Origin of the sequence: Litorimonas sp., assembly GCA_029936425.1 — a bacterium.
Taxonomy (GTDB): Bacteria; Pseudomonadota; Alphaproteobacteria; order Caulobacterales; family Maricaulaceae; genus Litorimonas.
Genome location: JAPYSU010000004.1, coordinates 115344 through 228037, shown reverse-complemented (window position 1 = coordinate 228037; position 112694 = coordinate 115344). Strand labels below are relative to the sequence as shown.

109 protein-coding genes, 1 tRNA gene and 1 other RNA gene (2 of these 111 cut by a window edge) are annotated in these 112694 nt (G+C 52.6%); 53 read left to right on the top strand and 58 right to left on the bottom strand.

Annotated elements, in window-relative coordinates; all coding sequences use genetic code 11:
• The 7 genes from ACN0IC_RS05895 to ACN0IC_RS05865 form a co-directional block, all read right to left on the bottom strand.
• Nucleotides 1-563, bottom strand: the 5' portion of a protein-coding gene (locus ACN0IC_RS05895) for an ATP-binding protein (protein WP_416877837.1). It extends 1888 nt beyond the left edge of the window; the window shows 563 of its 2451 coding nt (coding positions 1-563); its start codon is at nt 561-563; its stop codon lies off the left edge, out of view.
• 104 nt (nt 564-667) lie between these two features.
• The gene (glmM, locus tag ACN0IC_RS05890; protein WP_416877836.1) at nt 668-2056 is read right to left on the bottom strand and encodes a phosphoglucosamine mutase; all 1389 of its coding nucleotides are present in this window, start codon (nt 2054-2056) and stop codon (nt 668-670) included.
• A 120-nt stretch (nt 2057-2176) separates the two neighbouring features.
• On the bottom strand, nt 2177-2602 hold the full coding sequence (locus ACN0IC_RS05885; protein WP_416877835.1) for an energy transducer TonB: 426 nt from the start codon (nt 2600-2602) through the stop codon (nt 2177-2179).
• Between the two features lie 12 nt (nt 2603-2614).
• Nucleotides 2615-2905, bottom strand: coding sequence for an HPr family phosphocarrier protein (locus tag ACN0IC_RS05880; RefSeq protein WP_416877834.1), 291 nt, complete (start codon nt 2903-2905; stop codon nt 2615-2617).
• A 26-nt stretch (nt 2906-2931) separates the two neighbouring features.
• Nucleotides 2932-3336 (bottom strand): PTS sugar transporter subunit IIA, encoded by a 405-nt coding sequence (locus tag ACN0IC_RS05875; protein ID WP_416877833.1) that lies wholly within the window; start codon nt 3334-3336, stop codon nt 2932-2934.
• Between the two features lie 116 nt (nt 3337-3452).
• Nucleotides 3453-5111 (bottom strand): stimulus-sensing domain-containing protein, encoded by a 1659-nt coding sequence (locus ACN0IC_RS05870; RefSeq protein ID WP_416877832.1) that lies wholly within the window; start codon nt 5109-5111, stop codon nt 3453-3455.
• Between the two features lie 49 nt (nt 5112-5160).
• Nucleotides 5161-5865 carry a response regulator transcription factor gene (locus ACN0IC_RS05865; RefSeq protein ID WP_416877854.1) on the bottom strand — a complete coding sequence of 235 codons (705 nt, stop codon included), beginning with the start codon at nt 5863-5865 and terminating at the stop codon, nt 5161-5163.
• Nucleotides 5866-6109: 244 nt separating this feature from the next.
• On the opposite strand from ACN0IC_RS05865, the gene ACN0IC_RS05860 reads away from it, so the two are divergent.
• A complete protein-coding gene (locus ACN0IC_RS05860; RefSeq protein WP_416877831.1) occupies nt 6110-6985 on the top strand; it encodes a DUF1295 domain-containing protein in 876 nt (291 codons plus the stop codon).
• Nucleotides 6986-7108: 123 nt separating this feature from the next.
• Here the strand turns inward: ACN0IC_RS05860 and rpoN are convergent, their stop codons facing one another.
• Complete coding sequence (rpoN, locus tag ACN0IC_RS05855) at nt 7109-8608, bottom strand: RNA polymerase factor sigma-54 (RefSeq protein WP_416877830.1); 1500 nt, start codon at nt 8606-8608, stop codon at nt 7109-7111.
• 197 nt (nt 8609-8805) lie between these two features.
• On the opposite strand from rpoN, the gene ACN0IC_RS05850 reads away from it, so the two are divergent.
• The 9 genes from ACN0IC_RS05850 (at nt 8806) to ACN0IC_RS05810 (ending at nt 14859) form a co-directional block, all read left to right on the top strand.
• On the top strand, nt 8806-8979 hold the full coding sequence (locus ACN0IC_RS05850; protein ID WP_415811400.1) for a DUF1328 domain-containing protein: 174 nt from the start codon (nt 8806-8808) through the stop codon (nt 8977-8979).
• Between the two features lie 48 nt (nt 8980-9027).
• Nucleotides 9028-9687, top strand: a complete 660-nt coding sequence (locus ACN0IC_RS05845) for a phosphoribosylanthranilate isomerase (protein ID WP_416877829.1) — start codon at nt 9028-9030, stop codon at nt 9685-9687.
• On the top strand, nt 9680-10906 hold the full coding sequence (gene trpB / locus ACN0IC_RS05840; protein ID WP_416877828.1) for a tryptophan synthase subunit beta: 1227 nt from the start codon (nt 9680-9682) through the stop codon (nt 10904-10906). Before ACN0IC_RS05845 ends, trpB begins: the two co-directional genes overlap by 8 nt.
• Nucleotides 10907-11188: 282 nt before the next feature.
• Nucleotides 11189-11800 carry a hypothetical protein gene (locus tag ACN0IC_RS05835; protein WP_416877827.1) on the top strand — a complete coding sequence of 204 codons (612 nt, stop codon included), beginning with the start codon at nt 11189-11191 and terminating at the stop codon, nt 11798-11800.
• Nucleotides 11801-12004: 204 nt separating this feature from the next.
• Nucleotides 12005-12487 (top strand): hypothetical protein, encoded by a 483-nt coding sequence (locus tag ACN0IC_RS05830; RefSeq protein ID WP_416877826.1) that lies wholly within the window; start codon nt 12005-12007, stop codon nt 12485-12487.
• A 77-nt stretch (nt 12488-12564) separates the two neighbouring features.
• Complete coding sequence (locus ACN0IC_RS05825; protein ID WP_416877825.1) at nt 12565-12882, top strand: hypothetical protein; 318 nt, start codon at nt 12565-12567, stop codon at nt 12880-12882.
• Nucleotides 12849-13721, top strand: coding sequence for a hypothetical protein (locus tag ACN0IC_RS05820; protein WP_416877824.1), 873 nt, complete (start codon nt 12849-12851; stop codon nt 13719-13721). The genes ACN0IC_RS05825 and ACN0IC_RS05820 overlap by 34 nt, the downstream gene beginning before the upstream one ends.
• A gap of 58 nt (nt 13722-13779) precedes the next feature.
• Nucleotides 13780-14586, top strand: coding sequence for a tryptophan synthase subunit alpha (gene trpA / locus ACN0IC_RS05815; RefSeq protein ID WP_416877823.1), 807 nt, complete (start codon nt 13780-13782; stop codon nt 14584-14586).
• Nucleotides 14587-14859: a hypothetical protein gene (locus ACN0IC_RS05810; RefSeq protein WP_416877822.1), complete on the top strand. Its 273-nt coding sequence runs from the start codon at nt 14587-14589 to the stop codon at nt 14857-14859.
• 49 nt (nt 14860-14908) lie between these two features.
• Here the strand turns inward: ACN0IC_RS05810 and ACN0IC_RS05805 are convergent, their stop codons facing one another.
• Nucleotides 14909-15166 (bottom strand): hypothetical protein, encoded by a 258-nt coding sequence (locus ACN0IC_RS05805; RefSeq protein ID WP_416877821.1) that lies wholly within the window; start codon nt 15164-15166, stop codon nt 14909-14911.
• 288 nt (nt 15167-15454) lie between these two features.
• Here ACN0IC_RS05805 and ACN0IC_RS05800 point away from each other — a divergent pair, with 288 nt between their 5' ends.
• Complete coding sequence (locus tag ACN0IC_RS05800; RefSeq protein WP_416877820.1) at nt 15455-17386, top strand: ATP-binding protein; 1932 nt, start codon at nt 15455-15457, stop codon at nt 17384-17386.
• 97 nt (nt 17387-17483) lie between these two features.
• Here the strand turns inward: ACN0IC_RS05800 and carB are convergent, their stop codons facing one another.
• A complete protein-coding gene (carB, locus tag ACN0IC_RS05795) occupies nt 17484-20765 on the bottom strand; it encodes a carbamoyl-phosphate synthase large subunit (RefSeq protein ID WP_416877819.1) in 3282 nt (1093 codons plus the stop codon).
• A gap of 145 nt (nt 20766-20910) precedes the next feature.
• Here carB and ACN0IC_RS05790 point away from each other — a divergent pair, with 145 nt between their 5' ends.
• The 4 genes from ACN0IC_RS05790 (at nt 20911) to ACN0IC_RS05775 (ending at nt 23560) form a co-directional block, all read left to right on the top strand.
• The gene (locus ACN0IC_RS05790; RefSeq protein ID WP_416877818.1) at nt 20911-21777 is read left to right on the top strand and encodes a M48 family metallopeptidase; all 867 of its coding nucleotides are present in this window, start codon (nt 20911-20913) and stop codon (nt 21775-21777) included.
• Between the two features lie 20 nt (nt 21778-21797).
• Nucleotides 21798-22826, top strand: coding sequence for an SDR family NAD(P)-dependent oxidoreductase (locus tag ACN0IC_RS05785; protein ID WP_416877817.1), 1029 nt, complete (start codon nt 21798-21800; stop codon nt 22824-22826).
• Between the two features lie 63 nt (nt 22827-22889).
• A complete protein-coding gene (locus ACN0IC_RS05780; protein ID WP_416877816.1) occupies nt 22890-23186 on the top strand; it encodes a hypothetical protein in 297 nt (98 codons plus the stop codon).
• Nucleotides 23183-23560 carry a type II toxin-antitoxin system death-on-curing family toxin gene (locus ACN0IC_RS05775; protein WP_416877815.1) on the top strand — a complete coding sequence of 126 codons (378 nt, stop codon included), beginning with the start codon at nt 23183-23185 and terminating at the stop codon, nt 23558-23560. Before ACN0IC_RS05780 ends, ACN0IC_RS05775 begins: the two co-directional genes overlap by 4 nt.
• Here ACN0IC_RS05775 and carA read toward each other — a convergent pair.
• Nucleotides 23555-24706: a glutamine-hydrolyzing carbamoyl-phosphate synthase small subunit gene (gene carA / locus ACN0IC_RS05770; RefSeq protein ID WP_416877814.1), complete on the bottom strand. Its 1152-nt coding sequence runs from the start codon at nt 24704-24706 to the stop codon at nt 23555-23557. The two genes, ACN0IC_RS05775 and carA, sit on opposite strands and share 6 nt — an antisense overlap.
• A gap of 243 nt (nt 24707-24949) precedes the next feature.
• Between carA and ACN0IC_RS05765 the strand changes: the two genes are divergently transcribed.
• From ACN0IC_RS05765 to ACN0IC_RS05740, 6 genes are all read left to right on the top strand, one after another.
• Nucleotides 24950-25426: a GatB/YqeY domain-containing protein gene (locus ACN0IC_RS05765; RefSeq protein ID WP_416877813.1), complete on the top strand. Its 477-nt coding sequence runs from the start codon at nt 24950-24952 to the stop codon at nt 25424-25426.
• Between the two features lie 83 nt (nt 25427-25509).
• Nucleotides 25510-25809 (top strand): YggT family protein, encoded by a 300-nt coding sequence (locus tag ACN0IC_RS05760; protein WP_416877812.1) that lies wholly within the window; start codon nt 25510-25512, stop codon nt 25807-25809.
• Between the two features lie 64 nt (nt 25810-25873).
• Nucleotides 25874-27823: a heme lyase CcmF/NrfE family subunit gene (locus ACN0IC_RS05755; protein WP_416877811.1), complete on the top strand. Its 1950-nt coding sequence runs from the start codon at nt 25874-25876 to the stop codon at nt 27821-27823.
• Nucleotides 27820-28347 carry a DsbE family thiol:disulfide interchange protein gene (locus ACN0IC_RS05750; protein WP_416877810.1) on the top strand — a complete coding sequence of 176 codons (528 nt, stop codon included), beginning with the start codon at nt 27820-27822 and terminating at the stop codon, nt 28345-28347. The genes ACN0IC_RS05755 and ACN0IC_RS05750 overlap by 4 nt, the downstream gene beginning before the upstream one ends.
• Nucleotides 28347-28730 carry a cytochrome c-type biogenesis protein CcmH gene (locus ACN0IC_RS05745; protein ID WP_416877809.1) on the top strand — a complete coding sequence of 128 codons (384 nt, stop codon included), beginning with the start codon at nt 28347-28349 and terminating at the stop codon, nt 28728-28730. Before ACN0IC_RS05750 ends, ACN0IC_RS05745 begins: the two co-directional genes overlap by 1 nt.
• On the top strand, nt 28727-29149 hold the full coding sequence (locus ACN0IC_RS05740; protein ID WP_416877808.1) for a hypothetical protein: 423 nt from the start codon (nt 28727-28729) through the stop codon (nt 29147-29149). The genes ACN0IC_RS05745 and ACN0IC_RS05740 overlap by 4 nt, the downstream gene beginning before the upstream one ends.
• An 88-nt stretch (nt 29150-29237) precedes the next feature.
• On the opposite strand, the gene ACN0IC_RS05735 is transcribed toward ACN0IC_RS05740, so the two are convergent.
• From ACN0IC_RS05735 to hemC, 5 genes are all read right to left on the bottom strand, one after another.
• A tRNA-Thr gene (locus ACN0IC_RS05735) sits at nt 29238-29313 on the bottom strand.
• 71 nt (nt 29314-29384) lie between these two features.
• Entirely contained in the window at nt 29385-30899 is a 1515-nt protein-coding gene (locus ACN0IC_RS05730; protein ID WP_416877807.1) for a heme biosynthesis protein HemY, read from the bottom strand.
• A 20-nt stretch (nt 30900-30919) separates the two neighbouring features.
• Entirely contained in the window at nt 30920-31834 is a 915-nt protein-coding gene (locus ACN0IC_RS05725) for a hypothetical protein (RefSeq protein ID WP_416877806.1), read from the bottom strand.
• Nucleotides 31835-31844: 10 nt separating this feature from the next.
• Entirely contained in the window at nt 31845-32552 is a 708-nt protein-coding gene (locus ACN0IC_RS05720; RefSeq protein ID WP_416877805.1) for a uroporphyrinogen-III synthase, read from the bottom strand.
• 4 nt (nt 32553-32556) lie between these two features.
• The gene (hemC, locus tag ACN0IC_RS05715) at nt 32557-33486 is read right to left on the bottom strand and encodes a hydroxymethylbilane synthase (RefSeq protein ID WP_416877804.1); all 930 of its coding nucleotides are present in this window, start codon (nt 33484-33486) and stop codon (nt 32557-32559) included.
• 29 nt (nt 33487-33515) lie between these two features.
• Here hemC and tsaD point away from each other — a divergent pair, with 29 nt between their 5' ends.
• Genes tsaD through ACN0IC_RS05700 form a run of 3 tightly spaced genes read left to right on the top strand, consistent with a single transcriptional unit; the run spans nt 33516 to nt 35940 of the window.
• A complete protein-coding gene (tsaD, locus tag ACN0IC_RS05710; RefSeq protein ID WP_416877803.1) occupies nt 33516-34643 on the top strand; it encodes a tRNA (adenosine(37)-N6)-threonylcarbamoyltransferase complex transferase subunit TsaD in 1128 nt (375 codons plus the stop codon).
• The gene (locus ACN0IC_RS05705; protein WP_416877802.1) at nt 34640-35644 is read left to right on the top strand and encodes an NAD(P)H-dependent glycerol-3-phosphate dehydrogenase; all 1005 of its coding nucleotides are present in this window, start codon (nt 34640-34642) and stop codon (nt 35642-35644) included. Before tsaD ends, ACN0IC_RS05705 begins: the two co-directional genes overlap by 4 nt.
• A complete protein-coding gene (locus ACN0IC_RS05700) occupies nt 35641-35940 on the top strand; it encodes a YciI family protein (RefSeq protein WP_416877801.1) in 300 nt (99 codons plus the stop codon). Before ACN0IC_RS05705 ends, ACN0IC_RS05700 begins: the two co-directional genes overlap by 4 nt.
• On the opposite strand, the gene ACN0IC_RS05695 is transcribed toward ACN0IC_RS05700, so the two are convergent.
• Complete coding sequence (locus ACN0IC_RS05695) at nt 35937-37370, bottom strand: helix-turn-helix domain-containing protein (protein WP_416877800.1); 1434 nt, start codon at nt 37368-37370, stop codon at nt 35937-35939. The two genes, ACN0IC_RS05700 and ACN0IC_RS05695, sit on opposite strands and share 4 nt — an antisense overlap.
• Before the next feature lie 152 nt (nt 37371-37522).
• On the opposite strand from ACN0IC_RS05695, the gene aceB reads away from it, so the two are divergent.
• Nucleotides 37523-39157, top strand: a complete 1635-nt coding sequence (aceB, locus tag ACN0IC_RS05690) for a malate synthase A (RefSeq protein ID WP_416877799.1) — start codon at nt 37523-37525, stop codon at nt 39155-39157.
• 2 nt (nt 39158-39159) lie between these two features.
• The gene (locus ACN0IC_RS05685) at nt 39160-40749 is read left to right on the top strand and encodes an isocitrate lyase (RefSeq protein WP_416877798.1); all 1590 of its coding nucleotides are present in this window, start codon (nt 39160-39162) and stop codon (nt 40747-40749) included.
• 71 nt (nt 40750-40820) lie between these two features.
• Here the strand turns inward: ACN0IC_RS05685 and ACN0IC_RS05680 are convergent, their stop codons facing one another.
• Together ACN0IC_RS05680 and ACN0IC_RS05675 are read right to left on the bottom strand one after the other, a co-directional pair.
• Nucleotides 40821-41276 carry a DNA polymerase III subunit chi gene (locus ACN0IC_RS05680; RefSeq protein ID WP_416877797.1) on the bottom strand — a complete coding sequence of 152 codons (456 nt, stop codon included), beginning with the start codon at nt 41274-41276 and terminating at the stop codon, nt 40821-40823.
• Nucleotides 41276-42751 carry a leucyl aminopeptidase gene (locus ACN0IC_RS05675; RefSeq protein ID WP_416877796.1) on the bottom strand — a complete coding sequence of 492 codons (1476 nt, stop codon included), beginning with the start codon at nt 42749-42751 and terminating at the stop codon, nt 41276-41278. The genes ACN0IC_RS05680 and ACN0IC_RS05675 overlap by 1 nt, the downstream gene beginning before the upstream one ends.
• Before the next feature lie 154 nt (nt 42752-42905).
• Here ACN0IC_RS05675 and ACN0IC_RS05670 point away from each other — a divergent pair, with 154 nt between their 5' ends.
• The 5 genes from ACN0IC_RS05670 to rsmA all read left to right on the top strand — a co-directional run bounded on the left by ACN0IC_RS05670 (nt 42906) and on the right by rsmA (nt 48426).
• The gene (locus ACN0IC_RS05670; protein WP_416877795.1) at nt 42906-44063 is read left to right on the top strand and encodes an LptF/LptG family permease; all 1158 of its coding nucleotides are present in this window, start codon (nt 42906-42908) and stop codon (nt 44061-44063) included.
• On the top strand, nt 44060-45166 hold the full coding sequence (gene lptG / locus ACN0IC_RS05665; protein ID WP_416877794.1) for an LPS export ABC transporter permease LptG: 1107 nt from the start codon (nt 44060-44062) through the stop codon (nt 45164-45166). Before ACN0IC_RS05670 ends, lptG begins: the two co-directional genes overlap by 4 nt.
• 170 nt (nt 45167-45336) lie before the next feature.
• Nucleotides 45337-46575, top strand: a complete 1239-nt coding sequence (locus tag ACN0IC_RS05660) for a peptidylprolyl isomerase (RefSeq protein ID WP_416877793.1) — start codon at nt 45337-45339, stop codon at nt 46573-46575.
• 5 nt (nt 46576-46580) lie between these two features.
• On the top strand, nt 46581-47597 hold the full coding sequence (gene pdxA / locus ACN0IC_RS05655) for a 4-hydroxythreonine-4-phosphate dehydrogenase PdxA (protein ID WP_416877792.1): 1017 nt from the start codon (nt 46581-46583) through the stop codon (nt 47595-47597).
• Nucleotides 47590-48426, top strand: a complete 837-nt coding sequence (gene rsmA, locus ACN0IC_RS05650) for a 16S rRNA (adenine(1518)-N(6)/adenine(1519)-N(6))-dimethyltransferase RsmA (protein WP_416877791.1) — start codon at nt 47590-47592, stop codon at nt 48424-48426. The genes pdxA and rsmA overlap by 8 nt, the downstream gene beginning before the upstream one ends.
• On the opposite strand, the gene ACN0IC_RS05645 is transcribed toward rsmA, so the two are convergent.
• From ACN0IC_RS05645 to fabD, 7 genes are all read right to left on the bottom strand, one after another.
• Complete coding sequence (locus tag ACN0IC_RS05645) at nt 48427-49209, bottom strand: hypothetical protein (RefSeq protein WP_416877790.1); 783 nt, start codon at nt 49207-49209, stop codon at nt 48427-48429.
• A 35-nt stretch (nt 49210-49244) separates the two neighbouring features.
• Nucleotides 49245-49895, bottom strand: coding sequence for a guanylate kinase (gene gmk, locus ACN0IC_RS05640; RefSeq protein WP_416877789.1), 651 nt, complete (start codon nt 49893-49895; stop codon nt 49245-49247).
• Nucleotides 49895-50935, bottom strand: a complete 1041-nt coding sequence (mltG, locus tag ACN0IC_RS05635) for an endolytic transglycosylase MltG (protein WP_416877788.1) — start codon at nt 50933-50935, stop codon at nt 49895-49897. Before mltG ends, gmk begins: the two co-directional genes overlap by 1 nt.
• A 9-nt stretch (nt 50936-50944) precedes the next feature.
• Nucleotides 50945-52243 (bottom strand): beta-ketoacyl-ACP synthase II, encoded by a 1299-nt coding sequence (gene fabF / locus ACN0IC_RS05630; protein WP_416877787.1) that lies wholly within the window; start codon nt 52241-52243, stop codon nt 50945-50947.
• 19 nt (nt 52244-52262) lie between these two features.
• Nucleotides 52263-52499 (bottom strand): acyl carrier protein, encoded by a 237-nt coding sequence (locus ACN0IC_RS05625; protein WP_415811356.1) that lies wholly within the window; start codon nt 52497-52499, stop codon nt 52263-52265.
• Between the two features lie 199 nt (nt 52500-52698).
• A complete protein-coding gene (gene fabG / locus ACN0IC_RS05620) occupies nt 52699-53439 on the bottom strand; it encodes a 3-oxoacyl-[acyl-carrier-protein] reductase (protein WP_416877786.1) in 741 nt (246 codons plus the stop codon).
• 3 nt (nt 53440-53442) lie between these two features.
• Nucleotides 53443-54387, bottom strand: coding sequence for an ACP S-malonyltransferase (gene fabD, locus ACN0IC_RS05615; RefSeq protein ID WP_416877785.1), 945 nt, complete (start codon nt 54385-54387; stop codon nt 53443-53445).
• Nucleotides 54388-54547: 160 nt separating this feature from the next.
• Here fabD and ACN0IC_RS05610 point away from each other — a divergent pair, with 160 nt between their 5' ends.
• From ACN0IC_RS05610 to ACN0IC_RS05590, 5 genes are all read left to right on the top strand, one after another.
• A complete protein-coding gene (locus ACN0IC_RS05610) occupies nt 54548-55840 on the top strand; it encodes a cation:proton antiporter (RefSeq protein WP_416877784.1) in 1293 nt (430 codons plus the stop codon).
• A 125-nt stretch (nt 55841-55965) separates the two neighbouring features.
• A complete protein-coding gene (locus tag ACN0IC_RS05605) occupies nt 55966-57186 on the top strand; it encodes an NAD-dependent epimerase/dehydratase family protein (protein WP_416877783.1) in 1221 nt (406 codons plus the stop codon).
• Between the two features lie 3 nt (nt 57187-57189).
• The gene (locus ACN0IC_RS05600) at nt 57190-58008 is read left to right on the top strand and encodes a glycosyltransferase (RefSeq protein WP_416877782.1); all 819 of its coding nucleotides are present in this window, start codon (nt 57190-57192) and stop codon (nt 58006-58008) included.
• A complete protein-coding gene (locus tag ACN0IC_RS05595; protein WP_416877781.1) occupies nt 58005-58850 on the top strand; it encodes an NAD-dependent epimerase/dehydratase family protein in 846 nt (281 codons plus the stop codon). Before ACN0IC_RS05600 ends, ACN0IC_RS05595 begins: the two co-directional genes overlap by 4 nt.
• A 103-nt stretch (nt 58851-58953) precedes the next feature.
• Nucleotides 58954-59631, top strand: coding sequence for a hypothetical protein (locus ACN0IC_RS05590; protein ID WP_416877780.1), 678 nt, complete (start codon nt 58954-58956; stop codon nt 59629-59631).
• 595 nt (nt 59632-60226) lie between these two features.
• Here the strand turns inward: ACN0IC_RS05590 and ssrS are convergent.
• The 3 genes from ssrS to ACN0IC_RS05575 form a co-directional block, all read right to left on the bottom strand.
• Nucleotides 60227-60385, bottom strand: a non-coding RNA gene (ssrS, locus tag ACN0IC_RS05585) — 6S RNA.
• 63 nt (nt 60386-60448) lie between these two features.
• On the bottom strand, nt 60449-60823 hold the full coding sequence (locus tag ACN0IC_RS05580; RefSeq protein WP_416877779.1) for a cell division protein ZapA: 375 nt from the start codon (nt 60821-60823) through the stop codon (nt 60449-60451).
• The gene (locus ACN0IC_RS05575; RefSeq protein ID WP_416877778.1) at nt 60820-61134 is read right to left on the bottom strand and encodes a DUF4164 family protein; all 315 of its coding nucleotides are present in this window, start codon (nt 61132-61134) and stop codon (nt 60820-60822) included. Before ACN0IC_RS05575 ends, ACN0IC_RS05580 begins: the two co-directional genes overlap by 4 nt.
• Nucleotides 61135-61287: 153 nt before the next feature.
• On the opposite strand from ACN0IC_RS05575, the gene gap reads away from it, so the two are divergent.
• From gap to ACN0IC_RS05560, 3 genes are read left to right on the top strand one after another with little or no spacing between them, the layout of a single operon-like run.
• Nucleotides 61288-62307 (top strand): type I glyceraldehyde-3-phosphate dehydrogenase, encoded by a 1020-nt coding sequence (gene gap / locus ACN0IC_RS05570; RefSeq protein ID WP_416877777.1) that lies wholly within the window; start codon nt 61288-61290, stop codon nt 62305-62307.
• Entirely contained in the window at nt 62307-63488 is a 1182-nt protein-coding gene (locus tag ACN0IC_RS05565; RefSeq protein WP_416877776.1) for a phosphoglycerate kinase, read from the top strand. The genes gap and ACN0IC_RS05565 overlap by 1 nt, the downstream gene beginning before the upstream one ends.
• Before the next feature lie 14 nt (nt 63489-63502).
• Nucleotides 63503-64549, top strand: coding sequence for a class I fructose-bisphosphate aldolase (locus ACN0IC_RS05560; protein ID WP_416877775.1), 1047 nt, complete (start codon nt 63503-63505; stop codon nt 64547-64549).
• Nucleotides 64550-64572: 23 nt separating this feature from the next.
• On the opposite strand, the gene ACN0IC_RS05555 is transcribed toward ACN0IC_RS05560, so the two are convergent.
• The gene (locus ACN0IC_RS05555; protein ID WP_416877774.1) at nt 64573-64806 is read right to left on the bottom strand and encodes a helix-turn-helix domain-containing protein; all 234 of its coding nucleotides are present in this window, start codon (nt 64804-64806) and stop codon (nt 64573-64575) included.
• Complete coding sequence (locus tag ACN0IC_RS05550) at nt 64806-65297, bottom strand: DUF2975 domain-containing protein (protein WP_416877773.1); 492 nt, start codon at nt 65295-65297, stop codon at nt 64806-64808. Before ACN0IC_RS05550 ends, ACN0IC_RS05555 begins: the two co-directional genes overlap by 1 nt.
• 169 nt (nt 65298-65466) lie before the next feature.
• On the opposite strand from ACN0IC_RS05550, the gene rdgB reads away from it, so the two are divergent.
• Together rdgB and hemW are read left to right on the top strand one after the other, a co-directional pair.
• Nucleotides 65467-66108, top strand: coding sequence for an RdgB/HAM1 family non-canonical purine NTP pyrophosphatase (gene rdgB, locus ACN0IC_RS05545; RefSeq protein ID WP_416877772.1), 642 nt, complete (start codon nt 65467-65469; stop codon nt 66106-66108).
• Entirely contained in the window at nt 66101-67243 is a 1143-nt protein-coding gene (gene hemW / locus ACN0IC_RS05540) for a radical SAM family heme chaperone HemW (RefSeq protein ID WP_416877771.1), read from the top strand. The genes rdgB and hemW overlap by 8 nt, the downstream gene beginning before the upstream one ends.
• On the opposite strand, the gene ACN0IC_RS05535 is transcribed toward hemW, so the two are convergent.
• Entirely contained in the window at nt 67240-68538 is a 1299-nt protein-coding gene (locus ACN0IC_RS05535; protein ID WP_416877770.1) for a flavohemoglobin expression-modulating QEGLA motif protein, read from the bottom strand. The genes hemW and ACN0IC_RS05535 overlap by 4 nt on opposite strands.
• A 100-nt stretch (nt 68539-68638) precedes the next feature.
• Between ACN0IC_RS05535 and ACN0IC_RS05530 the strand changes: the two genes are divergently transcribed.
• Nucleotides 68639-70228 carry a peptide chain release factor 3 gene (locus ACN0IC_RS05530; protein ID WP_416877769.1) on the top strand — a complete coding sequence of 530 codons (1590 nt, stop codon included), beginning with the start codon at nt 68639-68641 and terminating at the stop codon, nt 70226-70228.
• A gap of 420 nt (nt 70229-70648) precedes the next feature.
• Here the strand turns inward: ACN0IC_RS05530 and ACN0IC_RS05525 are convergent, their stop codons facing one another.
• Nucleotides 70649-71947 (bottom strand): PAN domain-containing protein, encoded by a 1299-nt coding sequence (locus ACN0IC_RS05525; protein WP_416877768.1) that lies wholly within the window; start codon nt 71945-71947, stop codon nt 70649-70651.
• Nucleotides 71948-72002: 55 nt separating this feature from the next.
• The gene (locus ACN0IC_RS05520) at nt 72003-72896 is read right to left on the bottom strand and encodes a hypothetical protein (RefSeq protein ID WP_416877767.1); all 894 of its coding nucleotides are present in this window, start codon (nt 72894-72896) and stop codon (nt 72003-72005) included.
• Nucleotides 72897-73377: 481 nt separating this feature from the next.
• Between ACN0IC_RS05520 and ACN0IC_RS05515 the strand changes: the two genes are divergently transcribed.
• Nucleotides 73378-73749, top strand: coding sequence for a VOC family protein (locus ACN0IC_RS05515; protein WP_416877766.1), 372 nt, complete (start codon nt 73378-73380; stop codon nt 73747-73749).
• Between the two features lie 196 nt (nt 73750-73945).
• Here ACN0IC_RS05515 and ACN0IC_RS05510 read toward each other — a convergent pair whose 3' ends face one another.
• The 4 genes from ACN0IC_RS05510 to ACN0IC_RS05495 form a co-directional block, all read right to left on the bottom strand.
• Nucleotides 73946-75217 (bottom strand): amidohydrolase, encoded by a 1272-nt coding sequence (locus tag ACN0IC_RS05510; RefSeq protein ID WP_416877765.1) that lies wholly within the window; start codon nt 75215-75217, stop codon nt 73946-73948.
• Nucleotides 75214-76653 carry an amidohydrolase gene (locus ACN0IC_RS05505; RefSeq protein WP_416877764.1) on the bottom strand — a complete coding sequence of 480 codons (1440 nt, stop codon included), beginning with the start codon at nt 76651-76653 and terminating at the stop codon, nt 75214-75216. Before ACN0IC_RS05505 ends, ACN0IC_RS05510 begins: the two co-directional genes overlap by 4 nt.
• A 105-nt stretch (nt 76654-76758) precedes the next feature.
• The gene (locus tag ACN0IC_RS05500; protein WP_416877763.1) at nt 76759-77370 is read right to left on the bottom strand and encodes a 2-hydroxychromene-2-carboxylate isomerase; all 612 of its coding nucleotides are present in this window, start codon (nt 77368-77370) and stop codon (nt 76759-76761) included.
• A gap of 18 nt (nt 77371-77388) precedes the next feature.
• Nucleotides 77389-78126 (bottom strand): SDR family oxidoreductase, encoded by a 738-nt coding sequence (locus ACN0IC_RS05495; protein ID WP_416877762.1) that lies wholly within the window; start codon nt 78124-78126, stop codon nt 77389-77391.
• Between the two features lie 149 nt (nt 78127-78275).
• Here ACN0IC_RS05495 and ACN0IC_RS05490 point away from each other — a divergent pair, with 149 nt between their 5' ends.
• Nucleotides 78276-78695, top strand: a complete 420-nt coding sequence (locus ACN0IC_RS05490; RefSeq protein ID WP_416877761.1) for a hypothetical protein — start codon at nt 78276-78278, stop codon at nt 78693-78695.
• 251 nt (nt 78696-78946) lie between these two features.
• Here ACN0IC_RS05490 and ACN0IC_RS05485 read toward each other — a convergent pair whose 3' ends face one another.
• The 3 genes from ACN0IC_RS05485 to tpiA all read right to left on the bottom strand — a co-directional run bounded on the left by ACN0IC_RS05485 (nt 78947) and on the right by tpiA (nt 81722).
• A complete protein-coding gene (locus ACN0IC_RS05485; RefSeq protein WP_416877760.1) occupies nt 78947-80143 on the bottom strand; it encodes a serine hydrolase domain-containing protein in 1197 nt (398 codons plus the stop codon).
• A 5-nt stretch (nt 80144-80148) separates the two neighbouring features.
• Complete coding sequence (locus tag ACN0IC_RS05480; protein ID WP_416877759.1) at nt 80149-80889, bottom strand: helix-turn-helix domain-containing protein; 741 nt, start codon at nt 80887-80889, stop codon at nt 80149-80151.
• Nucleotides 80890-80990: 101 nt separating this feature from the next.
• Nucleotides 80991-81722, bottom strand: coding sequence for a triose-phosphate isomerase (gene tpiA, locus ACN0IC_RS05475; RefSeq protein WP_416877758.1), 732 nt, complete (start codon nt 81720-81722; stop codon nt 80991-80993).
• A gap of 94 nt (nt 81723-81816) precedes the next feature.
• Between tpiA and ACN0IC_RS05470 the strand changes: the two genes are divergently transcribed.
• The 7 genes from ACN0IC_RS05470 (at nt 81817) to lexA (ending at nt 89206) form a co-directional block, all read left to right on the top strand.
• The gene (locus ACN0IC_RS05470; RefSeq protein ID WP_416877757.1) at nt 81817-83742 is read left to right on the top strand and encodes a SurA N-terminal domain-containing protein; all 1926 of its coding nucleotides are present in this window, start codon (nt 81817-81819) and stop codon (nt 83740-83742) included.
• A 25-nt stretch (nt 83743-83767) separates the two neighbouring features.
• Nucleotides 83768-85249: an anthranilate synthase component I gene (gene trpE / locus ACN0IC_RS05465; protein ID WP_416877756.1), complete on the top strand. Its 1482-nt coding sequence runs from the start codon at nt 83768-83770 to the stop codon at nt 85247-85249.
• A gap of 216 nt (nt 85250-85465) precedes the next feature.
• Nucleotides 85466-86056, top strand: a complete 591-nt coding sequence (locus tag ACN0IC_RS05460; protein WP_416877755.1) for an anthranilate synthase component II — start codon at nt 85466-85468, stop codon at nt 86054-86056.
• Nucleotides 86053-87066, top strand: coding sequence for an anthranilate phosphoribosyltransferase (trpD, locus tag ACN0IC_RS05455; RefSeq protein WP_416877754.1), 1014 nt, complete (start codon nt 86053-86055; stop codon nt 87064-87066). Before ACN0IC_RS05460 ends, trpD begins: the two co-directional genes overlap by 4 nt.
• Nucleotides 87059-87865: an indole-3-glycerol phosphate synthase TrpC gene (gene trpC, locus ACN0IC_RS05450; RefSeq protein WP_416877753.1), complete on the top strand. Its 807-nt coding sequence runs from the start codon at nt 87059-87061 to the stop codon at nt 87863-87865. Before trpD ends, trpC begins: the two co-directional genes overlap by 8 nt.
• Nucleotides 87862-88452 (top strand): hypothetical protein, encoded by a 591-nt coding sequence (locus ACN0IC_RS05445; protein WP_416877752.1) that lies wholly within the window; start codon nt 87862-87864, stop codon nt 88450-88452. Before trpC ends, ACN0IC_RS05445 begins: the two co-directional genes overlap by 4 nt.
• Nucleotides 88453-88537: 85 nt before the next feature.
• Nucleotides 88538-89206, top strand: coding sequence for a transcriptional repressor LexA (lexA, locus tag ACN0IC_RS05440; protein WP_416877751.1), 669 nt, complete (start codon nt 88538-88540; stop codon nt 89204-89206).
• A 197-nt stretch (nt 89207-89403) separates the two neighbouring features.
• On the opposite strand, the gene ACN0IC_RS05435 is transcribed toward lexA, so the two are convergent.
• Nucleotides 89404-91509, bottom strand: coding sequence for a ComEC/Rec2 family competence protein (locus tag ACN0IC_RS05435; RefSeq protein WP_416877750.1), 2106 nt, complete (start codon nt 91507-91509; stop codon nt 89404-89406).
• Nucleotides 91510-91570: 61 nt separating this feature from the next.
• On the opposite strand from ACN0IC_RS05435, the gene gltX reads away from it, so the two are divergent.
• Nucleotides 91571-92986 carry a glutamate--tRNA ligase gene (gene gltX, locus ACN0IC_RS05430; RefSeq protein ID WP_416877749.1) on the top strand — a complete coding sequence of 472 codons (1416 nt, stop codon included), beginning with the start codon at nt 91571-91573 and terminating at the stop codon, nt 92984-92986.
• A 57-nt stretch (nt 92987-93043) separates the two neighbouring features.
• Entirely contained in the window at nt 93044-94345 is a 1302-nt protein-coding gene (locus ACN0IC_RS05425) for a citrate synthase (RefSeq protein WP_416877748.1), read from the top strand.
• 21 nt (nt 94346-94366) lie between these two features.
• Here ACN0IC_RS05425 and lpxB read toward each other — a convergent pair whose 3' ends face one another.
• The 16 genes from lpxB to dnaE all read right to left on the bottom strand — a co-directional run.
• Entirely contained in the window at nt 94367-95512 is a 1146-nt protein-coding gene (gene lpxB / locus ACN0IC_RS05420; RefSeq protein WP_416877747.1) for a lipid-A-disaccharide synthase, read from the bottom strand.
• The gene (locus ACN0IC_RS05415) at nt 95505-96335 is read right to left on the bottom strand and encodes an LpxI family protein (RefSeq protein WP_416877746.1); all 831 of its coding nucleotides are present in this window, start codon (nt 96333-96335) and stop codon (nt 95505-95507) included. Before ACN0IC_RS05415 ends, lpxB begins: the two co-directional genes overlap by 8 nt.
• A gap of 1 nt (nt 96336) precedes the next feature.
• Nucleotides 96337-97134 (bottom strand): acyl-ACP--UDP-N-acetylglucosamine O-acyltransferase, encoded by a 798-nt coding sequence (gene lpxA, locus ACN0IC_RS05410; protein WP_416877745.1) that lies wholly within the window; start codon nt 97132-97134, stop codon nt 96337-96339.
• Nucleotides 97135-97146: 12 nt separating this feature from the next.
• Entirely contained in the window at nt 97147-97614 is a 468-nt protein-coding gene (gene fabZ, locus ACN0IC_RS05405; RefSeq protein ID WP_416877744.1) for a 3-hydroxyacyl-ACP dehydratase FabZ, read from the bottom strand.
• Complete coding sequence (gene lpxD / locus ACN0IC_RS05400) at nt 97611-98612, bottom strand: UDP-3-O-(3-hydroxymyristoyl)glucosamine N-acyltransferase (RefSeq protein ID WP_416877743.1); 1002 nt, start codon at nt 98610-98612, stop codon at nt 97611-97613. The genes fabZ and lpxD overlap by 4 nt, the downstream gene beginning before the upstream one ends.
• Before the next feature lie 54 nt (nt 98613-98666).
• Nucleotides 98667-99239: an OmpH family outer membrane protein gene (locus ACN0IC_RS05395; protein ID WP_416877742.1), complete on the bottom strand. Its 573-nt coding sequence runs from the start codon at nt 99237-99239 to the stop codon at nt 98667-98669.
• A gap of 2 nt (nt 99240-99241) precedes the next feature.
• Entirely contained in the window at nt 99242-101779 is a 2538-nt protein-coding gene (gene bamA, locus ACN0IC_RS05390) for an outer membrane protein assembly factor BamA (RefSeq protein ID WP_416877741.1), read from the bottom strand.
• A gap of 12 nt (nt 101780-101791) precedes the next feature.
• A complete protein-coding gene (locus ACN0IC_RS05385) occupies nt 101792-102988 on the bottom strand; it encodes a M50 family metallopeptidase (protein ID WP_416877740.1) in 1197 nt (398 codons plus the stop codon).
• A gap of 92 nt (nt 102989-103080) precedes the next feature.
• Complete coding sequence (gene dxr / locus ACN0IC_RS05380; RefSeq protein WP_416877853.1) at nt 103081-104241, bottom strand: 1-deoxy-D-xylulose-5-phosphate reductoisomerase; 1161 nt, start codon at nt 104239-104241, stop codon at nt 103081-103083.
• A gap of 16 nt (nt 104242-104257) precedes the next feature.
• The gene (locus tag ACN0IC_RS05375) at nt 104258-105097 is read right to left on the bottom strand and encodes a phosphatidate cytidylyltransferase (protein WP_416877739.1); all 840 of its coding nucleotides are present in this window, start codon (nt 105095-105097) and stop codon (nt 104258-104260) included.
• A gap of 3 nt (nt 105098-105100) precedes the next feature.
• Nucleotides 105101-105823, bottom strand: coding sequence for an isoprenyl transferase (locus ACN0IC_RS05370; protein ID WP_416877738.1), 723 nt, complete (start codon nt 105821-105823; stop codon nt 105101-105103).
• Nucleotides 105824-105832: 9 nt separating this feature from the next.
• Nucleotides 105833-106390, bottom strand: coding sequence for a ribosome recycling factor (gene frr, locus ACN0IC_RS05365; RefSeq protein WP_416877737.1), 558 nt, complete (start codon nt 106388-106390; stop codon nt 105833-105835).
• A 58-nt stretch (nt 106391-106448) separates the two neighbouring features.
• Nucleotides 106449-107165, bottom strand: coding sequence for a UMP kinase (pyrH, locus tag ACN0IC_RS05360; RefSeq protein ID WP_416877736.1), 717 nt, complete (start codon nt 107163-107165; stop codon nt 106449-106451).
• A gap of 211 nt (nt 107166-107376) precedes the next feature.
• Nucleotides 107377-108300 carry a translation elongation factor Ts gene (gene tsf / locus ACN0IC_RS05355; protein WP_416877735.1) on the bottom strand — a complete coding sequence of 308 codons (924 nt, stop codon included), beginning with the start codon at nt 108298-108300 and terminating at the stop codon, nt 107377-107379.
• A gap of 109 nt (nt 108301-108409) precedes the next feature.
• The gene (rpsB, locus tag ACN0IC_RS05350) at nt 108410-109528 is read right to left on the bottom strand and encodes a 30S ribosomal protein S2 (RefSeq protein WP_416877734.1); all 1119 of its coding nucleotides are present in this window, start codon (nt 109526-109528) and stop codon (nt 108410-108412) included.
• A 549-nt stretch (nt 109529-110077) separates the two neighbouring features.
• Nucleotides 110078-112694: the 3' portion of a DNA polymerase III subunit alpha gene (gene dnaE, locus ACN0IC_RS05345; protein WP_416877733.1), read on the bottom strand. 842 nt of this gene lie beyond the right edge of the window; only the last 2617 of its 3459 coding nucleotides appear in the window; its start codon lies off the right edge, out of view — the gene reads right to left on this strand; the stop codon is at nt 110078-110080.

The following is a 112694-nucleotide window of genomic DNA, read 5'->3' as shown; positions in this document are numbered from 1 at the left end:
ATAGCAGAGCGTTCATCCTCTCCGCGGATAGACACATCTTCGAGCCAGAGCACAACTTGTCGCCCGGCCACGCGTCCGGCCGCTTCGATAAGGTTGCCTTCCGGAAGAGAAATAGAAATGGAGAACGCTTCGCCTCTTTGGCGCAATCCTGTCAGATATCCGCGCAAGGTCAGGGCATTATCTGTCTTTGAAATTGTTTTATGATCGGCGAGGCTGTTCAAAATTCGAAACGGCAAATCTTTGGATTTCCCTTTTTCCGAAAACCGTAAAATAGACGCTAGCGCCGCTGGAGACCCGTAAACCTTGGGTTCACCCCACGGATTATTACCCTCAAACTTTATCGGCTTAGCTGTTTCATCCCAAACCAAGACGAGCCCCGGATAAGCCCCGAAAATCAGATCGAAATCGCCGACTTGTCGATCAAGGTCCGCCGCCTTTTCTTTCCATCCCTGCCCGGCCTGCCCCGAGGATAAAGCCAAGCGCAACGCAAAAAGCGATGCCAGAATAGCTAGAAGCACGGCCCCGAGCGTGACGATCAAATAGGGTGTGATGGTTTGGTCCATGCGTGTTGGCGTCTTCCCTGCTCGCCCCGCGGTTAAGGCCGTAAATTAACCCCAAGCCTTAAGGGAGTTGGCGAATCTTGAAAAGAGGTATTCAACGCTAAATGTCAGGCAGGCTCTGAATTGGCCTGTTGTTTTATTACGTTTACGAGATCATCTGTCAGTTTTTCAACTTTCGTGCCGTCATCCCCTTCGGCCATGACCCGTATGAGCGGTTCTGTGCCCGACGCGCGGACAAGAACGCGGCCAGAGGACCCAAAACTGGATTGGGCGTCCTTAATCGCTGCCTGCACAGCGTCGGATGCCAGAGGAGACTCACCTGAATAGCTGACATTTTTCAATGTTTGCGGAACCGGTTCAAAAACGCTGAGCACTTCACTGGCCGGTTTGTTCTGGCGGATAATTTCAGCCAATACCTGCAGGGCCGAGATTGTCCCGTCTCCTGTGGGCGTGAAATCCGTCATCAGGATATGGCCCGATTGCTCGCCGCCCAGATTATATCCATCTTTGCGCATCCGCGCCGACACATGCCGGTCGCCGACATCTGTTCGGACAAAGTCAAGATTTTGAGATTCGAAAAACCGTTCCAGCCCCAAATTGCTCATCACAGTTGCGACAATTCCGGGCTTGGAAAGCTGTCCTTTTTTATGCCAGCCCGACCCAATCAGACCGAGCAATTGATCTCCGTCAATAATACGTCCTTTCTCATCACACATAATCAGGCGGTCCGCATCGCCGTCCAAGGCAATGCCGACATGCGCGCCTTCTTTGACAACGGTTTCCGAGAGCAGCTCTGTGTGAGTGGAGCCGCAATCAAGATTGATATTCTTACCGTTCGGCGACACGCCGATGGGGATAACGGCCTCCGCGCCCAGCTCCCATAATGTGTCAGGAGCAGTATGATAGGCCGCGCCATTGGCGCAATCGAGCACGATTTTGAGACCTGTAAGCCGCATTCGGCGCGGGAAAGTCGCTTTGGCGATTTCGATATAACGCGCCTGCATATCTTCATATCGTTTGGCACGGCCCAGATTTTCCGGCTTGGCCAAACGGAGGTCAGACCCGTATAGCAGGGCTTCGATTTCGGCTTCGGCGGAATTTGAAAGCTTGCGGCCATCCGGGCCAAAAAATTTCAGGCCATTATCATAATATTTATTATGGGAGGCGGTAATCATGACGCCCATATCGGCCCGTAGCGTTCGGGTCAGGATAGAGACCGCGGAGGTCGGAATCGGCCCGCAAAGCCGCACATCCATACCCACGGACGTAAATCCGGCCACCAGAGCCGGCTCGATCATATAGCCCGAAAGACGTGTATCCTTACCGATAAAAACGGTCGGACGCGATCCAATTTTCTTTTCCTGATTTCGGAAATACCGCCCGGCCGCCTGTCCCAGGCGCATGACGCTTTCAGGCGTCATCTTGTCGGAATTGGCAAGGCCGCGCACGCCGTCCGTTCCAAAAAATTTACGCGGAGGAGTTTTATTTTGGCTCATAAAAAGGCGTCCAGCTCGTGAGTCGTTTCGATGTTTTAGAGCTATAGCGTAAAAACGGTATGAATGTGACTAATTTGAGGAAATGGCACTCGGCATATGCGCTGGACAATTAGTAACAACTTAGCCGCCTAACGTTACACTCCCCGCGCGGTACCTTAGGAGCACACGGCAGTTTTCCAGCGGACCTTCCGCCGGCGGGGCGAATGTCCAGTTCTCTACTGCCTTTTGCGACGCCTTATCAAACATACCGTCAGGAACGGATTTCTCGACCTCCACATTTTGAGTCTGGCCTGCCGCGTCCACATCCAGCCGCATAATTGTCCAGCCTTGCCGACCGGTTCGATAGGGCCGCGAGGGGTAGTCCGGCATTTCGAAGTTTCGGGCGGCGAGCTTTTCTCCGCCGAGACAGTCATCCGGGTTGGAATAGCCTTTAACCCAAGGGTCGGGTGGATATTGGCTGGCCGGTTCAAAAGGTTGTGAGGTGCTCCCGCAGCTGGACAAAACGGCCGCTGCCAAACTGCCTAAAACCAAATCCGAAATCCGCATGAGAAACCTTTTCTAATCCACTTCTCCGAAGCGGTTCTCTACCAAAGCGGCAATGGCTTGGATAGCCTCGGGCGCATCCGGCCCTTGCGCGGTGACGGTAATCTCTTCTCCGCAGGCTGATCCGAGTAAGAGAAGCTCCATGACAGAATCGGCTTCGACGCGTTCGGCGCAAACATCATTATGGCTTCGCACCCAGATCTGGGAATGAAAGCGCGCAACCGTTTCCATAAATTTATTGGACGCCCGGGCATGAAGGCCCCGCTTATTTGTCAGTTTCAGAGTGATTTGAGATGTTTGGCTCATGTCAAAACTCTCAGCCCCTCTGGCCTTTATGTATCTCCAGCCAGAATTCTGGACGCAATAGCGATATAACGCTGTCCGGCCTCTTTGGCTTTCAAAGACGCGTCTTCCAATGTCGCTGTGCGGCGCGCTTCGGCCAGTTTGATAAGCATGGGCAAGTTCACCCCGGCGAGCACTTCCACTTCTCCGTCGCGGAGCATGGAAATCGCCAGATTGGACGGGGTTCCGCCGAACATATCTGTCAAAATGATGACGCCTTTGTCCCGGCTAACCTTTTTCACAGCGCCGGCAATATCTTCTCGGCGGTGTTCCATATCATCATCCGGCCCGATACAGACCGTTTCGACCGCTTCCTGCGGTCCGACAACATGCTCTGTCGCCCGACGCAGCTCAACAGCGAGCTGACCATGCGTAACAATGACTAATCCAATCAAAGCAAATACTCCGAAAATCGAAATTTTACCTAATCAAATAAAAATCACGCTGTGAAGTCGGAAAATGACAGATTTGTCATAAAAACTGCAAAATTATGGGGGGATTATTTCTATAATTATTTGTTGGATCGGGGTTGTTGGCGCGGCACGTCGACAACAAATCGCGCCCCGGCAACCGCGCGACCGTCTGAAGTCATACGATTTTCAGCATGAATACGGCCCTTATGAGCCCTGACAATCTGGCGGCAAATCGCCAGACCCAATCCGGAATGGCTCCCGAATTCTGCGCCTTTGGGCCGCTGGGTATAAAATCTTTCAAATACAGTTTCCAGATTATCAGTCGGAATACCCGGTCCATCATCCTCAACCGATATAATGACCCGGTCCCGGCCTTTTTTCTGTACCAGCTCGGCTGAAATACAAACCTCTCCCCCAAGCGGAGAAAATGTGAGGGCGTTATCTATCAAATTGCGTAAAACCTGCGCGAAAGGGGTCTCAAAAGCCCGGATAAAAACAGCCTCTCCGTCTGGCAAACGGTTTTCATGCCTGACAACGGGCCCTTCCCCGGATCGGGTTTGGACATAAAATTCGGTAATATTGTGTAGAATTTCTCCGACATCCAATATCTGCGCTGTTTCCCGCGCGAGATTGGCATCCACTTTTGAAGCTTTGGAAATATCCGTAATAAGCCTATCCATGCGGGAGACATCTTGCTGTATAATATCAATAAGCTGGTTTCTTTGTTCTTCGGTCCGCGCAACGCGCAATGTGTCCGACGCAGACCGTAAACTGGTCAGGGGGTTCTTAATCTCATGCGCGACGTCGGCGGCGAAGTTCGCAATATCGTCTATGCGCGAATAGAGACCCTGCGTCATTTCCCGCATGACTTTTGAAAGATCGCCAATCTCGTCACGCCGGCCGGAAAGATCCGGAATAGCATCGCGTTTATCGGAACTTCGCGTCACCAGCTCGGCCGCCCGTGCCAGTTTTCGCATGGGCAGCGTAATGAATAAAGTCAGCGCCAAAGAGCTGAGAATTGTCGCGAGAAAAGCCAATCCAATAATCGGAGCCAGAGCCTGTCGTTCTGCCTGAACGATACCGGAGACATCATCGCTTTCTACCGTCACGACCCCCAAAATCTGCTGCACGCGCTGCACCGGGAGGGACACTGTCACAATTAAATTATCCTCCTCGTCATAGCGCGGCCCCATGATTGATTCCCCTGACAGAGCCAGACGGACATCCCCGCGCAAATCGCGGCGCAAATTATTTCTTTCGGCCTGTCGCCATGGCAAATTATTCAGACGTTCTGTGAACCAGTTTTTGGTCTTGTCGACCCACTGTTCATGAACGGGTTCCGGCGGAATTTCAGAGAGGATGGGATCAAGCGACCCAACTGAAATCGTCTCGTCCAGGCGCGCTGTGTCCGCAACAACCTCTCCCGACCTATCATGTAAACGGACGCGCCAACCGACAGGTGTGTTAACGCCCCGAAGAACTTGTCGCGCTCCGGTAACATCCAACTCTGCGGAAACGCCGCGGCCTGTGGCTTGTTCACCAATGACAGTCGTAATTGTCGCCGCAAGGGAGCGTAAATTATCAACTTTGGCATTAATTAATCCCGCCTCGAACCTGTTCATGGCGAGCGATCCGGAAATCAGGATAATCAGGCCAATCAGATTAGCGATAAAAATAACGCGCGTCAGCCGAGAGGCGAGAAGCGAACGACGCGGTCCAAAACGTTTATGGCGGAGCCGTCTTTCACGCAAACGCATCCGACCCGCTTTCGCGGGCCGTATTTTGTCTTCGGAGGGCGTCTGCCCTTTAGGCTTCTTTATATTTATATCCGACACCATAGAGGGTTTCTATACCGTCAAAACTCTTATCGGTCTTGCGAAATTTCTTACGCAATCGTTTGATGTGGGAATCAATCGTCCGGTCATCGACATAAACCTGATCGTCATAAGCGGCGTCCATCAGCTGATCTCGGGATTTCACATAACCGGGACGATTGGCAAGACTTTCCAGAATAAGGAACTCAGTCACGGTCAGGCGCACCGGGTTTCCGTCCCACGAACAAGCGTGACGGTTGGGGTCAAGCAAAAGCTTGCCGCGGCGGATAACCTTGTCATCGCCTTCCTGCGGGGTCGGCATTTCAATAGAGGTGAGCGAGGCGCGGCGTAGCACGGCTTTTATTCTCTCGCCAAGGAGACGTTGTGAGAACGGCTTGGTGATATAATCATCCGCGCCCATATTAAAACCAATGGCTTCGTCGAATTCGTCGTCTTTTGACGTTAGAAAAATAACCGGCAAGTTCGAGGTTTGACGCAGACGGCGGAGAAGTTCCAACCCGTCCATACGCGGCATTTTTACGTCGAGCACGGCCAGGTCCGGCGGCGAGTCTTTCAACGCTTCCAGCGCGCTCACCCCGTCATGAAATTTACGTACTTCATATCCTTCACCTTCGAGAAACATCGACACAGAGGTCAGAATGTTTTCGTCATCATCCACCAGATAAATCTTGGCCATAGCGGTCTCTCGTCTCAACCCGTCCACCGATGTCTTGACCTGACGCGGCGAATAATTCTTGTTCCTTACTAAGCTCATCGTTTGCATTGTCCAACCCTCGTTTCGTGAATGATGGGATTTGTCTAACAATCGACTATGGCGTGGTTATGGCGCCGGTTTGCCTTAGTTTCGGCCATTTTGGCAAAACCATGGCATTGCGTGATTCGTAATATTCGCTACAAAACCCAAAAGTCTGAGGTGATCCATGCTGACCGATATTCTTGTTAATTTCTTCCACGCTGCCGCCGTGGTGTTTGGACTTCTGACTTTACTTTGGTCAATTAGCGTCGCGGTAAAAGATGCCAGCCTTGTCGATGTTTTCTGGGGCTTTGGGTTTTTATGTGTTGGGGCGGTCTGCCTTTATCTGGCCGATCCCGTCACCCCTTATCTCTGGCTGTTGGGATTACTCCCCGTCATCTGGGGCGCGCGATTGACGATTTATTTGGCGATGCGAAACCTTGGACACGGCGAAGACAAACGTTACGTGGCTATGCGAAAGCGCTCCAAATTAAATGAAGCGGCGTGGCGTCTGCGGAGTCTTTTTTCAATCTATTGGGGGCAAGGCCTGCTCATCATGATCGTCAGCGCCCCGGTTTGGGTGAGCATGGGAACACATGTTGCGGGGCGTGTGGTCAATTCAGGTGACGAAGCGATTTATATTCACGCCAATGCCTATATAAATCTCTTGGCTGTCCTGGGAACTTTGCTTTGGCTCATCGGGTTCTTGTTCGAAGCCATTGGCGACTGGCAACTCTCCCGTTTTATGAAAAAGCACAAGGATTATGACGGTCCTGAAGAGGATAAACCTGTCCTTAATACAGGCCTATGGCGTTATACGAGGCACCCGAATTATTTTGGTAATGCCTGCATGTGGTGGGGCATCTGGCTCGTCGCCTGCGAAGCGCCGTGGGGCTGGGCTACAATATTCGCCCCGATCATCATGACCTATCTGCTCACCAATGTATCCGGCAAAGATTTACTGGAAAAGGACATGGGGAAGCGAAAGAATTATCAACTCTACATCAAACGCACGAGCGGGTTCTTTCCATTACCGCCGAAGAATAAGAGTGAGGTAGAGTGATTTTCTTCCCCCTTTACCTGTCATTCCGCGAGAAGTCGCGGAAGTTCGAGCGAAGGCATTTCACAGCTCGAACTCCTGCGACTACGTTTCGTTTCGGCAGGATGACGAGACAAAAATAGTACTCTAAACCGCGTATTTAAATATCCGGCGTCTCTCTACGCTGCTGGGTATACCCATACTTTCACGGTATTTTGCAACGGTTCGGCGGGCAATGTCGACGCCTTCTCCGCGCAAAAGCTTGACCAATTTATCGTCTGATTTAACAGTTTTTTCCGTTTCTTCGCTGATCAAAATTTTAATTTTATTGCGTACGGCTTCTGCGGAATGGCCTTCACCGCCATCCAGTGAAGGAATGGCCGCTGTGAAGAAATATTTCAATTCGAATAGTCCGCGCGTCGTATGCATGAACTTATTGCTAGTGACCCGGCTTACCGTGCTTTCATGCATTTCGATGGCATCGGCCACATCTTTGAGTTTGAGCGGGCGCATATGATCGACGCCATACGCAAAAAACGCGTCCTGCTGCTTCACGATTTCGCTTGTGACCTTCAAAATTGTTCGCGCGCGCTGATCCAATGATTTTACGAGCCAGCTGGCGCTCTGGTGACACTCCGAAATGAATTCGCGAGCCGTTTCATCCTCACCGCCAACTTTTTGAATTTCATTATAATAGCGATTATTAATCAGAACACGCGGCAGGGTGTCGGCATTTAATTCGACGGCCCATCCGCCATTCGGGGTTTCTCGGATAAACACATCCGGCTCTACGACCTGCGCGGTGCTGCCGCTATAGACCGCACCAGGTTTCGGCGCGCAATTCCTGATGCGCGCAATCATAGCGCCCATCCGGTCCCGCCCCACGTCACATATTTTCATGAGTTTCGACAAATCATGCTTGGCCAGTAGATCCAGGTTGGCGAGCAAAACCTGCATCGCTTCATCGAGACCTCCCTGCTCTCGAATTTGGAGCATAAGACATTCAGATAAACTCCGCGCAAAAAGACCTGTCGGTTCACAGGTTTGGAGCTGCGTCAAAAGAGACGAAATACGAGAGGTTTCCACCCCCAGATTTATGGCTATCTCTTCCACGCTCATGCGTAGATAGCCAGCCTCATCAAGCTGACCGATCATGTAATCGGCGATAAGTCCGTCACGTGGCTCTAGCCGCAAAAGAGATTTCTGCGCCTTTACATGCTCTGGCAGGCTTATTTCGGCGGCAGCATTTGCGGCGGCGTCATAATCGCCGCCCCCTGAAAAACTCCCGGATTTTTCATTACGCGACCAATCAACGGAGCCGCCGACATCTTCCCCGCCTCTGTCAGCCGCCGTAGACTCCGGATTTACGGCATGGTCGGGTACATCAAAATCAGACGCGGCCGCAGCGGGAGCGTCTTTATCCACCGTCGCCTGCAGCGCGTCTCTAAGCGTATTGGCAATCTGCTCGCCCCGCCGGTTTTCGTCCCCCGTGCCGCGCTCCAACAGGGGGTTACTCTCCAACTGTTCTTCAACAAATTCGGCCAGTTCAATATTCGAATATTGCAGTAATTGGATCGCTTGGCGCAATTGCGGCGTCATGGCGAGCTGCTGGCTCTGCCGCGCCTGTAATCTTGGAGCTAATGCCACGTTTGCCTACCCTGCTTCATTTTCACATAACGGGCCATTTTTGATTTCAGGCCGTCTTGAAACAGTCTTTAGGAAAGAAGCCTTAATTTGGCGTGTGGCGACAGGGTTAATAGTTTGTATCGTTCAGTTTGGCGCCTTTACGGAACCAAGACTTAAGGACGACGTTTGATAGGCATAACAACTAAAAGGAGGTCAACATGTTAGGTTGGTCAATCGCATTTTTCATCCTCGCCATCATTGCGGGTTTATTGGGGTTCACTGGGATTGCAGGCGCAATGGCAGGCGTAGCTCAAGTCTTGTTTGTCATTTTTCTCGTGCTGTTGGTGATTTCCTTCATCATTCGTGCCTTTAAGGGCCGCTCTGTGGTATAATTACCGCCGAACACTAGTAAGAGAAAATGACTGTGATAAGGGAGCTCTATGAGTTCCCTTTCTTTTTTGCCCAAAGTTAAAATCTGCGGTCTGACGCGCGCTGAAGATGTGCAAAGTGCAATTAGTGCGGGCGCAGATTTCCTTGGTTTCATCATTCAGGCTAACAGCCCCCGGCGAGTGAGCATTGAGGAGGCCAAACCCTTATTCATGCCGAGCAAAGGGCTGGCCAAGAGAGTAGCCGTCACAGTGAACCCGGATGATGAACTTTTAGACAATATCTCTCAGGAGCTGGATCCGGATTTCGTCCAGTTTCACGGCGACGAAACGGTTGATCGACTTGCTCAAATTTCAAAACGATATGATTTCGGTCTTATCAAGGCCGTCCCTATTGCCTCAGATGAAGACATGAAAACCGCCGGGGAATATGCGGGGATTGTCGACTTTGTTTTATATGATGCGCAACCGCCCAAGGGCTCGCAAGTCAGAGGCGGTCATGGCGTAAAAATCGATTGGGATATTATTGCCCGCGCCCCGACGCCCAAAGTTTTCGCACTCGCCGGAGGCCTGACGCCGGGCACTGCCCGAGAGGCCATATCTAGGACAAAAGCACCCATTCTGGACGTTAGCTCTGGCGTCGAAAGCGCGCCGGGCGTAAAGGATACGTCCAAAATTCAAGCCTTTATGAAAGCGGTCAAATCCCATGGGTAAACCTGAGAACATCCCCTTCCCTGATGAAAATGGCCGGTTTGGCGACTTTGGCGGGCGTTATGTCTCCGAAACTTTGATGCCGCCCATTCTGGAACTCCAAAAAGCCTATGAAGATGCCAAGGCCGATCCGGAGTTTCAGAAAGAGCTGGATTATTTCATGGCCCATTATGTGGGCCGTCCGTCGCCGCTCTATTTTGCCGAACGCCTGACCGAAGAAGCGGGCGGCGCTAAAATCTATTTCAAGCGCGACGAGCTTAACCATACGGGCGCTCATAAAATCAATAACTGCATGGGCCAGCTCCTGCTCGCTAAACGCATGGGCAAAAAACGCATTATCGCCGAAACGGGCGCAGGACAGCACGGCGTTGCCACGGCCACCGTTGCCGCGCGTCTGGGCATGGAATGTATCGTCTATATGGGCGCGGTCGATATTGTGCGGCAGAAACCAAATGTTTTCCGCATGCGCCTCCTCGGCGCCGAAGTCCGGGCCGTGCATTCCGGAACAGCTACCCTAAAAGACGCCATGAACGAAGCCCTGCGCGACTGGGTTACAAATGTCGGCGATACATTTTATTGCATCGGTACAGTTGCGGGACCGCACCCTTACCCGGCCATGGTTCGTGACTTTCAAGCTGTCATAGGCCGCGAAGCAAAAGAGCAGATTATGGACGCGGAAGGCCGCCTGCCCGACGCGGTCGTCGCCTGTATCGGCGGGGGCTCTAACGCGATGGGTCTGTTCCATGAATTTGTGCCGCATAAAAATGTGCGCCTCATCGGCGTCGAAGCGGCGGGCAAAGGCGTCAAATCCGGTCTTCATGCGGCCTCGCTCACAGGCGGAACGCCGGGCGTGCTCCACGGCAACCGAACTTATTTGCTACAGGATGAAAACGGACAGATCGCAGACGCCCATTCTATCTCCGCCGGGTTGGACTATCCCGGTATAGGGCCGGAACATGCTTACCTTCACGATATTGGCCGTGCCGAATATATCAGCGCCACCGACGACGAAGCCCTGCACTGGTTCCAGGAATGTGCCCGACTTGAAGGCATCCTCCCCGCGCTGGAGCCTAGCCATGCTATACCCCGAACAGTCGAACTCGCCAACGAACTCGGCCGCGAGGGCCTTATCATCATGAATATGTGCGGCCGCGGCGATAAAGATGTCTTCACCATTGCCGACGCGCTTGGAGAACATATCAGCGCCGGAACCGAAGGATAATTCCGGCGACTCATTAAAATGGTCTGTGAATGTCGCTGATCCCCTTGAGTCATTGCCGCAAGATGAACTCAAATAAAAACAGTTTAAATTCAAACTGAAAAGTTACGAAAAATCTGTTTTTTCTCTCGGAAATAGTAACGCTTCTTTACCTTTCTTCTGTGAGAGTCATTGACGTTGACCCTCAAATCTCATTTAACGGAGGCGAGGAAAAGCCAATATCGCCTCTGCGTGATAGCTTTTGATCAAGCGTCAGGACAGGACGCCTAAGAAGGGGAATATTCCATGAAAGTTTCAAGGATAGTTTTTTCACTCGGATTGGGCCTCGCGTCACTCATCGCTTTACCGACACTTTCGGCGCAAGCTCAGGATTTGGTGGCTGAAGCCCCCGCCCCTAGTGTAAACCTAACGGAAAACCCGGCCCTCAAGGGTTTAAAAGCCCCGGTTTTTGACACACAGCCCCGCGACCTTCTCTTTAAAGGGTTGACCAATATTGAGCGTCAGACAGAAACAAGCCGTACGGATGGGTGTTCTAAAATTCAAAAAGGCCTGACTCTCAGCGGCGGCTTTCTTCTTATCGCCTGCGAAAAATTAAAATCCGAATTGCCAATTGGACTTCAGGATATAGCCGCCAGAAAGTATATGGCGGAGATGGAAAAACTTGGATGGAAAAAAGATCCCTCTCATAAGAAAAGGGGAGAAACGAAATATCTCAAAACAGACGCGACCGGATGCAACCGCACCATGTCTGTTGCGGCGTGGACTGACAGAGCTTTGAATGAGCCGCGCTTGCCTAGCCTGACCCGGAGAGATTATCGCCAGATCGTTTTCATCATGGGCTTTGACGGCAAAACCTGTGAACACCATTATGAAGGCGTGAAACAAGCGGCGAGGTAAACACCGTTCTTTTCCACAATTAATTGATAAGTTGTTTTCGAAAGGCTCCTTCCTGAGGGGTCTTTTTCTTTGGTCAAATCCCATTTTTAATTGAATCTTAAAAAACAATCTTAGACTGTAATCATTTTTTAAGACTCCGCCTTGTAATACCACCTTATGTTGTTTCCTTCGCAATGATGAAAGGAGGAAAATTGGGAGGCTTATATGAGGTCAATAAAGTTTATAACCTTGATGGGGGTGACGGCAGCAATGTTATCTTGCCCTGCATTCGCAACAGACCAAAACGTGAATTTCCGGGGCATTATCAATAATAGCTGTACGCTTGTCGTCCTGAATGATGGGCTACTCGGCGTCTCATCAGACCAAACAGTTTTATCCTCCAAAGAGTCCGGGGGTCTGCAAGGCCGCATATCAGCCGTTACAAACGGACCAGGCAATACAATTGAAATCATCAGTCCGAGCGGGTTCACGGTTGGCCCCCCTTCCGCAGATGTGAACACGATATTTGAAACGGAATACTCCGCATCCGGCGGCACAATTCTATCAAATTTGTTGGGAGTCGTCGTGTCGATTCTCGGCATTGGTACAACCACGATAGATATTGACGCTACGGCGACAAAAACCTCGGGTACATTTGAAAGCGGAGCCTACGAACTCACCACGGTAGTCAGATGCGTCGTCCCATAAAGCTCCTTTTTTCAGCTGTGTGGCTTTCGTTATTTAGTAGTGTCGGTTTTCTGGCATCTGCGCAAAGCGTCGCGCCTATGACGCAGGAAATTCAAGGATTTAATTCGCAATTCGTCGCGCAGGTCGAAATCAGCAATCCTTATGATAGTCCTCAAAAAGCCAATGTCAGAGTTTACTCTTCTGATTGGCAACCTATTCAGCCGATATATCTATCAAATGCCAATCGCATTCTTGCCCCAAACCAAAAAGTTATCGTGACAGCGCTCATTCCGTTTGCGCGGCAAAGTCATCGCGTTGTCTACATTTGCAATTCCATTACGCCGCGCCTGGGCGGTGTCGGACAAAGTTACAGGGGAGAAGTATGCGGAAAAGTCTCAGCACAGCGTTTAAGCTAATCATATTAGGCGGAGTTGCGGGCTATGGCAGCGCGGCCGCTCAAGTTATCCCTGATAATGCCAATAATCCTATCATCCTTCCCAGTACCTCTAGCTCTTACAATCAAAATGGCTTTAACCTGCCCACCATTCCGAACATCACAGGACAGGATATTGTAAGAGGCTCAGGCGGTATTTCATGCCAGTCATCAGTGGGCTCGGGCGGACCTAATTTTGACCTTGGGGTAATTGGTTCCAACGACATGTTTGACCGAGACTCAATGTCTGTCTATGGGCGCATTACGGTGCCGCTTGGGAAACGTCCAAAACGCGTGGATTGTACGCGGCTCTACGATCTGGAAATCAGCCGCCTTCAGATGGAATTACAGCTCATGCGTGCCGGAGCCTCTTCCAATAACATGCTGGATGCGAATGCAGCGCGCCAAATCGTTTCTCAAGGCCCGGTTCACGCCGCGCCGTCCCAAAGGGCCCAACCGTTTCATCTGGCCGCGTCTCCTACATCCCTTCAAAGCTCAACCTCGCAAGGATTACGGGTCTCTACGCCGCCTCACTCCCCGCCCCGGCAAGAGATCCGTACCCCAGAGTACCGAAAACAGCCGCCTTATCAGCCGCAACCTCCTCACACGGCAAAACATCACGCTCCTTTGTCGAATCCTCCTGCCGTAAAATGCTGCCAGCCTGGTCAAGTTCCGTCTTATTATCAACCGACCCCCGGTCCGGCCTATCAGCCCTATCATAATGATGCCCGGAAGGCGCCGCCGCAGCTGCGCCAAGAGCAACGATATCAGAGACAACCCGTCAGAACTCTGCAGAACACCCAAAACCTTCTGCGCAGATAGGGCTAAACCGCAAAGTAAAGTCTGGTCAGTTGCCCTAAAAACTTTTAGGTCACCTCTCATGACTGTTCGTATTGACCAAACCTTTTCCGATCTGAAAGCCCAGAACAAGGCGGCTTTCGTTGCTTATATCATGGGCGGCGATCCAGACCGCGAAACCTCACAGAAAATGCTGAACGCCCTCCCCGAACACGGCGTGGATATTATTGAGCTGGGCATTCCTTTCACCGACCCCATGGCCGACGGCCCCGTCATCGAAGACGCCGGGATTCGCGCGCGTAAATCCGGTACGACCCTTAAAACCGTACTCGACATGGCCAAACAGTTTCGGACCAAAAATACGACGACGCCGATCATCGTCATGGGATACTGCAATCCCATCCATCATATGGGTTACGCCGCCTTTGCAAAAGCCGCGAAAGACGCAGGCATTGACGGCGCCATCATCGTGGACCTCCCGCCCGAAGAAGACACAGATCTCCGCGCCGCTTTTGACGCACATGATCTGGCTCTCATCCGTCTCGCCACGCCGACAACAAATGCCAAACGCCTTCCCAAAGTCGTCGAAGGCACAAAAGGCTTTGTCTATTACGTCTCCATGACCGGCGTCACGGGGGCTAATGATGTCGCCAGCAAGGAAAAAGGAACGTCAATTAAAGAACAGGTCGCCCGCGTCAAAGAGGCGGCGAACCTTCCTGTTGTCGTCGGCTTCGGGGTCAAAACCCCCGAACGCGCCCGCGTCGTCGCCAAAGACGCTGACGGCGTTGTTGTCGGCACAGCGATTGTGAAAACACTATTCGAAGACGGCCTTGATGCGGCTCTCGCTCTGGTCAAATCACTCGCAGACGCCACACATGGGGAAGCTTAAATGGCCTGGGAAAGACGCCGCCATCCGGAACTCGAATCAGATCTGGATATCCTGTTATCCGACATGTGTACGGAATGGAATATGTGCGCGGGTGTGACGGCAAGGGATTTGCTGAAAGACGGTAAGCCGCTTACGTCCAAACGATTCACCGAAGCCTTGATTATCGCCGAAGGCCTGAAGCCCGAAGAAGAAACCAATATGGTGCGCCGCATCAAACGAAAATTTGTGCAGCGCTACGGCCACGTCGTGACCAAAAAGGAATATTCGATTTAAATTTTATTGCCGGGCTCAAGTGATGTTTAAAGTCGCGCAGCTTATAAATTTATGATTTCGGATTTTTTCCAAGAGCGGGTTTGATTAGCCATCTGTAAATCCCGACTATATTTATCACAGTTAGAACGACATTCTGTATTGCGAGCGGAGACTCGCCAGCCAATACGCCAAAAGTTACCCAGGCAATCGAAGACCCCGTAAAGATAATGAAACCATAACCTGAAATTTTCGCGGATAAGTTTAATGCGACCATGATGGCCGCAACAATTCCAGTAATTGTGGCGAACCACTGAATAATGTCTTCCATAATTCCCTCTAGCATCAATTAAATATAACAAACCAGTCCCTACGCCCTGTGCCGAGGCTTTGATCTCCGAGAGCGCAAAATAAGATTAAGGTCTTCTCCCGTGAACCTTTTGTGAAGAATAGTGTTTACGACCCCAAAACGCATCTTTTGGTTGTAGTCTTTTACTCTCTGTTTACCCCGCCTTTCTACGGGATTGGTTCGGTCTTTAAGGGGCTGTGTCGGGTTCCGTCTCGCTGTGGGGGCACTAACTTGAGGATATAATTGCCTGCTTAATTTGGACTCCAGAGAATGAATTACCGACATTTATTTCGATTCAAATCAATCCGGAATCGTCTGTTAATGGTTTTTGGCGCTTTGTGCGCATTAATTTCTGTCTTGTGTTTTTATTCTCTCTATTCCCTTCACCAGGTTGATCGAGAAATTGAAGCGGGCTATTTACGTCCCCATCAAATGATGATCCTTTCCCGGGAAGCCGGAGAAAATTTTTCCCGGGCGAATAGTCTGATTATGACCGAAATGGCGAGAGAGGCACAGGGCGCCGCCATTTATCACACCGGCTTAAAAGAAAGCATTGAAAACATTAACACCTCTCTGTCGGAGCTGGATAAATTTTCCATGGATTCCGAAGATCGAAAAGTCATTCAGGAAACCAAAGAGAATATTCAGCTCTGGTCCAGTTTTATTTCGGATGGCCCGAGATTTTATGACTTTGAAAAAATGCGTGTTCTCACGGAATTATCAAAGAAGATTTTCATTAATTTCGAGAACATTATGCTGAGTCATTCCAATGAAATGGCGGTATCTCAGGCCAAAGCCTCTCAGCATATTGATGTCATGCGAATTATCACCGCCTGCGCGGTTATCTTTTCGCTCTTTTTTTCAGCTATCTCCCTTTTCTGGCTCACCAAAGCCATAATCAATCCTCTGCAACTGGCCTCCAAAGTTGCCGGCACTATTTCCGAAGGGAATTTTGACGCCAAAATACCCAAAGGCGGAGCGGATGAAACGGGGGAAGTCTTGCGGTCCATGACGATTATGCAGGCCAAAATACGCTCGCGTTTCGAGATAGAAAAAGTGGCAAAATTACAAGCACAGGACCATCTCAATAATGCCTTGGAACAGTCCCAGGACGCCGTACTCATTACCGATAAAGACGGGAAAATTGTAACCTCTAACCATAAAGTCGGAGACCTGTTTGTTCATCTCAATCAAAAGCCTCTGACAGGAAAGGCGCTTTCGGAATTTTTTCTGCCGGATGGCCGGCCCATTATGGAAAATATCTCGGCCATTACCGAGAGCCGGGAGTTTTCTTTTGGGGAAAATAGGTGGGCGAGATTGAACGCAACTCAAAGCGCAAATGGAGGACAGATATTCATCTGGACGGATATGAGCCCGGAACACAGGCGCGAGGAAAATCTGCGCCGCGCAATTGCGAATGCCCAAGCCGCCGAAGTCGCCAGAACTCAATTTCTGGCAACGATGAGCCACGAATTACGAACACCGCTAAATGCCGTTATCGGTTTCTCGGACGCCATGAGCCGGGAAACGTTCGGCCCCCATAATGCGCCTCAATATAAGGAATTATCAGAAAAGATTCTTGAAAGCGGAGAGTCTCTTTTGGAAATGATCAATGACATGCTCATTGTGGCCGATAATCGTGAAGAAGAAGAAATTGAGGTGGTGAAGACAGAGGTTTGCGTCAATGAAATGATTGAAAAAGTAATACAGGAATTTCAGAGTCGGATAGAAGAGAAAAGCATTCGCTTAAACTGGCAGCCCGTTCATACTGACTCGAGCTTTGCTACAGACATATCGAAATTTGAACATGTTCTTAAATGCGTGATGAGCAATGCGGTTAAATTCAATAAAAATAATGGATTAATAAAAATAATTCCGAAACGTGAAGAAGATCGAATGTCTATTTCAATTATTGATTCCGGAGTCGGGATTGCCACTGAAAAGATGGCCTCGATTTTCAAACCACTCGAACAATCCGACAGTTCCTATTCACGGGCCTTTGGCGGTGCGGGACTCGGACTTACAGTTGCCAAAAGGTGGATGAACGTTTTGAATGGCAATTTACTTATTACGTCACAGCTTGGCAAAGGCACATTGGTCAAACTTGTTCTTCCCACCACGAATAATTCTATAAAAGGTTCGACGATAGAAGAAACCAGGAAAGCCCGGTCGCTCCCGGCACTTACCGACCACGCGGCATAATGTGGCTGAGAAGAACCTTACAAACCAGGTAATTTCTTAGCGGCAAAAGTTTTACCTATCCTGCCATCTCAACGAGGCCGCGTCCTCATATACACTGTTACCCCGCCGCGATACTCTGAAGGCTTTCCACCTCATAATCGCCTTTGGACAAATCCTTAATGGCTTCCACACTTGCGCGAGCAGCGGCGGCGGTTGTGAAGTAAGGGATTTTCTGGGTCAGGGCTGTGCGCCGAAGAGAGAAGCTGTCCTTTAGAGATTGTTTCCCGCTCGTGGTATTAAATACCAGCTGCACATGGCCGTTTTTCATCTCGTCGACAATATGCGGGCGACCCTCATGAACCTTTTTCACGTAGTCCACTTCGATGCCCTGCTCGCGGAGATATTTCGTCGTGCCGCCCGTCGCCATGATTTTGAAGCCGAGCCCTATGAGCTCGCGGGCAAGCTCCGCCATTTTCGGCTTATGCTCTTCGCGCACGGAAATAAAGACGGTTCCGGATTTCGGCAAGACAACGCCGCCGCCGAGCTGGCTCTTGGCAAAGGCCATACCGAAAGTTTCGGAAAGTCCCATGACTTCGCCAGTCGAGCGCATTTCGGGGCCGAGGACCGTGTCCACGCCCGGAAAACGGGCAAAGGGGAAAACCGCTTCTTTGACCGCAATATATTTTTGCGGACGAACCGAAAAGTCAAATTCTGAAAGTTTGTGCCCCGCCATAACTTTCGCCGCGATAGACGCGATCGGCAGGTTAATGGCTTTTGCCACAAAGGGCACGGTGCGGGAGGCCCGCGGGTTCACTTCGATGAGGTAAACTGTTCCGTCCTTGACCGCGAATTGTGTATTCATAAAACCGACGACGCCGAGTTCGAGCGCGAGCGCTTTCGCCTGACGGCCAAGCTCCGCGACGACATCGCTCGACAATGTATAAGGCGGAAGCGAACAAGCCGAGTCACCGGAATGAACCCCTGCTTCTTCGATATGCTCCATAATTCCGGCGACATAGACGTCTTCGCCGTCGCAAATGACGTCCACATCGACTTCAACGGCGTCGCGCAAATACTGGTCAATCAATAAGGGGGATTTGCCGGACACTTTTACCGCTTCCGTGATGTAGCGGTTCAGCTCTGCATCATTATCCACGATCTCCATGCCGCGTCCGCCCAGCACATTCGACGGACGGAGCACGAGCGGGTAGCCGACTATATCCGCAGCAGACTGGGCTTCCTTGGCGTTACGCGCAATCATATTATTAGGCTGTTTCAAGCCAAGCGTATCCACAAGATCCTTGAAACGCTCTCTGTCTTCGGCCCGGTCCAGCGCGTCGCGCTTCGTGCCAAGTAACGGAACGCCGTTTTCTTCCAAAGCCTCTGCCAATTTCAACGGGGTCTGCCCGCCAAATTGGACGATCACGCCGAGAAGCTCGCCGCTCTCCTGCTCGGTCATAATGAGTTCGAGAACATCTTCTTCCGTAAGCGGTTCGAAATAGAGCCGGTCAGAGGTATCATAATCCGTTGAAACCGTTTCCGGATTGCAATTGACCATGATGGACTCGACATCAATATCCGCCATCGCATAGGCGGCGTGGCAGCAACAGTAATCAAATTCTATTCCCTGACCAATTCTGTTGGGACCGCCGCCCAGAATAATGACTTTCTTGCGGTCCGAGACGCGCGCCTCGTCCTGCACTACGCCGTTGAAACTCGGATTTTCATAGGTCGAATACATGTAAGGCGTCTTGGCCTGGAATTCCGCCGCGCAGGTATCCACCCGTTTATAGACAGGCCGGACGCCGGCCTTCCGCCGGGCCTTACGCACCGCCTGTTCGGATTTTCCGGTCAGCTCTGCCAAGCGCGCATCCGAAAACCCTTCGGACTTGATGGCGCGCCAAGTTTCGGCGTCTTTCGGCAAGCCTGTTTGTCTGATCCACTCTTCGGCTTTGACGAGGGCTTCAATCTGGCGGAGGAACCACGGATCGATTTTGGTATATTGAAACACCTTCTCGACCGTAAATCCGTGGCGGAAGGCTTGCGCGACAACGAGAAGGCGATCCGGCGCGAGGATTGAAAGTCGGGCTTTGATCGCGCTGCGAAGGTCTTCCGCATCCATCTCGCCCGTGGGGTCAATTTCCACTTCATTCAATCCGGTCAGGTCGGTCTCCAAAGACCTCAGGGCTTTCTGAAAGCTCTCAGAGAATGTCCGCCCGATTGCCATGGCTTCGCCGACCGATTTCATCGCCGTTGTCAGAATAGGTTCGGAGCCCGGGAATTTCTCAAACGCGAAACGCGGAATCTTGGTCACGACGTAATCAATTGTCGGCTCAAACGCCGCCGGGGTCGCGCCTGTAATATCGTTATCCAGCTCATCCAGCGTGTAGCCGACGGCCAGCTTCGCCGCGATTCTGGCGATCGGAAAACCTGTCGCTTTGGACGCCAGAGCAGAGGAACGCGACACTCGCGGATTCATTTCGATCACGACCATGCGCCCGTCTTCCGGGTTGACGCCGAACTGAACGTTGGATCCGCCGGTCTCGACACCGATTTCGCGCAGCACGGCAATGGAGGCGTCCCGCATGCGCTGATATTCCTTATCCGTCAGGGTAAGCGCCGGCGCCACGGTAATCGAGTCGCCCGTATGCACACCCATCGGGTCGATATTTTCGATCGCGCAAATGATGATGCAGTTATCCGCTTTGTCGCGAACCACTTCCATCTCGTATTCTTTCCAGCCCAGCAGGCTTTCATCGACCAGAACCTGATGCGTCGGCGACGCCATCAGGCCGGAGCGGATAATCTCTTCATATTCTTCGACGTTATAGGCCACGCCGCCGCCGGTTCCGCCCATGGTAAAGGCGGGGCGGATAATGGCCGGGAGCCCGGTAAAATCGAGCGCTTCCATCGCCTTGGCGATGCCGGCCTGAATGTCCCCGTCGGGCGCCGTCACAATTGTCGCGCGAGGATTTTCAAGACCGATCTTCGTCATCGCTTCGGCAAAGCGCTCCCGATTCTCGGCCTTGTCGATAACGTCAGCTTTCGCGCCGATCATCTCGACGCCGTGTTTTTTGAGCGCGCCGCTGGCCTCCAGCGCGAGCGCCGTATTAAGCGCGGTCTGACCGCCCATCGTCGGAAGCAGCGCATCGGGTTTTTCAATCGCGATAATCTTCTCGACAATTTCGGGGGTGATGGGCTCGACATAGGTGGCGTCAGCCATGTCGGGGTCGGTCATGATTGTCGCCGGATTGGAGTTCACCAAAATAACGCGGTAACCTTCCTCTTTCAGGGCTTTACAGGCTTGCACCCCGGAGTAATCAAACTCGCAGGCTTGCCCGATAATAATGGGCCCCGCCCCTATGATCAGAATGGAAGAAATATCAGTACGTTTAGGCATGAACGAAGATCCGCTTTTGGCGTTGAACGTCTAGAATCCGGCGTAAGAATCCAAATTGCCCCCCTTTAGAGAAATGAACCCGACGATACAAGTATTACCAAAGCCAAAATATGTGATAGAATGTGAATGAACTGAGGACGAATAGATGGTTTTTAGAAATCAATTTGGGGGGCGGCGATCGTCTCGGCGCGGCGGCGGATTTCGTTGGCCAATTATGGTGCTCTTCGCCATTGGCGCGGCGATTTATTATTTCACGAACCAGGAAGAGGTTCCTTTCACAGGTCGGCAGCAGCTACGCACCATGGAACCGGAACAGGAAATGCAGCTCGGCCTGCAATCTTATGAGCAGATTCTAGCAGATAACCGCCAAAATCTTGTGATGTCAGGGGAAATTTATGACGCAACGCAGGAAATCGGCAGGCGAATAGCGGAAGCGGCCGCCAACGAAGACCCCGGGTTTGATTGGACGTTCAACGTTATCCGGAGCGACCAAGCCAATGCCTTTGCTCTGCCGGGCGGATATACGGCCGTTTACACCGGACTCATTCCGATAGCGGAAAATGAAAACGGCTTGGCCGTGGTTATGGGGCACGAAGTCGGCCACGCCCTTGCCCATCACGGGGCGGAACGCATGGCCCAACAGAATATGCAGCGTATTGTCGGCTCCGGCGTCGCCATGAGCGCAGGCGGTATGGATTACGAGGCGCAGCGCGCCGTCATGGGCGTCTTTGGCGGCATTAGCCAATATGGCTACGCCCTTCCTTTCTCTCGCAAACATGAATCCGAGGCAGATTATATCGGATTAATCCTGATGAGCCGCGCTTGTTATGACCCCCGCGAAGCGCCTCGCCTCTGGGAGCGCATGGGCGCGCAGGCCGGAGCTTCGCCGCCCGAATTTCAAAGCACTCACCCGAGCCCGGAAACAAGGGTAAATGACTTTGAGGCCTGGATGCCTGAAGCCATTGATATCTACAATCAAAACTGCCCCAATAAAATTTCACTTTCCCAATAAAATTCTTTGAGAGTAAAGTTATGACCGACACCGTCCTTGTCACTGGCCTATCCGGTTTTATTGGCTCTCATGTAACCGCCAAACTGTTAGAAAAAGGCTTTGCCGTCAGAGGCACCGTTCGCAGAGAATCCAAAGGCGAAAAAATTGCCGAGGCCTTGGCCGCCAATGGCTCTGACACGTCAAAATTGGAATTAGTCGAAGCCGATCTCGAAAAAGATGCAGGCTGGCCGGAAGCGGTCAAAGGTTGCCGATATATACAACATATCGCCTCTCCCTTTCCTCTCGAAGCGCCCAGCGATCGCGAAGCCCTCGTACCAGCTGCCCGGGCGGGCGCCCAACGCGTCCTGGAACATGGGTTCTCATCCGGAGTCGAACGTATTGTTATGACGTCTTCGCTCGTGTCCATGATGGGACAACCAGGGCGTAAGAATAAGATGATCATTAAGGAAGATGACTGGTCTGACCCAGACTGGAAACCTCTGACGGCCTATCCTGTTTCAAAAACCCGTGCCGAGCTGTCGGCCTGGGCTTATGCCAAAGCGCAAGGTGTTGAGGAAAAGCTGACAACGATATGTCCGGGTCTCGTCTTGGGGCCGGATATTTATGATAATGGCGGAGCGTCCCTCGGCCTTCTGAAAGCCATGCTGGAAGGCGAGTTTCCCATGACTCCCAAAATTGCCTTTCCGATTATAGATATTCGGGACTGCGCCTCGATCCATGTCGCGGCAATGACAGCGAGTTCCACCGGCGGCCGTAGATTGATGGCGGCGGGGAAAACCTATTGGCTCAGTGAAGTTGCCGATATTTTAAGAGAAGCCTACCCCAAAGCAAAGAAATTGCCGAAATCCGAAATGCCGAATTTCATGGTGAAACTGGTGGCTCTGTTTGATGACCGCGTGAAAAGCGTTCTTCCGGACCTCGGAATTTTCCACAAAGCTGACGCCGCCTATGTGACATCTCTCACTGGCGTTGTGCCGCGGCCGTCTAAGGTCGCTATCTTGGCCACAGTTGAAAGTCTTATTCAGAACGGCGATATATCCATAGATTGATTTGTCATGACAAATCTTGACAAAACATGATAAATGTTTATCTCCATTTCAGAGGATATGAACATGACCAAATCGAATTCCACTCAGAAATCATCTCAGAGTAAAAATGAGGTCAATGAAAAAGCGGCTCCTTTTGAAGGAGAGCGCAAGAAGTTTGCCACGCAGATGGATGCTGCCTTATTGAAGCGTTTGCGCGGCTATGCCAAATCAGAAGGTCGCCAAATTCAAGCTGTTCTTGAAGACGCCGTCGAGTCTTTTCTGACAGAAAAGCAGGGCTATGTAATGGATCCGCGCGTTAAGGCTGCCCATGAAAGAAGCCTGAAACGTTATGACAAGCTGTATAAAGCTTTGGCGAAATGAAACGTTGGTATCCAACGCTGGACGACGTTCTGGCGATTCATGAAATTCAACTCGAAATTTATGGTGGGTCTCCGGGCATACGCGATATGGGGTTGGTGGAAATGGGTCTTTTCCGTCCTCAAACGGGATATTACAAAGACCTGCTGGAGGAAGCGGCCGCCCTTTGGGAAAGTTTCATGCAGAACCATCCATTTATCGATGGTAACAAACGGACCTCTTTTGAAATCATGCACGTTTTTCTGCAGGTTAACGGGTTCGATTTGACGAGCGAATCCAGTGATATTGAAAGCTTCATTTACGGATTATTCGATCAAGGTGAAGTAAACTTCAAAAGTCTTGACGACTGGCTACGTGAAAACACGAAGGCCTTATAAAGCCTCGGCAAATCTTTCGAACAGATAAAAACTATCCTGCGGCCCGGGGCTGGCTTCGGGATGGTGCTGCACGGAAAAGACGGGCTTTCCGCGCAGGCGGATGCCGCAATTTGATCCATCGAACAGACTGACATGAGTTTCTTCGACCGTGTCGGGCAAACTATCGCGATCAACGGCAAAACCATGGTTCATGGAAACAATTTCAACTTTGGACGTCGTATAATCCTTGACCGGATGGTTGGCGCCGTGATGGCCCTGAGGCATTTTCACAGTCTTGCCGCCAAGCGCAGCCGCCAAGAGCTGATGCCCAAGGCATATGCCCAAAATCGGCATATCGGCCTCGACCAATTCTTTAATAATAGGAATGGCATACTCACCTGTCGCGGCGGGGTCTCCGGGACCATTTGAAAGAACAACCCCGTCGGGTTTCATGGCCAATATATCTTTGGCAGACATTGTGCCGGACACGACGGAAACACTCAGACCGGAAGAAGTAAGATTGCGAAGAATATTCCTTTTTACGCCATAGTCGATAAGGACAACTTTTTTGGTCCCTTCTTTATCTTCGTGACCTTTCGGCCAGACCCAGCGCGCCTCACGCCACTCAAAATTATCAGGATCTATCATGTCCTTTGCCAGATCCGCCCCGACAAGTCCGCCCCATGATTTCGCCTTTTCAGTCAAATCGGCAATATCAAATTCGCCCGTTTCGGAGTGGGCAATGATGCCTTTGGGCATACCGTTATCCCGGATAAAGCTCGTCACGGCGCGCGTATCCACGCCGGACATACCGATTATTCCGCGCGCTTTCAGCCAGTCTCCCAGCTCTCCTTCAGAGCGCCAATTGGACGCCGGCGTGACGCTGGCTTTGAATATGGCGCCGCGGGCGGCGCGGCGGGCCGCAGGCGTCGTGGCTTCTTCATCTTCATCAGTGGTTCCGGTGTTACCAATATGCGGAAAGGTAAAACAGACGATTTGCGAGGCATAAGACGGATCTGTCAGAATTTCCTGATATCCCGTCATCGCCGTGTTGAAACAAACTTCTCCGACGGCTTCTCCGGTGGCCCCGATGCCTTGTCCGTGAAACACATCTCCAGTTTCAAAAACAAGGATAGCTGTGGCTTTAGATGTTAAAATATCAGCCATAACGCGAATCCTACTCGATTTCAGTGACCTGCCTGACGAGCGGCCAAACTTCAAAGGCTTTTAAGGATCGGCTTCTTCTTTTCAAGACTCAATATTCAGCTTTTCCAGAGATAGGTTAAAATAAGAGCAGTAGGGGACGGGTTGGCATTTATACAGAAACCAGTATAAGGCGGGGCGACGAAATTGGATTTCGCCGTCAGACTGAATTAGATTTTTACTTCGAAACGATATGTGAAAGCCTCTATGCCCGTTGCAGCCACCCCTCTCCGTGATGAAATTTCCGAAGAAACCAAAACAGCCATGCGCGCCAAGGATTCGGCCCGCCTCTCCACTTTAAGATTGATCAGCGCCGCCGTTAAAGACCGCGATATCGCTGCCCGCGCCGAAGACAGGTGCGAAGGCATATCCGACGCTGAGATTTTATCCATCCTGTCTAAAATGGTCAAACAGCGCGAAGAAAGCGCAAAAACCTATGAAGACAATGGCCGCCCCGAGCTTGCAGAACGTGAACGCTCGGAAATTGAAATCATCCGCAACTTCATGCCGAAGCCTTTATCCGACTCAGAAATGAAACAAGCCATTGCGCAGATCGTCGAGGAAAATGGCGGCACCTGTCTGAAGGATATGGGAAAAATCATGGGACAACTTAAGTCCCGATATGCCGGCCGAATTGACATGGGCAAAGCCGGGGCCGTCGTCAAAGGCCATTTGTGCAGTTAAGCCCCTCTTTGTTTTAAGGGAAACTTGTCCTGAAACAGAATACTGCCTAGATAGATTTTTTATACCTTACAGAGCTTATCACTATGTCATTTCTTGACTCCCTTATCGTTTTCTTCATTTCGCCGGTGATTTCGATCCTGCTGATCATCCTTTTTGCCTATATGATTTTCAGCTGGCTGATTGCCTTTAATGTGGTCAATTTACGCAATCCCGTTATGGGGACGATTTACGGCATTATCAGCTCCATTGTCGAACCTATACTAATGCCATTGCGCCGCGTGATTCCGCCATTGGGCGGGTTTGATATGGCCTTCCTGGTCTTGGCTTTAGGGCTTTACTGGATAAATGGCTGGGTTCTCCCGAGCTTGATGACGATTGTCTAAGCCGTCCTTGACCTCGCTGTATTTGTCGCACGGCAAACCCGTTTAAAATCCCTATAAGGCAAATATGATTGCCGAAATCGGACATTTCTGCCTTATCCTTGCTTTGGTCACGGCCCTATTACAGGCGACGCTTCCGCTATATGGCGCTCAGAAAGAACAGACCGCCTATATGGGATTCGCCGATAAAGCCGCTCGCATTCAGTTTGCACTTCTCGCCGCCAGTTTTATCTGTCTCACCTATAGTTTTCTTGCCTCTGATTTCTCCGTCAAATTAGCGGCGACCCATTCCCATACAACCAAACCGTTTCTGTATAAAATCAGCGGTGTCTGGGGCAATCATGAAGGCTCCATTCTGCTCTGGACTGTGATGCTCGGACTTTATGGATTTCTTTTCTCTCTTTTTTCCAAGCCACTCCCGGCCAATTTACGGGCCCGAACTCTGGCGGTTCAAGCGTTGCTTGGAGTCGGCTTTATCAGCTTCGTTCTTTTCACCTCCAATCCCTTTGAACGTCTGTTTCCGGCTCCTTTGGACGGTCTTGGGCTGAACCCAATCTTGCAGGACCCCGGCCTCGCCATTCATCCGCCGCTACTTTATCTCGGCTATGTCGGCTATTCTCTGGCCTTTTCCATGGCCGTTGCCGCTTTGATGTCCGGCGAGATAGGCGCGGCCTGGGCCAAAGCCTTGAAACCCTGGTCTCTCTTGGCCTGGAGCTTTCTCACGCTCGGCATCACCATGGGCTCTATCTGGGCCTATTACGAACTCGGCTGGGGCGGATGGTGGATGTGGGATCCGGTTGAAAATGTCTCTTTTATGCCATGGCTTATTGGCACAGCGCTTCTTCATTCAATCATGGTGATGGAGCGCAAACAAAACCTCGCCCATTGGACAGTTCTGCTGGCGATTACGGCTTTTTCTCTCAGCCTCGTTGGCACCTTTATTGTCCGCTCCGGCGTCTTGGTCAGCGTCCATGCCTTCGCGGTTGATCCGGCGCGCGGTGTCTTCATTCTGGCTTTACTCTTACTCGCGACGGGCGGCGCTCTGGGGCTTTACGCCTTTCGCGCCAAAACCCTTATGCGGCGCGCCGAATTTGATCAGATGTCCCGCGAAGGCGGCCTAGTCCTGAACAATCTTCTCCTCGCGACGGCGACGGCGACTGTTTTCCTCGGCACATTTTATCCGCTTTTGATGGACGCCTTTACCGGCGATAAAATCAGTGTTGGCAAACCCTATTTCGATCTGACTTTCGCGCCAATTATGTGCGTCTTGATTTTGTTCATGGGCGCGGCGCCCTTGCTGAAATGGCAGAGAGATTCGCTGGCGTCGCTGAAAAAATTCGGGCTCATCTGCGGCGTGGGGGCGATCGCCATCACAGGCCTGACGTTCCTGTTTGGAAAATCTGTTCTCGGCGGCTTGGGCTTGGCGCTTGCGGCTTATCTGGCCTTTGGGGCGATGAAAGCCTTTCTTCGTAAGCGCCCGCTTTCCAAACTGCCCAAACAGGCGCGTTATCATCACCTGAGCTTTGCTCTCGCCCATCTCGGCGTCGCGGTCTTTACGGCCGGCGCAGTTATCATGAGCGTCTGGGCGGACGATACGATTGGACGGGTCAAACCGGGCGGCTCGCTTGACGTGGCAGGTTACAGTTTTACCCTGACAGACATAAATGGCGGCGAAACACGCAACTATACCTATCGGCGGGGCGAGGTCAGCCTTTCTAAAAACGGGCGCGACTTAAAAACTCTTCGAACAGAGCAGCGTTTTTACCCCGTCCGCGAAATGATTACGACCGAAGCCGGTTTCAATTTCGGCCTCGGCGCAACTTTATTTGCGGCGATAGGCGAAGGCACGCCTGAAGACGGGTATATCCTTCGGGCAAATTATCAGCCCGCCGTCATTTGGATATGGATTGGCGCGCTTATGATGGCCCTGGCTGGTTTTCTGTCCTTGATCGGCATTCGGACTTTGTCCCATAGTTCGTCGAGGCCCGATCAGCTTGAAAAGAGGGAAGCCTTATGATGCGCGCTTTATTACCTCTTATTGTTTTTCTCGGCCTCGGCGTGGCTCTGGCCATCAGCCTGACCAAAGACCCTCGCCGTTTGGAAAACACTTTAATCGATGAACCTTTTCCGTCTTTTTCGCTCTCCGCTCTGGATGATCCAGATGAGATTTTCACCGAAGAACTCGTCCAAGGCCAAATCAGCGTCATAAATGTCTGGGGCTCCTGGTGCGTAACCTGTAATGTCGAGCACCCGATTTTGATGGATGTTGCAAAGGACGATTCCATACGGCTTATCGGACTGAACTGGCGAGATGGTCGGGAGAAAGCTCGGAGCTGGCTGAATAAACGCGGAGACCCCTACGATCTGATTGTTTTTGATCCGGATAGTGAACTGGCCATTCCCTTGGGCGTCAGCGGCGCGCCGGAAACATTTATCACGGATAAAAATGGACGGATACGATATAAGCATTCCGGGGCCATTAGCTTTGAAGACTGGAACACTATTTTTCAGCCCTTGCTTGAGACTTTGGAGGCCGAATAATGCGGATATTCATCCTCCTTTTCTTTTTCTGGGCCATACCCGCCTTTGCGCAAACCCCTGACGCGTCATTGGCGACCGACCCCGCCCTGGAAAACCGGGCGCGGGAAATTGGGCAATCCTTGCGCTGCGTCGTCTGTCAGAACCAGTCTATTGATGAAAGCGACGCCCCCCTCGCCCAAGATATGCGCAAGCTTGTGCGCGAAAGACTCAAAGCCGGGGACAGCAATGAAGAGATAATCAATTTCATGCGCGAAAAATATGGCGACTTCGTCCTATTAAAACCCCCTGTACAATCCAACACCTATTTGCTCTGGACTCTGCCCTTCGTTCTCTTATTTGGCGGATTAATTTGGTTCATCAGAGCCGGGAGGCGTCCGGCATGACACTCTGGCTTATTCTCCTTATTGTCGGTTTGGGAACGGCTCTGGCTTTAATTACCCCTCTCAGCACTGCCGGGAAAAAACCTATTCTCACCCTGCCTCTCATGGCAGGCATCCTTATTTTCTCTTTTGGACTTTATTCGGTATTAGGCACGCCCACTCCGCCGCCTCCGGCCGCCCTGGAGACTCCTGATATTAACGCCATGGTAGAAGGATTGGCGGAGCGTCTGGAAGCCAATCCCGACGATCCGCAAGGCTGGGCCCGACTTATCCGGTCGCGCATCGTCATGGGAGACACAGAGGCTCTGATCCGTGATCACAAAGCGATGAGCGCCTATTTCGCTGATCAGCCGGCTATAATCACAGAAATAAACCAACGCAGTGGGTTTGACGAATTGGCCGCGTCACTTGAAGAAGAATAAGCCCCAAAAATATATCTTGTAATGGCCGAGAACAGAGTAATCTTTTAACGCAAATATATAAGAATTGAGTTTCGAAAAACAGTTCGAATGGTGCCGCATGGGTGACTCGAACACCCGACCCCCACATTACGAATGTGATGCTCTACCAACTGAGCTAATGCGGCCTGGTAGGATTTTATCTCTAGCGGACAGAAATCTCAAGATTGACCAAGCAAAACCGAAGAGGTTTATTCAGCTATTTGGGCTTGTCCAATAAACTATCAAGTCGTCTGGAAAGGTCTTCCTTACCCTCTCCATCCGGCCCGAGTGTCTGAACTGACCCCTCTTGCGAAACATCGTTAAAATCACGTCTGACGACCGCTTCTGATTCCAGAGGCAGAGGTTCTGGCAGTCCGGGACGGCGGCGCGGCGCTCCGGCTTCATGGCGCGGGTGAATAAGCTCTCCCGTTTCGCCAAAAGTAAATGTCAGGCGGCGCCAATCCGCATCGGAGTAATCAAAAGCGTCGCCTTGCGGATCCAGGTCTGACCAATCCGCCTCCAGCGGCGCTGTCGCGGCGCGTTCATACCAGAGACGCGCATCCGACATATTAGCGAGACTTTCTTCGATCTGCCCGGCAAGTTGGCAGAGCCTGGCCGTTGGCGTTTCAGCCTCGGAATCTAGATTTAAATAAGGCGCTAAAATAGACAGAGCCGCCACGCCGTCTCCGGCTTTCAGCTTCTCTTCAGCGTCCAACATGTGCGACTCCCGGTGACCGGGGTTAGATTTGATCAGCGCTTCAATACGCTTCGCCCGATTCTTGGGTGTGTCAGTCTCAATAATATCCTGCAATGCAATCGCCAAGGCCGGATGCGGCTGTTTTGCCCAAGCCTTCTCAATGACAGAGACAGCCTTTTTTCTATCGCCCGTCAGATTAAGCAGGTTCGCCGCCAGCGCCACGGCAGGCGCAAATTCAGGTGTTTCACTCGCCGCGCGGCTGGCCATATCCGTGGCGAGCTGGGTTTGACCTGTTCCGCGAATATGATCCGCTTCTGCGCTGAGAAGCACGGCCCGGCGGCGGCGGGCCACCTCTTTGTCTATATGTTTACGCCTCTCGCCCATTTCGAGCGTTTTGGCCGCTTCATTCCATTGATAATCTGCCATTTGCGCCTGAAACAACACATCGAACGCCCAACGGGCATTTTTATTGTCGGCATAGGCAATTTGCGCCTGTTCTATGGCGCCGGGCAAATCCCCGCAGGCAAGGAGATTACGGGCAAGGCCGTGCTGCCCCGTGGCGCGGGCTTTTTCCGAGCTAAGCATGGCCGTATATTGCGCCACGGCTTCGGCCTGGTCGCCCGAGGCTTCGGCCGCTTGCGCGCTTACGATGCGGCCAAGGTCTTCAGAGCCAATGAGGCTTCGCGCCTTTTCGGCTTTTTTTCGGGCTTTAACGGAGTCTCCATCCGCCCCGGCCAGCAGCGCATCTTCCATCGCGTCCAAAGCCTGATTACGGCGGCGCAGGCCAACGCCGGAGCGAATACGGGACGGCAGACGCCAGAGCCATGTCAAAAGCGTCCAGGCTAAAAGAGTGAAAACGACGGTCGCTGTCACAAAGACGATAACGGCCTGCCAGGTCAGAGTAATCGGGCTAAACTGAAACAGGCCCGCCTCGGCTGTCGAGGTCAGTGTCAAGGCAGCGTCATCGCCAACATAGAGCAAAAACCCGGCCAGCACCGCGATAAAAAGAAGAATGGCAATTACATATTTTGTCATAATTTTCGTATCCGTTTAAATCACTGTAAACGTTCTGCGACCTCGCGCCAGTCCTGACCTGCCGAGCGAATGTCGGAGGGCAGACGGTCAAAGGTTTTTATCGCCGTGTAGATATCGCCTTTTTCATAGGCGGTTTCTATTTTCTCGATCAGGTTTTTCGGACTATCCGGGCTATCAACACTTACATGTTTATTGAGTGTACGACTCAAAAACCCTTGGGACTCGGCCCGGTTTTTGGCCGCATTCAATAGCGCCTGTTTCGGGAATTCAGGCCCGATAGACTTTGCAGTATCGGTTTCGGGTTGGACGATTTCAGGTTGCGCCTCACGCGTCTCGAGGTCTCCTTCAAGCGATTCAATCTGGGCGTTGAGGCCTACTATCTGGGCCTCTAACGCTTCGGTTTTCGAGTTTAGGTTCGTAATCTGTGAGTCTATTTCATTCGTTTCAGGCCAGTTAAACCCCTCGTTCTGGGCCGCTTTCAAAGCGTTGAGCGTGTCGGAATCAATGTCCGGCAGACTCGGCGCCGGTGCATTTTCAAGCGTTTGGAGACGCTCTTCAATACCCGTGATGAAAGACTGAATTTTGGTCTCAGAACTTGTTTGCGACAGCCGGGTCTCCAGATCCGAGAGGTCCTGGCGGATGTCGTTTATCTCGGCTTGCGTTTTAGTCTCTAGCTGCCCCACATCTTGCTGAACGGCGGCGCGCAGATCGTCCGCATTGGTTGGCGGAAAGAGATAATGCGTCCCATAGGCTCCGCCGATAGCACCCCCTACAGCCCCCAGGAGAACGGCTAATAAAGATAGTCCCAGAACCGGAATCAGACCCAATCCTTTTCTGTCTTGACCCACTTCTTCCTCATAAGCAAAGTCCGGACTCTCTTCAGGATCGAAAGTGCCCACCGTCTCTTCTGGTTCCATTTTCTCAGACTCTGTCATCTTTACTTGTCTATCCTTGTTCGTCTGAAAAATGGGAGTGCAGGGCCTTCACCATAGCGGTCTGATCCGGCGTCTCTGCTACTAAACGGCTCATTAAACTTAACGGTTCCAACGCCGCATCAGTCGCCCCACTGATGGAAAGGCTCCTCATGTGAGAGACATCTTTACCTTTGACCAAGTCAGAAAAGGCCAAGGCCCCTCGCGGCGAATAGAGCGCAACATACTGAATCTCGCCGAGTTTGACCTCCGTCTGATCCACAGGCGACGCAGAATAATAAATCGCACGTTCAATCTTGTACCCGGCTTCAGACAATTGCTCGGCAAGGCGTCCCTTCACATGTTCGCCGCAGCAATGCCGAAGAGGTTGAGAGCGGGGCACCGTTTTCAATACAAGTTCCACCACGTTCTGAGCGTCGCCCTCAGCAGACCTTACATGCACAAACCCCACTTTTCTCGCCAACTCGGCCGTGGCGTCGCCGACACAAATAACCGGATTAGCCCGTTCGGAACATGTGTTGGCGAAAGCTTCAATGCCGTTTCTGGAGGTAAAGATCAGCAGCGCGCGGCTGTCCGGGTCAGAGGGCACAGGCGTAACGGGAGAGATTTGGAGGACCGGAGCTACAATCGGCTCCAATCCTAAGCGCGCGTAATCAGCTGCTGTTTCGCGCCCGCGCGGCAGGCTTTGTGTGACCCATATTTTTGTCTGCGTCTTTATCAAATGGCTATTCATCCCAGTCAATGTGGCCGCCGGCCGCTTTTCTGACAGTTTGCCCCAGCCTGTACCCCAAATCATACGCTTCGATGGAATTGGAGATAGCGACGATATCCTCATTGCCAAACCGGGCGGACCCATCCTTGGCAACCACTTCGCCCTTAAAGTTCATCAATTTACCGTCCCAAACCGCCAGCGCCGCAATTGGCGTGCGGCAAGAGCCGTCCAGAGCGCGAAGAAAAGCCCGCTCCGCCGTGATGCACAGCTCGGAGGCTTTGCAATTAAGCGGTTTAATCAATTCCTTGACCACCTCATCCGATTTGCGAATTTCGATACCTATGGCGCCTTGCGCGGGAGCGGGGAGCATACGTTCGGTAGAAATGGCTTCGGTAATGGCGTCTTCCTGCTCCAATCGTTTCAGTCCTGCGCAAGCCAGGAATGTCGCATCACACACTTCATCCGAGAGTTTCTGCAGCCGCGTTCCGACATTGCCGCGCAGGAGACAGAATTGAATATCCGGGCGCATAGCCGAGAGCTGCGCGCGGCGGCGGATAGAGGCTGATCCGACCAAAGCGCCCTCGGGCAAATCGTCGAGCCTGGCATATTTTTTGGAGATAAACGCATCGCGCGGGTCTTCACGCGGGAGTATGGCCGAAATTTCCAAACTCTCCTGCCCCACCGTCGGCACGTCTTTCATGGAGTGCACCGCGATGTCGATATCTCCGGAGACCAGAGCTTCTTCCAGTTCCTTTGTAAACAGGCCTTTGCCGCCGAAATCACGCAAATGCCCTTTTAATCGATCGCCGGAGGTTTTGAGAATCCGCACTGGAAAGGCCTGCGCCGGCCGTCCTGACGTCTCTGCTAGTAGGCGCTGAACCAGATGCGCTTGAAAGAGCGCCAGCGGAGATCCCCGCGTTCCAATTGTTAGACCATGTTGCATCCGGGCACGACTAACCTTATCCAGCTTTCGTGACCACTCATTTTTCAGATGAAACGCTTCAAAGCAAGCTCGACCTCCTCGTTCTGGGTATCGAATCGAGTTGCGACGAAACGGCGGCCTCCGTCCTACGCTATCGCGGCGAGGACGATGTCGAGATTCTCAGTTCCATCATTGCCAGCCAGGATGAAGCCCACGCCCCCTTTGGCGGCGTCGTGCCGGAAATTGCGGCCAGAGCGCATATGCAGAAAATCGACGGCATCGTTGAACAGGCCATGGACGTTTCGGGAACGAGTTATGAGTCTCTCTCCGGCATCGCCGCCACATCGGGGCCGGGCCTCATCGGCGGCGTCATATCCGGCTTGCTCGCAGCCAAGGGTCTCGCCCTTGCGCTCGATAAACCTCTCTTGGCCGTCAACCATCTGGAAGGACACGCGCTCTCCCCGCGCCTGGCGGAGCCCTGCCCTTTCCCCTACCTTCTCTTGCTCGTCTCTGGCGGACACACGCAGCTCCTCTCCGTGAACGGACTTGGCTACTATACTCGCCTCGGCAGCACAGTGGACGACGCGGCGGGCGAAGCTTTCGATAAATCCGCCAAAGTGATGGGGCTCGGCTTTCCCGGCGGGCCGAATGTTGAAAGATGGGCCGCAAAAGGCGATCCGAAATCGGTCAAACTGCCTCGTCCTTTTAAGGGCCGAGACCATGCCGATTTCTCTTTTGCAGGCCTGAAAACCGCCGTCGCCCGCGCCTGGGAAGCGAGCGAGCAAACCGACAACGCCAAAGCCGATATTTCCGCCAGCTTCCAACGGGCTGTCTCTGACGTTCTGGCCGAACGCACAGGCAAAGCCATGGCCATGTTCAAAGACATGCACGGGGATAACGCAAAACGTTTCGTCGTCGCCGGAGGCGTCGCTGCGAACAAAGCGCTTCGGGAACGATTAACCCAGCTGGCGACTTCTAAGGGTATGAGCTTTTTCGCCCCGCCCCTGAAATTCTGTACGGATAATGCCGCCATGATCGCTTTGGCAGGCGCGGCCAAACTCGCCGCCGGCCAGACGGACGAGCTTGGCGTGAAAGCGCGCCCGCGCTGGCCTCTCGACAACGCGGCCGCGAAAGCAAACCCTGCCAGCGGATATGGCAAGAAAGGCCCAAAATCATGACGGAATATCAGAATTTCGGCGTTATCGGCGCCGGGGCCTGGGGCACGGCGCTCGCGCAGAGCCTCGCCACAGGCGGTCGCGACGTCACGCTTTGGGCTTTCGAAAAAGAATGCGTCGACTCAATCAATAATGAAAATACCAATAAGCTGTATCTACCCGATGCCCGACTTTCCCCAAAAATCAAAGCGACCCAGGATCTGAAATCTCTGGCAGAGTGTGACGCTCTGCTCTCGGTTGTCCCGGCCCAGCATACAAGGCGCACATTGGCCGAGTTAAAAGGCATTGACGCCCTCTCCGGAAAACCCGTTATACTCTGCTCTAAGGGTATCGAAATCAGCACACGTGAATTCATGTCCGACGTTTTGCAGGAAACCCTACCGAATGTCGTTCCCGCCGTCCTCTCTGGTCCCAGCTTTGCGATTGACGTCGCCAAAGGCCTGCCCACGGCCGTGACCCTCGCTTGCGAAGATAAAGACATAGGCGAAGCATTGGTTGAAGCTGTCGCCGCCCCGACTTTCCGCCCTTACCTTTCGACCGATGTGCTGGGCGCGGAAATTGGCGGCGCCGTTAAAAACGTGCTCGCCATTGCCTGCGGTATGGTTTTGGGCATGGAGCTAGGCCGATCTGCCCACGCCGCCATTATCGCGCGAGGCTTTGCCGAAATGCGCCGACTGGGAGTCGCTCTGGGGTGTGAGCCCGAAACACTAACAGGCCTTTGCGGACTTGGCGATCTGGTTCTGACCTGTTCGTCGGAGCAATCACGAAACATGTCCTGCGGCTTGGCCCTGGGACGGGGCGAGTCGCTTGATGATATTCTGGGCGCCCGCAACAGCGTGACCGAAGGCGTCGCCTCGGCGCCTGCCTTGAAAGAAATGGCGGCGAAGCTGAATGTCGATATGCCCATTAGCGCGGTCGTTGCCGATATCCTCTCGGGCGATATGGATATTCAAAACGCGCTCATTACACTCTTGTCCCGCGTTCACAAAACGGAGGTCCTATGACCTATTTTCTTGTCTATACCGCTGACCGTCCGAATAGCGTGCCTTTACGGCAGGATAATCGCGACGCCCACATCAAATGGCTCCGCTCTGAGCCTGAGGTGACATTACATATCGCCGGGCCGTGGCTGGATGAAGACGGCGAAATGCGGGGAAGCCTTCTCATTGTCAAAGCAGAGGATAAAGAGACCGTAGAGCATTGGCTCGAAAAAGACCCTTACCGCAAGGCCGGATTAACGGCCAGCGTAACGGTCCAACCCTATAACTGGGTTATTGGCGGCCCGGACCAGCAGGCTTAGTCCTCGCTGAAGCTAAAGAGCGACATGCCTCTGGCGCGCTCATCAAAATTGAGCGTTTTATTGAGCGGGGCATGGGCGCGCTGGCGGCAATGCGGACGCTCACACAAATAGCAATTTATTCCAATCGGCGTCGGCTTGGGCGTTTCCAGATTATATTTCTGCGCGTAAACAAGTCTGGGCGCATAGGCGATATCGCACCCTAAACCGATGGCAAGCTTCTGCGCGGGTTCATTGAAACTGCCATCTGATCGGCTGACCATTTTTGCGACAGAGAAATAAGTTGTCTCGTCAGGGAGCTGTATCATTTGCGTCAGCGTTTTCCCCGGCGTCTGAAAACATTCATGTATATTCCAGAGCGGGCAGGCCCCGCCAAATTGACTGAAATGAAACCGTCCCGCCGAAAATCGCTTGGACACATTTCCGGCCACATCTATCCGCACAAAGAAAAAAGGGATGCCGCGCGCGTCCGGTTTTTGCAGAGTTGTCAATCTGTGAGCAGTCTGCTCGAAACTCGTCCCGAAACGATGAGAGAGCAGATCCACATCATATCGCGTATTTTCGGCCTCCTTCAAGAAACGCGCATAGGGCATGATAGTCGCGGCCGCGAAATAATTGGCCAAGGATGTCCGCATCAGACCTTCAGCCTCGCGGCCGCCCAGAGACGCCGTTTTGATGATATCATCTATTAAGTCTCTTTGCTCCAACATGCCAATTTGAAAGGCGAGCTGAAAACGCCGACCGGATTGACGCAGGAGTTCAGACAGATTTATGCGCTTGGAATGTCTGTCAAAATAGCGGAGCATTTTCGGCATGATATCCACCGGCACGATGCGAACCGAGAGGTCATGTTTTTCCTTTAGTCTGTCCGTGAGTGCTGCATGGGGCTCGCGCTTGGTGAGTCCCAGTTCTTGCGACAACTCTTCCGCCGCCTCATCAAGTCGCGGAAAGTAATTTCTCTGTTCATGTATGAACCGCCGAACCGCCTCCACCGCTTCGCCCGATTGTTCAAGCAGTTCAACCTTGTCCCGATCCATACTCAAATTGGCGGCGCGGCGCGTCGAATCCCGATGCTTTCCGTAAAGTTTTAGAAAAGCTTTGGCAGCGGACGGGCTCACATTGACCAGGTCCTCGGCCTCGTTTTTCGAAATGCTGTCCCCTTTAAAGAGTGGATCTCGCATAACCTCATAAATTTCGGCAACCAGATGCGCGTCCCCTGCCCCGGTGAATCCGGCAATGTCGAAATCGTAGATTTCCGCCATTTTCAACAGAACTTTTGCCGAGAGCGCCCGCTGATTGCGTTCCATCAGATTCAGGTAAGACGTTGAAATACCAAGATCTTCGGCCATGCGCGTTTGGGTCAGGCCCAAGGTTTGGCGGAAGCGGCGAAGCCGCGGTCCGACCATTAATTTCTCGTCTTTTTTGACTGTCATCGCCTCACCAATTTTTTACAACATTTACAGATATAACATCTGTGTATTTACAATCATTACAAAAATACCTGTAATTTACAAAGGCTTATAGACTCTCCTCCCCTTTTGTAAATATCGTGTAACCAATAACTCAGACAAAGGAGACCGTCATCATGAACGCCCCTGCTAAAAATACCGACCAACCCATTCCCCGCCACAGGGTCTTGGCAAAGGTCTCTGCCGAGGCCGGCGATAGCTATTCAGAGATTCTGACGCCGGACGCTCTGTTATTCCTTGCGGATCTGGAGCGCCGCTTTGGCCCACAACGCAAAATCCTTTTGCAGAACCGTCAGCTACAACAAGAGCGCTATGACGACGGCGAAATGCCGACGCAGCCGCTCGAGACAAAGCATATGCGCAACTCCGCCTGGGAAGTCGCGCCCTGCCCGCCTGTCCTTCAGGATCGCCGTGTTGAGATTACAGGTCCTGTAGACCGTAAAATGATGATCAACGCTCTGAATTCCGGCGCGAAGATGTTCATGACAGATTTTGAAGATGCCAGCTCGCCGACCTTTGAGAATATGATGTCAGGCCAGATGAACATGCGCGATTATGCCAGTGGGAACTTGTCTCTGAAGACCGAAAAGAAATCTTACACACTCGGCGAAGATACCGCGACCATGCTCGTTCGCCCGCGCGGTTGGCACCTGGAAGAAAAGCATATCACCGTCGATGGCAAACCGATGAGCGCGAGCCTGTGCGATTTCGGCCTGCACTTTTTCCACAACGGCAAATTACTGGCTGAACAGGAAAAAGGTCCGTTCTACTACTTGCCGAAAATGGAAAGCTATCAAGAGGCCCGCCTCTGGAATGATGTCTTCAATTTCTCGCAAGCGGTTCTGGACATTCCGAACGGCACCATCAAAGCGACTGTTTTGATCGAAACGCTTCCGGCGGCCTTCCAGATGGAAGAAATTCTCTATGTTCTGCGCAACCATATTACAGGTCTGAATTGCGGACGTTGGGACTATATCTTCTCTTACATCAAGACCCTGCGAAACCATTCGCAATTCGTTTTGCCTGACCGGGCGCAAGTCGGCATGGATCGGGCCTTTTTGTCCGCCTATGCCACGCGGCTCGTTGAAGTTTGTCATAAACGCCGCGCCCACGCCATGGGCGGCATGGCCGCGCAGATTCCGGTTAAGAATAATCCGGAAGCCAATGAGGCGGCGTTCGAAAAAGTTCGTAAGGACAAAAAACACGAAGCCAGCATCGGTCATGACGGCACTTGGGTCGCGCATCCGGAACTCGTTCCTGTCGCTATGGATATCTTTAACGAGATTATGCCCGGCAAGCATCAGATCCATAAGAAGCGCCAGTCAGCCCGCGTCACCGACGAAGCAATGATCGCCCCGCATACCGGAAAAATCACCGAAGCCGGCGTTCGCACAAATATTGAAGTTGGCATCCGCTACATTGCGGCCTGGCTTTGCGGCCGAGGCGCTGTGCCCATTCACAATCTGATGGAAGATGCGGCGACAGCTGAAATCTCTCGCGCCCAGATTTGGCAGTGGCTCCACCACGGCGCCAGCGTCGAAATGGAAGGCGGCTTTCGCGAAACGCTGAGCAAGCGTCTCTATGACCGTCTGTTCAATGAAGAGATGAAAAAGCTTCAGACAGAATTGTCCGAAGACGACTTCACAAATGGACGGTTCGAAGAAGCGGCCGACATTTTCACCCAAACCGCGACAGCCCAAACGCTGCCCGAATTCCTGACAATCCCCGCCTACGAAATATTGGAGAAATAAATATGACCTATTCACGAACACTTGCAAATTTGCAGACGCGTTACCCCAACGGCGTTCCGGGCGGCATTTCCGTCGAGGATTTGGCCCAGTTGAAAACCCAGAACACGTTTGAAACGCATCTGGACATTGCCAAGGCTATGGCAAAAGTTTTGCGCGCTGATATGGCCGCTTATGACAACGACAGCTCAGCCTTCACCCAGTCCCTCGGCTGCTGGTCCGGCTTCCACGCACAGCAAATGCTGCGCGCGATAAAGCGCCAGAAAGGCACACTGGACAAAGCTTATGTCTATCTATCCGGTTGGATGGTTGCGGGCATGCGTAACCGCTTCGGTCATTTGCCGGATCAGTCCATGCATGAAAAAACCGCCGTGGTCGACCTCATTCAGGAAATCTACACGAGCCTCCGCCAAGCCGATGAAGTGGATCTGAACGATCTGTTTGCTGAGCTTAAAACAACCGACGACCGCGAGGCCGTTCTGGCAAAAATCGACGGCTTTGAAACCTATGTTCGCCCCATCATTGCGGATATCGACGCGGGCTTCGGGAATGTGCATGCCACTTACCTCTTGGCGAAAGAGATGATCAAGGCGGGTGCCTGCTGCATCCAGATCGAAAACCAGGTCTCCGATGCCAAGCAATGCGGGCATCAGGACGGTAAAGTCACCGTGCCGCGCGAGGATTTCGTTGAAAAACTCCGCGCCGTTCGCATGGCGTTTGAAGAACTCGGCGTTGAAGACGGCGTTATTGTGGCGCGGACCGACTCGCTCGGTGCAGGTCTGACACAAAAAATACCGGTCAGCCGCGAAGCCGGGGACGAGGCCGCGGAATATACAAAATGGCTTGAAACGGAACCTGTCTCTGACCTTCACCAGCTTAAAGACGGCGAAATGGCCATTCAGCTCGACGGCAAGCTCGTCAAGCCCGTTCGCCTGCCCAATGGTCTTTACAAATTCCGGGAAGACACGGGCGAAGACCGCGTGGTCGAAGACTGTATTTCAAGCCTGAATGACGGCGGCGCCGATCTCCTCTGGATCGAAACCGCGACGCCGAATGTAGGCCAGATCGCGAATATGGTCCGCCGTATTCGCGAGAAGGCGCCCCACGCCAAGCTCACCTATAATAACAGCCCGTCCTTCAACTGGACGCTGAATCTGCGCAAGCAAGTCCGGGAAGACTGGATTGCCGAAGGCAAAATCACGGCTGGAGAATATCCTGATAATAATCAGCTTATGTCAGCGGCGTATGACGAAGACGAACTGGGTCTCGAAGCGGACCGCCGTTTGCAAAGCTTCCAGACGGATATTGCCCGTGAAGCCGGCGTTTTCCATAACCTCATTACCCTGCCGACCTTCCACGGCACGGCCAAGGTGATGAACGATCTATCCGAAGGATATTTCGGAGAGCAGAAAATGCTCGCTTACGTCAAAGAGATTCAACGCGAAGAAATTCGCCGCAATGTCTCTGCCGTGAAGCATCAACATGAAGTCGGCTCCAATCTCGGCGATGACTTCAAGGAAATGACGGGCGGTGACCGGGCCTTAAAAGCAGGCGGGGTTCACAATACGATGAACCAATTTGAAAGCGCCGCGTAATCAATTAGGAGAGTCTGCGAAACTTCCTCCCTTCGCAGGCTCTCTTGTTTTTTTTCAGAATTTGAAGAAGGTTAGGCCTTCTTGTCCCAGCTTCCGCGAGAGTTTTGCTGGTAATAAGAGAGATCGGCTCCGGCGTCTTTTAACGCTTTCCAGCGACCACGTTCCCGGGTCACATCACTTTCCGACCGACCATTTATCATGACCATGGCGCGCTGAACGCCTTCCATCTCTGATATGTCTGCCCCCCCGATTAAAAAAACCGCGTCAAAACCTTTGGCGCTTTCGGTTTCAGCGCTGAGGAGAATAGGTTGCCAATCCGCCATCGGCTCGTCGTCACGGCCATGAGGCAAAAAGCTTTCATCCCGAAACGTCCAGAGAAGGTCATCCATCTCGGCCAGCATATCTTCAGGTAATTTTACGAGCGCCCGCCAGCCTTTGGCGAGCGTCTTTTCAAGCAATTCCGGCAGCACATTTTCAATTGTGCTGCCTTCCAGGTGGTAGAACCAATGGGTTGGAACGCCTCCCATTAGCCTTCGTAATTATCCGCAATCCAGCGGTTGAGCAGACGGGCCCCGAATCCGGTGCCAAATGTCGTCTCGCGCGGATCATTGCGGGTGTTTTTCATCCCCATTCCGGCGATGTCCAAATGCGCCCAGGGTGTGTCCTTGCCGACAAAGCGTTGCAGGAACTGAGCCGCTGTAATGGATCCGGCTGTCGGACCGCCGATATTTTTCATATCCGCAAAGGGGCTATCGAGCAGCTTGTCATATTCCTTGGCCAGAGGCAGACGCCAGGTCTTCTCTGTGGTGGTCTCTGACGCCGTCATGATTTGCTTGGCGAGCTTGTCATTATTGGAAAACAGTCCGGCATGTTCATGACCGAGAGAGGTAATGATCGCGCCTGTCAGTGTGGCCAGGTCAATCATCGCCGTCGGTTTGATTTTTGTCACCGTGTAATGCAGCACGTCACAGAGAACCAAGCGGCCTTCCGCGTCGGTGTTTTGAACGTCGATTGTCTGCCCTGACATAGAGGTCACAATATCGCCGGGGTTCTGCGCTTTACCGTCAGGCATATTCTCGACGAGACCGACGAGGCCCACAACATTGGCTCTGGCCTTGCGTTTTGCCAGACCAATCATGGCGCCGACGACAGCCGCCGAGCCGCCCATATCGCCTTTCATGTCCCACATATTATTTCCGGGTTTAAGAGAAATCCCGCCTGAATCAAACGTCACGCCTTTCCCGATAAGCGCTGTCGGCTTATCGTCTTTCTTGCCGCCGTCCCAATACATGATAGCAAATTGTGATTCCCGGCCGGAGCCCACACCCACGCCGAGGAAGGCGTTCATGCCGAGATCTTTCATTTCTTTCTCGCCTAGAATTTCAACTCTCAGGCCAATGCTTTCAAGCTCTTTGATTTTCGCGGCATAGGCTTTGGGAAACAAGACATTGGAGGGCGTGTTGACCAAATCGCGGGCATAGAGCTGGCCATCGCAAACCGGGCCGTGATAATTTTCATAGGAGTCTTTTGCGGCGGATTCATCATTCGCAGCAATGTTCAAAGTCTTTATCTGTTTGGTTTTCGTCAAGGTCGCTTTGGTTTTATGCGCGTCAAAGCGGTAAGCGGCAAGGCGCGCGCCAACAGCCGCCCGGGCCGCATCATCTGCGGTGGCTTCTGAATTCATATGCACGGTGAGAGTTGTTTCGCCCGCCGGCAGAAGGCGTTTGACGGCCTTCGCTGTGAGGAGTTCATAGTCCGGTTTTTCGTCGTCGCCTGTCCCAACGACGATAACGCGCACGGCTTTGTCGCCGCTCATAACGAATGTCTCGAACATTTTTCCTGATTCGGCTTTGAAATTGGCGGCCTTTACGGCGGCATCAAAATTCGTCGGGGCTGTCTCCCGGTAAGCTTTTCCGGCCCCCTCCATCTTTAAATCTTTAGCGACAAAAATGATCGCAGTGCCGGATGATACGGGTTTATTGGCGGTAAAGCTGACTTTCACGGAAACTCCTCTGACGATTTTCGTCAAAATGTATTACGGATTATATAGTTGTTGAACGCTAGTAACTTACGCCTCATCAGATTAGAAGGGCAAAGCGGTGCAAATATCATATCTGTACCTCAATTAACATATAAGTCGAACAACAAGAGTAAGAATGACGCTGCTGCAACGCTATTTCTGGACACAGGCCCTTTGGCCATTATTACTGTCCCTGGCGGCCCTTGCCGGCTTGGCGCTGCTCACTCAGAGCCTTCAGACTCTTGATCTTGTCGTTGAGAACCGGCAATCCGCCCTGACTTTTCTCAAGATAACATTCTTGGCGCTCCCGCAGCTTATTTCCATTATCATGCCGCTTTCCGTGTTTATGGCGGCGCTTTATGCCCTAAATCGGTTAAATTCCGACTCGGAACTTATCGTCGCCAAAGCCTCCGGCTTTTCGCCCTGGCAGATTGCCTCGCCTGTGGTCAGGCTTGGCGCTTACGCCCTGATTGCCCATCTGATTATCAATCTGGTTATCCAGCCGCTGTCCTTTCGTCAGATGCGAGCGGAAATTCTGAAAGTTCGCACGGATATTGCGTCGCAAATGGTGCAGGCAGGTGACTTCGTAACGCCTTCACCGGGACTGACCGTTTACGCCCGGGAAATCGGGGCCGACAGCTCATTGAAGGATGTCATGATCCATGACGCCCGGGACCCTGACAATATCACGACGCATACGGCAAAATCCGGTGAAGTTCAGCGGAATACCTCCCAGGTCGTCCTGACCCTGAAAGACGGCAGCGTTCAGCAAAAACTGGATGACGGATCTCTGGATGTCATTGAATTTGAGGATTATGTCATTGATCTCTCCGATGTGATGGCCATGGATAATGTCCTCAGACTAAAGACATCTGACCGTTTTCTTCATGAGCTATTACGGCCCGATCCGCGAGAATTTGCGAACCGTAAATTCAAACGCGAACTCGCCGCCGAAGGACATGCACGGCTCTCCGCCCCGATATATAATATTGCTTTGGTTTTACTGGCCCTATGTTTCATGGTCAGAGGTGAACACCTGCGCCTCGGTTATGGGCGGCGCATTGCAATCTGTGCCTTTCTTGGCTTTGTGATCCGCCTCTCGGGATTTGGTGTGGCGTCGGCCGCTGAGTCAGACCGAATACTGAATATCGTTCAATATTTGATACCTGTTCTCGTCACGGCTTATTGCACTTATTATCTACTAAGGCGCAAACGCGTGCGATCAATTGGCCGCGCCAGACGCGCACGTGAATATGCCCGCCAGGCCAAAGAGCATCAGGCGGTTATATCATGAAAACCCTGCTCACCCGCGCCACATTAAACCGCTATATCGCGATGAGGGTTATTCGCTCGCTGACCATCGCCTTTCTGATTGTCACCGGCATCATCATGCTCGTCGATTTTGTCGAGGGCAGCCGTAATATTGGCAGTGATACGGATATATCCTCCTTCCAGCTGGCCTACCTAACCCTGTTAAAAGCTCCGAAACTGATCGAACAAACCATTCCCTTTGTCGTTCTATTTGGCGTTATGGGGGCCCTTTACGGACTAAACCGACGCAGCGAGCTGATCGTCATGCGCGCCTCAGGCGTCTCTGCTTGGCGGTTTCTTCTCCCGGTGATTGCGGTGACGGCGCTATTGGGGCTTATCTGGTCTCTTCTTTTCAATCCGCTCGCCTCGAACATGATGAGCCAATATGATTTGCTCAGCGACAGTTATGGAGGCCAGTCATCCTCCGAAGGGAAAACCGTCTGGCTGCGAGAGGGTAATGAGACGATGCAAACTGTCATTCGCGCCGACAAGGTTGAGCCTGAGTCTAAAACACTCACCAATCCGAGTTTTTACCAACTCTCGCTTGATGCGACCGGACGCACCGTCTTTAGCCGCCGCTTTGACGCGCAAGAGGCCCGTTTGGTCACACAGGGTTATTGGCAATTATCAAATGTCACTGAAAACGCGCCCGGAGAAATTACCCAAACTCAGGACACCATATCCTTACCCACCGAGATAACCGTGAAACAGCTCGATGAAATCGGAGATAACAAAGTGGCGCCGCCATTTTGGTCGCTGCCTTCGGCAATTAAAAAAAATGAACAGGCGGGATTTTCGGCTCTCGTCTTTCGGATGCAGTTTAATAAACTTCTGGCTCTGCCCATCATGCTGATTGCCATGACTTTTATCGCGGCGGGCGTGTCAACGCACCTTACGCGTGAAGGCGGCACGCTTCGCCTTCTCATTACCGGGGCGGCACTAGGGTTTGGCGTCTATTTTGCCGACTCTATGGTGAGCGCTTTCGGAGAAGTCGCGCTGATTCCTGTCGCCTTGGCCGCGTGGTCGGTCCCCCTCTTTGTTTTGCTGACAGGCATAAGTTATCTGTCTAAAATTGAGGATGGTTAATCCGTCGGAAGCGGGCGCAGTTGACATCTGCAATCTGACCGAAATTTAACACGCCGCCCCCCATAGGCGCGTTAGACTTAATTTGTAAGAAAACAGCGTAAGAATTGCCTTTAAAGCTGAAAGTCGTATAAGCGCGAAAACACAAGCTGGATAAATTTATGACGGCCAAAATGACCAAAACTTTTAAAAATCTCTTGCTCGGCGCGGCCCTGCTCACGGGCTTCGCTGCAACGGCGCAAGCTCAAGTGCCAGGCCACGGCATTGCGGCCGTCGTGAACAGCGATATCGTCTCAACCTACGACCTTCGTCAGCGCGTTATGTTTATGCTGGCGACAACCGGGGCTCAGCGCGATGAAGAAAGTTTACAGCGCCTTCAACAGCAGGCGCTTCGCAATTTGGTCGACGAGCATTTACAGATGCAGGAATCTGCCAAATATGAACAGACAATATCCGACGAAGAAGTTAATCAATCCGTTGCCCGCCTGATTGGACGGAATGGTCTGGACCCGAACGAAGTTGTCTCCAGATTGGCCTCCGCCGGCGTGTCCATTGAAACGCTGCGCGATCAGGTTCGCTCTGAAATTGCCTGGCAGCGCATTGTAAATGGCCTATACGGATCCCGGATCCGCATTTCAGATGACCAAATCAATGAAACGCTGAACCGCCTGACCGCCAATGCCGATAAACCGAGCTTCCGCGTGGCCGAAATCTTCATCGAAGCCACCCCTGAAATCGGCGGAATGGACGGCGCGATGGAAGGCGCCAATGCCATGATCGAACAAGTCGAAGGCGGCGCCCCTTTCCCGCTTCTCGCGCAGCAATTTTCTTCCGCTCCCAGCGCTGTCAAAGGCGGTGATGTGGGTTGGGTTCATGAAGGCGAGCTTCGTCCGGAAATTGACGCGGTTATTACGGAAATGGAACCTGGCGGAGTCTCTCAGCCTATTACAGTCCCCGGCGGCGTTTATGTCGTTGCCCTGATTGAAACAAAAGTGTCCAAAGCCGATACGCTTTACCGCCTCAAACAGGTCAATATTTCCGACGTCGAAACAGAAGCGGCCAAAACCCGCCTCATCGCGCTGAAAGACAGCCTGACGTCCTGCGACACACTGAAAGATGATGTAGACGCTGTCGAAGGCGTCAAGCAGGCGGATATGGGCGAGCTGAAAGCCAGCGAACTCACCCCTGAACTGGTTGATATTCTGGCGTCTACGGATGTGGGCAATTTGTCCGATCCGATTGCCCGGCCAAACGGCGCAGCTTCCATCATGGTTTGTGATCGCCAAGCCACCGGCGAGGATATTCCGACCCGGGATGATGTTGAAAACCGTTTGATGGAACAGCAACTCGCTCAGGCGTCACGTCGGGCGCTTCGGGATATACGGCGTAAATCTACCGTCGTCGTTCGTTAGCTTATATGGCCGCCCCTCTCTTACTGAGTATGGGCGACCCAGCGGGCATTGGGCCTGAGATTACCTTAAAAGCCTGGGCGGCTCTGCGATATGATCCGGAATATGCCTTTGCCGTCATGGCGACGCCGCGCGTCATGGAACGCGCCAATGAAAGCTTTGATCACAATTTAATCGAGATCGAGGACTGCGATGAGGCTGCGGACGTTTTCCGCGAAGGGCTTCCTATTCTTCCTATTGAGGGGCGGGTGGCAGAGCCGGGTGAGCCTGATCCCGACCACGCTTTGGCCGTTACAGAAAGTATTGAACGCGCCGTCTCTCGCTGCCTGTCGGGCAAAGCCGATGGCCTTGTCACCAATCCCATCTCCAAGGATGTTTTGTACAAAGCGGGTTTCAAGTTCCCCGGCCATACGGAATATCTTGGACAATTGACCGAAGGCCACGCCGCCCCCTATGCGCGCGGCCCCGTCATGATGTTATCCGGCGGCGGTCTCCGTGTCGGTTTGGCCACGGTTCATCTCGCCTTGAAAGAGGCGGTTAAAACGCTTTCCTCTGACGCCATTATTCGCAATGCCCGCGTTATGGACGGGGCGCTGAAATGTGATTTTGGTATTCCGCACCCCCGTCTCAGCCTGACCGGACTTAATCCTCATGCCGGCGAAAACGGAATGCTGGGCCGGGAGGAAATCGAGATTATTAATCCCGCCGCCCGCGCCCTTCGCGCCGAAGGCATTAAGGCGAGTAAAGCCCAACCTGCCGACACACTTTTCCACGCCGAGGCCCGTGAAGATTACGACGCCGTCCTGGCCATGTATCACGACCAGGGCCTTATCCCGGTCAAAACTCTGGATTTCCACGGCGGCGTCAATATCACGCTCGGCCTGCCGATTGTGCGCACCTCGCCTGATCACGGCACCGCCTTTGGCATTGCCGGACAAAACCGCGCGAGAGCCGATAGCCTCATCGCCGCTATCCGCACAGCGCGCCAAATCGCCGATCATCGACGGGCTTACTTACATGGATAATCTTCCTTCCCTGACCGAGGTCGTGCGCGACTATGACCTCGGCGCGAATAAGAAACTCGGCCAGCACTTTCTGTTGGATATGAACCTCACGGATAAGATCGCGCGGCTGGCAACCCCTCTGGAAGGCGTGAATGTTGTCGAAATCGGCCCCGGCCCCGGCGGTCTGACCCGCGCGCTTTTAGTCAATGAAGCGGCCTCTGTGACCGTTATCGAAATGGATGAGCGTTTCCTGCCCGCCCTCGCCGATATTGGCCGCGCCAGCGGCGACAGGCTCTCTGTTATCAAAGGCGACGCGCTGAAATTCGATATCGCCACAAACATTTCCGCGCCGCGAAAAATTGTCGCCAACCTGCCCTATAATGTCGGCACCAAAATGCTCATTAATTGGGTCACGGAAACGCCCCGTTTCTGGGACCAGATGGTTTTGATGTTTCAGAAAGAAGTCGCGGAGCGGGTCTGCGCCGCGCCGGGCGAGAATGCCTATGGCCGTCTCGCCGTTCTTTGCCAAAGCGTCGCCGATTGCCATATGGCCTTTGATATTCCCGCCCGCGCCTTCACCCCGCCGCCCAAAGTCGACAGCGCCGTCGTTGTGATGCACCCTTTGGCCGACGGTCAAAGCTATCCAGACCTGAAACTCCTAGGTCAGGTCACCCAGGCCGCCTTTGGGCAGAGGCGGAAAATGCTCCGGGTTTCGCTGAAAAGCTTTGCCAAGAAACACGGTATGACCGCCACAGAATGGTTAGAGAAAGCCGAAATTGATCCGCAATTAAGGCCGGAAACCCTGCCCGTCTCCGACTTTCAGAAACTCGCGGATATCCTGAAAGCGTAGTTAGCGGATCAAGGCGATAGCCCGTCCCATATCTTCGTGACTGAGACGAAGGGCGAGCCCGACCCGCACGAGACGTTCAATCGTTTTCGGATCCCTATTGCCCGTTTGTTTTGCGAGCTGGCAAAGATCGCCAAAGACCTTTCTCGCCGCGGCGTGGTTTCCGTTTATGGCCCGCCAATACGGATGGACTGTGCGGCGAAGATCAGGTCTGGCTCTTATTCCCGCGACAAGTCTTTGAAGTTCTTTCTGGCGTTTCCCGTTAGACGCGCCCAGCGCCCCTTCCAAAAAGGAAAGCGTGCGCGCCGAAGTATCGCTAAACGCGAAATAGGCAAGTTTGACCAGGGTTTGAGTTCGCAGATCAAACTCTGACATAAGAAAGGGGGTAGAGGTTCCAATCAGCGTCGAACTGTAAGAAAAAGATTTGCGGTTTGTAAAATCCGATGGTTTTCCGGCGCGGGCAAAATCAGTTGGCGCGGATTGAGGATGCAGCGAGGACCACCAATCCAGATAGGTTCCGTCGCGGTATAAGGCCCAGGCAACCGCGCAGACCCCGCCGCCTAAAAGAAAGTAAAAATCGTTGCTGAGGGCGTTGAACACCAGGAGTATAAATTCCTTTACGGGGTCGCCGAATTCAAGATTGAAAAACCCAAACGCGGCGAGACTAACCAGAGCGATCATTGCTTTGGTGAGGATACTACTCAGCGCATCTTCCTGCCACAACGCCCCGACAAGCGTCGCAACGAGTGCAAACCCGAAAATAAATGCGAAAATCCCCTCAATCATTATCCTGTTTTAAAGACCGAGGGTTAGAAAAGTCTTTACCCGCCACTAATCAGGGTTTTCACAAATCCAGACAGCCAGAACTGGCGTTTTCTCTGCATACGTTCGGCGGAGATAATAGCGCGGAGTTCGTCCATCGCCGTCTCAATATCTTCATTGACAATGACATAATCATATTCCGGCCAATGGCTGATTTCTGTTTCGGCCTTGCTCATACGTTTGGCAATGACGCTGTCACTGTCCTGCGCGCGCGACCGGAGACGGCTTTCTAGCTCCTGCATATTGGGCGGAAGAATGAATATTTTTACAAGATCATTTGCGGCGGCTTCCGCGAGTTGCTGCGCGCCCTGCCAGTCTATGTCAAAGATAACGTCCCGGCCGCTTTCCAGCGCTGTCTCGACGGGCTGTCTCGGCGTCCCGTAAAAATTATCGAACACCTTGGCATGTTCCAGAAAATCGTCTTCCGCCACCATGTCTGAAAACTGTGTTTTGGACAGAAAATAATAGTCTTTGCCCTCTTCCTCGCCGCCGCGCGGCGCGCGGGTTGTCGCGGAAACAGACATGGTCATGTTTTCGTTTTCTGCTAGCAATTTCCGAGTCAGCGTTGTCTTACCTGCGCCGGAAGGCGAAGACAGTACTATCATCAACCCCCGCCGGTTTTGTTTCAGGGCGTTCAACTTTTCACTCATTACCGCTCCCCTCTCTGGCGCTGTATAACCCGCCACTTCGCGACATTTCTTTGATGCTGCGATAAAGACGTCGCAAATACATGTCCGCCGGTGCCGTCCGCGACAAAATAAATATTATCCGTCTTCGCCGGATTTAGCACGGCGGCCAAGGCTTCTTTTCCCGGATTGCAAATCGGCGTTTTGGGTAGCCCTGTCATTTGATAAGTATTCCAGTCTGTTCGGGCATCAATTTCGCTTCGGCGAATGCGGCGGCCGATCGGCAATCCCTTCGTAATTCCGTAAATGATTGTCGGATCGGATTGGAGCATCATGCCGCGATTAAGGCGGTTCACAAAGACCCCGGCAACTTCATCACGTTCACTTCCAATGCCCGTTTCCTTTTCAACAACAGACGCCAAAGTAATGGCCTCGGCTTTCGTTTTAACAGGAAGGTCAGCGGCCCGGTTTTCCCAGAGCGTGTCCAAAACCTCCTTTTGAGCCGATTGCATTTTCGCAATTAATTCGGACTGCTTCATATCCCGCGGCGTAAGATAGGTTTCGGGCAAAAGCGTCCCTTCCGCCGGAACCGGAGGATTATCATCAATGAGCGTTGGGACAAGATCCAGCGTTGCCATAACCTGTCGACTGGAAAGCCCTTCGGCAATCGTAACCGGATAAAGAATGGCCTGCCCCTCGGCCAAATCCGTATAGATTTTCGCCATCGGATCGCCGGGGGTGAGGAGAAACTCCCCGGCTTTGAAATTCGCCTCATTGCCGCGCATTTTCGTCACGAGTTTAAAAATGAAGGCGCTCTCAACCAAATCCTGTCCCTCAAGTCTTGTTGCAATGGAGGATAGACCGCTGCCCTTAGGCACTTCGAAAACGACCGGGTCCCGGGGCTCATCCAAAGACATGCGCGTTTCATATTTGTAATTCACCGCGGCGTAAGCGGCGAGAACCAAACCGCCAAAAAAAGTGATAAGCGCCACAACGGCAATCAGGCCCAAGACCCGCTTATCGCGTTTTGCCAATTTATTCGGTTTTTCAGATGTTCGGGCCATGTGCCCTGTCTAATCAGATTCGGGCGCTTGCGCGAAGATGACAGCCGCATTTGTTCCGCCAAATCCAAATGAATTGGACATCACGGCTTTGGCTTTAATCGGCTTGGCTTTATGCGGGACGAGATCGAGTTCAGTTTCGACAGATGGATTATCCAGATTCAGCGTCGGCGGCGCCATTTGATCCCGAAGCGCCAATATGGAGAAAATGGCTTCGACAGCCCCGGCCGCGCCCAGCAGGTGTCCGGTCGCTGACTTTGTCGAGGACATGGACGCATTTTTAGCGTGATCGCCCAAGAGTTTTTCAACTGCGCGGACTTCCAGCTCATCGCCCATAGGCGTGGACGTGCCATGTGCGTTCACATAGCCAATATCTTCAGCTTTCAAACCAGACCCTGCAAGAGCGGCTTTCATGGCGCGGTGTCCGCCTTCGCCTTCCGGCGCAGGGCTAGTGATATGATAGGCATCACCGGAGAGGCCGTACCCCACCAATTCCGCATAAATCTTGGCGCCGCGCGCTTTGGCATGTTCATATTCTTCGAGAATAACGGCGCCTGCGCCTTCACCCATCAAAAATCCGTCGCGGTCTTTATCATAGGGACGCGATGCTTTTTCGGGTGTGTCGTTAAATCCCGTCGTCATGGCGCGGCAGGCCACGAATGACGCAATGCCCAAGCGATTGATTGAGCTTTCTCCGCCGCCAGCAACCATCACATCAGCGTCGCCATGGGCGATCATACGCCCGGCATCGCCGATGGCATGCGCCCCTGTGGCACACGCGGTGACAACTGAATGGTTCGGGCCTTTCAGGCCGTGGCGAATAGAAATCTGACCGGAGGCCAAATTAATCAACATGGCCGGAATAACAAAAGGAGAGAGCCGTCTCGGCCCCTTCTCATGGAGGGTAATTGACGCGTCATAAGTCGTCTGCAGACCGCCAATACCGGAGCCAAACATAACGCCAGTGCGTTCTTGGGCCTCTTGACCTTCCTCAACAGGGTTCCAGCCGGAATCCTTCAGGGCTTCATCAGAGGCAGCAATGGAGTAGAGAATAAAATCGTCAATGCGTTTGGCGTCGCGCGCGCTCATTACATCATCGGGGTTGAAGACCCCTTCTTGTTCGGGGCTTCCCCCGGCCCGGCCATCGGCGCGGGGAATGACGGCAGCAATTTTGCAAGCAATATCGCTGACGTCGAAATGTTCTATTTTGGAAGCTCCGGACTTACCGTCCAGTATAGCTTTCCAGGCAGTCTCAACACCGCATCCGACGGGCGTAACTAGGCCCAGGCCTGTAACAACAACCCGTCTCATGCGATATATCTACCTTAGTCTAGTCGACTTTTTCAGAAATGAACTTAACGGCGTCCCCGACAGTCTGAATGTGCTCAGCCGCATCATCAGGGATTTCAATATCAAATTCTTCTTCAAACGCCATGACAAGCTCGACATTGTCGAGGCTGTCCGCCCCAAGATCATCGATAAAGTGGGCGTTTTCCGTGACTTTTGATTCTTCAACGTCAAGATGCTCAACGACCATCTTTTTTACACGGGCTAATACGTCTGACATAGACTTTCCTTTTAGTGTAGCCGGGCTTTCATCCGGCGGTTACGGCTAGCAAATAAGGGGAGTTCCCTAAATTACAAGCGACGAATTGCTATTGGGTGCCCCCCAATAATAAGTGCTGCGGCGGGTTAGCACACCCCAAAACCTGTGACCAGAGCCTTATTACCGCTAAAATGTGGGTAAAAACACCCCTAAATTCCTTTTAAATCATGGCCATCCCGCCATTTACGTGCAGGGTTTGACCCGTAACGTAATTCGCTTCTTGAGACGCGAGATACAGCGCGGCGGCGGCAATATCCTCGCCGGTTCCCAAATCGCCAGCAGGAATTTTGGACAGAGTCGCCTCTCTTTGAGCGTCATTCAGCTCATCCGTCATAGGCGAGCTGATGAAACCGGGCGCAATTGTATTTACAGTGATTCCCCGGCTTGCCACTTCTTGCGCCAGCGATTTTGAAAACCCGATCATGCCGGCTTTGGACGCCGCGTAATTCGTCTGTCCCGGATTACCGGTAACGCCAACAATCGACGTTATGCCAATGATTCGTCCCCAGCGGGATTTCATCATGGGGCGAAGACACGCTTTGGACAGGCGGAAATAGGCTTCCAGATTGACCTTTTGTACTAAATCCCAGTCTTCTTGTTTCATACGCATCAACAGGCCATCGCGCGTAATGCCCGCATTCGCTACAAGAATATCAATAGACCCGCCGAGGGCGTCCGCGGCTTGGGCCGGAAGCGCATCAACGGCGTCGCCGTCCGATAGGTTACATGGCGTCACGTAAGCGCCGTCGCCCAGCTCCGACGCCAGACCTTCGAGTTTTTCCGCTCTGGTGCCTGAAAGGGCAACATGCGCGCCTTGGGCGTGGAGCATTTTGGCTATAGAGCCGCCGAGGCCGCCCGTCGCGCCCGTGACGAGCGCGCGTTTTCCGCTGAGATCAAACATAATCTATCCTTTTACTTTTTTGGCAAACGCTTCGAGCGAGTCCGGGGAATTGAGCGCGACACCTTCGACGCCGCTCACAATCCGTTTGAGCATGACGGTCAGTACCTTGCCCGTTCCGGGCTCCGCAAATGTCTCGACGCCATTGGCGGCCATCCATTCAATCGATTCGCGCCAGCGCACGCGGCCTGTGACTTGCGTGATCAGGTCTTCGCGGATCTGGTCTGGCTCGGTCACCGGACGCGCCGTTACATTATTCACGACAGGTACAGAAGGTTCTAAAATCGTCTGATGGGCCAGCGCTTCGCGCATCTTTGCCGCCGCCGGCATCATCATGTCGCAATGAAACGGCGCGGACACATTGAGCATCATCGCTTTTTTAATTCCTAGATCAGAACAGGCATCCACTGCGGCCTGAACCGCGTCTTTTTCACCAGACAATACAATCTGGCCGGTCGCATTATCATTGGCGATCTGACAAATGCCGTGTTTGCTGCCGGCTTCCGCCGCCGCCTCGGCTTGCTCTACACTCGCGCCCAGAAGCGCCGCCATGGCCCCGGCGTCGACAGGTACAGCCGCCTGCATCGCATCGCCGCGTATCCGCAAAAGCTTTGCCGTATCGGCCAGAGAGATCGACCCGGCCGCGCAGAGCGCCGAATATTCCCCTAGGGAATGCCCTGCCAGAAACGCCTGATCTTTGGCCTTGAAGCCGAAATCTTCGGCCAAGACAGCCATCGCCGCCATGGAGCAGGCCATCAGTGCTGGCTGCGTATTCGTTGTCAGGGTCAAATCTTCAATCGGCCCGTTGAACATCAGGTTTGACAGTTTTTGATCGAGCGCGTTGTCCACTTCTTCGAAGACGCGGCGAGCGGCCGGGAAGGCCTCTGCCAAATCCTTGCCCATGCCAACAGACTGGCTGCCTTGTCCCGGAAAAATAAATGCGAATGTCATATATTGTTGCACCTGTTTGTGTTGAACCCATAGCCTAGAAAAGCGGGCGATAAGGTCAACTGCCAATCCCTTTGTTTTAAAGGGGTCTTTTAACGGATATTTTCTTGCAAGCCACTCCTCAAGGCGTAGTTTGTCAAAATTATTCGGGGCGGGAGACCTTATGTTGAGTATATTTGAAATCGCGGCGCTATTGCTCGTGCTGTCGGCCATTCTGTCCTGGGTCAACCGAGCCTATATTAAACTTCCGCACGCGATCGGCCTTTTGGTAATGGCGCTGGTCGCATCATTCCTTCTTTTAGCGTCCGAGGCGATGTTTCCACAGCTTTCCATGACGGATACGCTTCAATCCGCTCTGGGGCAGATAGATTTTAATGAAACCCTGATGAAGGGCATGCTGGGCTTCCTCCTCTTTGCTGGTGCGCTTCATGTTGACTTCTCCAAACTCCGAAGCGCCAAGCTGGAGATCGGGAGCATGGCGACCTTCGGCGTTATTCTCTCGACCTTCATCGTCGGGACGGGATTTTATTACGTCGCCCAGCTCTTCGGGGTGAACCTTCCTTATATCTGGGCCTTGGTCTTTGGCTCTCTGATTTCCCCGACAGACCCGGTGGCCGTTCTCTCTATTCTGAAAACCGTAAAAATGCCGAAAACGCTGGAGACGAAAATTGCCGGCGAAAGCCTGTTTAATGACGGCGTCGGGGTTGTTGTCTTTACCATCCTCCTCGCCATCGCGGTGGGGTCTACAGGCAATGCAGACGCCGCGCACGCCGCGATAGGTATATGGGATATTATCGAGCTGTTTGTCGTAGACGCGATTGGCGGCGCAGCGCTTGGTCTTCTGGCCGGGTGGATTGGCTATCGTATGATGCGCCGTATTGATGAACACGCGATCGAAGTTCTCATCAGCCTCGCCCTCGTCGCTGGAACCTACGCCCTGGCGCAGCGGATCAACATTCTCGGCCATCATCTCTCCGGCCCCATCGCCGTTGTCGTCGCAGGCCTTATGATTGGCAATAAAGGCGCGGCTTTTGCCATGTCCGAACATACAAAATCCGCGCTCTTTGGGTTCTGGGAAATGGTCGATGAGATTTTGAACTCGGTGCTTTTCCTATTGATCGGCCTGGAAATTCTGGTGCTTGGCCTCGCGCCGAAATTTGCGATTATCACCTTGATAGCGATTCCACTGGTCCTGCTGGCCCGTCTCTGCGCCGTTTATGTGCCGATGAAAGTCATCGGAACGTTCAAGGATTTCGCCAAAGGCGCCGTGCCCGTGCTGACCTGGGGCGGTGTGCGCGGCGGTATTTCCGTCGCTCTCGCCCTCGCTCTGCCGGATAATGAATATAAACCGCTCATTCTGACGGCGACCTACGGCATCGTGATTTTCTCCATCATTGTGCAGGGCCTGACCGTGAAGACGGTGGTCCGGCGCAATGTCGATCCAACCCTGTTGTAAAGCCTTCTTCGACGGACATCTTCGGCCCCTCTATGTCATTTATATGAAATTTGATGTGGAGGCATGACTTCATATAAGGTCTCTGTATAACACACAGATAGAAATAAATTATCGCGGAGAGAAGTATGAAAATTGCAGTCTTGGGTGGAGATGGGTTTGTCGGATGGCCGACCGTATTGCATTTGTCGGATCTGGGTCATGAAATCCATATTATCGACAATCTGTCCCGGCGCTGGATCGATACGGAGCTTGGCGTTCAGTCCCTGACTCCGATGGATTCCATCCAGGAGCGTTGCCGCATCTGGTACGAACTTACCGGACGCCGCCTGCATTTTCACCTGATAGACATTGCCCGGGATTACCAGATTCTGCGACAATGGCTTGCCGATCACAAGCCTGACTCCATCATCCATTTCGCCGAGCAGCGCGCCGCGCCCTACTCCATGAAATCTGATCGGCATAAGGTTTACACCGTCAATAATAACGTCAACGCGACGCACAACCTCCTCACAGCGATGGTCGAAACCGGAATTGACGCGCATTTGGTGCATCTGGGCACGATGGGCGTTTACGGATATTCCAGCGTCGGCGCGGCCATTCCCGAAGGTTATCTCGACGTCGAAATCGAAAATCTGGAAGGCGAGAAAAAAGGACTCGAAGTGCTTTACCCGACCAAGCCGGGTTCCGTCTATCACATGACCAAAAGCATGGATCAGATCCTGTTCCAATTCTACGCGCAGAATGACGGCCTGCGCATCACAGATCTCCACCAGGGCATTGTCTGGGGCACGCATACCGAACAGACGCAGCGCCATGAACAGCTTATCAACCGTTTCGATTATGACGGCGATTACGGCACAGTTTTGAACCGCTTCCTCATTCAAGCCGCCATTGATTACCCGCTGACGGTGCACGGCACCGGCGGCCAGACTCGTGCTTTCATCCATATTAAGGACAGTGTGAAATGTATTGAGCTTGCCCTCGACACGCCGCCCGCCGCTGGTGACCGCGTCAAAATCTATAACCAGATGACGGAGACGCATCGCATCCGGGATTTGGCCAAGCTGATTTCCGACATGACTGGCGCCAGAATCGCCAATATCGCCAACCCGCGCAAAGAAGCGCCTGAAAACGATCTTATCGTGAAAAATGATCAGTTCCTCGCTCTTGGCCTGGAGCCGACCACCTTGGCCGAAGGTCTTCTCGATGAAGTCGTAGAAGTGGCGAAAAAATACGCCCACCGCGTGGATCGCAGCCGCGTTCGCGCGCTGTCTGCCTGGACCAAGGACATTGCCAATCGCGTGGAAACAGACCCTGAAGGAAAACGCCTCAAGTCTGTGTCATAGCAAATGACCACCGCGCCTAATGCTGATCACGCCTATGTGACTCTGGTCACGAATGCCGACTACGCCGCCGGGGCAGAGGCGCTTATGCGCTCCATCGCCCTGACCGGCACAGAGGCGGATAAGGTGGTGATGCATACGGGCGGCGTGTCAAAAAATGACCTAGAGCCGCTCCAGGCTTTGGGGATGCGTCTTGTCGAAATAGAGCTTTTACCGATGAGCGATGCCTTTAATGCGCGTCACTCCCGAAAAGCGCAGCATGACGCGGCGCCCTTTACCAAAGGCGAAAAGCCAAAATTTCATACGCCGCTGGATAATTTCGCGAAATTGCGTCTCTGGGAACTGACGGAGTATGAAGCTGTCGTTTTCATCGACGCCGACGCTTTGATGCTTAAAAATTGCGATATATTATTTAAGTATCCGGAGTTTTGCGCCGCGCCCAATGTCTATGAAAGCGTCGTCGATTTTCACCGGTTGAATTCCGGCGTTTTCACCGCCCGCCCGTCAAAAGACACTTACGCGAAAATGCTTGAGGCCTTGGACGCCGAAGACAAATTCTGGCGCCGCACCGATCAAACTTTTCTGGAGCATTATTTCCCGGATTGGCACGGCCTGCCCGTCTTCTACAATATGCTTCAATATGTGTGGTTTAATTTACCCGCCCTTTGGGACTGGAACTCCATCCACATCCTGCATTATCAATATGAAAAACCGTGGCAGGCCGAACACCCCAAAACCGAAAAGCTAAAACCGCTCATTGATTTGTGGTGGCAGTTTAAAAACGGCGAGACTCCCGATTTGGGCGCGCTGACAAATCCGAAATGAAACTGCTTATTACGGGAAGCAGCGGCTATATTGGGCGCTTCATCACCGCAGATGCCAAAAGGCGCGGAGATGAAATTCTTCACTTAACCCGCTCCAAACCCGACCATGGCGAATGGATTCCGTTTGATTTAAGCAATCCTCCTGGCCGCCTTCCTTCTGCTGATGCCCTGATACACTGCGCCTTTGACCATATCCCCGGCCGGTATCGCGGCGGCGAAGGCGACGACCCTGACGGCTTCTTCAAACGCAATTTGGAAGGCTCAATTAAGTTATTTGAAGCGGCCAAAGAGGCCGGCGTCACGCGCATCCTCTTTCTCTCCTCCAGAGCGGTTTATGACGGACACCCTGCATCAACACTTTTAACCGAAGACCTCCCGCTCACTCCCACTTCTCTTTACGGACAAATGAAATGGGAGGTCGAACAAGCGCTCAATAATCTTGACGTCATCGGTACCAGTCTGCGGGCCACCGGCATATACGGCGAGCCTTCGCCAAACTCCGATCACAAATGGGCAAAATTATTTGCTGATTTCGTAGCCGGAAAAACCATTGAGCCGCGCGCCGGAACGGAACTGCACGGCGACGATCTGGTCGCCGCCATCCGTCTAATCTTGTCCTTACCCAAAGAGCAGGTCGCCCATCAGGCTTTTAACATCTCGGACATCGTCGTCGATCGTCATGACCTGTTAAAGGCCTATCGCGAACACAAAAGGATAAACAGATCGCTGCCGGTCGCTATTTCGAATTTCGAGAAAGCCGAAATGGATTGTACAAAGTTAAATAAACTAGGATGGGCACCCCGCGGATGGCGGGGGTTGAGTGAGTTTGTTCGGGCGGTTTAAATCTTCCTATAACGACCATTGCTATATTACAACTTCAGGTAATTATTTTTAGGTGAAAGACTTAATCTTTTAGTATATTGATCAAGTTTTGGGGATAAGCGCCATGATAACAGAAGTTACTAATAAAATAGTCAGTCTGGTGAGAGAGAGTGTTGATCAATATGATGGCCCTTTTATTGCTGAACCATCAGACGCATTTTTAAACGCTTCGCCTAAAATTTTATATGTCGGGCAAGAAGCTTTCGGATGGTCTCCTTTAAGCTCCTTCAAAGGAAAGGAATCGTTAGTTAATTTGCGTAATCACTATAACAATTTTGATTATGGAGTGGATTATTCTCGTTCTCCATTTTGGAATTTCCATAGAAAAATAATAAAAAGATTTAATCTTTGTTATCAGTCAGTGCTTTGGACGAATTTAAGTAAGTTTTCCATGAGCAAAACCAAACATAGCGCAAGTATTTTACGTAGTCCGTATGTTCAAGAAATCATTAGTTATCAGCAGGGGTTATTAACTCAGGAAGTAATTGAGAATAACATTAATATTATTCTTTTTATTACAGGCCCTAATTACGATTGGATAATTCAGCAGGAGTTTCCCGACGCGAAATTCATAAAAACAAGTAATAATTTTCCTTGTCGACAATTGGCCCAAGTAGTTCTTCCAGAGCATTCAAATATTGTGGCTTTACGTACTTACCATCCCAAGTATTTACGTTTAAAAAATCTTGAGGATACCATCATTTCTGAGATTTACAAAAGCGTTCAAAGCCTCATTGGTTGATTTTTGAACTCCGCTTTTATTTTATAGGAAAGAAGACAAAACCCTATTTCAAATAAGGATCCGCGTTTATTTTCTCTTATCCTATTGTTTTTATTCAAAGATAAATATTCCGGTCCCCGCGTGCCGAACCCGGTCTATACTGCCCATGTTCCGGACACACGGACAGGCGTGCTAGCGTGGCGTGTTGGTGTTACGGACGGTGGGACTGAGAGGCCCTTGCGACGGCGAGGGAGGGATCCGGGTCTATCAAGGCGCGTGCCTGACGCTCGAGGCTCTAACCTCTTCTCCAGACGATCGGAGAGAGACCGAGACCTTAGACTGCGGACGACCTCCGACACAGGAGGATCGCTACAAGGCCGCTGCGATATAAACCGCCGCCGCGTGGTGAGAGCCGCGTAAAACATATTCCCCTTGGTCTCCATCGCGGAGATCACCACGCGGGCAGTCCATTTATTCAAGGACGAACGCCAAAGCTGACCCCGAGATGGGCAGTGGGAAAGGACGCTTGGGCGATGCACAATTCAATTTTTACCTGTCATTCCGAACGTAAAAACGAGCAGAGGCGGAACAATATCTGTAAGGGAAAAATAAATGTGACGGCCCCACTTAGTCCGTGGCGGCTTAAGAATCCTCGAGAACCAGAAGTTCAAGTGGGCGTCGGAATTAATCAGACCACGATCTGACCAGAGCCAACTCCCGAAGGATAATTTAAGGTCCGGTGGATTAGTGCCCCTCACGAAACCAGCAGTGACCGTCCCGCATAATGTGGGGCCAGAACTCTAAAATAACAAGAGGGTAAATGCGTCTGTTGAAGGAGTTACTGCGATGTGGCCGACGAAAGCTTTTCCGCAAGGCGTTCAATACGCGCGGCGGCGTCCATCAAGCTCGAAGCGGCCTGGGATTCGGTCTGCTCCGCCGTTTTGACCGCCTCGGCATGCTCTTTCTTAACTTCGCCAATGCGGGCGTCGACCCGATCTTCGACAGAGGTTCCGACATCATCCAGTTCATCCAGAAGCGTGATGCCCGCCATAACGAGAAGACGCAAATCTCCGATTTGGCCAAACTGATTGGCCATGGCATTGACCCGGTCGTCCAGCTTTTGGCCCAGGCGTGTCAAACGCTCTTCTTCGCCCTCTTCGCAGCCGAGACCATATTTGCGGCCATTGATATTTATACTGACGCGGCCTGTCATGACGGCAATCCTTCCAACGCGGTTTGAACCGTTTTGATAACGCTATTGATTTCCTGTGTGGATTCCGCGGCAACAGTCGCGAATTCTTTCTCGCGGGACGCCATCTTTTTCTCCAACTCTTCTTTCTCGGATTTCACATCATCCAGTTCAGAGGCAAGGCGCGCCCGGTCCTGGGTAAAGCTTTCTGATTCGGTGGAATCCGACTTTAATTGCTGATAATTGCTCAAAAATGGATCAATCGCCCCCTCCAATTTTTTCAAGGCGGATTGCAGGGATTGGGCGGCGGTTTTAATGTCAGCGCTGTCATTCATATAATTTCTCAGCTTCGCAAAAATTTACACCAGAATGGCGTAAGAATTGCTGTTCAACAAGGATAAATTATTGACTTCACAGTCGCCTCTTATCAGAAGCGGGGCGCTTTCAAAACAGCGACTACTTAATAAATGAAGGAGCGCCGCTGAAACATGACTACCCGTATTGGAATTAACGGATTTGGCCGTATTGGCCGTCTGGTCGCCAGAGCCCTTGAAGAATATGCGATTGACGACATTGAATTGGTCGCCATCAACTCACCCGGCAGTCTGGAAACCTCATCGCACCTTCTGCGCTATGACAGCGTACATGGCAGGTTCGGCGCCGAGGTAGAGACTGGCGAAGACTGGATGGATTATGGCCGCGGCCGAATCAGGATGACGCATTTCCGCGACCCGGCTGAAATTAACTGGGGCGGACTGGATGTTGATGTTGTCATGGAATGCACCGGCATTTTCCGCTCCAAGGAAACGGTTCAGCCTCACTTTGACGCCGGCGCCAAAACCGTCCTCATCTCTGCCCCCGGCAGCGACGTCGACAAAACCATTGTTTACGGCGTGAATCACCAAGATCTCGGCGCGGAAGACAAAGTCGTCTCTTGCGCGTCTTGCACAACCAACTGCCTTGCGCCTATCGCCAAAGTGATAATGGACGCGGTTGGCATACGCCGCGGGTTTATGACAACCGTCCACTCTTATACGCAGGACCAGCGTATTCTGGATAACTCACACAAGGACTTATATCGCGCCCGCGCCGCCGGATTGAACATGATCCCAACCAGCACAGGCGCTGCCAAGGCTGTCGGTCTGGTCATCCCAGAATTATCTGGAAAACTATCAGGCTCCGCTGTCCGGGTCCCAACCGCAAATGTCTCTATGGTTGACCTCGCCTTTCAACCTGAAATGCACACCACCGCAGAGGATCTCAACGAGGTTGTGCGCGCCGCCGCGAAAGGCCCGATGAAAGGCATTATCTGCTATTCCGAAAATCCGCTTGTCAGTTCTGATTTGAATCATGACCCGAATTCTGCGACATTTGCGTCTCTTCTGACCAAAGTATTAGATGGCGATTTGGTCAAGGTTATTGCCTGGTATGACAATGAATGGGGTTTCGCCAATCGTATGATCGATGTCGCTCGCGTCATGGGTCAGCAGCAAAAAGAGGCCGCTTAATGGATTTCCAACGACTTGAAGAGGCGAAACTTAAAGGCAGCACGGCCCTCGTTCGCGTGGATTTTAATGTTCCCCGCGATGATAAGGGTAATGTCACCGATGACACGCGTCTAAAGTCTGCCCTCCCTACTCTACGCAGGTTACAGCAATCCGGCGCGAAAACGATTTTACTAAGCCATTTCGGCCGCCCGAAGGGCGAACCCGACGACGAAAACTCTCTGGAGTTTATCGTTCCTCTTTTGTCAAAAGCTCTGGGCCATGAAGTTGGTTTTGCAAAAGATATCAATCCGAATATCGCAAAGGATATGGAGGAAGGCGATGTTGTTCTTTTGGAAAACACCCGTTTTTATGCGGGCGAAACCAAAGGAAATGTCGCTTTAGCCAAAGATATGGCAGCGATGGGGGATCTGTTTATCATGGACGCCTTTTCCGCGGCTCATCGGGATCACGCCTCCTCAGCCGGTATCGCTGAGTTTCTACCCGCCTATGCAGGATTGGCTATGGAGCGAGAGTTGGATCACATCAGCCAGGCTCTCGATGCGCCGAAAAAACCTGTCATGGCCATTGTGGGCGGCGCCAAAGTCTCCACTAAGATTGATTTACTTAAGAATTTGGTCGATCGGTTAGACACTTTGGTCATTGGCGGGGGAATGGCTAACACATTCCTATTTGCCCAAGGGTATAATGTCGGCGTGTCTCTTTGTGAAAAGGACCTAAAGGAAACCGCTCTGGAGATACTCTCCAATGCCAAAAAACAAAATTGCGATATTATTCTGCCCGTTGATTTGGTTGTCGCCAAAGAATTCAAGGCTCATGCAGACTCGCGTGTTTGCGATTTGAACGGCGTTGAGGCGGATGAAATGGTACTCGACGCTGGGCCTGACACGGTTAATGCGATTATGGATGTGATGGATACCAGCGAGACCTTGATTTGGAATGGTCCCTTGGGCGCATTTGAGCTCCCGCCCTTCAACACTTCCACAGTCGAAGCCGCAAAATACGCTGCTAAACTCTGCAAGGGCGATAAAATCATCGCCGTGGCGGGCGGCGGAGATACTGTTTCCGCCCTCAATCAAGCAGGCGTATCCGAAGACTTTACCTTCATCAGCACAGCTGGAGGCGCCTTTTTGGAATGGATGGAAGGCAAGACCCTCCCCGGCGTCGAAATTTTGAGAAAATAAACAGGAGACCCCTAATGGACCTTGAAGCCCTGAATAAAGTCGCCATCGCCATGGTCGAACCCGGCAAAGGCATTCTCGCTGCAGATGAGAGCTTTGGCACGATTGGAAAGCGGTTCGCTTCAATCGACACTGAGAATAACGAGGATAATCGTCGTGACTGGCGTGAAATGTTGTTCCGTACAGAACGCGCCATGAAAAATCATATTTCCGGGGTTATTTTGTTTGATGAAACGCTTCGTCAAAGCGGAAAAGACGGCACGAAATTGGTCGATATTATCAAATCCCATGATGCTATTCCCGGGATTAAAGTTGATGCCGGAACAACTCCGCTTGCGGGACGCCCCGGCGAAACGATTACTCAAGGTCTTGATGGTTTGCGGGAACGCCTCGCGGAATATTATGAACTCGGCGCGCGGTTTGCCAAATGGCGCGCGGTTATCGAGATTTCTCATCCGGATCAATATGTCGGCTCAACCCCGACACGCGGCGGGATTAAAGCTAATACACATGCCCTCGGGCGCTACGCGGCTCTTTGCCAAGAAGCCAATATTGTCCCGATTGTCGAACCTGAAATTTTGATGGGCGGACATCATTCGGTGGAACGTTGTCACGAAGTTACTGAAAAAACGCTCAATTCTCTTTTCACCGAACTTTATGAACAGGGCGTGGCTCTCGAAGGTACAATCCTGAAACCGAATATGGTCGTCGCAGGTAAAAAATGTGCCGAGCAGCCTTCACGCGAAGAAATTGCTGAACGTACGATCAAGGTTCTGAAGGACACAGTTCCCGCGGCGGTTCCAGGAATTGCCTTTCTCTCTGGCGGCCAAGACAATGAAGAAGCCACACGCAATCTCGATATGATGAATAAGGTGGGAGGGTTCCCTTGGAAACTCACTTATTCCTTCGGACGCGCACTACAGCAATCCGCTTTATTTGCCTGGCAGGGAAAGTCAGAAAATTATGCGGCTGCGCAGCAAGCTTTTGACCACCGGGCTCACATGAATGGTTTGGCAAGTAAAGGCGAATGGACGCAAGCTGAAGACGACAAGGTCGCGGCTTAAAAGGAAATTCTAGGGGGCCGCCTTTATTCGGCGGCCACTTTTCCTTCTTCTTCCTCCGGCTCGTAGACAAGGATATCTGCGGGCTGGCAGTCGAGCTCTCGGCACAGAGCTGAAAGTGTTGAGAACCGCACGGCGCGAGCTTTACCCGTTTTCAATATTGAGAGGTTGGCAAGCGTGATTCCGACCCGATCAGCCAATTCAGTCAAGCTCATTCGACGCTCCAACAGAACGCGATCAAGATTTACACGAATAGTCATCAGATCGTCAATTCCTGGTCACGGCGCAAGGCGGCCCCGTACCGGAAAGCTTCTGCAAGAGTCGCAATAACAAAGACCAAAAACCAAGTACCGATTCGGATTGGAAAAGCTTCATCATTTCCTGAGACTGAAAGTACCGGAAAAGAGACAATTGCCATTCGAAAAAATTCGGTCAGAGCGATAACAATCCACATTCGTCTCAACCGATTTATATTCGTCGGGACAAAAGGATCGCCTGCGATGAGTGTCTCTACGACCTTGTTTAGCATATGCAAAACCCAGAACCAGGCCATCGCAATAATCGCCATACCCAGACACATGGCAGGTAAAATATAGCGGTTAGGCCGGTTTTCGCCGCCAATACTCATATGAAGTTGGTCTTGTAGATTATCTGAGAACACCATCCAGATAGCCGCAATGATAATTAGAATAGCCGCAACAGCTAAAATAAACCGACCTAAAAATATAATAAAACGAAGAACTTTTGCCACACGATGATTTGAGCCATCACCCAATTCAAGGTCATAGTTGATATCATCATTGTCAGATGAGGGATTCCTTAACATGCACATATTGATAAACAATAATTGAAAAAAGACAAGCAGACAAACACAGCGCGTCCGTCTTTGCTATTTATCCAGTAAGCGTTATAGGCTGTCCATGACTGATAATCCGAACACAGATTTGAAATCCTTCAAAAAAATTGTCGTGGCCTCTCACAATGAGGGCAAAGTCCGCGAAATACGGGATTTGCTTTTGCCGTTTGGTTTTGAAACTCTAAGTGCTGGTGATTTGGATCTCCCTGAACCGGAGGAGACTGAAACCACATTCGCCGGAAATGCTCGGCTTAAAGCTCGGGCTGCGATGGAAGCGACCGGGCTTCCCGCTCTGTCAGATGATAGCGGTCTGGATGTTACAGCTCTAGACGGACAACCCGGAATTTATGCTGCAAAATGGGCAGAACTGCCTAAGGCTGAAGGTGGGGGGCGAGATTTTGATATGGCTATGTGGCATGTTCACAATAAACTAGGCGAAGCAGAAGACAGATCCGCCCGTTTTATTTGCGCGCTCTGCTTGGCTATTCCAAACGGCGAGGATCGCGTTTATGAGGGCAAAGTCGAAGGCGACATCACTTGGCCACCACGTGGAGACAAAGGGTTTGGATACGACCCAATCTTCACGGCAAAAGGCGACAGATTGACATTTGCTGAAATCGAGCCTGAAGAGAAACATGCTAAAAGCCACCGGGCGGACGCGTTTGCCAAGTTTCTGGCCGACCAGTTTCCGGACTATAATGGCTGATTCCTCTCCCCTCGCGGTCTATATTCACTGGCCTTATTGCACGCGTATTTGTCCTTATTGTGATTTCAATGTTTACAAGTCCAAAGATGGAAACCTTGATCTTGTTCAGGCTATCCTGACCGACTTGCAGGGCTGGCGGGACTGGTCCGGGCCTCGGCGAATTCACTCCATACATTTTGGAGGCGGAACTCCTTCACTTTTATCTGCAAAGGAAATATCTCAGCTCATCAATAAGATTAACGATTTGTGGGGCTTACCTAAGGAAACAGAGATTGCCCTCGAAGCCAACCCGATTGACGCGGATGAAAAGCAATGGAGTAAATATCGGGACGCAGGTATCAATCGTCTCTCACTCGGCGTTCAAACATTTCATGAGCCAGCGCTAAAAACACTTGGTAGAGATCATAATTCTGAACAAGCTGTTTCTGCGCTAAACTTAGCGACGTCCATATTTCATTCCGTTTCAGCAGATTTGATCTTTGGCTGGGCCGGACAGACCGCAGAAGATTTAGACTCGGATATTGAAAGGCTTCTGAAATGCGGCGTTCAGCATATTTCAACTTACCAACTCACTATTGAGCCCGGAACGGCTTTTGCCAAAGCCGAATCTCGCGGACAGTCTCGTGCAGTGGACGCGGATAAGAGTGCTGATTTTTTTGAACAGGCCATGAAGCAGTTAAAACGAGCCGGGTTTGATCACTACGAAGTCTCCAACTTTGCCCTGCCCGGACATAAATCAAAACATAATCTCTCTTATTGGCGGGGCTATGATTATGTAGGTGTCGGTCCAGGAGCTCATGGACGGCTCACTATTAAGGGTCAGAGAATATCCACTATCGCAGCCCTCACACCTAGCAGCTACCATTCGACCGTCACAAAAGCAGGTATTGGAATTGTTGATCGAGAAACCTTGACGGCCGCCGAGTGGTCAGAAGAATTTGTTTTAATGGGTTTGCGCACAGATGAAGGTATCTCATTGAAAGAATTCGCTGAGATCCGGGGAGAAGAGTTAGCTAAAAGTCGCGTTGATACGTTAGTAAAAGACGGCTTTTTGATGGCGAAGAACAATCACCTTATTGCAACTCAAAAAGGCCGGTTTCTTCTGAATTCTGTCACAGACGCGCTCTTGATTTAAGCGTCCGTTTTTCCATCCGCAAAGCCCCAGACCACTGGGACGTCGTCCAACTCTCTTTCATAATAAGTCTGAAAGCCCGGCATCTTCACCTGATTAAGGAATGAAGAATAAGCCATATAGCTGACCAGAAAACGTAAATCCTTCACCCAGGGCGGCATGAAAAGCGGCGGTGTCAAGCGGTCACTACTCGCAAGCTGCGCTAAAGCCGGAACGTCTTCAATATCCATTTTTCCAGAAAACAACACCCGTATTAGGTCCGCCCGGTTGAGTTTCACGACCGTTCTCATGAAATTGTGCACGCGCAACAGACCATTGAGATAAACCATGTCTTTCGTAAATGGCGCGCCGCCTTTTACGAGCCCTCCCCGGAAAATACGGCGTGTGTTTTCATAACTCTGCGAAGGGTCGTCATTTCGCTCCACAAAGAAGTCAAAGACCTCTTTAAAGTCTGCGCCCTGAACTGCCATTTCGATAGCGAGCACACGGCCGGACAAGCGCCCAAATCGGCGCGGATCCATTGAGCCCGTTATAATTTCGGCAAAAACAGCCAATCCCTCTTGGATTTCCGTCGTTCCTGCATGGGACCGGCCAAGTATTTTAAAATGTTCCTGAGCCTGTCCATTCATCCCGGTCGCGGAATGAATAAGTGCTTCATGATGCAGGAGCTGATCAACATCCTTATACGTAAAAGTCGCATCCCGGCGAACGCGGATCCGGCTTGAACTCGCGGCAGCTTTTGCCGAGAGAGTTGGCGACACCATTACTTTTGGGGCGTCTTTGCCAAAATGCTTTTTCAATCTGGGACGAAGTGCTTTCGCGAAGTCTTTGGCACTAAGATACTCTTCAAATCCCTCAATTACAAGATTGTCAAAATTCAGATCAGATAAGGTATGGTCGAGATGTTTTGCCAAATCGAGCACACGAGTCTGTTTATCAATCATCAAACGTGTCGGACGGCCAAAAAGCTCGCTCGAATAGTGAAAGAATTGAGGCGTGCCGCGAGTCTGAATGAGACTGGCCGTATGTTCCATTGTCGTGCAAAGGCGATCAAGCCATTCAAATACCACGTGGTCAGAATCGCACAAAGCCCTCGCTTGCGCGATCATATCTCTTGGCTCTGAAACATCGATCTTGCGATAGGTAGGGGATGGAAGCTTGCCGGTTTCAAAAAAGCGTTTCTTATGCCGCCCATCCCAATTCACGGATTTCAGAACGTTCATCGCACCCGAGGCTTCATTAATATAACCAGCGGCTTGAACGGCTCGTTTAAAATGTTTCTGTTTTAATTTTGACATCCCTGGTTCGTCGCAAAGGCCGCTACGAAAGTAAAGCATGCCTGTAAGTTAAAGCGCTCTCTTCTTGCGCTTCTCTCGGCGGGGCCTTATGCCCGCGACCATGTCTGATGCCTTACAAATAGAACCGAAAAAGCGGCGCGTCTTTGCGATCATTTCTCACCCGGATGCCGGTAAGACGACGCTAACGGAAAATATGCTACTCTCCGCCGGTGCTATTCACCAGGCGGGACAAGTCGCGGCGCGCGGACAGGTGCGCCGAACGCAATCTGACTGGATGAAGATTGAGCAAGAACGCGGCATCTCTGTCTCGTCCTCTGTTATGACATTCGAACATTCTGATCTGATATTCAATTTGCTCGACACGCCGGGACATGAAGACTTCTCGGAGGACACATACCGAACTCTGACGGCGGCCGATTGCGCCGTGATGGTACTCGATGTGGCCAAAGGTATTGAGCCGCAAACGTTAAAGCTTTTCGAGGTGTGCCGCCTGCGAGATATTCCAATTGTCACCTTCATCAACAAGCTGGACCGAGAGGGGCAAGACCCGTTCGAACTGCTCTCCGAAATTCAGGATAAGCTCGCTTTGGATGTTATTCCAATGCAATGGCCGGCCGCGTCCGGACGGCGCTTTAAAGGGATCGCTGATTTGCGAACCGGAGAGTTTCTGAAGTTTGTCAGGAAAGAAGACGGAGGCGAGCATAGTCTCGCGCGGATGGATGAAAACTCTCTAAAAGACCATTTCGACAATGATGACTTGCTGGAAGAGTTTCTCGAGGAACAAGAACTGGCTAAAGAATATGGCGAGTTTAACGAACAGTCTTTCCGGGAAGGCCATATGACGCCGGTCTATTTCGGTTCAGCTCTTCGGAAATTCGGAGTGCTTCAATTGATTGACGCACTCGCGGAATTTGCTCCGGCGCCTCAGCCGGAACGCGCGAAAAAAGCCGGGCAAATGGTCGAGGTTGAACCGACGGATAAAGGAGTCTCCGGATTTGTGTTCAAAGTTCAGGCCAATATGGATTTAAACCATCGGGACCGGGTGGCATTTCTTCGCATGTGTTCCGGTGAGTTCAAACGGGGTATGAAACTCAAAACGGCTGAGAACAAAACCATCTCGGTTCACAACCCGATTTTGTTTTTCGCTCAGGACCGGGAGCTCGCCGAGAATGCCTATGCCGGAGATGTCATCGGCATTCCCAATCACGGCGCGCTTCGGGTCGGGGACAGCCTATCGGAATCCGGCAAGATTAAATTTGCCGGCATTCCAAACTTTGCGCCCGAAATTTTAAGGCGGGCACGGCTCGCCGACCCACTCAAAGCCAAACATCTTCGCAAAGCCCTTGAGAGTCTGGCGGAAGAAGGTGTGACCCAGCTGTTTAAACCCCAGATGGGAGCGGATATGATCGTTGGGGCCGTCGGATCTTTGCAGATTGATGTCATGCGCGAGCGGATAAAAACCGAATATGGGCTCGACGTCACATTTGAATCCCCTCTTTACCAAACCGCCCGGTGGGTTGCGTCAGAGGATGCGGACATCTTGAAAGCTTTCGTCGACAAGAACAGTGCCAATATGGGAACGGATTTGGACGGAGCGCCGGTTTTCCTTGCAAAATCCGCTTGGGATGTCGGTTATGCGCAGGAAAAAAACCCGAAAATTAAGTTCTTAACCACCAAAGAACGGGCTTAACCGAAAGAAATATTAACTCAAATGACAGGATTGGAACAAAACTTGCTTGGGATATGTTAAATTAATCGCTCAAGAAAGTGACGACAATGTCTCCATTCGTGCCAGCTCTGATAATGTTCACTATCACAGTCTTCGTGGTAACCCTCTTTTTTATTCCTCCTACACTCTTCAAACAGCCCAATAAGCTTGTAAATTTTTACTGGATGGGCTTTTGGGTTTTTCTTGGACTGATTACATCTATCACTGGCGCCCAGAATACGCTGATGCTTTTGGGATATAATGCTGACCCTCTGGCAAACTCCGTCTTGGTCTCCGTTATCCTTTGTTTTGTTTTCTTCGTTTGTTTCGCGTGGTTTCGCCTCTCATCCGCGGCGATATGGCATGGATATAAGAAAATCCGCGCCCGAATTTCCTGAAATTCTAGTTTTGACTGGGTCCGCCCGCGAGGCTGGATTGTTCAACCGTTCCGCTTGCGCGTGATGACATGGTCGGAATAGGCGCATCCGGATCCGTGGGAACCATTGCGCCTGAATTTGGCACTTGCACATCGTCATTCAGTTTCCCGAAAAGGCTTTGCTGGGCCTGTTCGGCACTCAAGCCTTTCGCCAGTACTGAAGGGTTCGTCTGATTAGAGGCGGACGCCGACAGAGACGGCGAGGTTGTTTCCCCATATGTAACGGGGTCTGTTGCGGACCGACGCGCGAAAGGCGCGGTTTGAGGAGTATATTGAGGCGCGTAATTTTCAGACCTGTAACTCTCTGGCCTGTAATTATCTGGCGCGTAATTTCCTTTCGGTGGATAAGGCTGTCCTGCTGTCTGGTTCTGAACGGAAGTATTGTGAAAGGATTGCGGGGCCGGTTGTGCTTGATATGCCATATTGCCCTGCGCTCTCTGGACGCCCTGGCCGGACGGACCTTGTTGGCGGCGTCTATCTGAACGCGTGACGGGCCCTTCCTGTCGCACAGGCGGCGCCGCTCTATATTGCGGGGCCCGGTTTTGCGGCGCGTATGATTGCGGCGGATAAGGTTGAGCTGCGCTATTTTGCAGAGAGGCAGGGTTTTGCGGCCGAGTAGCTTGCCTTTGCATTTGCTCCACTTGACGCGGATTAGAAGACTGCCCGCCGAGGTCGTATTTGAATGTTTGTGGCATCACTATTGCGCCGTTTGAGGCGCTCTGGTTGACCGGCCCGCGGCGTTGTTCACCCTTTGCCTCCATCTGGCGATATTGATTTTGCTGAGCGGTCAGGCTTTCCCCTTGCGACGGCGTAATCGCCCCGCGTGCCGTAGAGGCCGTTTGAACCTGCCTTTGTTGCGGCGCAGCTTCTCTTACTATGCGACGATTGGACGAGCTTTGTGTTCGGCTTTCTGTCGGGCTTTGATAGGCTGGAGACGTTCCAACACGAATAGTGTTGGTTCCGCCGGCCACGACGCCGCGACTATAAGCTCCGAAGCTATTGGAGCCGCTAATGGATATAGCGCTTGAAACTGGGGGAACATCATTGGCGTTGAATTCACAAACACCGGAAGCCTGAGGGCCGGGTTTGACATAATTCCAGCTCCGGCATTGCGCATCCCCGGCGCAATGGCTCTGACAGACATCCGCGCCCGGAGCAATCACGCTCTGGTAAGGGTTTCCGGGACGATATTGTCCAAGGTCAGCCGCCTGAGCCGTGCCGCCCATAAAGAGCGTGATCGAAGAGGTGATTAGAAATTTGCGCATAGCTATCCCCAAAATGATTCTAAGGCGAGTGTCGTTAATAGATGTTAGCTTTTGGTTAACCGTATTTGTTAAGAGCTGAGTTTGTTACGCCCATGCCAAGGCGCGCCGCCAAGAGACACTCCTGGCGGCGGGCGGGATTTGGCGAGCCTCGAATACGGGGCGGCGCACGGACGAAGAAAAAAAGGGTCTGTTTTTCTAAAAATATCGGCTCCTGCGCTGAAGGCGGAGCCTCTCTCGGAACCTCGTGAAAAAATATATGCCGCCTCACCTTGCAGTCCTTTGGCGCGGCGGGCTCAACTACATCGGGAGGCACAGCTTCTTCGCTTTCTTCTTCTAACGGCCTTATTTCCGCCGCCGCTCTGAACTCTTCCGGCCAGACGGTGATGGGGGTTTTCAGTCCGGTAAAGTCGGCCATGGGCCTCGGATCAAAATCATAGTCGTAATCCGGGTCGGCGATGGGATTTACCAATCGAGCTTGCGGCGGCAATCTGAACCACCCGTCAAAATCCATCCGGCACGGGTCGCGCAGGATGAGCGGGTGGGCATTGGCTTTCATGAGCTCGCGCATATGGGCGCGGCGGGCAGCTTCTTCTTCGTCCGCCGCAGGGTGGAATATTGTGTGATAGGTTTTCTCCGGCGGGGCCGCGTCAATCGCGGCCTGACGCTTTGTCCAGCGCCTCAGCCGTTTCCAGCCGCCAAGTTCGGAAATCACCCGCTCCCGCCAATCGGGGCGCAGGAGCATGGCTATTTTCTGGCGGCGCCGGAAATGGGCCTGCGAGGCCTGTATCATGACGCGGACATGCCGGCGGAGCTGACGCGCCAGAGAAAGCGTCACTTCAGGATGGACGATAGCGGCGAGCAACTGCGCGCAGAGCCAGGCATAGTGCGCCCGAAGGGGCGCGAGGTCGGGGAGTGGTTCCCGTTGCGATATGCGGTCTTCAAACGTCACCAAGCTGAGTATAGGCGCAATTTGGAGAGCGGGGACGGGGTTGTAAAAATCGGCGTAAAGTCAGGCCGTTGAGCGAATATAAGATGGGGTTTTCCTCCTCCGTTTACGGGGGAGGTGGGCGGCCAAGGCGGCTCGGAGGGGGAGCCGCACAAAACAAAGATCTGCGTGATACGCTCCCCCCATCCCCGCTACGCGGGACTTCCCCCGTGAACGGGGGAAGACAGAATTAGAAAGAGATTAAACCTAATGAAAAAGCGAACGAGGAGGCCCGCTTTAAATTCGCACTCTTCCGCGACAAGCCTGCACCCCTCACCCGCCCTTCGGGCACCCTCTCCCCATGGGAGAGGAAAAATTAAAGGGGAGAGGGAGAGTTAAAGTCGGGGCTTCATTTTTAACTGCCAACACTCTCGAATATTTGAGTTGAGACTGCCGCGTTAAAGATTAAGCAAGTTCTACATTAATTTTGAAAAGAGAGACGATTATGATTGGATATACAACTGTTGGCGTAGCAGATATGGAAAAGGCCAAGACCTTTTATTGCAAACTTTTCGAAGATCAGGGCGCCAAAGTGCAATTGGACGGCGGCCGGATCGCCATGATCGGCGCGTCGAAATCAGAGCCCATGATCGCCGTGTGCAAGCCATATGACAAGGAATTACCGACGCCGGGCAATGGCGTCATGATCGCCTTTCCCGCCAAGTCGAAAGAGCATGTAAGCGAAATGTATCAAAAGGCCCTTGCGCTCGGCGCAACAAGTGAAGGCGAGCCCGGACAACGCGTGCCGGGCGTATTTTACGGCGCTTATGTTCGCGACCTGGATGGCAACAAGCTGGCGTTTTTCGTCTTTGAATAGGTCAGAACGAAACCCACGCCATCCCGTCATCCCCCGGCTAGACCGGGGGATCCATTCGGTGTTCTTGTCGTGTTGAAACTTTAAGCGTTAGGTATAATCTTCCCGCTCAAGGGTAATTGCGAACTGACCAAAGACTGAAAGAGCGCCGCATAGATTACCCGATTAAATCGGGTAATGACGGCTTTGAAAGGAAGCCCTACCGATATTTATGCGGCATATCGCTTTCATTGAGCGGATTGTAGCGGTCACGCAGGAGCGACTGACGCGACTCGAGACTTTGCTCATGCCCGTCAATCCAGACCTTTACAGGCGCAGACGTCGCTTCAAGAGGATCTCCGTCCCAGACAACCAGATTTGTAATAGGGCCTGTTGCGATATCCGAGCTTGGCAAATCGAACCAGCCTGCGGGAGTAGAGGTAATCGCGGCAAAGGCCTCGTCCCAGGACAGACCGTTGCCCACGGCGTTCCCGGCATGTTGTCCCAGAGCGGCCGGTTTCGTGACGCGGAAGGACGTCAGGTTTGCAATCGCGTAGTCCACACCGGCTTCGTCCAGCAAGAGCACGTTTTCATACCGCGCGCCAAGATCTTCGAATTTCGAGGGCAAATCCTGAACCGGGTCCACAATGACCTTGATGTCCGCTGCAGCAAGCGCGTCGGCGACCTGCCAGCCTTCAGTTGCGCCGAGGATGATAATATCCAGAGCGGGATATTTTTCCTTGAGGCGAACAATTCCTAATAAGTCAGAGGCGCGGCTGGCCGCGATAATCATCGGGACTTCGCCGCGAACCGCCGGAGCCAATGCCGCCGCGTCCTGTCGGGAGAGCGCGTCTCCATCCGTCGGAGACCTGTAGCGACTCGGATACCCTTCTGCGTCGTCCAGAGCGGCGCGAAGCTGCGCAAGGGCCGCGCTGCGCGATCCGCCGGCGCGGCTGGACCCTGTTTCGCCCAGAGCTACATGGACAAAAGCGCTATCATTTATGACCGATTCAAAATCGCCTGTTGTGTTGGCAATCAAACCCGTACCCGCGAAAATAGACTCGCCAGACGGAGACGGGCTGACGACCGCATGGGTGACTCCGCGCCGCCGCGTATTGGCAATATGGGCGGTGCGAGGGTTGAAACTATCCACGGCGCGTTCACTGACAGAGGTGTCTGCATCAGAGGCCGAAATATCATTCGTCGAGCTTTCTGCACCAATATCCACAAGACCGAGGGTTGAAAAGCTGGAAAACAGACCGGGGGTGACCCACTGCCCTGCCCCGTCCAGAACGTCCATGCCGTCAGGCGCGGTGAGGTCAGACCCGATTTGCGCGATCTGGCCGCCGCGAATGAGGATATCCGTATCCGCCTGCTGCCCTGCTTCGGTGACAACAGTTGCGTCTTGAATGAAAAGATCCTGCGCGAGAGCCTGCGTGCTTAGCAAAGCTGCGCTTGCGGCGGTGAGGAGTATCTGGAAACGCTTACTCATAGCTTATCTCCTGCGTTTGAAGTCTCTTGCATCAGCGAAGCCGGGGCCTCGCCCTGTCCCAGACGGAAATCACTTTTCGGTTTCAGACCGGAGGCGCGGTCAAAGACAGTCGCGCCGTCAATCATGACCGTTTCAGGGCGGGCATAAGTTGAAAACGGATCGGCGGACCAGAGGACAATATCGGCGCGTTTGCCGACTTCCAAAGTGCCGGTTTCGTCAAGAATACCCAGCGCCTTGGCGGGATTGGTTGAAAGCCATTTCCAGGCTTCGGCCTTGGGAATATTTAGTCCCGCGCGATTGCCGTCCGCCCAGGTCTTGGCGACTTCCTGATTGAGACGTTGAATATTGTTGTCATCATCGGAATGGATCATGGCGCAGGCCCCGGCGGCATGGACGAAAGGCACGTTTTCCCGAATGCCGTCATAGGATTCCATTTTGAACGCATACCAGTCGGCCCACATGGCGGCGCAGGTGTCATTCTCGGCCAGAATATCTCCGATTTTATAGGCTTCGACCGCGTGGTGGAAAGTCGTCACCTTGTAATCAAATTCCTTCGCGATATCCAAAATCTGGACCATTTCATCGGCGCGGTAGCAATGCATCTGCACGAGAATTTTGCCGTCGAGCACATCCGCCAGCGTCTCGAGCTGGAGGTCGCGCGTAAAGTCATTGTCTTTATCATCGCCCTTTTCAGCGGCTTTATCGCGCTTTTTCTTATACTCGGCCGCGCGTATCCAGTTTTTGCGGTAGCCCGCCACATTGCCCATGCGTGATCCTGGACCGCCTTTGTCGCCGTAAACCCGTTTCGGGTTTTCGCCGCAGGCCATTTTAAGCGTTTCCGGCGCGCCCGGGAATTTCATCCCCTGTACGGTGCGCGAGGCAATATTGCGCAGCGTCACGCCTTTCCCGCCGAACAAATTCGCAGAGCCCGGCAAGATGTGAAGCGTGGTGATTCCGCCCTGCAGGGCTTCGTCAAAGCCGGGGTCTTGCGGCCAGACGCCGTGTTCGGCATCGACCTCTGACGTGATGGGGCTTGTGACTTCATTGCCGTCGCTATGGGCGTTCACGCCGGGAGAGGCGTAATTGCCGAGATGGGAGTGAATATCGATAATGCCGGGGGTAACAAAGCGGCCCTGCGCGTCAATTGTTGTCGCCTCGCTCGGGAAGTCTTCCGGCGCTTCGGCGTCCGCTCCCACGGCGACGATGCGGCCGTCCTGAATATAGACACTCCCCGCCGCGATCTCGCTGCCCGTGCCGTCAATGAGCTGCGCATTTGTGATAACCGTCGGTTCTGACGCGAGAGGCGCATAGGTGGACGGGAAAGCGTTTTCGACTTTCGCGTCTTTATCGGGCTTCGTCTCCGATTTGTCAGAGGCGGCAGGATCGCAGGCCATAAGGAGCGCTGCGGCGGACAGGAGGAGGAGACGTTTTTTCATAGCGCTTTTAAGACGTAAATCTTACGCAAGTTCAAGCGCTCAATCGTATATTTTCGGGATAAGATTACCCTTTGGACGAATTTGCGGGAAGTCGCACCCGCTGTTTTAGACGGGCTGCTTGGTCAATGCTTCCTCAACTTCGCGAAGGCGGTCCTTGCCGAAATACATCTCGCCGCCGACGAAAAAGGTGGGAATGCCGAAAACGCCCTGCTCCACTGCCTCGGCCGTGTTTTTCATCAACTGTTCTTTGATGTCCGGTTCTTTGGAGGCCGCCAGCAGCGCCGGGCCGTCAAATCCGCCTTCGGTCATTACGGCCTCGAAAACCCGTTCATCCTCCATTTTCTTATTGTCTTCCCACATGGCTTTCATGGCGAGCGCGATATAATCTTCGAGCCGATCCTCACGCTCCGCCGCGATGGCCGCGCGCATCATAATAAGCGAATTGACGGGGAAATGCTGGTTCATGCGAAAATTCTGAAGCTCATGCCTCTGAATGAAACGCCGGATTTCCAGCATTTGATAGTCGAGTTTTCCCTTCACATTGGAAAACGCCACCATCGGGGCCTGATTGCCCGTTGCCTTGAATATCCCGCCCAGCAGGCAGAGGCGGTAATTGATTTTTCCATCATGACGCCTGACGATTTCCGGGAGAACCTTATAGGCGAAATAGGCGTTTGGGCTCGCGAAATCGAGGATGAAATCTACGGTTCTGCTCATTTTACCAACTCTCTTTTCTTACCAGTTTTCTTTCCAGGGTCTCAAATCCAGCTCATGCGTCCACGCCGTGCGCGGTTGCTTATGCAGCATAACATAGCTCTGCGCGATATGTTCGGGATTGAGGAGGGCGTCCGCCTCCCGCTTCTTATCGACCTCCGGCAGGTTTTCCCGAATGAAGTTTGAATCAATCGCGCCGTCGATAATCGTATGTGCGACGTGGATATTCTTTGGCCCCAATTCGCGCGCCATGGACTGCGCCAGAGCCCGGAGTGCATGTTTGGCTCCGGCAAAAGCGCAGAAGCCGTTACTGCCGCGAACGCTTGCTGTGGCGCCCGTAAAGATAATCGTGCCGCGCCCGCGCCTCAGCATATGTTTCGCCGCTTCCCGCCCCGTCAGAAATCCGGCAAAGGCCGCCATTTCCCAGACTTTGCGGTAAACCCGCGCGGTGGTTTCGGTGATGGAAAAACGGACATTGGCGCCGATATTGAACACGACGACGTCTATCGGCCCGATTTCGGCCTCTACCTTTTCGAACAAGGCAACCATCGCCTCTTCGTCGCGCGCATCGGTCGGGAGCGCTACGGCCTTGTTCCCCTCCTCCCGGATAGACTGCGCCAAAGCTTCCAGCGCCTCGGCCCGCGCCGGACGCCGCACCAGACACGCGGTCAGACCTTCGCGGGCAAAAGCACGAGCAATTGCCCCGCCCGTATCATCCCCCGCCCCGATCACAAGGCAAACTTTCTCGGTGTCCGGCATAGTTCCTCTCCTTCACAGGAGGTTACGCATTAAAACAGACAAACTTCCAGAAGCTTTTTTGTATAGGCGGCGTTCAGGGTGATTGCGGCGCCGTGGCTGTCGTTGATTTTTCCTATCGCATTTCCCAATCGCACCCGTTAGACAATCCTATGATTAATAACGCACCATTTCGTTTAGGCTGGGTGATTTTATTATCGTGGTTCGTTGCGACGGTGTTGGCAACAAGCTTTGTGGATGCCCAATGGTTCTTTGGGAGAGCCTCTCAGTATAGAAATCCTTCATTTCTCTTAGCGGTGGCGTGGATTTTATTGGTTGGGAAAAGAATTTATTTAATAATTGTATTCCTACCTGCCGCATTTTTGTTCGTCAAAATCAAATGGTTCTGGATCAGGTTTATATTGGCCTTCGCAATATGTGCCTACCCATCTCACCATATGTGGTTCCCGCTAGCTAAAGTTAAAACACCTCTCGATACTATCGGATTTGGCGTAGGGTTTGCCATCCTCGTACTTTTTTCATTTTTGACTGCCAGATATATCGGACTTCGAGGCAGCATAAATGAACCCTGACAGTGTTTACAAATGTATTCAGCATTGCCTCCAAAGCAACCAACTTTGTACCAACAACAACTAAGAATCCTCACCTCCCTTTCGGCGCCGCTTTCGCAATCTCCGCGAGGCTTTCAGAGCGGGCGTGGCCTGTCCAAGAAAGAGCCCTTCTGCTCATTGCCCATCAATGATGAGAGGGCCCATGAAAGATGAGAAGCAAAACGGCCCTGACTACTCCCTGGCCCGCATTAGACCCCATCATTTAGAGCTTATCATTTAGATTCGGAATGCAGGTTCGGATAAGTCCAGCTCCAGGGGTAATCTGTTTCCCCCAATATTTTTTCGGCTAAAACAGGAAAAACAATTTCAGAGCGAACACTATTTCCGAGAATGATAAGGCAGCGCTGCTCGGTTTCTTGGCAGATCACAATATTGCCGGTCCAATCATTATGGCCCCCTTTGGCAAATGTCAGTCCGGTCGGGCCCTGCCAGGTTTCGACGCCCAATCCGGCCGACAATTCAATTTTTTCATGCCGCATGTCCCGGGTCTCGTAAAATTGAATGGTTGGAAATTTCTGCTTTGTCCGGATGGGTATTTGGCCTCGAACCCATTCTCTTCGCATTTGCTCTGATAGTCCCTCCCCCGCAAGCATTCCCCGCCACATGAGAGCCTGATCAGCGATTGTCGTGTCCATCGACCCGGACGCACTCACATTGCTTCGCGCGTCATGCGGCTCAAAGGATCCGTCCATGGCATATCCGTCGGCAAGATTATCCGCGAAATCCTCTCGCCATTGCATATCCGTATTTTTCATTCCAAAGCGGTCAAAAATACGGCGCTGCATCTGTGTTTTTACATCCAGGCCCAGTCCCTCTTCGACAACCAGCTGCAACATATAAAAACCTTCCCCCGAATAGGCATATTCCGTGCCCGGGCGGAAATGGAATTTCAGCTCTCCATCAGGTTCAAGAAACCGCAAATTTGCGAGACCTGTACTGTGGGTCAGAATGTGTCTGGGAGTCAGACTTCGCCAGTGTTCCTTCCCTTCAAGGGATGTCCAGTCGGCATAACTGGGCAAGGGTTTTTCCAGATAGTCAGCAATCGGCCGGTCCAGATCCACCAGACCCTCATCGACAAGCTGAAGAACCATGTAAGAAAAGGCCGCTTTGGTCAGCGAAGCCCCATACATAATGGTATCTGTTTCAAGAGGAAGTGCCTTTTCAACATTTCGATAGCCATAGGCCCCCAAATGAGAAATTTCGTCTTTTTCTATGACGGCGACCGCCATGCCTTTTATATCATTTTCGGCCATGAGTTGGCGGATTTCCGTATCAAGATCGCTATGATCCCATTGGGTCATTTCGACCTGAGATGACGACTTGGGCGTCAGGGTACATCCAGTCATTACAGCCGCAGAGGCGACAAAAAGCACGTGGCGAAGATTTATCAAGCGAGTTAAGTTTGGCATGGAAATTACCTTTTTGAAATTTTGAAAGAAGACGTGTGGGGCCAACGCCAGCTCACAAAAAAACACCCCAAGCCGGCGAGGCTGAACATGAAACCCAGAATATTGGCCCAGCCAAATCGATCCGGCGTTTGAATATTGGTGCCGCCGACCAGGCGCCAAACCCGTTTGCCACCTGTAACATCGGCGACAAACTCTGGTCCTCTGAAGTCTCTTATATACTGCGTCTGGTCATCAAGACGGGCAATCAGGGCGTCCCGTTTCGCGTTGCGTGTTTCTGACTCCGGCGCCGCCTCGTCCGTCGTCTCCCCAATATCTGCAAAAACATCCAAGCTTTCGCCCGGTAAGATGACGCCTTTGGATTGATAGCTATATTGAGGCACCACACCGCCGCGATCCAAACGTGCCAAACCGAGTAAAGCGCCCCCCATTGCAAGTGCGCACACCCCCGCAATGAGCCATTGTCGAGACTCTGATTTATCATTGGATGTCTTCTTGACTTGAAGGTGCTTAATCATTTCAATATCGGACAAGCGCTCAACTTCGTCCGGAGACAAGTCAGCCAGTATCTCCTCCGCCTGAACCAGATAGGCCGTAAGCAAACGTTGGAACACCTCATCGGAGGGGTAGGCTTTGCTTGTTTCAAGTTTGGACAGATAGGATTGTTCAATTTGAATCCGACTGGCGGCCTCCGGCTGCGTCCAGCCTAACGCTATTCGGCGGGCCTTTAAATATTCCCCGAAAGTCATTTCTTTGCTCCTTTTTGTTCCGGGCAATTTGTCGCCAGGAATATCAGGAATACAAGTTGAATATTTGGGAATATCCAGGAATATTGGAAATTTTAATCAGGTTAGCTCCCCTTCGGCGCCGCTTTCGCAATCTCCGCAAGGCTTTCCATTTCCAGCCCGGCCCCGCCGATGAGCGCGCCATTGACGTTTTCTGTGGCCAGAATTTCTTGCGCATTGGCGGGTTTGACAGAGCCGCCGTAAAGGATTCGCGTTGTGGGCCAGACACGGCTGCGGATAAAGGCATGCATGGATTTTATATCCCCGGGCGTGGCAGTCTTGCCTGTGCCAATCGCCCAGACGGGCTCATAAGCAATGACGTAATCCGTCAGGTCGTCTGGGAGCGATCCGGCCAGCTGTTTTTCGACGACCTCTTCCGCCTGACCGGCCTCGCGTTGCTCGAGGCTTTCACCGACGCAGATAATGGGGATGAGTTCGGCTTTGACCGCCGCTTCGACCCGCGCCCGCACGTCTGCGTCCGTCTCGCCCGCGGCGCGGCGTTCGGAATGGCCCAATATGACATATTCAGCCCCGGCATCAGAGAGCATCTCTGCGCTCATTTCGCCTGTGTGGGCGCCTGAAACCTGGTCATGACAGGTCTGCGCGCCGAGCCAGATATCCGCGCCGCCGCGTTTTTCCGCCAAGGGGACGAGAAAAACAGCCGGCGGACATATCAGGACATCCAGATGGCGCCGATCGGCTGTGGGCAAGAGGGCGTTAAACTCAGCGGGCTTGTTTCGCCAGCTCATATTTCCGTGCATTTTCCAATTTGCGGCTATCAGGGGTTTAATCGTCATCTCTCTCACCTTATTCTTACAGCAAAATGCTTGTGCAGGCGCGCCGGTCTGATAAGACCTGCTCGCTAAACCAGACTTTCAGTAGAGGCCTTTCATGGCGGAATCAATCGGCGGCAAAATTCGTAACACACTTGTCGGTATTCTTATCGGGATGCTGGTCCTGGCTTTTGCGGTCTGGGGCGTCAATGACATGTTCACGCCAGGCGCAAATAATGCGGTGGCCACAGTCGGCGATATGGAAGTCAGCACGCAGGAATTTGACACGCTGTTTGCCCGCGAACTGGAACGCATCAATTCAGAGCGGCCCGAAGCGCTAACCAATCAGCAAGCCTTTGACCAGGGTCTGCAGAATCAGGTTTTGCAAAGAATGATTACCAATACGGTCGTCAAGATCGACGCCGATGATCTAGGTGTTGGCGTGAACAAGTCCCTGGCGCGCAAAGAAATTTCGAGCATTCCGGCTTTTCAAAACGAGCTGACGGGCGAGTTTGATGAAAACAAACTCAATCAGGCCCTGGCCCGCGCCCGCATCACGCGTAAGCAGTTCGAAAATGATACGCTCAGCTCCCTTCGGTCCCAGCAAACTATCCCGGCCATTACAGGCGGATTGGTGGCGCCGGCCAATTATGCGGCGATGCAATACAAGTTTTTGACAGAGCAAAGACGCGCCAGTGTCCTGACGCTGACGCCAGCCGCAGTGGCGGAGCCCGAGACGCCGTCTGACGACGTGTTGCAAGCCTATGTAGACGAGAACAGCGCCCGCTATATGGCGCCGGAATATCGCCGTTTCAGCATGATACGGGTGGAGCCTTTCGATTTTGCAGCGGATCTCGAAATCGACCCCGAACAAGTTCGGGAAAGTTTTGAGTACCGCGTCTCGACCGGAACAATCGGATCGCCCGAGACGCGCTCCGTTGCTCTGATTACCGCAGCCGATGAAGAGACGGCCAAAGAAGCCGTCGCCCAACTGGAAGCCGGAACCGAACCGGAATTGGTCGCCAGCGGATTAGGCCTGGAAGCGCCAGACACTTATGAAAGCGTCGGCAGAAACGGTCTTGTCGATCCTGAAACCTCCAAGGCCGCATTTGAACTCTCCGAAGGCGAAGCCCGCGCCGTTCTCGGCGGGCTTGGCAGCTGGAACGCAGTCTATGTCCAGGGCGTCACGCCAGCCGTTATTCCGGATTTCGAGGACTCCAGAGCCGAAATTGAAGAAGAGCTCCTCAACGCCAAAGCGCTCGACGCGATTTATGACCTGACCGCCGAGATCGAAGACGCCCGTTTGGATAACCTTCCGCTCATTGAAATTGCCGAACGCGCCAAAGTGCCAATGTCGGAATATCCGTTCCTTGACCGGCGCGGTCAGACCCAGGACGGCATCAGAATGAGTGGCTTTTCAGGCATTCCAGGTATTGCCACGGATGAGACAATACTTCGGACGCTTTTCACCGCTGATTTGGGATTTGAGACGGATCTGTTTGAAACGGCGACGGGCGGCTACGCCATGATCCGCGTGGATGATATTATCGATAGAAAAATGAAGCCTTTCGAAGACATTCGCGAAGACGCGCTAAGCGCCTATATGTCTGAGCAGCGCGCGGAAGCCTTGCGCGCCAAAGCGATGGAGCTGACCGAGCGCGTTCGCGGCGGCGAGAGCCTGGACGCGTTGAAAGCCGAAATTGGCGATGCCGCTGATGTGTCTCAGACCGGTCTGGTTCGGACCAACCCGCCGGAGTTTCTTGGCCCGCAAGTGACTGTCGGTCTGTTTGACGGCGCTGTCGGTGATGTTGTGAGAGGTCCGGGGCCAGAAGGCATGACCCAACAGATCGCCAAGCTCGAGCGCATTATTGCCAGCCAGGACGGTCTTGCCGGTACCTATCTGGAAGTCCTTCAGGAACAGGCCACCTCCTCTATCAGCAATGATATTCAGAACGCCTATCAGGCCGCGATCATCAAGGAAAACCCCGTGCAGCAATATCCAAGTCAAATCCGGTCTGCTCTGGGCCTGACGACCGAGAATTAAGCGCAGGATTTATAAAACTAAACCTATGGCGTTAGAGTTTCATCCGGCCCCTGACGAATTTGTTGGCGCTTTGAAAGAGTCGGAAACCCCGCAGCTCGTCTATACCCGTATCATCAATGATATGGACACGCCGGTTTCGGCGTTTTTGAAATCCGCGCTCGGCAAGCCCTACGCGTTTCTGTTCGAATCCGTTCAGGGCGGAGAGCAGCGCGGACGTTACAGCTTTTTTGGCTTTGACCCGGACATGATCTGGCGCGGGGTTGGCGATGAGAGCGAAGTGTCCCGCGACGGCGGCGAGAGCTATAACTCCTTGAAGGAAAAACCGCTCGACGCCCTTCGCGCCCTTCAGGCCGAGAGCCATTTCGATCTGCCCGAAGGCATCCCGCCTATGGCCGCAGGTCTGTTTGGCTATCTCGGCTATGACATGATCCGGCAGGTCGAAGACATTCCCGGCGGTAATCCCGACCCCATTGGCACGCCTGATGCGATTATGGTCCGCCCGCGCATCGTCTGTATTTTTGACCAGATCGCTCAGGAAATCATAATTGCCTCGACGGTTTATCCGGGAGGGGACCCCTCAGACGCCTATGCTCGCATCGAAAAGGTTGTGGACGACCTCAGCCTCCCCATTTCCTCGCGCGGCTTTGCGCCCGTTGAGGCACCGTCAATAGAGCCGCAACTCGGCACCACGGCGGAGAGTTTTGGGACGCGGGTCAAAACGGCGAAGGAGTATATCCTCGCCGGAGATGTTTTTCAGGTTGTGATTGGCCAGCGCCTCTCCGCGCCCCTGCCCGCCTCGCCTTTTGCGCTCTATCGGTCTCTGAGGCGGATGAACCCCTCGCCATTTCTTTATTTTCTCGATTTTGAAGATCACCAGATTATCGGCTCCAGCCCGGAAATCCTTGTCCGTCTTCGCGACGGGGTTGTGACCGTCCGCCCCATCGCCGGAACGCGGCCGAGAGGCAAGACGGCGGCGCAGGACAGAGCCCTGGAAGCTGAGCTCCTCGCCGATCCGAAGGAATGCGCCGAACACCTCATGCTCCTTGATCTGGGACGTAATGATGTCGGCCGCGTTTCCAAGCCGGGCACGGTGCGCGTGACGGAGCGTTTTACGATCGAACGCTATAGTCATGTCATGCATATCGTCTCGAACGTCGAAGGCGAAATTCAGGACGATATGGACGCAGTCTCCGCCCTATTTGCAGGCTTCCCCGCCGGAACGGTCAGCGGCGCGCCGAAAGTCCGGGCTATGGAAATCATCGATGAGCTGGAAGACGAAAAGCGCGGCATCTATGCGGGCGCGGTCGGATATATCAGCTCCAATGGCGATATGGACACAGCCATTGCGCTGCGGACCGGCATTGTAAAAGATAATGTGCTCCACGTTCGCGCGGGCGCAGGCATTGTGATGGACTCCGTACCGCAACTCGAATTCGAAGAAACGCTTCACAAAGCGGCGGCTCTGTTCCGCGCGGCGGAAGCCAGCGTAAATTTCGAGCGGAATTGAGATGGGAGTTTTGGAGAAACATAAGATCAGGTTTCGGGAAATGCAGGCTAATTTCTCCTCCCCGCATGCGGGGGGAAGTCCCCTGCGAATGCAGGGGGATGAGGGGCTACTCTCCGCATTTTGCTTCGCTCGGAACCTCCCCCCCATCGACCTCCACTTCGCTTCGACCACTTCCCCCCATAAATGGGGAGAAGAGTTTTTAGGGGATTTTTTCTAATGCTCCTCGTTATCGATAATTATGACAGTTTTACCTATAACCTCGTGCATTACGCGCAGGAGCTGGGCGCCGAGACTAGGGTTATCCGCAATGATGATATGAGCGCGGGCGAGGCCCTGAGCCTCGGCGCGGACGCCATTCTGCTCTCCCCCGGCCCAAAGACTCCGAATGAAGCGGGTATGTGCCTCGACCTGCTCCGGGAGGCGCCGGACGCCCTGCCTATTCTGGGAATCTGCCTCGGCCAGCAAAGCATGGGTCAAGTGTTTGGCGGAAAAGTCATTCGCGCCAAAAATATTATGCACGGCAAGATTTCGGATGTTGAAAATGATGGGTCTGGCCTGTTCGAAGGACTGCCGAAGACTTTCAAAGCCACGCGATATCACAGCTTGTCGGTCGAGCGCGAAAGCCTGCCCGACGTGCTTCATATCAATGCCTGGACGGAGGACGGCGAGATTATGGGGCTGCGCCACAAGACTCGCCCGATACACGGCCTGCAATTTCATCCCGAATCAATTGCCTCGGAATATGGTCATGACCTGGTTCGCAATTTCTTGAAATTGGCGGGAATTGACGCGAAAGTTGCTTCATGACCATCGATGCAAATATTTTCAAAAAACTGACTATGCGTCAGCGCCCCGAACCCGAAGAGTTTGAGGCCGCGATCAAAACCATGCTGTCCGAAGACCGCGACGACGTACAAATTGGCGCGCTCCTGCTCGGTCTGGAAATGATCGGCCTCACCTCTCAGGAAGTCCGTATCGGGACAAAGGTGATGCGCGAAAATATGACCCCCGTCCATATTGACGCCGACGTTATTGATATTGTCGGCACGGGCGGCACAGGACTCCACACGCTCTCTATCTCGACGGCCAGCGCGATTGTCTGCGCAGGCGCGGGCGCGAAAGTCGCCAAACACGGAAACCGCGCGGCCAGCAGTCTGGCCGGTACGGCGGACGTTTTGTCAGAACTTGGCGTCAACCTCGGTATGTCGCCGGAGCTTGCGGCCAAATGCGTCATGGAGGCAGGCATCGGGTTTTTGTTTGCCCCGAACCATCACCCCGCCATGCGTTATGTCGGACCTGCGCGCAAATCGCTCGGCGTCCGGACTTTGTTCAATATTCTTGGGCCTCTCTCGAATCCGGCAGGGGCAAAACGGATGCTTCTCGGCGTGTGTGAGGATCATTGGCGTCTGCCTATGGCCGAAGCTTTGCGCGATCTCGGCGCGACCCATGCCTGGGTCGTTTATGGCGGCGACGGCCTCGACGAAGTCACCACAACGACGGTCACCCATGTGGCCGAAGTCAAAGACGGCAAAGTCACCGAATTTGTTATCCATCCGCTCGAATACGGCATTGCCAAGTCGGATATGGCGCATCTGAAGGGCGGAACGCCTGTGCAGAACGCGTCCAGCCTGCGCCGCCTTTTGGACGGAGAGACAGGGCCCTATCGCGATATCGTGCAGCTCAATAGCGGCATTGCGCTCCATATTTCCGGCATTGCCGAGACGGTCGAGGACGGCATGAAGTTGGCGGCTGCGTCGATTGAAAATGGAGACGCGAAAGCGGCGTTGGAAAGTTTGGTTGAGGTGAGTAATGGGTAATACGCTGATGGACGCCCCAGATGTGCTCCTTAAAATCGCGGCCTATAAAGCGGGTGAAGTCGCCGAGCTACGTGATGAAATCTCGCTTGAGGATTTGCGCCTGACCGCCCGCGACCAACCCGCACCGCGCGGCTTTGCTGACGCCCTGCGCCATTCACCTGCCCCCGCCATTATCGCTGAAGTCAAAAAGGCCAGCCCGTCCAAAGGCCTTATCCGCGAAGATTTTGACGCCGTCGCGATTGCAAAGGCGTATGAAAACGGCGGCGCAGCGTGTCTCTCTGTGCTGACCGACGGGCCCGGCTTTCAGGGCAGCAATAGGATATTTTCGCAAGTGCGCGCCGCGACCAACCTCCCTCTCCTGCGCAAAGACTTCATGCTCGACCCGATACAGATCGCCGAGAGCCGCGCCATGGGCGCCGATTGCATCCTCATCATTTTAGCGATGATTGACGATAAAACCGCCCGAGATTTGATGGCCGAGGCGGCGCATCTCGGCATGGACGCGCTGGTTGAGACCCATGACGAGAGCGAAATGGAACGCGCCGTGGAACTGGGCGCGACGCTGATTGGCGTAAATAACCGGGATTTGCGAACATTCGAAACATCGCTCGACACATTTGGAAAGCTCGCCAAACTGGCCCCAAAAGAGGCGTTATTGGTGGCCGAAAGCGGGATCTTTACGCCTGGGGATGTAAAAATTCTAGCCGACCAAGGCGCGCAAGCCTATCTGGTCGGAGAAAGTTTAATGCGGCAGGGGGATGTGGCGGGAGCGCTTAAGGCTTTACAATTTAAAAAATGACTTCAATTCTCAAGAGATGGAAAAAGTATAGCGAACTGCCACGCGCTGAATACATTACTTTTCAATCCAAACTTACTCATGAAGAAATGAGAAATTGGCTTTCTGTGAACTTGGAGAATAGTTTTTCTAGTTTCGCCGCAATGAAATCCGCCTTTTCGTCTAGAAAGAAGCGCAACTTTATAGGTAGCTTTGACGATAAAAATTTTGAACTCACATTGATAAAAGACCAGTCGCGTAAAAATCTAAATTTTAGTCCACCACTCGTTTCGGGTTCCTACGATGAAAACATTGAAGGATTGAGTATCAATTTAGAGGTCGGGATAAAACGACCGTATTGGTTCTGGAGACTTTCTCGCTGCTTCCTATGGGTCTTCATGTTATCTTATCTGCTTGTCCCATTAATTGGAGTATCTTTATCAGGAAGTCCCGCCTCAGCATTACTTTTGGCCGCCACCTTATTGCTCATTTCGGCTCCCTTTGTGGCCCTCATTGTTTTCTATCTGTTTGACTTCCTCCCTCTAAAATTAGTGAGAAAAACCCAGTCCAAAACTATAGAAGTACTAAAACAAGAGTTTGAAGCTAAATAAGCTCCCTCTTGACATATAGCAGAACAACACTAGAACAGATAGGGAATGTTTCTGATTTGTTCGAGGTGATTCCGAAAGGGTTGTTATGCTAACGCAAAAGCAAAAAGATCTTTTAATGTTGATTGATGCGCGGGTGAAAGCCGTTGGCGTGCCGCCGTCTTATGATGAAATGAAAGACTCTCTGGGTTTGGCAAGTAAGTCCGGTATTCACCGCCTGATTTCCGCCCTCGAAGAACGCGGCTTTATCCGCCGCCTGCCGAATAAGGCGCGGGCGCTGGAAGTTCTGAAACTCCCCGAAGACATGCAGGACAAGGTCGTCTCCTTTGCCGAGAAGAAGGCGGAGAAAAAAGCGGAGCGCTACTCCGCCAATGACGGCGTCTCTATTCCCTTTGTCGGTAAAATCGCGGCGGGCCTGCCCATTGCCGCGATTGAAGATAGTTATAACACCATGATCGTGCCGCCGCATTTTGCCGGTAATGGCGATCATTTCGCGCTCGAAGTCGAAGGCGAGTCGATGAAGGATGCGGGCATTCTCGACGGCGACATTGTTATCGTGAAAAAGTCCAATACGGCGCGCAACAATCAAATCGTTGTAGCTCTTGTCGATCAGGACGAAGCCACATTAAAGCGCCTTTACAAATCCGGCCAACAGGTTGAATTAATTGCAGAAAACCCTGATTTCGAAACGAAAGTTTTCGGCCCTGACCGCGTTGAGGTTCAAGGCATTCTGGTTGGCCTGTTGCGGGAATATTAGTTAGGTTTTAGCGGAGTTATTCTCTTCTCCCCGTTTAGGGGGGAAGTGGCTGGAGACGTAGTCGGAAGTCGATGGGGGGATATTTTCAAATTTTGATCGCGTATCTCTACAGCCCCCATCCCCCGCTTCGCGGGTACTTCCCCCCGCAAGCGGGGAGAAGAGTTATAGGGCAGTTTCCAACTCAGCTATTTTATCCCTCACTCCCAAACCCGCCGTTTCTCCGGCGGTTTTTTTGTGCCTTTGCGCCTAATGCCCCGCTTCTCTAAATAGACATCCAATGCCCCCTCCCGTCTGAGCACCTGCCCGTCAATCAGCTTGGCCGCACAGTTTCGCCTGACCTCCGGCCCGACATCGCGTTCTGTCAGTATGACCAGATCTGACGAGGCGCATTCGACTCTGGCTTCGGAAGGGTGTGTCAGGATGGAAATTTGTTTTCCTCTGATTTGGAAGCGGCAGGCCAGCGCGTCACAAGGCGCGTCCGTCTTATCCATCGCAATGGCGTCCACCTCGCCTCGTCCGGCCTTTTCGGAAAAGCGCTCCCGTCCGTAACTGTCGGCACGTTCACTTGTGACGATAAGCCTCTGCAAATCTTGACTTTCCCAGAAGGCGACGCGGCCATCCTCTGAGATACGAAGCGATGGAACTGGTTCATTCCACCAGCCGATAAAGCAGACCAGAATGAGCCCTGTTGCAATAAGGCGCCCTCGAAGCCCTCCTAAAAGAAGCAGGATAAAGGCGAAACCATAGGCGGCAATCACCCAGCCAGGCGCGGCTTTGACCTGCACGAGAGCGCCGTCCCAGCTCGCAATCCAAGTAGAAATTTTGACAAGCCCTGTAATGGCCTGCCCCATCGCCCAGAGGGGCGCATCTTCTAACCCAAGCGGCATAAGGACGAGAGACAAAATACCCAGCGGCATAACGGCAAAGGTAAAGAGCGGCATGGCGAGTAGATTTCCTACCAGGCCAAACCGCGCTATCCGGCCAAAATGAAACAGAGCAAATCCGGCTGTGGCGAGTCCGGAGACAAAACTTGTAACGCTCAGTGAAAGCGTATCGTTGCGTAACTTTGTGAGCCAGCCTTTCGGCGAACCGCCCGGCGTAAAATCCCGCCAGCTGCGATAGACCACGACCAAGGCCAGAACGGCGGCAAAAGACATCTGAAACCCGACCGACAGGAGCGCTTCGGGATGTAAAAACAGCGTGATGGCCGCTGCCACGCTAACCGAGCGCACCGATATGGCGCGCCTGTCCAGTATCACGGCGAGGAAGACGATCACCGCCATGATATAGGCGCGCTGCGTCGCCACCGATGCCCCTGACAAGATAAGATATCCCGTTGCCGCGCCTATACCGAGTAGCGCCGCAAATTTACGCACGTCATAGCGCCGGGACAAAGGCGAAATATGGACTAAGAGGAAGGTGAATATCCAATACGCTGTTCCGGCCAAAAGCCCCATATGCAGGCCCGAAATCGCTAAAATATGCGCCAATCCGGCGGTGCGGAGCGCGTCCGTGTGCTCCGGTGGAATATAGCGGCGCACCCCGGTGAGCAGCGCGGCTTGCAATCCGGCAGTTTCAGCTGGAGCAACAGTGTGGATATGGCCGGCCATGCGATACCGAAAGGCCGCAAGCCCCCGCCGCCATGATGGCTCTCCTGCCCCCGGCCTGACCTCTGGCGCGGAAATGGCAAATCCGAATCCGCCGACCTGTTCAAAAAATGCCCTCTGGCGCGGGCTATAGCCGCCCGGGACGACTGGCCTCGGAGGCGCGGACAGGACAGCGCGGAGGCTAACATAGTCCCCGGCAGAGGCCGCTTCGTTGTATTTCTGTCCGAGCCGAACCCGGACTTTTTTTGGCGCGTTCATCCCGTCCGCCCAATTAAACTCTTCCACATTTATGATCCAGCGAACGCCTTTGCCGGAGGCGGCGATCTCTTCGACCCAGCCGGAGAGTTCATAGGCCCGTTCATAATCCGGAAGGCGCGGGCTCTGCGTTGCCTGACTATGCCATCCGGCGCGCCCGGCCCCCAGCAATAGAGCAAATAGAAAGGCGCCCCATATCCAGCCTGTGAAAGCCGTCTTACGCGTCACCCATAACAGTATGGCGACGAGGCCTATGGTCAGACCCAAGGACCAACCGAACACGCTGAAAGGTAAGGTAAAATACAGCGCAATCCCTATCGCAAAGCAGATCACCAGTGTATCAAAGCGAAAAGGCGGAACCTCTGCCCAGTTCAAGGTTTTTAAGGTAGACAGTCCTGTATGGCGCGCCAACGAAATTTGCGCCGTATCAGGGCTTTTCACCGCCCGCTCGGTATGAAATAGACCCCGCAACACATCCCTTTTTTAAAGGCCGGATGCCCATATGACGACAAAAAAAATAATTACCCGTTTCGCGCCCTCCCCAACGGGGTTTCTCCATATCGGCGGAGCCAGAACCGCCCTTTTTAATTATTATTTTGCCAAACATGCCAAACTGAACGGTCAAAAGGCAGAGTTTCATCTCCGCATTGAAGACACCGACAAGGCCCGTTCGACTGACGAAGCAACGCAAGCCATCCTCGACGGTTTGGACTGGCTCGGCCTGTCCTATGACGGCGAAATAATCTATCAGAGCCGCCGCGCCGAGGATCACGCCAAAGCCGCAAAGTCCTTGCTTGAAAACGGACATGCCTATCGTTGTCCTCTGACAGGAGACGAGCTGGAGGCCGAACGCGAAAAATGCCGCAACGCTGGAAACAGCTTCCGCTCGCCTTACCGGGATAAAAACAGCGACGCCGGAGCCATTCGCTTTCGCGTACCGGACGGAGAAACGCACCTTACGGATCATGTTCAGGGCGAAATCACCTGGGACAATAACGAGTTTGATGACCTTGTCCTCATGCGCGCGGACGGCACGCCGACCTATATGCTCGCCGTGATTGTGGATGACCACGATATGGGCGTGACCCACGTTATTCGAGGCGATGATCACCTTATCAATGCCGCGCGGCAGCAGCAGATTTACAAAGCGTTGGGCTGGGATGTACCGGAATGGACCCATGTCCCACTAATTCACGGACCAGATGGGAAGAAACTTTCCAAGCGCCACGGCGCTCTGGGCGTCGAAGCCTACCGCGATATGGGTTACTTACCCTCAGGCCTGCGCAATTATCTGGTCAAGCTTGGCTGGGCGCATGGCGATGACGAACTGTTCTTTACAGACGAGGATATTGCCAAGGTCTTCACTCTGGACGGCATAAACGCCTCTCCGGCGCGTCTTGATTTCGACAAAATGGATTACATCAATTCACAGCATATTGCGCAGGCCGATGAGTCAGAGCTGTTTACTGACGCCCTGCCCTTTATGAACGAAGTCGATAAGACAGAAGAAAAGCTGAAACGCTTCAGAGCCGCTATCCCGACGTTAAAACCCCGCGCTAAGACCTTGAAAGAACTTATCGTTCAAGCAGATTACCTCTTGGCGGAGCGCCCGCTCACTTTGGAGGGCAAGACAGCTAAACCACTCGAGCGCGAAGGCGCTTTACAGCTCTTAGCGGCTTTGACTTTACGGCTCAAAGGGGTAGAAGACAGCGCGTGGGCTGCAGAAACGCTTCAGCAGCATTTAACGGACATCGCGACCGAAAACGACATTGGTTTCGGCCGTATTGGTCAACCGGTGCGCGCCGCCTTGACGGGCGGAAAACCATCACCTGATTTATCGGTCGTGATGGCGCTGCTGGGTAAAGAGGAATGCGTGGGGCGCCTTTCTGATTGCCTGAGCGCCCTGTCGGATGATTGATCGAGAGTTCTGAAAATAATTTGAATCGCATAATTGAATAAAAAGGTAGAGAGAAAAATGGAAAATAAAATTACCAATACAGGCACGGCCAACATTACAATTGATGGCAAATCCTATGACCTTCCCATTATGAAGGGCTCCATGGGTGCCCCGGGCATCGATGTCAGAGCCCTCCACAAAAAAACCGGCCACTTTACTTTCGACCCGGGCTATACCTCCACTTGCTCCACAGAGAGCCAAATCACTTTTATCAACGGCCAAGAGGGTCAGCTTCTTTATCGCGGTTACGATATTGAGAGCCTCGCAGAAAACTCTTCTTTCCTCGAAGTCGCCTATCTTTTGATCAATGGCGAATTGCCGAATAAAGACCAACACAAGAAATTCACAAGCACGATCACGCAGCACACAATGCTCCATGATCAGATTGAAAGCTTCTTCCATGGCTTCCGCCGCGACGCTCACCCAATGGCGATGATGTGCGGCACAGTCGGCGCTCTCTCCGGCTTTTATCATGACGATACGCACACCACAGTCGACGCCGCGCGCGATATGGCGATTCACCGCCTGATCGCTAAAATCCCGACGATTGCCGCCCGTTCCTACAAATATTCCATCGGCCAGCCGACGGTTTATCCCGACAACTCTCTGTCCTACGCCGAAAACTTCCTGAATATGTGTTTCTCTGTTCCAGCTGAGAAATATAAAATCAGTCCGACCATTGCCCGAGCTATGGACAAGATTTTCATCCTTCACGCTGATCATGAGCAAAACGCGTCCACCTCTACCGTCCGTCTGGCGGGCTCTTCGGGCGCCAATCCTTATGCCTGTATCGCGGCGGGTATTGCCTGTCTCTGGGGCCCGTCCCATGGCGGGGCAAACGAAGCTTGCTTGAATATGCTTCAGGAAATCGGCACCGTTGACAAAATTCCGGAATATATCGCCCGCGCGAAAGACAAATCGGACCCCTTCCGTCTTATGGGCTTTGGTCACCGCGTTTATAAAAACTTCGACCCGCGCTCCCGCGTGATGCAGAAAGTGGCTCACGAAGTCCTTGAAGAACTCGACCTGCAAAACCCAATTCTCGACGTCGCTATGGAGCTTGAAAAAATAGCTCTCGAAGACGAATATTTCGTCGAGAAGAAGCTCTACCCGAATGTTGATTTCTACTCTGGTATCGTTCTCTCGGCGCTCGGCTTCCCGACTTCCATGTTTACGGTTCTCTTTGCCCTGGCCCGGACTGTCGGCTGGATTTCTCAGTGGAACGAAATGCTCGAAGACCCAAGCCAGCGTATTGGTCGTCCGCGTCAGCTTTATTCCGGCGCAACGCCTCGCGACTACGTCCCTATCGACAAGCGCTAAGCCGCCCTAAATTACTATGATTTATAAGGCCGCCAGGATTGCCTGAGCGGCCTTTTCGCTGGCCTTTTGTCCGGTGCCAGCCCCCATCAACCGGGTCTGCGCTAAAAGGGCTTGAGAGGCAAAATCCCGCGCTTTGGCGCTGTCCAGATATTGCGAGACAGCCTTCGCCAATATGGGCGGGCTGACGTCATCCTGTATGAACTCCGGCATTAATTCTCGATCTGCGGCGATGTTCACGATCGAAATATGGTCGGGCCTAAAAATCCGCTTCGCGAGAAAATAGGTTATTGTGTTGACCCGGTAAGCCACCACGGTCGGCACGCCAAATCCAGCCAATTGCGAAGTCACAGTCCCCGAGCAGGCCAAGGCAGCCGTCGAAGCCGCCATCACCGCCAACTTGTCAGTTTCGCCGACAATATGAACATCTTTCAGAGGTTCTAGCTCCGCAAGATTTGGCTCTAATTGAGCCTTGATGGTTTCGACAACCGGTATGCAAACCACTAAATCCGGGAACGTCTGTTTGAGTGATAAAACCGTCTTTTTGAAGTCTTCGGCAAGCGTTGCAATTTCCGAGGGTCGGCTGCCAAACCAGACAGATAAGAGAGGCCGGTTTTGAAGATCGTGTTTCATTTCAACAGCCGCCCCTTGAGATTTGGAAAAATCCGCATCAAAAACCGGATTACCCACATAAATTGTCTCCAGCCCGTGCTGTTCGAAATAGGGAGCGTCCATGGGCTGAATGCTAAGAAGTAAATCAACAGACTGCGCAAGTGTCTTTGAACGTCCGGAGCGCATCGCCCAAACCTGCGGCGCGACATATTTCATTACTTTGCCTTTAAAGCCAGCGGCTTTCAACCGCTGGGCAACGCGCACCATAAACCCCCAGCTATCGATCAGGATGACAGCGTCAGGAGATGTCTGAAGAATGATATCGACACATTCCCGGACTTTCCGCCGCACCAGGGAATAGTTTTTAAGGGCCTCCACAAATCCCAATATATTGAGCCCTGTTATATCCATCAGAGAAGGCGTCCCGGCGAGCGCCATAGACTCGCCCCCAATTCCTTCAATTGAAATGGACTCATCAAAAATTTTTAGGTCGCGTATCAGCGCCGCGCCCAGCTCATCGCCGGAGCGTTCAGCTGCGACTATGAATAGCTCAGCCATTTTCTGAAGGCGGGAGTCCAAGCACGAATAGGCCGTGTCGATTGGCTGCCTCAATAACGGAGTCTTCATCCAGGACAAAAGCGCGTCCGGCTTCGGCGACGATGCCCGCCAAACCCGCCGCGGCGGCATTTTCCACCGTTGCCAATCCTATGACGGGAAGATCGACGCGTTGATCCTGTTTGGGTTTTATCATCTTCGCCAAGACGCCCCGCCGGTTGCCTTCAGCCCCGCGCAAAGCCTGCGGAAGGCTGGCAACCCGCTGAAGCATGGCGTCTGTTCCTTCTTGAGCTTCAACGGCGAGTGTGACGCCGCGCGAGACGACAGCGCCCTGCCCGATATCCAGCGCGCCAATGGCTTGGGCTATATGGCAAGCGGCCAGAGCGTCTTCCCGGTGAGACTGAGGGAGTTTGATGGCGCCGAGAGCGCCCTCTTCCAAAAGCAAGTCTACACAGACTTCTTGCGGCGAAATAATCTGAAAGCCTTCTTTTTCGAAAAGCCCTAAAACGTGTCGGAGAAGCGCATCATCTCCGTCCGTCGCAGCCTTCATGGCGCGCGGCATCATGAAAAGCGCTCTGAGATCCGGTTTGATATCTTTGAAGTCTGGGCGATCCACATAGCCGGCAAAGCAGACATGAGTGCACTCAGAAGCTTTGAGTGTTTTGAAAATTTTGCCCATTTGACCCAGGGCCAGAGTGTCGGAGTGTTCAAAGTCTGCAGAATCTCCGAAACCTTTCAGGACAATGACCCGGCCCAGTTCCTCACCCGCCGCATAAGCGACATGTTTCGGAAGGTCACCGCCCCCTGCAATCAGGCCCAGCCTCATATCACCAGCCCGTATGCGGCATGCAAATACGCCGTTTTTCCTGATCCCGGATAAATGTTACGATATCCATGACGAGCTGATGTTCAGAATAAGTCTCCTCGGCATCTTCCAGCCGTTCTGCAAAGGTGCCTTCCTCGGCAAATAAAAGCCGGTAGGCAGAGCGTAAGTCGCGGATGACGTCTCTTGAAAATCCCCGGCGTTTGAGTCCTACCACATTGAGCCCGGCCAGATGGGCGGAATTTCCAATGACAGAGCCATAGGGAATGACATCCAGCGTAACCAAGGCCATGCCGCCAACAAAGGCGTGATCCCCGATCCGCGTATTTTGGTGCACTGCCGACAAACCGCCCATAATGACATGATTGCCAATGGTCACATTTCCGCCAATCTGAACGCCGTTGGAGATGACGCAATTATTGCCCATCTGGCCTTCATGCGCCAAGTGGGTCCCGACCATGAAATAGCAATCATTCCCTATGCGAGTAACCGGATTCCCCGCATCCGTACCGGGATGAACATTTGCATTTTCCCGAAAGGTACAGCGGTCCCCCACCATAATAGAAACAGCGCCGCCCTTATGTTTGAAATCCTGGGGCGGATGCCCCATGGAGACATAGGGATAAAGAACGCAGTCTTGTCCCAAAGTCGTTGTCCCTGTCAGGCTGACATGGCTGATGAGTTTTGTATTGTCCCCCAAGGTCACATTGTCTTCAACAATACAGAACGGGCCAATCGATACGTTCTTTCCCAGCTTGGCTTTGGGGCTGACAATAGAAGACGGATGAATTTGAGAAGTCATGACTAAGCCTTATCAGTCATTTTGGTCAAAGACCATTTGAGTTGCGGAAAATTGCAACTGCGCGGCCAGGGCGTCTCCAACATAGGCTTCGCCCGAGAATTTATAAAATCCACGACGATGGCGGTCGATTCGCGCCGCAATTGAGAGAGTCTCTTCAGGATAAACCGGACGCCTGAACTTTGCCTGCTCCACACCGGAAAAAGCAATAAAGCTCCCCTCTTCCAAACCCGAACTCAGCGAAACAATCAGGGCGCCAGCCTGAGCGACAGTCTCAATAATCAAAACGCCCGGGAGGATAGGCAAATCCGGAAAATGGCCTTTGAAAAACGGGGCGTCCGGCTTGATAAAGGATTCAGCCCGAATGGAAGTTTCGTCGGCCTCTACCACGCGGTCGATAAAAAGCATCGGGTCTCTATGGGGGAGATAATGTCTAACATCGTCCCGATTCAGCGGAAATTTTATTTTGGGCAGGCTGCTCATGATGCATCCTTTTTCGGTCTTTGGGCGAGTTTTCGCGTCGCGTTAATCACGCGCATATGCTCTCGGATTGGCATGGCGGGAATTCCGCTCCAGGCTTCCCCGTCCGGAATGTCGTGCATAACTCCGGCTCTGGCGGCGATCATGACATTATCGCCAATGGTCAGATGGTCTGCCAGGCCGACATTGCCGCCCATCTGGACATTCTTGCCGACGATGCAAGACCCCGAAATGCCGACATGACCAGCCAACATGGATCCGTCACCGATTTTAACATTATGAGCAATTTGAACTAGATTATCGACTTTGACGTCATTCCCCAGAACGGTATCCTCGAGCTGCCCCCGGTCGATACAGGTCTGGGAGCCGACACTGACCCTGTCGCCGAGACGCACTATGCCGAGATGCGGAATATTGATAAAGCCGCGCTCGTCATTAGCCACGCCGAAGCCTGCCCCGCCGATCACCGCTCCGGCTTTGATACGGCAGTTTTCACCGATTTCGCAGAATGACAAAGTCACATGCGATCCGATTTCGGTGTTCTCTCCGACGCTTACGCCGTGATGCAGGACAGAGAAGGGGCCGATTTTAACGCCTTTGGCCAGATGAACGCCCGGACCAATGATAGCTGTTGGATGAACCTCTGCCTCGGATGAGATAGTCTGTTCTGTTTTATGGGTCTCTGCAGTGACAAGCTTCTCGCACATACGGGCAAAATGGGCGCGGGGCGACGCACTGATAATGGGGATAATCTTCTGTTCGCTAACAGCCGGGGCCAGTCGTTCCGTAACAAGGCAAGCTGTCGCCTTTGATCCGTCGAGATCGGATTTACGGCGTTTATCCTGTAGAAATGACAAAGCCCCGACCTCGGCAGTTGCCAAAGCGGACGGGGCTTTAATTTCTTCATCGAAGAAGTTCGGCTCAACCGATACTTCCAGCCCCTCAATTAGAGACGCCAGAGTGAGCGGGCCTTTTAAACTGTAAAAACGCGGGTCAAACATACTCTGTGTTAGCGCAATCTGGCCCCGTTTCACAAATTTATAATGAGCGGCCTGTTACTGTTTATTGGGCAAACGCTCTCTAACAACAGGTGTTGTAGTCATTTGTTGGTCCAGTTTGGTCAGAACTGTTTGCGTAATGTCGGCTGTCGGGCTCACATATAGCGCTGTGTTGATATCTACAACTGCATCGGCGTTACGTTCTGCGCCAACAGAGTTTACGATTTCCGAGAATTTTTTCATAACAGGTATAATCGCTTTTTGACGCGTAATCTGCATTTCCTCATTAATCTTGGCGTATTCTGCCTTGAATTTCTGCTGATCCTGCTGGAGCTGTTGATACTGAGTCTTGAACGTTGGGTCTTTCAGCAGTTCTTCCTGATTTTTACCTTCGAACTGTGAGTTGAGGGACTTGGCTTTGTTCTGAACAACAGCTTGTTTGCCTTTAACTTCTGTCGCAGCCGTAGACTCAATCGAGTTGATTTGTGAGGCCACATATTTGCCGACTTTGGACTCGCTGATCACTTTTTGGGAGTCAACGACCAGAATAGTTTGAGCAAAAGCTGAGGAACTCATGGACACCAGGGCAAATAAGCCAAGTGCGGAGGCACGGGAGAATTTTTTAAACATAATTAGAACCTTGTACGGGTTGTGAACTGAAATGACTTACGATCATCGTAGTCAAACTGTCGAAGTGGTTTGGTAAAGTCAAAACGGATCGGACCGAACGGACTTTCCCAGAAAATAGACGCGCCGAGCATGGCACGAATAGAGAGGTCATCAATGCTGCGTTGACATGTGACAAACGTCGCATCATTCCCATCATCCGTAACTCCGCCACAGGCATCTCCGACTTCAATGCCGGGCGTGTTACTGGCGGAGACAAAATCAGATTTGAAACTGTCATCCAACAGACCCACGGTTCCGGCTTCTACGAATAGACTACCCAACAAATTGGGTACGCCAACCGGAAAACTCACCTCGGCTGAAGCCAGGCCGAACGCATTGCCCCCAAGAGCATTAAGACGACGGGTCACTTGTCCGGTCTCTCCGTCAACCTCAGCCAGTCTTGGACCGATACCGGCATTGTCATAGCCGCGGAAGTCAAAGTTACCCTTAAAGTAACGATCATTAATAGTGACATCATCTCCGCCCCAGCCGCGAATATAGCCGCCAGCCAATGTCGCGCTGGCGATCACATTTTTGTAGAGGCCTTTATAGAAATTGGCGCGAACATCGGTCCGAAGATATTTCACATCTCCGCCAACGCCGGCCAAATCCTGACTGAAGCTAACATCAAAACCACCTGTAGGTGTAATTGGGTCATTCCGTCTATCCCAAGAGAATGAATAGCCGAAAATTGAGGAGAGCCGCCCGCCCGCCTGCTCACACAATGAAAGCAATTGGAGGTCCTGGGGACGCACGCCGCCCGCCTGATTGGAAGCGTTCAGGGCCGCGCACTGATTTTGCTGAGGAAATTCAATATCCTCTTGCCGCAAAGAATAACGAGGCGTTAGAGACGTATATTCCGTCAACGGAAAGCCGAGTGAAATCTGTCCACCGGTTCTGGACTGACGGAAACCCGCCTCTTCCAAAAAGTCGATGGTTACATCAAAAAGCTGCACACTGGCTGCCAAATTCCGCCCTAAGAAACGCGGTTCGGTGAAACGAAGATCGATTTCCTGACGGTTTGAAGACGCTCGAATGACGAAACGCAGCAACTGTCCGCGGCCGCGGAGGTTACGCTGCGTGATTGACAAGTCGACCAAGAAGGCATCTGCGGAAGAGAAGCCGGCCGAGAAGCTAAGTTCGCCTGTCGGCTGTTCTTTAACTTTCACTTCTACGACAGCGCGATCCGGTGAACTGCCTTGCGTCTCGGTAATTTCCACCTCTTCAAAGAATCGAAGCGCCCGGACGCGATTGCGGGAGCGATCCAGTAGAATTCTGTTAAAGGCGTCGCCTTCAACCAATTCCAGCTCGCGGCGAATAACATAATCCAGAGTCGTCGTATTCCCGACAATATCAATACGCCCGATATAAACGCGTGGTCCTTCAACAACGTTGAAGACTAGGTCGACTGTCTTGGTTTCCCGGTTACGGCGAATATCCGGTTGAATATCCACAAAGGCGTAGCCAGTGGTGCCGGCTGCAAAGTTCAGCGTATCAATCGCGGTTTCCACCTGGCTGGCGTTATAAATATCGCCTGGTTTGATCTGAATTAAGCGCTCTAAAAAGGTTGGGTCCAATTCGTCCAACTGTGTTTCCACGGAGATATCGCCCCAGCGATACTCTTCGCCCTCATCCACTGTGAAGGTAATATAGAAGTCTTCCTGATCCGGCGTCAGCTCCGCCACAGCAGACACAACGCGAAAATCGGCAAAGCCGCGATTCGTGTAATAGGTCCGCAATTGTTCCCGGTCATATTCAAGTCGGCCCGGATCGTAATTATCATTGGAGCTGAAGAATTTATACCAACGCGATTCGGCGGTTGCGATTTGTTTTCTCAGGTCGCGGTCAGAATATTCTGCGTTTCCGATAAAGTTGATACGCTTCACGCCGGTCACGGGGCCTTCGGTGATCTCAAAAATCAGATCAACACGGTTTTGAGGCTGTTGAACCACTTTTGGCGAAACGGTCGCCGCGAAACGACCGGATTGACGGTAAAGTTCGATAATACGCTGAACGTCTTCCTGAACGCGAGAGCGCGTAAAAATCGAACGGGGCTCTGCCTCAACTTCGTCCGTAATTTTGTCCGTCTTCAGGGATTTATTCCCCTCAAAAATGACGCGGTTGATAATCGGGTTTTCAATGACCTGGATCAAAATATTGCCGTCACGCGGGTCAATCGCGACATCCGCGAAAAGCCCCGTGGCATAGAGCGTCTTCAAGGACGTATCGATACGTGATTCGCTATAGGGATCGCCCGGCGCAAACAAAAGATATGACGCGACCGTATTGGCTTCTACCCGCTGATTTCCCGAAACTTGAATAGATTTTATGACTGTCGGAGCTTGAGGCGCTTCTGACTCTACAGGCGCTTCAGGCGCAGCCTGCTGCGCAAAGGCGGGTACGCTGAAGACCAGCACAAATGCAAAAAGAAGAGCCTGTAGCACCCGGAATTGGGATATAAGCGTTAAATCTGTTTGGCGATGTCTCGCAAGTGAAAGCATGAACACGTCCATTTAGGAAAAGAAACTACTGACGTAGCCGATATCGTTGATCGTAAGGATGACGAAGAGTGTAAGCAAAACTGCAAAGCCTATCCGGAACCCATACTCCTGTTTTTTTTGACTAAGCGGACGACCCGCTACGGCTTCATAAGCGTAGTATACCAAATGTCCACCGTCGAGCACGGGAATAGGCATTAAATTTGCTACACCCAGACCGATAGAAATTGCCGCCGCAAGCTGCACCATTCGCAGGAAAAGGTCCTGCATGCGCTCTCCAAAGGGCTTATCTGCATTTGCGGCGTCAACTGCAGATTTTCCGGTGATGGCGGCGATTTTGACAACGCTGCCCAATTGTTTGCCGTCTTCCTTGCCCTGAAAGATACGGCTGACATAAGTCCCTGTCATGGAAAGGGTTTCCCCGACTTTGGAAACGCCGAATCCGAGAGACTCCAGCGGCCCATATTCAAGGTGTATGAGGTCGGCCTCCTGGGCGTTTATCAAAACGCCAATTTTACCTGACGAAGACTTTCCGCCGACAAAATCACGATCTTCAATTCGTTGAGGGGCGACTGTAAGGTCAATCACTTCGCCGTTTCGTTCGATACGGGTCTCTATCTCAGTCTCACTCCGAAGAACAACGTAGCGCGAAAGCTTGGTAAATGTGGACGCATCCCGACCATCCATCGTAAGTATTTTGTCGCCTTCTTGAATTCCGGCCTGCTCCGCAGGGCTCCCTTCCTGCACACTTCCGACCAAGGACGCCCGATCATAGCTCCCATAAGTAAAACCGATGCCGGCAAATATTATCACGGCGAGAAGGAAATTTGCCATTGGGCCAGCTAAAACAACCAAGGCGCGTTGCCAGACGGGGCGGAAATGAAAGATATTCTCGACACCTGGTCCGCCTTCACGTTCCGCTTTTTCTTTCATCGCGGCCAAGGCTTCGGCGTCCGGGTTACTGGCGCCGGAGGCGTCCCCGCTGAATTTGACATAACCGCCCAGAGGGATGCGGGCAAAAACCCACTCCGTACCGCTTTTTGCTTTCCATTTGGCAATCGGCTTTCCGAAGCCGATGGAAAACCTGTCCACAGCAATCCCGAAAAAGCGCCCCACACTGTAATGGCCCAGCTCGTGAAAAAAGACGAGAAAGGACAAGACGATGAGGAAACTGCTCAGAAAAATAGCGATATCAATCAAGCCTGAGAGCATGATGTGCCATTGATCCCCTTCTTAAAATGCCGCGCTCTGCGCATTCGCGCAGCGACGATAACTCTGGCGCAGGGTTTGCCTGTTTTTTCAGCCTATAACAAGTTTACAATCTGCTCATGTGCAGTGCGGCGAGCGTTCGCATCTGTGGCGAGAATTTCATCAATTGTCGCGTCCGATTTGTTAAAACTGGACTCACGGCTGAGAGAAGACAAAGTTCGCTCAACTGTCTGGGAAATGTCCAAAAATCCAATCTTTTTTGACAGAAAGGCCTCCACCGCTATTTCATTGGCCGCGTTGAGGGTATTGGGGGCCTTCCCCCCTGTTTCCAGAGCCTCCCGAGCGAGTCTGAGGGCCGGAAACGTTTCCAGGTCAGGTTCAAAAAACGTCAATCCACTGAGCCTTGCGAAGTCCAGTCTTTCCACCGGGGCCGAAATGCGGGCGGGCCAGCCCATGGCATAGGCGATCGGCGTGCGCATATCCGGAGAGCCCAGCTGCGCCAGAACAGAGCCGTCAATATATTCCACCATGGAATGGATGATAGACTGCGGGTGAACAATGACATCAATATCAGAGGATGGCCGGTTGAATAGATAGCTCGCTTCGATCAGCTCGAGGCCCTTATTCATCAGACTGGCGGAATCGATGCTAATTTTCGCGCCCATATCCCAAACAGGGTGCGCCAGAGCGTCTTCACATGTAACAGATATCAGAGCGTCTCGTGATAGCTCCCGAAACGGCCCCCCACTCGCCGTCAGAATTAGACGCTTCACCCCTTTGGTATCGCTCTCCAGAACCTGAAAAATAGCATTATGTTCACTATCTACCGGCAGAAGCGTGGCGCCGTATTTTTTTACTTCCGACATGAAATGATCGCCTGCACAGACAAGGCATTCCTTATTAGCCAGCCCAATATGCCGGCCTTGCCGCACGGCGGCGAGAGTCGGTTCGAGCCCTGCCGCACCCATTATGGCTGCCATGGTGAAATCAGCCTCCATTGAGGCGGCTTCTGTAAGAGCCTCAACACCTAATCCAAATTTGATATTTGTGCCCGCGAGGGCGGATTTCAGGATATGACCTTGGTTTTCATCTGCAAGAGCCACAAATTCCGCGTCAAACTTGATCGCCTGCTCGGCAAGTTTCTGCGCAGAGCGGCAGGCCGTGAGCGCCACAATCTTATAGGTGCCGGGGTGAGATCGGGCGACAATATCAAGTGTATTTTCCCCGATAGATCCCGTGGACCCCAATACCGACATGCGTTTAGTCACAGCCCTAAACCGGCCAGATTGACGGAAAAATCAAGACAATCAGAGCAAAGCCAACGCTCGCCGCCATCAAACTATCCAGACGGTCAAGCAACCCGCCATGCCCCGGCAGTAGCTCTCCGGTATCTTTGACCTGCAAACGGCGCTTTAGCCCGCTCTCGAATAAATCTCCCCCAACCGATAATAGCACGACAGGAATCGCCATGAATAAACCCAGGAAGAAATTACCTGTCTTAAAGAAGGTCACCACTGCTCCGATCAGGGTCGCGAGGATAAGCCCGCTGAAAAAGCCTGACCAGGTTTTATTGGGTGAAAGTTTCGGAGAGAGCTTTGGCCCCTTGAAATAGCTTCCGCCGAAATAGGCCCCGACATCCGCCGACACAACAACCGCGATTATGAAGAACAGGGTTTTAAATCCGCTTGTATCAAACCCAACCGCATTGCCTCTCAGGCCGATAATCGTGAGGCAAGGAATTAAAATGTAAAGCAGTCCAAGCCCGGCCCAATGCGCCCCGCCATGACGGCGCATTCGCTCCGCCGCGCAGATCCAGGCCGTTATGATGACGGCAAATCCGGCATAAAGCCAAAGAGACTGAACCGCATAAATAGAGCTGATTACAATTCCAACTATCGGCAAAATATAGGATAGACGCGTAGCGGCCGCGTCAGACATTCTTACCCATTCATAGCTGACCCGAACCGTGAAAAGGGCGGCCAAGACAGCCCAAAGCCATCCCCCAAAATAGAATGGCGCCATACAGATCAGAGCCAGAACAATAGCAGAGGTGACACGTATCCCGAGATTTTTCCAAGTTTTTTTGGATTCGGGAAGAAGAGAAGCGTTCATGATCTAGGCAACTTCCGAGGCCGATAAATTGCCGAAACGGCGATCCCGGCGCTGAAAATCGGAAATGGCTGCTTCCAGATCGGCTCTGCTAAAGTCAGGCCAGAGAACATCCGTGAAAACAAACTCCGCATAAGCGGCCTGCCATAGGAGGAAGTTACTGATCCGCATCTCGCCGCTTGTGCGAATAACCAGATCCGGATCCGGCAGTCCTGCTGTGTCGAGAAACGACTCAAGAACTTCAGAGGTCAGGCTCTCTTCCGTATGTTCCGCGGCGATAGCCCGCTTTGTCGCCCGGAGCAATTCGTCCCGCCCGCCATAGTTAAAAGCGATGTTAAGCTGAAAATCGGTATTATCTGCTGTGGTCGTCTGCACGCGATTAATGAGAGTCACCAAGTCCGGCTTCAGGCCCTCTTTTGACCCCAGAATGCGTATCTTGACTCCCCGCTCATGCAAGGTTTGCAAATCCTGTTCGACATATTCGCGCAACAGGCTGAAAAGCGCTGCGATTTCTGCTTTGGGCCGCGACCAGTTTTCTGTCGAAAAACTATAGAGAGTCAGACACTTAACACCCATTTCAGAGGCATCTTCGACAATACGGCGCACAGTTTTGACACCGGCCTGATGTCCAAAAACACGCGGACGGTGCCGGGCCTGCGCCCAGCGCCCATTCCCGTCCATGATAATAGCAATATGAGCGGGAAATCGATCAGGATATGTTGACGACACTCCCAAACTTTAGACCTGCATGATCTCTTTGGATTTATGCTCAAGCGCCTTTTCGATATCGGCGATAACGGCGTCTGTGGCCTTTTGCACATCATTGCTGTGCGCTTTATGCTCGTCCTCGGAAATTTCGGAGTCCTTTTCCATTTTTTTCAGAGTATCCATGGCGTCGCGGCGAACATTTCGAACCGCAATTTTCGCATTTTCGGAATAGGTTCCGGCCACTTTTGCCAAATCCCGGCGGCGCTCTTCGGTCAGGGGCGGCATCGGAATGCGCAATGTCTGGCCATCCGTAATCGGGTTCAGGCCGAGCGTGCTTTGGCGCAGGGCCTTTTCTACGGCGGCCACCATGGTTTTGTCCCAGACGCTGACCATCAGCATCCGAGCTTCCGGGACGCTCACAGAGCCGACCTGGTTGAGCGGCACTTCCGAGCCGTAAGCGTTCACATGAATGCCGTCGAGTAGTCCGGCATTGGCGCGGCCTGTTCTCAACCCACCAAATTCACTTTTCAGCGCGGCGAGCGCGCCGTCCATTCTTTTGCGGTACTCCGCCACTTTAAAATCAGCCATAGGGCATCTCCAAATTCTACTTTCTTTACCGCAGCCTCCCGGCCTTTTTAAGACCGGATCACGTTTTAATTATGGTGCAGGTCCCCTCGCCTGACATGACTTTGTCAAATCCGCCCTGTTCATGCAATGAAAACACGATAATGGGGATGTCATTCTCTCTCATCAAGGTCACAGCCGCCGCGTCCATGACTTTCAGGTCGTCGGTCAGGACTTTCTGATACGTCAGCGTGTCATACCGTTTCGCGTCAGGGTTCTTTTTTGGATCGCTGTCATAGACGCCGTCGACCTGAGTGCCTTTTAAGAGCGCACCGCAGCGCATTTCCGCGGCCCGAAGAGCGGCCGCCGTATCCGTCGTAAAATAGGGATTACCGGTTCCGGCGGCGAAAATGACCACCCGCCCCTTTTCCATATGACGCACCGCGCGGCGGCGGATATAGGGCTCGCACACTGTCTGCATCGGAATGGCCGATTGAACGCGTGTGTCGACGCCTTGTTGCTCCAGCGCGCTTTGCATCGCCAGAGAATTCATCACCGTCGCGAGCATTCCCATATGGTCAGCGGTAGAGCGTTCAATGCCGCCGGCGGCGGCGCTTAAGCCCCGAAAGATATTGCCGGCCCCGATGACCAAAGCAATTTGCAACCCCTTCGCATGGGCTTCGGCTACTTCTTTGGCGATGCGAGCGGTCATTTTGGTATCGATTCCGTACTCCTGATCGCCCATCAGGGCTTCTCCGGAAAGTTTCAAAAGAACGCGTTTATAATTATAAGTCGTCATGGTCAGCCTGTTTACCCAAATCCGAAGTGACTCAGTTTCAAGCGTTATAACGGTTGAGACGCGTCATGCCAGTGGTGTTTGTTTGTTTTGGACGGAGAGATATCAGATAAATAAAAAACCGCGCCTCGATTGAGACGCGGTTTAATAATCTTACCCGAAACCATTTGATTTCGTCGTTTCACATTAAAGCTCCTGAAAGCTTTTTTGGGTGTTACGCGCCTTTAACAGCTGCTGCGACTTCTGCGGCGAAGTCTTCTTCTTTCTTTTCGATACCGTCGCCGACGCCCATACGGACATAGCCGGTCATCGTGATGTCTGAGCCAAGAGCTTTGGATTCATCAGCAATCACCTGCTCTATGGAACGCTCTCCGTCCATAACAAAGATTTGTGTCATCAGGACAGATTCCTTGAAGAATTTGACCATACGGCCCTCGACCATTTTATCCACGATGGATTCGGGCTTGCCGGACTCAAGGGCTTCGGCTTTGAGCATTTCACGCTCTTTGGCGACCAGATCCTGATCCAGATCATCAACTGTCAGAGCGAGCGGGTTTGTCGCGGCGATATGCATGGCGATTTTTTTACCCAGCTCTTCGAGTTTTGCGACATCCCCAGCAGACTCCAGCGCCACCAAAACGCCAATCTTGCCCATGCCTTCAGTAACAGAATTATGAATATACCCGGCCACGGCGCCTTCTGAGACAGTGAGGCGTGCCATACGGCGGAGAGACATATTCTCGCCGATCTTACCGACAAGCGTCGTCAAATGATCTTTGACGTTTTCGCCGGAAGCAGTTTTCGCGGCGGCCAATTCTTCTGTGCTATCAACGGTTACCGCCAGATCAGCGATCTCGGAAACAGCGCTTTGGAACGCTTCGTTCCGCGCGACAAAGTCTGTTTCAGAGTTAACTTCAACAACGGCGCCTATTTTCGGCGCAAGCGCAACCGCGACCAGGCCTTCTGCTGCAATGCGGCCGGCTTTTTTATCGGCTTTGGCAATACCTTTTGTCCGAAGCCAATCAGCGGCTGCTTCGAGGTCACCGTCAGTTTCATTCAATGCTTTTTTACAATCCATCATACCGGCGGAAGTTTGATCACGCAGGCTTTTCACCATTGCGGCTGTAATCTGTGCCATGGGAGGTCTCCTTATGGGTCAATCAATAAAAAGGTTCGGCCCCTATTTGGGGCGCGAAATGAAAAATGGAAGGGGCGGAGTGACCGCCCCTAAATTTCAAAAGTGAAGCTTAGGACTTTTTACCTGAAACCATAGCTTTGGCTTGCTCGACCCAGTCACCCGCAGCCAATTTACCGCCAAGGTCATGAGCTTCTTCCAGCTCTTCGATCTGCTTTTCAGTCAATTCTGACATGATCTGAACAGATGTAATGCCGGCTTCCTCAAGCACTTTTTTGTATTTCGGGCCAATGCCGTCAATATCAGCCACATCGCTCAGGTCAGGTTTCACGTCGGCTTCCTGTTCCGGCGTAGCTGGCTGAGCTGTTGTCGCTTCCTGCGCCGGAGACGGAGGGGCTTCTTTTGCGGCTTCCTCTTTAGGCGCCGCGGCTTCTTTTTTAGGCGCCGGAGTTTCTTCCTTGGCCGCTTCCATGTTCAATGCGAGCTCTTCCGGATTTTCAGAAGCGCCGAGATCAGCCCCGACAGAAGCCGCAGCTTCGGTCATGCCATCGAGAACAGCGTCAGCAACGAGTTCGCAGTAAAGCTGAATCGCACGGGCCGCATCATCATTACCCGGGATAGGCATGTCTGCTGACTCAGGGTCTGAGTTGGAATCGAGAATGGCGACAACCGGAATACCCAAACGGCGGGCTTCCAGAATTGCAATGCCTTCCTTGTTCGTATCAATAACGAACATCAGGTCGGGCTTGCCGCCCATATCTTTAATACCGCCAAGCGCTTTTTCGAGCTTTTCCATCTCGCGGGTCAGCTTGAGGTTTTCCTTCTTGGTCAGACCTGTATCCGCATCTTCGCCAAGATCGCCGAGCATGGCTTCTAGCTCTTTCAAACGGGAGATGGATTTCGTAACGGTCTGCCAGTTTGTCAGCATACCGCCGAGCCAGCGGTGATTGACGTAATATTGAGCGGAGCGTTTTGCGGCGGCTGCAACCGGCCCGGAGGCCGCGCGCTTCGTGCCGACAAAAAGCACCCGGCCGCCTTTGGCGGCGACATCGCGGACTTCTTTCAAAGCCTGGTGCAAAAGAGGAACCGTCTGGGACAGGTCCATAATATGGATGTTTGAGCGGGCGCCGAAAATATACGGGGCCATTTTAGGGTTCCAGCGATGTGTCTGGTGACCAAAGTGAACGCCAGCTTCGAGCAATTGACGCATTGAAAATTCAGGTAGGGCCATGGATATCTCCTTGTTCCGGTTGACCATATGCAGGGTGTGAAGTGGCCCCACCATGGAGCCGCTCACCGGAATGGACGAAAGACTATATGCCGGACGCCCGCACCTGCATGCGAATTAGTGGGGGCGGCATAGCGCAAATGCACAGGGATGCAAGAGGATAATTCAGCCTGTCGCTTGGCATTTTTGACCCCGAAACGACACCAATCCATGTTAAACACAGATAAATTGGCGAAATGTGGATAGAATCGCCACGTTCGGTGGATAACCCTCTTACCGAAAATTGAAATTTTTACGTAATCTGGTATTTAGAAAATGCACGAAGAGGAGCTGCACTGAAGCGGTGAAACGGAAGGTACCTAAGCTGGTAGCGGACGCGACACACACTTCAGGTAAGGTGAAGAGACTTTCGTGACAGAGCCCGCTGATTTAATCTGTGAGCGCGACATTGTAGGCAAGCGATTGCAAACAATTACGTGGAACACATTAGATCGCGGGCTTTCTGCTATCTACCTCTCACCTCCGTCCAAGCGCCTCGTTAGTCCAAAGGGGTCAAGCGGCTATTTCCCGGATAATTTCCACCGCCTGATTGACCTTTATCGCTTTTTGTATCTTCAAATCTATGCCCCAATTCCCGGCAAGCTGCCAACTTGCCTCGCGCGTTTTATCTAGCGGAGCCGTGATTTTGATATAGCCCGACGTCTGATAGGGCGCATTTTTAAGCTGGTGGAGAAGCTTTTCCAGAGAATCCAGTGTTTCCGCGGTTGCATTACGAAGTCGAATATCGATGCCGACAATCTTGGCGGCCGGAGGTTTGGCATCCAGCGCCGTCATCGCTTCGGCAAAAAGGCGCACATCGCCGTCCCCGCCTTCGGCTTTGACCTTGACTTGAACCAGATTGCCGGGGCTAAGATAGTCGCGGTTCTCCAGTAAAATTCTCTCGGTGAACAAAACCTCATATTCTCCGGTCGGGTCGGACAGCGCGACAAAGGCGAATTTTTTACCGCGTTTGGACAGGCGTTCCTGTTTGCGAAGGACGACCCCGGCCAGGTTGAGTTTGCACTCCTTGCCGCTTTTGGTAAAGCGTTCTCCTATATCGACGGCGCTCGTGCATTTATCCAAGCTGCCCTTTTCTAGATGCTCGTCAAGAGGATGCCCGCCCAGATAAAATCCGACAGCGCCAAGTTCGTGGTTCAGCGTTTCAATAGAGCCCCAAGGCGGCGCATATTCCAGATCCGGGTCTTCCATAGGCACAGCATCGCCGAACAGGCTAACCTGTGCGCTGGAGCGTTCCCGCGCCGCCAGAGTGCCGATATCCTGCAGGATGGAAGAGGACGCCAGAACGCTCGCGCGGTTAAGGTCGAGGCAATCAAACGCCCCCGCGCGAGCCAGATTTTCTATGGCGCGTTTATTGACCAGGCGCATATCAACGCGGTGGGCAAAATCATAAAGATCCTTGAACGGCCCGCCCTCATTGCGAACAGAGACGACATGGCGCATGGCGTCGAGACCCACATTTTTGAGCGCGCCAAGTGCGTAAAGCACCTTGCCGTCTTTCACATCGAAATCGGCCTCTGACCTATTCACGCAAGGCGGCTCTATCTCGAGGCCCATACGCTTGCCTTCCTGATAAAACTGCGCCAGTTTTTCGACATTGGCAAGATCAAGCGACATAATCGCGGCGATAAATTCCGCCGGATAAAGCGCTTTCAGATAAGCGGTCTGAAAAGAGATCATGGCATAGGCGGCGGCGTGAGATTTGTTAAATCCGTAACCAGCAAATTCATTCACGAGTTCGAATATCTCGCCCGCCAGACGCCCGTCCACGTCGCGCTCGACCGCCCCGTTAATGAACTTTGACTTTTGCCGGTCCATTTCGGCCTGGTCTTTTTTACCCATGGCCCGCCGGAGCAAATCGGCATCCCCCAGAGAAAAGCCGGACAGGGTTTTAGCGATTTCCATCACCTGTTCCTGATAGATAATTATGCCGTAAGTCTCCTGCAAAATCGACTCGAGTTTGGGGTGCGGATAGGTGATTTCCTGACGTTCAAATTTCCTGTCGATATAGTCCGGAATATTTCTCATCGGCCCTGGACGATAGAGGGAAATCAGAGCGGTCAGTTCTTCAATAGAGCCTGGCGCCATTTTCCGGAGCACGTCGCGCATGCCCGAACTTTCAAGTTGAAACACACCGGCGGAAAGACCTTCGGATAAAGGCGCATAGGCTTCGGGTGTGTCGGTGCTGATTTTCGACCAGTCCACCGAAATGTCGCGTTTGGCGAGATATTTGAGGCAGCGATCAATGACGGTCAGGGTTTTCAGACCCAAAAAGTCAAATTTTACCAAACCGGCTTTTTCCGCCCACTTCATGGTAAATTGCGTCGCCGGAATATCCGAACGCGGATCGCGGTAGAGCGGGACAAGCTGCTGCAAAGGTCTGTCGCCAATGACCACGCCCGCCGCATGGGTCGAGGCGTTTCTGTACAGCCCTTCGAGTTGTAAGGCGGTATCGAGAAGCGCTCTGACAGAAGGCTCCGCCTTGCGGGCGTCCTGAAGCGCGGGCTCCATATTAATGGCCTGCGCAAGGGACACCGGATTGGCAGGGTTGGACGGCACGAGCTTGGCGAGGCGGTCCACCTGCCCTAGCGGCATCTGCATGACGCGCCCGACATCGCGTACGACCGCGCGCGCCTGAAGGGTTCCGAAGGTGATAATCTGCGCCACCTGCCCGTCGCCATATTTGCGGCGGACATAGTCAATGACTTCGCCGCGGCGTTCCTGGCAGAAATCGATATCGAAATCGGGCATGGACACACGTTCCGGATTGAGGAACCGTTCAAATAGTAATCCGTAGCGAAGCGGGTCCAAATCCGTAATGGTCAGCGCCCACGCCACAACAGAGCCCGCGCCGGAGCCCCGGCCCGGCCCGACCGGAATGCCCTGCTCTTTTGCCCATTTGATAAAATCCGCAACGATCAGAAAATACCCCGGAAAGCCCATATTCTCGATAATGCCAAGCTCGAAATCGAGCCGTTCGAAATAAGCCTCTTCGGACTCGGCCATGTCGATGACATCGAGACGCTTTCGAAGGCCGTCTTTGGCCTGCTGCGCCAGGATGTCGGCTTCCGACAGAGTTCCGTCCCCGAAATTTGGCAAAATGGGTTTACGC

What these genes read in the sequence shown, in the direction of transcription:
- bamA (WP_416877741.1), bottom strand. Translation starts at nt 101,779, where the DNA reads ATGCTTTCACTTGCGAGACATCGCCAAACAGATTTAACGCTTATATCC.
- ACN0IC_RS05575 (WP_416877778.1), bottom strand. Translation starts at nt 61,134, where the DNA reads ATGAATGACAGCGCTGACATTAAAACCGCCGCCCAATCCCTGCAATCC.
- trpB (WP_416877828.1), top strand. Translation starts at nt 9,680, where the DNA reads ATGGGTAAACCTGAGAACATCCCCTTCCCTGATGAAAATGGCCGGTTT.
- gmk (WP_416877789.1), bottom strand. Translation starts at nt 49,895, where the DNA reads ATGAGTGAAAAGTTGAACGCCCTGAAACAAAACCGGCGGGGGTTGATG.
- hemW (WP_416877771.1), top strand. Translation starts at nt 66,101, where the DNA reads ATGGCTGATTCCTCTCCCCTCGCGGTCTATATTCACTGGCCTTATTGC.
- mltG (WP_416877788.1), bottom strand. Translation starts at nt 50,935, where the DNA reads ATGGCCCGAACATCTGAAAAACCGAATAAATTGGCAAAACGCGATAAG.
- dxr (WP_416877853.1), bottom strand. Translation starts at nt 104,241, where the DNA reads ATGTCGGTATTGGGGTCCACGGGATCTATCGGGGAAAATACACTTGAT.
- ACN0IC_RS05700 (WP_416877801.1), top strand. Translation starts at nt 35,641, where the DNA reads ATGACCTATTTTCTTGTCTATACCGCTGACCGTCCGAATAGCGTGCCT.
- carB (WP_416877819.1), bottom strand. Translation starts at nt 20,765, where the DNA reads ATGCCTAAACGTACTGATATTTCTTCCATTCTGATCATAGGGGCGGGG.
- ACN0IC_RS05885 (WP_416877835.1), bottom strand. Translation starts at nt 2,602, where the DNA reads ATGCGGATTTCGGATTTGGTTTTAGGCAGTTTGGCAGCGGCCGTTTTG.
- rpsB (WP_416877734.1), bottom strand. Translation starts at nt 109,528, where the DNA reads ATGGCCCTACCTGAATTTTCAATGCGTCAATTGCTCGAAGCTGGCGTT.
- frr (WP_416877737.1), bottom strand. Translation starts at nt 106,390, where the DNA reads ATGGCTGATTTTAAAGTGGCGGAGTACCGCAAAAGAATGGACGGCGCG.
- ACN0IC_RS05745 (WP_416877809.1), top strand. Translation starts at nt 28,347, where the DNA reads ATGCGGATATTCATCCTCCTTTTCTTTTTCTGGGCCATACCCGCCTTT.
- ACN0IC_RS05480 (WP_416877759.1), bottom strand. Translation starts at nt 80,889, where the DNA reads ATGACTTTCGGGGAATATTTAAAGGCCCGCCGAATAGCGTTAGGCTGG.
- carA (WP_416877814.1), bottom strand. Translation starts at nt 24,706, where the DNA reads ATGGCTGATATTTTAACATCTAAAGCCACAGCTATCCTTGTTTTTGAA.
- ACN0IC_RS05460 (WP_416877755.1), top strand. Translation starts at nt 85,466, where the DNA reads ATGCTCCTCGTTATCGATAATTATGACAGTTTTACCTATAACCTCGTG.
- fabD (WP_416877785.1), bottom strand. Translation starts at nt 54,387, where the DNA reads ATGACATTCGCATTTATTTTTCCGGGACAAGGCAGCCAGTCTGTTGGC.
- ACN0IC_RS05705 (WP_416877802.1), top strand. Translation starts at nt 34,640, where the DNA reads ATGACGGAATATCAGAATTTCGGCGTTATCGGCGCCGGGGCCTGGGGC.
- ACN0IC_RS05880 (WP_416877834.1), bottom strand. Translation starts at nt 2,905, where the DNA reads ATGAGCCAAACATCTCAAATCACTCTGAAACTGACAAATAAGCGGGGC.
- ACN0IC_RS05495 (WP_416877762.1), bottom strand. Translation starts at nt 78,126, where the DNA reads ATGCCGGACACCGAGAAAGTTTGCCTTGTGATCGGGGCGGGGGATGAT.
- pdxA (WP_416877792.1), top strand. Translation starts at nt 46,581, where the DNA reads ATGGCCGCCCCTCTCTTACTGAGTATGGGCGACCCAGCGGGCATTGGG.
- ACN0IC_RS05800 (WP_416877820.1), top strand. Translation starts at nt 15,455, where the DNA reads ATGAATTACCGACATTTATTTCGATTCAAATCAATCCGGAATCGTCTG.
- ACN0IC_RS05535 (WP_416877770.1), bottom strand. Translation starts at nt 68,538, where the DNA reads ATGTCAAAATTAAAACAGAAACATTTTAAACGAGCCGTTCAAGCCGCT.
- rdgB (WP_416877772.1), top strand. Translation starts at nt 65,467, where the DNA reads ATGACTGATAATCCGAACACAGATTTGAAATCCTTCAAAAAAATTGTC.
- ACN0IC_RS05490 (WP_416877761.1), top strand. Translation starts at nt 78,276, where the DNA reads ATGATTAATAACGCACCATTTCGTTTAGGCTGGGTGATTTTATTATCG.
- lpxD (WP_416877743.1), bottom strand. Translation starts at nt 98,612, where the DNA reads ATGTTTGACCCGCGTTTTTACAGTTTAAAAGGCCCGCTCACTCTGGCG.
- hemC (WP_416877804.1), bottom strand. Translation starts at nt 33,486, where the DNA reads ATGCAACATGGTCTAACAATTGGAACGCGGGGATCTCCGCTGGCGCTC.
- ACN0IC_RS05425 (WP_416877748.1), top strand. Translation starts at nt 93,044, where the DNA reads ATGGAAAATAAAATTACCAATACAGGCACGGCCAACATTACAATTGAT.
- pyrH (WP_416877736.1), bottom strand. Translation starts at nt 107,165, where the DNA reads ATGACGACTTATAATTATAAACGCGTTCTTTTGAAACTTTCCGGAGAA.
- ACN0IC_RS05805 (WP_416877821.1), bottom strand. Translation starts at nt 15,166, where the DNA reads ATGGAAGACATTATTCAGTGGTTCGCCACAATTACTGGAATTGTTGCG.
- tsf (WP_416877735.1), bottom strand. Translation starts at nt 108,300, where the DNA reads ATGGCACAGATTACAGCCGCAATGGTGAAAAGCCTGCGTGATCAAACT.
- ACN0IC_RS05610 (WP_416877784.1), top strand. Translation starts at nt 54,548, where the DNA reads ATGTTGAGTATATTTGAAATCGCGGCGCTATTGCTCGTGCTGTCGGCC.
- ACN0IC_RS05835 (WP_416877827.1), top strand. Translation starts at nt 11,189, where the DNA reads ATGAAAGTTTCAAGGATAGTTTTTTCACTCGGATTGGGCCTCGCGTCA.
- ACN0IC_RS05870 (WP_416877832.1), bottom strand. Translation starts at nt 5,111, where the DNA reads ATGCGTTTGCGTGAAAGACGGCTCCGCCATAAACGTTTTGGACCGCGT.
- ACN0IC_RS05725 (WP_416877806.1), bottom strand. Translation starts at nt 31,834, where the DNA reads ATGACAGAGTCTGAGAAAATGGAACCAGAAGAGACGGTGGGCACTTTC.
- ACN0IC_RS05750 (WP_416877810.1), top strand. Translation starts at nt 27,820, where the DNA reads ATGATGCGCGCTTTATTACCTCTTATTGTTTTTCTCGGCCTCGGCGTG.
- ACN0IC_RS05385 (WP_416877740.1), bottom strand. Translation starts at nt 102,988, where the DNA reads ATGCTCTCAGGCTTGATTGATATCGCTATTTTTCTGAGCAGTTTCCTC.
- lpxB (WP_416877747.1), bottom strand. Translation starts at nt 95,512, where the DNA reads ATGGCTGAGCTATTCATAGTCGCAGCTGAACGCTCCGGCGATGAGCTG.
- ACN0IC_RS05600 (WP_416877782.1), top strand. Translation starts at nt 57,190, where the DNA reads ATGACCACCGCGCCTAATGCTGATCACGCCTATGTGACTCTGGTCACG.
- ACN0IC_RS05510 (WP_416877765.1), bottom strand. Translation starts at nt 75,217, where the DNA reads ATGAGTAAGCGTTTCCAGATACTCCTCACCGCCGCAAGCGCAGCTTTG.
- ACN0IC_RS05560 (WP_416877775.1), top strand. Translation starts at nt 63,503, where the DNA reads ATGGACCTTGAAGCCCTGAATAAAGTCGCCATCGCCATGGTCGAACCC.
- ACN0IC_RS05860 (WP_416877831.1), top strand. Translation starts at nt 6,110, where the DNA reads ATGCTGACCGATATTCTTGTTAATTTCTTCCACGCTGCCGCCGTGGTG.
- fabZ (WP_416877744.1), bottom strand. Translation starts at nt 97,614, where the DNA reads ATGAGCAGCCTGCCCAAAATAAAATTTCCGCTGAATCGGGACGATGTT.
- lexA (WP_416877751.1), top strand. Translation starts at nt 88,538, where the DNA reads ATGCTAACGCAAAAGCAAAAAGATCTTTTAATGTTGATTGATGCGCGG.
- ACN0IC_RS05830 (WP_416877826.1), top strand. Translation starts at nt 12,005, where the DNA reads ATGAGGTCAATAAAGTTTATAACCTTGATGGGGGTGACGGCAGCAATG.
- fabF (WP_416877787.1), bottom strand. Translation starts at nt 52,243, where the DNA reads ATGAGACGGGTTGTTGTTACAGGCCTGGGCCTAGTTACGCCCGTCGGA.
- ACN0IC_RS05670 (WP_416877795.1), top strand. Translation starts at nt 42,906, where the DNA reads ATGACGCTGCTGCAACGCTATTTCTGGACACAGGCCCTTTGGCCATTA.
- ACN0IC_RS05470 (WP_416877757.1), top strand. Translation starts at nt 81,817, where the DNA reads ATGGCGGAATCAATCGGCGGCAAAATTCGTAACACACTTGTCGGTATT.
- ACN0IC_RS05865 (WP_416877854.1), bottom strand. Translation starts at nt 5,865, where the DNA reads ATGGCCAAGATTTATCTGGTGGATGATGACGAAAACATTCTGACCTCT.
- ACN0IC_RS05730 (WP_416877807.1), bottom strand. Translation starts at nt 30,899, where the DNA reads ATGACAAAATATGTAATTGCCATTCTTCTTTTTATCGCGGTGCTGGCC.
- gap (WP_416877777.1), top strand. Translation starts at nt 61,288, where the DNA reads ATGACTACCCGTATTGGAATTAACGGATTTGGCCGTATTGGCCGTCTG.
- ACN0IC_RS05825 (WP_416877825.1), top strand. Translation starts at nt 12,565, where the DNA reads ATGACGCAGGAAATTCAAGGATTTAATTCGCAATTCGTCGCGCAGGTC.
- ACN0IC_RS05595 (WP_416877781.1), top strand. Translation starts at nt 58,005, where the DNA reads ATGAAACTGCTTATTACGGGAAGCAGCGGCTATATTGGGCGCTTCATC.
- ACN0IC_RS05590 (WP_416877780.1), top strand. Translation starts at nt 58,954, where the DNA reads ATGATAACAGAAGTTACTAATAAAATAGTCAGTCTGGTGAGAGAGAGT.
- trpA (WP_416877823.1), top strand. Translation starts at nt 13,780, where the DNA reads ATGACTGTTCGTATTGACCAAACCTTTTCCGATCTGAAAGCCCAGAAC.
- ACN0IC_RS05780 (WP_416877816.1), top strand. Translation starts at nt 22,890, where the DNA reads ATGACCAAATCGAATTCCACTCAGAAATCATCTCAGAGTAAAAATGAG.
- ACN0IC_RS05660 (WP_416877793.1), top strand. Translation starts at nt 45,337, where the DNA reads ATGACCAAAACTTTTAAAAATCTCTTGCTCGGCGCGGCCCTGCTCACG.
- ACN0IC_RS05765 (WP_416877813.1), top strand. Translation starts at nt 24,950, where the DNA reads ATGCCCGTTGCAGCCACCCCTCTCCGTGATGAAATTTCCGAAGAAACC.
- ACN0IC_RS05485 (WP_416877760.1), bottom strand. Translation starts at nt 80,143, where the DNA reads ATGCCAAACTTAACTCGCTTGATAAATCTTCGCCACGTGCTTTTTGTC.
- ACN0IC_RS05500 (WP_416877763.1), bottom strand. Translation starts at nt 77,370, where the DNA reads ATGAGCAGAACCGTAGATTTCATCCTCGATTTCGCGAGCCCAAACGCC.
- glmM (WP_416877836.1), bottom strand. Translation starts at nt 2,056, where the DNA reads ATGAGCCAAAATAAAACTCCTCCGCGTAAATTTTTTGGAACGGACGGC.
- lptG (WP_416877794.1), top strand. Translation starts at nt 44,060, where the DNA reads ATGAAAACCCTGCTCACCCGCGCCACATTAAACCGCTATATCGCGATG.
- ACN0IC_RS05645 (WP_416877790.1), bottom strand. Translation starts at nt 49,209, where the DNA reads ATGATTGAGGGGATTTTCGCATTTATTTTCGGGTTTGCACTCGTTGCG.
- ACN0IC_RS05395 (WP_416877742.1), bottom strand. Translation starts at nt 99,239, where the DNA reads ATGTTTAAAAAATTCTCCCGTGCCTCCGCACTTGGCTTATTTGCCCTG.
- ACN0IC_RS05605 (WP_416877783.1), top strand. Translation starts at nt 55,966, where the DNA reads ATGAAAATTGCAGTCTTGGGTGGAGATGGGTTTGTCGGATGGCCGACC.
- gltX (WP_416877749.1), top strand. Translation starts at nt 91,571, where the DNA reads ATGACGACAAAAAAAATAATTACCCGTTTCGCGCCCTCCCCAACGGGG.
- ACN0IC_RS05555 (WP_416877774.1), bottom strand. Translation starts at nt 64,806, where the DNA reads ATGACTATTCGTGTAAATCTTGATCGCGTTCTGTTGGAGCGTCGAATG.
- ACN0IC_RS05810 (WP_416877822.1), top strand. Translation starts at nt 14,587, where the DNA reads ATGGCCTGGGAAAGACGCCGCCATCCGGAACTCGAATCAGATCTGGAT.
- ACN0IC_RS05445 (WP_416877752.1), top strand. Translation starts at nt 87,862, where the DNA reads ATGACTTCAATTCTCAAGAGATGGAAAAAGTATAGCGAACTGCCACGC.
- rsmA (WP_416877791.1), top strand. Translation starts at nt 47,590, where the DNA reads ATGGATAATCTTCCTTCCCTGACCGAGGTCGTGCGCGACTATGACCTC.
- ACN0IC_RS05790 (WP_416877818.1), top strand. Translation starts at nt 20,911, where the DNA reads ATGGTTTTTAGAAATCAATTTGGGGGGCGGCGATCGTCTCGGCGCGGC.
- ACN0IC_RS05565 (WP_416877776.1), top strand. Translation starts at nt 62,307, where the DNA reads ATGGATTTCCAACGACTTGAAGAGGCGAAACTTAAAGGCAGCACGGCC.
- ACN0IC_RS05530 (WP_416877769.1), top strand. Translation starts at nt 68,639, where the DNA reads ATGTCTGATGCCTTACAAATAGAACCGAAAAAGCGGCGCGTCTTTGCG.
- ACN0IC_RS05740 (WP_416877808.1), top strand. Translation starts at nt 28,727, where the DNA reads ATGACACTCTGGCTTATTCTCCTTATTGTCGGTTTGGGAACGGCTCTG.
- trpC (WP_416877753.1), top strand. Translation starts at nt 87,059, where the DNA reads ATGGGTAATACGCTGATGGACGCCCCAGATGTGCTCCTTAAAATCGCG.
- ACN0IC_RS05685 (WP_416877798.1), top strand. Translation starts at nt 39,160, where the DNA reads ATGACCTATTCACGAACACTTGCAAATTTGCAGACGCGTTACCCCAAC.
- fabG (WP_416877786.1), bottom strand. Translation starts at nt 53,439, where the DNA reads ATGTTTGATCTCAGCGGAAAACGCGCGCTCGTCACGGGCGCGACGGGC.
- trpE (WP_416877756.1), top strand. Translation starts at nt 83,768, where the DNA reads ATGGCGTTAGAGTTTCATCCGGCCCCTGACGAATTTGTTGGCGCTTTG.
- ACN0IC_RS05820 (WP_416877824.1), top strand. Translation starts at nt 12,849, where the DNA reads ATGCGGAAAAGTCTCAGCACAGCGTTTAAGCTAATCATATTAGGCGGA.
- ACN0IC_RS05625 (WP_415811356.1), bottom strand. Translation starts at nt 52,499, where the DNA reads ATGTCAGACGTATTAGCCCGTGTAAAAAAGATGGTCGTTGAGCATCTT.
- ACN0IC_RS05785 (WP_416877817.1), top strand. Translation starts at nt 21,798, where the DNA reads ATGACCGACACCGTCCTTGTCACTGGCCTATCCGGTTTTATTGGCTCT.
- ACN0IC_RS05525 (WP_416877768.1), bottom strand. Translation starts at nt 71,947, where the DNA reads ATGCGCAAATTTCTAATCACCTCTTCGATCACGCTCTTTATGGGCGGC.
- ACN0IC_RS05775 (WP_416877815.1), top strand. Translation starts at nt 23,183, where the DNA reads ATGAAACGTTGGTATCCAACGCTGGACGACGTTCTGGCGATTCATGAA.
- ACN0IC_RS05695 (WP_416877800.1), bottom strand. Translation starts at nt 37,370, where the DNA reads ATGACAGTCAAAAAAGACGAGAAATTAATGGTCGGACCGCGGCTTCGC.
- ACN0IC_RS05375 (WP_416877739.1), bottom strand. Translation starts at nt 105,097, where the DNA reads ATGAACGCTTCTCTTCTTCCCGAATCCAAAAAAACTTGGAAAAATCTC.
- ACN0IC_RS05845 (WP_416877829.1), top strand. Translation starts at nt 9,028, where the DNA reads ATGAGTTCCCTTTCTTTTTTGCCCAAAGTTAAAATCTGCGGTCTGACG.
- ACN0IC_RS05515 (WP_416877766.1), top strand. Translation starts at nt 73,378, where the DNA reads ATGATTGGATATACAACTGTTGGCGTAGCAGATATGGAAAAGGCCAAG.
- ACN0IC_RS05755 (WP_416877811.1), top strand. Translation starts at nt 25,874, where the DNA reads ATGATTGCCGAAATCGGACATTTCTGCCTTATCCTTGCTTTGGTCACG.
- ACN0IC_RS05680 (WP_416877797.1), bottom strand. Translation starts at nt 41,276, where the DNA reads ATGGGAGGCGTTCCAACCCATTGGTTCTACCACCTGGAAGGCAGCACA.
- tpiA (WP_416877758.1), bottom strand. Translation starts at nt 81,722, where the DNA reads ATGACGATTAAACCCCTGATAGCCGCAAATTGGAAAATGCACGGAAAT.
- trpD (WP_416877754.1), top strand. Translation starts at nt 86,053, where the DNA reads ATGACCATCGATGCAAATATTTTCAAAAAACTGACTATGCGTCAGCGC.
- ACN0IC_RS05505 (WP_416877764.1), bottom strand. Translation starts at nt 76,653, where the DNA reads ATGAAAAAACGTCTCCTCCTCCTGTCCGCCGCAGCGCTCCTTATGGCC.
- ACN0IC_RS05580 (WP_416877779.1), bottom strand. Translation starts at nt 60,823, where the DNA reads ATGACAGGCCGCGTCAGTATAAATATCAATGGCCGCAAATATGGTCTC.
- lpxA (WP_416877745.1), bottom strand. Translation starts at nt 97,134, where the DNA reads ATGACTTCTCAAATTCATCCGTCTTCTATTGTCAGCCCCAAAGCCAAG.
- aceB (WP_416877799.1), top strand. Translation starts at nt 37,523, where the DNA reads ATGAACGCCCCTGCTAAAAATACCGACCAACCCATTCCCCGCCACAGG.
- ACN0IC_RS05760 (WP_416877812.1), top strand. Translation starts at nt 25,510, where the DNA reads ATGTCATTTCTTGACTCCCTTATCGTTTTCTTCATTTCGCCGGTGATT.
- ACN0IC_RS05415 (WP_416877746.1), bottom strand. Translation starts at nt 96,335, where the DNA reads ATGAGGCTGGGCCTGATTGCAGGGGGCGGTGACCTTCCGAAACATGTC.
- ACN0IC_RS05850 (WP_415811400.1), top strand. Translation starts at nt 8,806, where the DNA reads ATGTTAGGTTGGTCAATCGCATTTTTCATCCTCGCCATCATTGCGGGT.